Source organism: Streptomyces sp. NPDC048643 (genome assembly GCF_040650615.1).
Lineage (GTDB): Bacteria > Actinomycetota > Actinomycetes > Streptomycetales > Streptomycetaceae > Streptomyces.
On the sequence record NZ_JBEZHO010000007.1, the window covers coordinates 1 to 115,343 of the forward strand.

Here is a 115,343-nt window from a genome sequence, read left to right on the forward strand (position 1 = left end):
GCCACCAGCTTCACCGCGCCGGTCTGCAGATAGCGCAGACCGCCGTGCAGAAGCTTGGAGGAGGCGGAGGAGGTGGCGCCGGCGAAGTCGCCGGCGTCGACCAGGGCCACCCGCAACCCGGACTGCGCGGCGTGCCAGGCGGTGGAGATGCCCAGGATGCCGCCGCCGATCACGAGAAGGTCGTACGTCGCCTTGGAAAGCTGCTCCCGGGTCTCGGCACGGCTCGGATTGGGAGCGTAGGTCAGATGTGTCCCCAGGGCGGGCAGACGTGCTTCGGACGCGTCGTTCACCGATATCTCCTTCTGCCGCTTGGCAACCCAGATTGCTGGGAGACGCCCATGAGAAAACGAGATGTCGCATCAGGCTGGTGAAATCCACCGTTCAAATTTCATTGTAATTGGACCTTCACACGGCCGCCTGTACAGGAAATAGCGTTCTCGTTGAATCGCGGTCGCCCCGAGCGGCCGTGTCCTGATCCGAGGGCCTTAAGTCCACTAAGACGGCGATCGCTGCCCGAGGTGAAGCGGTTACGTTTTCAGGTCGCGGTTCGGCGGCCGACGGGTCGACTCTCGGGAACACGTATGACTGACCGGACTCCGCCGCATATCACCGGGCGGGACGAATCCCGGACTCTAAGGGCCCTGGGGCACTTGCACGGCGAGTTGCGGACGCGGCACGGTCTGTCGCTCCTCGACTACCTCACCCTCGGATTCCTCGCGGAGGCGGCCGGCGGTTCCGCTCCGGTGGCTGAGCTGAAGGCATTTCTCGGAGAGTCGGGAGACAGGATCTCCTACCTCCTCAGAGGCATGCAGCGGCTGGGTCTGGTCGAACGCAGTCGATGCGACCGGGATCGAAGGACGGTGCGGGTCACACTGACTCCGGCCGGACGCGCCAGGTTCGCCGACGTGGAAAGGACGGCGAACTCGATCGTCCGTGCACATCTGGTGGCTGAGCCGGCCACAGCCCGTCATGTGGTGTCGGCGCCCGATGACGTCGGCTGAGAGGCTGTGCCTTCCAGGAGCTAGCAAGCCGGTCATGGCCGCGGGAAGGATCACGGGCGCATAGTTGAAGTGTGGCTGTCTGCCGACACGGGGGCGGGCGTTGCCGCGGACTGCCGGGAGGTCTTCGATGAACCGCAAGCGCCCTGGAGCGGATCCGATCACGGTGACGGTGTTCGTGTTTCCGGGGGTGCGGCTGCTCGACGTCACAGGCCCCATAGAGGTGTTCTCGACAGCCAACGAGTTCGGCGGACGCTACCGTGTGCAGATCGCGTCAGAGGACGGAGCCGCGGTGATGAGCTCCGCCGGGACCCGCCTGGGCGCTGACCTCTCCGTCGACGATGTGCGCGAACCCCTGGATGTACTGGTCGTGCCGGGCGGTCCGGAATGGGAATCGCTGATCAAGGACGATGCGCTCCTGGATGTCGTCCGGAGCCTGAACGACAAGAGCCGGTGCACGGCGTCGGTGTGCACGGGAGCGTTCCTGCTGGCCGCCGCCGGGCTGTTGAACGGCCGTCGCGCTGCGACGCACTGGCGGCATTCGCGGCAGTTGGCGTCTCGCTACCCGTCCGTCCGGGTCGACCCGGACGCCATCTTCGTGCGGGACGGCAAGATGATGACGTCGGCGGGTGTCAGCGCCGGAATCGACCTGTCCTTGGCGCTCGTGGAAGAACACTACGGTGCCGAGGTCGCTCGATCGGTCGCCAAGGACATGGTCGTCTTCATGCAACGCCCCGGTGGCCAGTCCCAGTTCAGCGTCCGTGCCCGGACATCGCACACGACCCAGGATGTGCTCCGTCGGCTCCTGGACGCCGTCGCCGAGAACCCGGGGGCCAATCACACGCTGGCGGCGATGGCCTCCCGGGCGGGCATCAGCGTCCGTCACGTGACCAGGCTCTTCCACGAAGAGGTCGGAACCACTCCGGCGCGCTACGTCGAACAGGTCCGACTCGAAGCGGCCCAGGCGCTGTTGGAGACGAGTGACGACTCCATGCCGGTCGTCGCCCGGCGTACGGGATTCGGCTCACCCGAGTCGCTTCGCAGGGCGTTCGTACGAAACCTGGGTGTGACACCCGCTGCTTTCCGGGCCAGTTTCCGGACCACTCAAGCGGGCGAGAGGGATCTGGTGCCCGCAGTGCTGCCCCCGCGGCCGGTGCACGATCGACCGGTGACGGGGGTGGCGGCGGGCTGATCCCGTCATCCCGTCATAGGGCGTCCTGCGGCCCGACAGTACGGCGCGCGATGTACCCCTGCCCTCACGGCGATTCCTCGGACCCAGTCCGAGGAATCGCCGTGAGGGGACACAGCCCGCATTCGGTGCGCCGACTGTGTCCCGCGGCGTCGTCGGCGCGGTCAGTCGAAGGCTGACAGCACGAGATCCCGCTGTTCGCCGGCATGCCGCCGGGCGGAGCCCACGGCGGGGGCGGGCGCCTCCGGTCGGCTGACGCACGCGACGGGCTGGTCCGTCAGCCGTTCCAGACGGGGTCCGACGAAGGACCATGCCCCTTGGTTCCGGGCTTCCTCCTGCACCCACCGCACCTCGGCGTCGGCGGGGAAGCGGGCAAGCTCCGCGGCGAGCTCCTCCTCCGGAAAGGGGTGGAGACGCTCCAGGCGAACGATCGCCGTGTCCGCCGGGCCGGCCTTCCGCCGGTGGGCGTCCAGGTCGAAGAAGACCTTGCCCGAACAGACCAGCACGCGCTTGATCCGGTCGGTGTCCACTGTGTCATCAGGGATGACCGCACGGAACGCACCGTCGGTGAACTCGGCCAGTCCCGAGGTGGCCGCCTTCGACCGCAGCATCGACTTCGGAGTGAAGACGACCAGCGGCTTCCTGTCCTCGCCGAGAGCCTGACGGCGAAGCAGGTGGAAGTAGTTGCCCGGCAGGGAGGGCATGGCCACGGTCATGTTGTCCTGCGCGCACAGTTGCAGGAAGCGCTCGATCCTGGCGGAGGAGTGGTCGGGTCCCTGTCCCTCCAGGCCGTGCGGCAGCAACAGGGTCAGCCCGGAGCGCTGACCCCACTTCTGTTCGGCCGACGAGATGTACTCGTCGATGACCGTCTGCGCTCCGTTGGCGAAGTCACCGAACTGGGCCTCCCACAGCACGAGGGCGTCGGGCCGCGCCAGCGAGTAGCCGTACTCGAAGGCCAGCGCACCCATCTCGGACAACGACGAGTCGTAGATGGCGAGTTCGGCGGCACCGGAACCGAGAGAGCCGAGCGGTGTGTGCTCCACGCCGGTGCGTCGGTCGGTGAGCACGGCGTGCCGCTGGCCGAACGTGCCGCGTCGGGAGTCCTGGCCTGCGAGCCGCACCGGGATCCCATCCATCAAAAGCGAGCCGATGGCCAGCGATTCCGCGGTGGCCCAGTCGATCGTGCCCGCGTCCAACATCGTTGCACGCCGCTGGAGTTGTGGTGCGACGCGCGAGTGGACGGTGAACCCTTCCGGCGGGTCGGTCTGCGCAGCGACGACGTGTCGGGCCGTCGCTTCCGTGATGGTGGTGGACATCGCGTGGGGTGCCGCGTTCTGAGCGTTCGCGGCGTGCTCGGGCGCGGGGGAGTGGGCCACCGACAGCGTCCGGGTCTCGGTGAAGGCTCGTTCGAGGTGAGCCTGGTAGTCCCGCAACGCGCCTTCCACCTGGCGCTCACCGATGTCCCCTCGGCGGATCAGTGCCTCGGCGTACAGCTTGCGCACCGAAGGCCTGTCGTTGATCCGGTCGTACATCGCCGGCTGCGTGATGGACGGGTCGTCGACCTCGCTGTGCCCGTGGCGCCGATAGCAGATCAGGTCGATGACCACGTCCTTGTGGAACGTCTCGCGATAGTCGAACGCCAGGCGCGCGACCCGAACGACGGCCTCGGGATCGTCTCCGTTGACGTGGAGGATCGGCGCGTCGACCGACCGGGCGACGTCCGTGGCATAGGTGCTGGAACGGCCGTTGGCGGGCGAGGTCGTGAAGCCGAGCTGGTTGTTGATGACGACGTGCACGGTCCCGCCGGTGCGGTACCCGGGCAGCTGCGACATGTTGAGCGTCTCGGAGACCACGCCCTGGCCGGCGAACGCGGAGTCGCCGTGGATGACGATCGGCAGGACGGGGTCGGCTTCTCCGCCACTCACGGCCTGGTCCTGCTTGGCGCGCACCACGCCCTGGGCCACCGGTCCCACGACCTCCAGATGCGAGGGGTTCGCCACGACGGAGACGGCGAGCGAGTGGCCGTCCAGGGCGCTGTAGGTTCCCTCCGCGCCGAGGTGGTACTTCACGTCACCCGATCCCTGGACCGACCGGACGTCCGCGGCGTCCTCGAACTCGTGAAAGATGTCCGCGTAGGACTTGCCGACGATGTTGGCCAGTACGTTGAGCCTGCCTCGGTGGGCCATGCCGATGACGGCTTCGCTCATGCCGTGCCGGATGGCCCGCAGCAGCAGGGCGTCGAGCAGCACGATCGCGGACTCGCCGCCTTCGAGCGAATAGCGCTTCTGGCCCACGTACTTCGTCTGCAGGAACGTCTCGAAGGCTTCTGCCGCACCCAACCGGTAGAGAATCTGAAGCTGTTCGGCGACGTCCGGCCGGGGAGAGGTCGACTCGATGCGCTGCTGGACCCAGAGGCGTTCCTGGGAGCTGCGGATGTGCATGTACTCGGTGCCGACGGAACGGCAGTAGGACTCCTGCAGAGCGTTCAGCACGCTGTGGAGCGTCATGGTGGTCCGGCCGGTGAACCCGTCGACGGCGAACTCTCTCGGCAGGTCGTCGTCTCGGAGTCCGAACGCCGTGATGTCGAGGTCCGGCTGCGTGACGCCCCGGCCGTTCGTGAGCGGGTCGGTGTCGGCCGTCAGGTGTCCGCGCGCCCGGTAGGCGTCGATGAGTGCGGCGACGCGGACCGCCTTGATCGCGGTCTCGTCCGACCCGTCGTGAGCAGGTTGCGCGTGGCCTTCCGCCCGCTGTGCCGGAAGGGAGACCGGGGAGGTGAAGAAGTCCCGCCAGGTCCGGCCGACCGAGTCGGGGTCGTTCAGGTAGCGCTCGTACTGTTCGTCCACGAGCCATTCGTTGATGCCGAAGTCCAGCCCCTTCAGGGCCGGCTCCGCGGCATGGGATTGCGACGCCACGGTGTGGATCGCCTTCTTTCCTCATTCGGAACAACCGACGGCCGGCACTGTCGGAATCCTCGTCGTCACCCGCCGTGATCGCGAGCTTCGCCGTCGCTGGACATCCGTCGTGGGAGCTGGGCATTCGCCCGTGTCGGGCCACCGACAATATGCGGTCGGTGCATCCAGGAGGGATAGCCGTGAATGCCATATCAGCGGCAGATCAGGACATTGTGTCTAGTGGGAGTGGGCTGACGTACTGTCCCGGCGGCCGGTCCTCGCGTAGGGGCGGACCGCGGTGACGGCCATGGCGACGATCACGACGGCCCAGACCCCGACGGCGACCCAGATCTCTCCACGCCCCATCGAGGTCATCCACGATGTTCCGGTCACGCGTCCCAGTTCGTGGGTGGCGACCCCGTACATACCGATCGGGAAGACCAGGTTCCACCAGCCGAACTCGTAACGCAGCGGAATCTTCTGCACCCCGTGGCGCCACACCCCCAGAGCCAGCAGCAGCGGTATCAGCCAGCTGGAGAACGACCACAGGACGACGGACCAGCCGGTGAGGACCGAGCGGGGCAGGAGCACGCTGTCCGGTGGCAGTTCGAGCAGCCTCGTCCCTGCGAGCACACTGATCGCCGCCGCACCCATGAAGATCCACAGCGACGTCATGAGATCCCCGGCCGCAACCGGTCGCACGAGCAGTCTGGCCAGGACGATCCCGGCGACCAACAGGTACTGCACCAACGCGATGGCCCAGCACACCACCGCCACCACCGGCAGGAAGTCACCCGAGGTCACATGAGCCAGGGAGGCTGCCGCGACCGCTATCGAGTCGGAGCCCACCGACCACAGGAACCAGGTGCCGTTCACCTGGTCGATCGATGGGCGGCGCCGGGTGGTGGTGATCAGCCCGAGGGGAATCGCGTATCCCAGGATCAGCCACACCGCCGCGCCGAACGCCAGGAACGCCCCGGCCACCGCGGTGTGTCCGCTGGGGACCAGCCGTGCGGCCAGGACATTGGGCGCGATGGCGATGGTGAGGAAGGCGAAGGAGCGCGGTCCGAGGAGACCCGTGACGAACCGCTCCTTCCAGCGCAGCAGGCGCCAGACGTAGGCGGGCAGCAGTACGGCGAAACCCGCCAGGCCCACCCAGAGCAGTGCCGCGGAAGCGGTGCCGGCGCCGTTGACGTACAGCGCCGTGGACACGATCCCCGTGCCCATGACGAACGAGAACGCCCCCGGGTTGAGGTTCGCCACGGCCGAGGAGAGCGTCGCCCGGTACCCCTGGGGGTGCGCATCGGGCTCGATGGCGGACACCTCAAGTCCCATCGCCGAAGGCGGCTGTCCGGCTGTCACCTGGCACATTCGACGTGAACACAGAATTCCTCGATTCGCCGTGTTCCGGGGTGGTCGCACCGCGCGCGTACCGGCGCGTGACGCGGCGTCGGCGACCGAGATGGTGACCGGAAGCGCGGAGCTCAGGGCGCCGGTGCGCCGAGGACGTCGGGATGTCAGCCGGTCGGAGCCACATAGGGGAAGGACGAGGTGGTCGGAGCGTCGACCGCTTCCTTGCCCAGTCCGACACTGAGGGCACTGTCGGTCGCGAGAGAGAACATGACCTCACCCGCGTTGTCGGTGAGTGCCCGGCCGTTGAACTTCGCGAAGCCGAAGACGGCGGGCGTGCCCACCGTGTACGGAAGGACGTCCGGGAGAATCCGCTCGGCCACTTCCTGGCCGTAGACCTGGGGATCCGACGTGGTGCCGCGGGCGCCGACCACCGCGGCGACGCGACCGGTGATCTCCCGACTGAGGACGCGGGTGTCGTCGGCCGGTCGGGTCTGGTTCAGCAGTTCCGCGAGCTCGTCGTCGAACTGCGCGAAGATCGGCGACACCATCGGGAGTCCGCACCTGTTGATGCGGTGCCATCCGCCGGCATCGGTCGCCAGCGCCGTGACACCCCATACGCCGATGTCCCGGCCGCCCGTGAAGGCCAGCAGCTCCGAATCCGGCACCTCCAGCACGATGGAACGCACTTTCATGCCGGAGAACAGGCTGGTGACCTCGGAGGAATCCGGCTCGGGCACTTCGACGTCGGTGCCGTGCTGGAAGGCCTGGCCGACCGCCTCCACCACGGCCGGATTCATCCAGAACGGATCGCTGGCCCGACCTGTCCACACCCGCACACCCGCGTCGGTGCTGAGCTCCCGCCCCGTCCGGCCGGCGAGCACTACGGTGCCGGCCGCCGAGTCGTCGGCCGCGTCGGCTCCGGTGATACGGCTCAGCTCGACCGTCTGCGAGCCGTCGGCATCGGACTCGCCGAAGGTGAAGCGAAAGGCGAGGTCCTCGACGGCATCGCCCGTGCTGTCGATCTTGAATTCGTATCGAGCCTCGGGGTGGAACCCTTTCGGCGCGTCGGGACCCGCGGAGTCGGAGCAGACGTTCATCACGAGGACGGTTCCGCGGTCACCTCGGAACACGTACGTGTCGGAGATGTTCAGCCGGGCATCGGCCCTGGCCGCGGGGGAATCGAGGTGGTGGGACATGTGATGGCTCCAGACGCACTTTCGGTGGCGTGTAGGCGACGCCGTTATCCGTCTGCGGCATGTGAGGCCCGCGGGCCCGGGACGATCTCGGACGCATGACCTGTGCCCGTACTCAACTGCCCGTGAAATGGCGGGGTCTGGGCCGTAAGGCGACAGTGAGTCCCCGATGGGCGGAATGTCGCTTTGTTCAGCCTACCGCTCCTGCCGATGGATGCACGGTGAACGCGGTCTGCGCGGACCCCGCGCTCCTCGTATGCCGAGTCCCCCGGTGAACTCTTCGCGCGAAGACGACTGCTGCCCGGTGTCACGGAGGCATTCGGCCGCGGCCTGTCACGACACGCATCGCGACGCGCGCACCCTTCGGAACACTGTCGGGCCAGAATCCCCTATGGACAACACGCACAAAGTCGCCGTCGTCACCGGCGCCTCGCGAGGCATCGGGGCAGGCGTGGTCACGGCCTACCGGCAGCTCGGCTACGCGGTCGCCGCGGTCGCCCGCTCGATTCAGCCGTCGGACGACCCCGACGTGCTCGCTGTGGCCGACGACGTGGCCGCACCCGGGGCGGGCACGCGGATCGTCGAGGCGACGATGGATCGGTTCGGCCGCGTCGACACCTTGATCAACTGCGCGGGAGTGTTCGTCGCGAAGCCGTTCACCGACTACACCGACGAGGATTACGAGGCGGTCGTCGGCGTGAACGTGCGTGGCTTCTTCGAGGTCTCCCGCAGCGCGATCCGGGCGATGCTCTCCCGCGAGGGCGGCGGCCACGTCGTGAACATCTCCACGAGTCTGGTCGACAACGCCGACGCCCGCGTCACAGGAGCGCTCGCGTCGTTGACCAAAGGCGGACTGAACGCCGTCACCAAGTCGCTGGCCATCGAGTACGCGACCCGCGACATTCGCGTGAACGCTGTGTCGCTCGGTGTCATCCGGACCTCGATGCACCCGACCGATCCCGGCGGTGAGCAGGCCGCCCTTCACCCGGTCCGCCGGATGGGCGAGGTCGACGACGTGGTGCGGGCCATCCTCTACCTGGAGCAGGCCCCTTTCGTCACCGGCGAGATCTCTCACGTCGACGGCGGGCAGAGCGCGGGACACTGACGACACCCGAGCGCGGGCCCGACGGCCCGCGCTCAAGGGTGAGCGCGCTCGACCGACATCTCATGCCCCGGGATTCCAACGGCCTGCCATGGCTCCGGAGCGGTTGGCCGGCGCGTGCGACGGGGCCGGCTGTTCCGTGACGCGGCCTCAGATCGATCGACTGCGGCGAACAGAGCATTCCGAAACCGTGCGGGCGAGGCGACAGTCATATGCGGCCAATGTCCTCTTATGCTGTGAATGTTCTTTGCTTTTTTCACCCCTGACGTTCCTGCGTGGGGGCGGAGGAGGAAGCCGTGCCCAACGTATTCGTCCAGGTGTTCCGCACGCCCGACTTGCGTAAGAAGCTCTATTTCACGCTCGGCATCATTGTTCTGTACCGCGTGGGGGCGCACGTTCCGATCCCCGGCGTGGACTACCAAAACGTCCAGACGTGCGTGAGTGCCGTGTCCAAGGGGACCGGACTGCTGGGCCTGGTGAATCAGTTCAGCGGTGGGGCTCTGCTGCAGATCACGGTATTCGCCCTCGGAATCCTGCCGTACATCACGGCAAGCATCATCCTGCAACTGCTGACGGTGGTGATTCCCCGGCTGGAAGCCCTGAAGAAGGAGGGCGCGGCCGGACAGGGGAAGATCACGCAGTACACCCGCTACCTGGCCGTCGGGCTCGCCCTCCTCCAGAGCACAGGTCTGGTGGCCACGGCTCGGAGCGGCGCGCTCTTCCCCAACTGTCCTACAGCGGGCAACATCGTCCCCGACCAATCGATCTTCACCACCGTGGTGATGGTGCTCACGATCACCTCGGGGACCGCCTGCGTGATGTGGTTCGGCGAACTCATCACGGAACGCGGTATCGGCAACGGGATGTCGATGCTCATCTTCATCTCGATCGCCTCCACCTTCCCCGGTGCCTTGTGGACCGTGAAGGAAGAAGGCACCATCGCCGGCGGATGGGTCAACTTCGGGTTGGTCCTTCTCATCGGGTTCGCCATGGTGGGGCTGGTCGTCTTCGTGGAGCAGGCGCAGCGCCGTATTCCGGTTCAGTACGCGAAGCGGATGATCGGCCGCAAGTCCTACGGCGGAACAGCCACGTACATCCCGCTGAAAATCAATCAGGCGGGTGTGGTCCCGGTCATCTTCGCCTCGTCGCTTCTCTATATCCCCGCGCTGGTCGCGCAGTTCGCCGATTCGTCGGCCGGGTGGACGACCTGGATCACGCGTAACTTCACCCGCGGGGACCATCCCTTCTACATCGCCGCCTATTTCCTGCTGATCGTGTTCTTCGCGTTCTTCTATGTGGCGATCACGTTCAACCCGGAGGAAGTGGCCGACAACATCAAGAAGGCCGGCGGCTTCATCCCGGGAATCCGGGCAGGACGGGCCACCTCCGAGTACCTGGGCTACGTCCTCAACCGGCTCACCTGGCCGGGATCGCTCTACCTCGGTCTGATCGCTCTGGTCCCGACGGTGGCCTTCGCCAGCTTCGGCGGCGCCAACCAGCTGACGGGTACGAGCGTCCTGATCATCGTGAGTGTGGGTCTGGAGACGGTCAAACAGATCAACAGCCAGGTTGAGCAGCACAACTACACGGGCTTCCTGCGTAAGTAGCCGCGCTGAGAGTGCGTTTGAGGTCTGCTCGTAGGACAGGCCCTCGGTGAGGGCGCGCCCTGAACCGTGACGGCACTCCCGCCGACTTGCGGATCCTCGCTGTCAGGCGCGCACTCGGTCGGACGGTGTGAGCGGGGACCGCATGCCCAGCCACTGCTCGGCGCCCCAGGCCTCGAACCGCTCCACCTCGGTGAACCCCAGCTTCGCCGCGAGACGTATCGAACTGTCATTGGCGGACTGGGTGGTGAGCACCACGGGTTCGTCGGGAAGCGCGTCGGCGAGCCAGTCCAGTGTCGCCGCGCACGCCTCGGTCGCGTACCCGAATCCCCAGGCCTCCGGCAGGAACAGGTAGCCGAGATCGACCTTTCCCGCGGCGGCCGGGCTGCGGTGCTCTGTTGCTCTCCTGAGCAGGATCTGGCCGATCATCGACCCGTCGAGCTCCACGACGAAGCTCCCGGGCCACCGCTCGGGCACCCCTGGCAACTCGATTGCCAGCTCGTTGCGTGGGCGGGGGCCGCCGAGGTAGGTGTGCACCTCCGGCGACGAAAGCAGCTCGATGAACGCCGCACGGTCCCGGGCCTCGGGTGCGCGGAGCACGAGGCGCGCGGTCCTGACCGGAGCAGGTGGCCAGGCGACGGGTCCGAGATCGGTCATGCCGACCAGCCAATCAGCAGGTCCGGTAATGATCAAGGGTCGGGGACCGGTCAACCGGCACTCGCACTGTGCGCAGTTGGTGGACCGAGGCTTGTGCGGAGGTCTGTTGGTCGACCGAGAGCCTGCCTGGGGATCTGCTGGAGGGTAAACGTCAGCAATATTGTCCGATGGATCGCTAGGCATATTGTTAACAATCTTGTAGCGTCCCTCACGCCTTGACCCCAAGGCATCGGCGGAGCACGTGGTGCTCAACGAGGGGAGACCTCCATGCAGCGGCCCTCCGCGTCCTTCGGACGCGATGGACTGACCCGAGCGACGGCCAAACGTGAAGGGCACCCTGGTGTCCGTAGAGACCTGCTGAGGGTCGTGGCGATCGCCGGCACCCTTGCGCTCGTCGCCGGCCCCGTGCCGGCCTCCTTCGCGGCCGACGGCATCGGAACGGGCCACTCGCGGGGGAGTGCCAAGGGTGCAGACCCGCAGGACGCCGCGCTCGCGTTCGACTCGACCGCTTACACGACGATCACCGTCTCGGTCGACGGTCGGCCGATGAACGTGCGCTGGTACAAGGAGATCTGCTACGTCGCACACCCGGTCGCTGCCGCCGCGCAGCAGCCCGGCGGTCCCGGTGGCGGAAGCACCACGATCCCCAACACCGCCTGCGGCTACCAGAGCATGAACGTGTTCGTCCCCGAAAGCGCCTTCGGCAACCAGCAGGCCCCGATCTACTTCGCGGTGAACAACAGCGGCTGGATGGCCAGTTACGTCAAGGCAAGCGTGACCAACGGCTCTTCCTACACCAGCGCGACGAGCAACGTCGGCGCCGCGCTGAAGGCCGGCTACGTCTTCGCCGACGTCGCCAACCGCAGCCGCGGACTCATCGGCGCCGACGGCACGTCTCCCGGCAAGGCCCCTGCCGCGGTGGCCGACGAGAAGGCCGCCGTCCGCTACCTCCGCCTCAACGACGCGGTGATGCCCGGCAGCGCCGAGCGGATCGTCGTGAACGGCACCAGCGGTGGCGGCGCACTGTCCTCGATCCTGGGCGCGTCGGGCAACAGCAGTGAGTACAACCCCTACCTAGCCGCGATCGGCGCAGCGGGCATCGACGCGAAGGGCCAAAGCACCCTGCGCGATGACGTCTTCGCCGTGAACGCGTACTGCCCGATCACCGACCTGGGCAACGCCGACACGGCCTACGAGTGGCTGTACAACGTCCTCGCCACCCGCGAAACCACCGGCGAGAACCCGTCGCCGGTGGACGCGGCCGCCATCGCGGCCCGGTTTCCCGCGTACGAGAAGAGCCTCGGGCTGCGCAACCCCGACGGCTCCCGGCTCACCGCCGCGAACGTGCTCGACACCATCAGGCAAGAGGTCATCCGCTCGGCGGAGGCCTACATGAAGGCTGATCCCGCCCACACGATTCCGCCTCTGGGCGGTACGTTCGAGATCCAGTCCGGCGGCCCCGGCGGCCCGCCCACCACCACGTCGTACGTGAACGACTGGATCGACGCGGACAACGGCACCGACAAGGTGCTCTCCGTCGACATGGCGAAGTACCTCGCCTTCGTCGCCACCCAGGCCACTCTCAAGACGACTCCCGCCTTCGACGCCGTGGGCGTCAACGGCAACACCACCAGCGGCACCGAGACCAACCTCTTCGGCCCACCGACCCAGAAGTACATGAACTACACCGAGTACAGCTGGAATCACAACAACGTCGCCGGCGACGGAAGCGGCACCGACGACACCGGGCTGACGTGGGACCAGTACACCGGCAAGAAGAGCACCACGGTCGACGACCAGGTCCATCTCATCGACCCGATGGACTTCGTCGGCACCGGCGCCGACACCGCGCCGAACTGGTACGTGCGCAACGGCACCCGCGACCGGGACACCGCGTTCACCATCTCGCTCAACCTCGACCGCGCGCTCGAAGCGGACAAGCAGGTCAAGAACGTGAACTACCAGCTCGCCTGGAACCAGCCGCACGCCGGCAACTACGACGTGCCCGAGGCCATGGCCTGGATCGCCGACGTCGTCCGCAAGGCCGGAGCCCCGCTCGCCCCCGGGCACCACGGGTAGGGCGACTGCGCCAACGGGCTTCGTGGGCGCGGTTCTTGGACGAACCGCGCCCCGAGGCGAACGACCTAGACCGACGCCGGTTCGAGCACGGTGACCGGATGACGGACCACCGCGTCGAAAAGGTAGCCCTGGGTGTTGGGGGTCGTGGTGGCGGGTTGGGAACGGCCCGTGGTGTCGATGGCGCGGGCCAGGAGGGCGGTCGCCCCGGGAGCGGTGGGGTGCCAGTCCAGGGACCAGCGGGACCAGATCCCGGTCCGGGGGCGGTCGTGGAGGTCGGCCCGCCTCCAGGTCGCGCCCGCGTCGGTACTGACGTCGACGTGTCGGATGCCGCCGGTGCCCGACCAGGAACGTCCGGTCAGCCGATGGCGTACCCCCGCCGCGAACGTGGCGCCCGCACTCGTCTCGAACGCGCTCTTCAGAGTCTGACCGGTGAGCGGTGCGCTGCCCTCGGCCGGGTAGGCGGGCCCGAACAGCCGGTAGAAGTCCGTGTTCCATGGCGAGTAGAGCGGCTGGTCGGACACCTCGATGTCGCCGACCCACTTGATGTTGGAGATGCCCACCCAGGAGGGGGCGACGATCCGGACCGGGTGGCCGTGGTCGTAGGGCAGCGGCTCGCCGTTCATCTCGTACGCGAGGATCACGTCGTCCAGGGCCTTGGCCACCGGCATCGGCCGACGGACCCGGCCGAGGTTGATCCCGCCGGTCACGTACTCGTCGTCCAGGCCCCGTGGTTGGAGATCCACCGCGCGGCGGGTCAACCCGGCGAGCCGCAGGACAAGGGAGAGCGGGACGCCTCGCCAGCGGGCTGTGCCGACCGCACCGAGAGTCCAGGCGGTCCCGGTCACCGTGTCGCCCTGCTGGGTGGCGAAGTAGCTTCGCCCGTTGCCGGCGCATTCCACGAAAGCGTCGATCGTGACCGATGGCAGCCGCCTGAGATCGTGGAGATCGAACTCGACCGACTTGTCGAGGCCCGGCGCGCCGCGCAGCCCGCTCCCCCATACCTTGAGCCTCCAACTGGCTGCGTCCAGACGGGGTGTCGAGGTGTGGTTACGGACGAAGAATCGGTCCACGGGCGTGTGGAAGCCCGTTCCTCGCAGCGCGGACCAGTTCGTCTCGGCGTTGGTGCCCCGGATCGTGAACAGTTCCGGTGGCAGAGGCTTGACGATCCCGGGGGCCGGCGCCGGGGTGCTGGCGGAGGCGGAGGCCGAGGGGGAAGCGGAAGCGGGGGTGGGCGTCGCGAGGGTCGTCAGTACGCCGGCCGCGGCGGCCAGGCGCAGTAGATCACGACGGGACACGCCCTCGGCTTTGGCTTCACCGGACAGCCATTGGCCCAGGCGGCGTCGGTCGTACGCGGACTCGTCGATAGGCATGAGGAATCTACTCCCGGGGGACGGAGTGGAACATGTGGACTGACTGACACCTGAACTCTGGACAGAGCCGGCCCGCCCCAGCGCCGTGCGAGGGCGTACGGGTGCGGGGCGTCAGGGGGTTCCGAGGGGTGCCGAAGCTCGCCAAGGGGACTGGATCGGACGCTCAGGGGGATCGCTCGGTCAGCGAGGCGGAGTGTCGACCCGGCCTGTCACCGCAGCGGAGGGGGAGGACGTCAGATCGAAGAGGCGCGACAACAACAGAAGTTGCTGCGCGCAGGGCGGCAACAGGCGGCGAAAGCGGGGTTGTTGATGACCACGGGCCGATCGTAGGACGGGCCCGACTGCCGCGTCAGCCGGATGGGCATCTCGAGACACCGCGGTTCGTCGTCCGGCCGGGCTGAATGAGGCTGCTTGTCCGTTCTGACGGACGACCGGTCCAGCACCGGACGGCCCGTCGGAGTCGGCACGCGACTGATCGCCTTCCGGACCGTCTGGCCTCCAGCCGTTCCAGGCAGGGAAGTTCGGGTACTCGGCTGAGACGACAACCGACGGACGAGCTTGGAGAGCGCCATGGCGAAGACGAAGGCATCCGGCACCACGCACCCGAAGGCCGCCTCGGCGGCAGGCCGGGCCGCCAAGGGTGGCAAGTCCAAGAGCAGCAGGACCGCCGCCGCGAGCGCACTGTCGCAGACCTCCGGCAAGGCGGGCTCGGCAGACGCCAAGACGACCAAGTCCGGGCCGGCCTCCGCGGCGGGCAAGACGGTGCGGGCCAAGAAGCGGTCGAAGTCCGAGAAGAGCGCTGCGGCCAGCGCGCTGGCCCAGTCCCCGGGCACGTCGACGCGGCGGCCCGGCAAGAAGGTTCTCACCGCTGCCGCCAAGGTGCTGGCCGACAAGAAGTCGACCAAGGCGGAGCGTTCCGACGCCGCGAGCACCCTCGCCCAGGCCGCGGCGCACGCCCTGAAGTAGCCCGTGCGGTCGTGTCGTCGACGCGTGTTGCCGATTCCCGGCGAGCGGCGAAGGGACGACAGCCGACGGCGCGCCTCTGCGCGCGCGAGGCCTCATCAGCTGCGGCTGATGAGGCCTCGGCCGTTTGCGGCGGTCGTCGGCGACGGCCATCGATGGACTGAGGCGCCGCGCAACAGCGCCTCGCCGCCGCCGCGATCGGCGACTTGACCGGCAGAGTCGACAACGGGCCCTGTCGACCGTGAGGATGACTCGCCAATCGTTCTATGACCGACCTACACCTCGATGACGTGAGCGGGGTCAGCCGACGGTCGGCTTACCGCCGTTGACAGCGCCGTTCAGGTCAAGCGGTGTGGAGGTCGGATTGGGCGGCGGGCTGAGGACGACCTGGGGCTGACCGGGCGCCGGAGCCGGCGGGGTCATGTCGGAGCTCGGCAGCTTGGGCGGGGTGGTCTGGTTGAAGACCGTGGTGTCGAAGTCGATGAGGCCCGTCTTCTCCATCACCGTGATGTGGTCGAGGACCGTGTTGTTCGCCTGATCGGCCAGGGCCCGGATCAGGGTGTTCTTGGTGGTCGAGCGGACCTTGGCGATCGTGTTGAAGATCGAGCCGTGGGTCATCCGCAGGATGTTGGCGAAGTCCACGTCGAACTGCCGCCCCGACTCCCCCTTGAGCTGGGTGACGAACCCTTCCTGCTGGGGGCTCGCCACGTTGGGCAGCGTGATGTTCAGCATCGGCGCGATCTTGCGGCAACTGGTATCCAGGGCCGCGTGCCCGTCGACGAGGTGCTGGCTCGCGATCTTGACGGCCTTGCTCTGCCCCTTCTGCAGTCCGATCTGACCGAGCGGGTGTTCCCACAGGCCGGCCGCGCGCACCTTGACCACGAAGTCCCGCTCGCCTTCCGTCAGCGGTCCCCACTGCGTGTTGGCGATGATCCGGTCGTTCGAGGTCGACACGGTGTCCAGGCCGAGCATCGCTGGGTAGGCGAGGGCGGCGAGTGTCAGGGTGAGAGCGCCGCCCACAAAAAGGGTTCCGATCACGTTCCGCGAGCGCTGCACCGTTTCTCCTACCCGTTGGCTTGTCCGCCGATCTGTTGTCGTCCCTGGTGGGGGCGGACGTCGAGGAGTACGCATGGGGAGCGGCTCTGACTCAGCGGAGCGGGAAGGAATTTGTGGTTGGTTCGCAGGAGGGGGCGAGCTGCGGTTCTCCGTGGGGCACGGTCACTGTCAGAACCCGCCGGACGCCTCTTCCGCTCCGCGTGCCAACGCCGAACTGGATAGTTCCTCGGGGAACTGGGGACGCAGGCCGCTCAGGGGTGCGCTGCTGAACCGGAAACCGGTAGGGCCTGACGCCGGGTGGAGGACGGACGACGGAGGGGTTCGAACCGATCCGCTCACGGCGACCGGCAGGTGCCGTCCCGCCGCCGTCCCGGCTGCGCTTCTCATCGGTCGGCCCGAGGCGGTCGCCGTAGCGAGAATGAACGCATGATCGCCACCGCGCCCCAGGGACCTGTCGAGCCTCCCCGTGCCGTCACCGCGCTCGCGGCCGGTCGGCCGGTGCGGGCTGTGTGGGAGAACGACGTCGGCGGGCTGACGTTCCAGGTCGGCGTCGGTGATGCGCGGCAGTTCGTGAAGTGGACGCCGGCCGACAGCGGTATCGACCTTGCGGCTGAGGTGGCGCGCCTGCGCTGGGCGGGGAGGTACACCACGGTGCCGCTGGTACTCGACGAGGGCGCTGACGAGACCGGAACCTGGATCGTCACCCGTGGGCTGCCCGGACGTATGGCGGTGGATGACCACTGGAAGGGCGAGCCCGGCACGGCGGTACGCGCGATCGGCGCCGGGCTGCGGGCGTTCCATGACGCGTTGCCCGTCGCGGACTGTCCGTTCGACTGGTCGGCCGAGCTGCGCCTGGAGCGTGCACGGTCACGAGCGGCGGCGGGTCGGGTCGATCCGACGGACTGGCACCAAGATCTTCAGCACAGGGGAACGGTCGAACGCGCCCTCGGTGTACTCGCCGACATCCCGCCCGTCGACCGACTGGTCGTCTGCCATGGCGACGCCTGTGCTCCCAACACCCCCCTCGGTGACGACGGCACGTGGACCGGACACGTCGACCTCGGCACGCTCGGAATCGCCGACCGCTGGGCCGACCTCGCCGTGGCCACGTGGAGCACGCAGTGGAACTACGGCCCGGGATGGGAAGAGCCCCTGCTCGAAACCTACGGAGTCGAGCCGGACCGGGAACGGATCCTTTACTACCGACTGCTGTGGGAGCTTTCGGGCTGAGCAGCTGTGCGCTGAGCAACTGGGCAACTGAGCAACGCATGATGCCGGGCCGAGCAGCGCGTGGCGCCGAGGGCGGTTCAGCGCCCAAGCCACACCGCCGCACAGCACAGACCCAAGAAGTCCCGCCCAACGTCTTGACCCCTGTCGGCCAGAGGTTCACAGTGTCGTTAATGCGCATTACTAATACGCATTAACGACCGAAGGAGCACGGTGGAGGAACCCAGGAAGCGCGCTCGGCCGGGGCGGGCGCCCGCGCCCGCGGGGCGTACGTCGCGGCCGCGTCAGGCCGAGGTCGCCCGGCTCGCCGGTGTCTCGCAGGCCACGGTCTCGCTGGTGCTGGGGGGCTCGAAGCAGGGTGCCTCGATTTCGGAGGAGACCCGGCAGAAGGTCCTCGACGCGGTACGCAGCCTCGGCTACGTCCCCGATCCTGCGGCCAGTCGGCTGGCGGCGGCGCGCAACAACCTGCTCGGGGTGTTCAGCTTCACCTCGACGTTCCCGACCGACGTGCAGCACTCGTACTACCCCTTCCTCGTCGGCGTGGAGCAGGAGGCGGCGGCACGTGGTTATGACCTGGTGCTGTTCACCGGCTCCAGCTCCGGTGGGGCTGGGGCTGCGGGACCGAACGCGCTGAACCGCGTTCGGCTCGCCGACGGCTGCCTCTTCCTCGGCCGTCACGCGCCGGCCGAGGAACTTCGGCGCCTGGTCGCCGACGGCTTCCCCGTGGTCCACCTCGGCCGCAGGGACGAACTGGAGGGGCTGGCCTGGGTCGGCGCCGACTACATCAGCGCCAGCAAGGAGGTTGTCGCCCATCTCGCGGGCCTCGGCCACCGGAGGATCGTCCTCGTACGCGAGGACGACGAGGCGCCCGCCTCCAGCGACCGTGAGCACGGCTTCCTCAAGGGCCTCGAGGAAGCGGGCCTGCCCGGCGGGCCCGATGCCGTTCTGCGGTCGGCCGACCTGCGGCGCGACCTGACCGCCGAACGGCTGCGGGGCTGGCTCCAGGACGGCGTGACCGCGTTCGTCGCCGAGGAGACGGACATCGGCGACGCGTGGCGCGTGTTGCAGGGCGCGGCGCACGCCGTCGGACTCGACTGCCCCCGCGATGCCTCGCTCGCGCTGCTCGGCAGCCCGCCGCCGGACCTGTCGGACGGCCCTGAACCCACCGGATTCGACATCCCCCGCCCGCAGTTGGGCGCCGCCGCCGTGCGGATGCTCGCCGCGCTGGTGGCAGGCGAGCAGGCGACGGAACCACTGGTGGCCTGCACCTTCCGGCCCGGCACATCCGCGGGAGTGCCGCCCGTCCACCCCTGAGTCGCACCCGATCGCCTCTCGCAGACGTGACGCCGGGCGCGCAACGCGCCCCGCACGCACAGCACTTCAAGGAGACCCGTGACATCCGCACCCGACATCCTCATAGTGGGCTCCGGGCTCGGCGGCGTCGCCGCCGCCCTGGCCGCCTGCAGGGCCGGACGCACCGTCGTCCTCACCGAGGAGACGGACTGGATCGGCGGCCAGCTCACCTCCCAGGCCGTCCCGCCCGACGAGCACCCCTGGGTCGAGCAGTTCGGCACCACCGCCTCGTACCGCACCCTGCGCGAGTCCATCAGGGACTACTACCGCCGCTGGTATCCGCTGCGCTCCCAGGCACTGGCCCTCACCGACCTCAACCCGGGCGCGGGCCGCGTCAGCAAGCTCTGCCACGAGCCGCGCGTCGCCCTGGCCGTTCTGGAGGCGATGCTCGCACCGCACCGCGCCTCCGGCCGGCTCACCCTGTTGACCGAGCACCGCCCGGTCGCCGCCGACGCCGGAGACGACGACACCGTTCGCTCCGTCACCCTGACCAGCCTGCGCGACGGCAGCAGCCGTACGATCCACGCCCGGTACGTCATCGACGCCACCGAGACCGGCGAACTGCTCGAACTCGCCGGTGTCGAGCACGCGATCGGTGCCGAGGCGCGCGGCGAGTTCGACGAACCGCACGCGCCCGACGAGGCGCAGCCCCTCAACCAGCAGGGCATCACCGTGTGTTTCGCGCTCTCCCACCACGAGGGCGAGGACCACACCATCGAGCGGCCCGCCGACTACGACTTCTGGCGCGCGTACCGGCCCGACTTCTGGCCCGGACCGCTCCTCGGCTTCCTCGCGCCCGACCCCCGCACCCTGGAGGCCGTGCCCCGCACCTTCGTCCCCAACCCGGACCTCGACCCGCTGGACGTCACCGCCGACCAGTCCGCCGACGCGGGCGACAAGGAACTCTTCGGGTTCCGCCGGATCCTGGCCCGCAAGCTCCACCGGCCCGGCGCGTTCGACTCCGACATCACGCTGGTCAACTGGCCGCTCAACGACTACTGGCTCAAGCCCCTGATCGGCGCCGGACAGGAGACGTCGGACGCCGCGCTCGCCGAGGCGAGGCAACTGTCCCTCTCCGTTCTGTACTGGCTGCAGACCGAGGCGCCGCGCGCCGACGGCGGCACCGGGTTCCCCGGACTGCGGCTGCGACCCGACGTCACCGGCACACCCGACGGGCTCGCCAAGGCGCCCTACATCCGCGAGTCGCGCCGCATCAAGGCGGTCACCACCATCACCGAGCACGACGTGGCCATCGACATCGTCGGCCCCCACGGCGGCACCCGCTACCGGGACTCCGTGGGCGTCGGCAACTACCGCATCGACCTGCACCCCTCGACCGGTGGCGACAACTACATCGACATCGGCTCGGTGCCCTTCGAGATCCCACTCGGCGCGCTGATCCCACGCCGCGTCCGCAACCTTCTGCCCGCGGGAAAGAACATCGGCACCACCCACATCACCAACGGCTGCTACCGGCTCCACCCGGTGGAATGGAACATCGGCGAGGTCGCGGGCGCACTGGCCGCGCACTGCGTCGCCGAGGGCGTCGAACCGCGGCAGGTCCAGGCCGAGGACAAGCGGTTCGACCAGTTCGCCCGGCTCCTCGACCGCGAAGGAGTCCAACGCCACTGGCCCGACGTCCGCGGCTACTGACACCACCGCGGACAGCGACAGCACCAGAAACGGCGGACGGCCGGGCGGGTGCAGCTCCACCTGCCCCGCCCGGCCCACCGCCCGCGCCCTGCCCACCCTGCACAAGGAGGTGCCCAAGCCATGAACACCCACCGCATCCGCGTCGGCATCGACGTGGGCGGAACCTTCACCGACGCCGTGGCGGTCGACGCCACGACCCTGCGACTGCTGGGACAGGTGAAGGTCCCCACCAGTCACCATCACGAGGACGGCGTCGCCCACGGCATCGTCGAAGCTCTCGACCGTCTGCTGGAACAGACCGGACACGCCCCACAGGACGTGGCCTTCCTGGCCCACGGCACCACCCAGGCTACCAACGCCCTGCTGGAGGGCGACGTCGCCACCGTCGGCCTCATCGGCATCGGCGCCGGCCCCGGCGCCGCGTTCACCCGGCGCCTCGCCGCCTTCCGTAAACTGCACCTCACCCCCGGCAAGCAACTCCCGCTCGTCTACGTCCATGTCGCCGACCCCGACGACGCGCCCGCCGTACGCTCCGCCCTCGACGAGGCCGTCCGGCAAGGAGCCGAGGCTGTCGTCGCCAGCCAGCCCTTCAGCGTCGACCGCCCCGAGGGCGAGGACACCATCGCCGCGGCGGCCGCCGAACGCGGTCTGCCGACCACCGCAGCGCACGAGATCACCTCGCTGTACGGACTCCACAAGCGGACCAGGACCGCCGTCGTCAACGCGGCGATCCTGCCCCGCATGCTCGCCACCGCCGACCTCGTCGACGCCTCCATCACCAAGGCCGGTGTCGGCGCGCCGCTGATGGTGATGCGCTGCGACGGGGGAGTGATGTCACTGGAGGAGATGCGCCGCAGGCCGCTGCTCACCGTGCTGTCCGGCCCGGCGGCAGGCGTCGCGGGCGCGCTCATGCAGGAGCGCATCAGCGACGGCGTCTTCCTGGAGACCGGCGGCACGTCCACCGACATCAGCGTCGTACGACGCGGCAGGGTCGCCGTCCGGCACGCCACCATCCTCGGGAAGACGTCCTATCTGTCGGCCCTCGACGTGCGCACCGTCGGCGTCGGCGGGGGCTCGATGGTCCGCGTCGGCGGCGGCAGGGTCACCGGCGTCGGACCGCGCAGCGCACACATCGCGGGCCTGCCCTACGCCTGCTTCGCCACCCCGCAGGACCTGCGGGACGCCCACCTCACCACCATCCGCCCGATGGACGACGACCCGGCCGACTACGCCGTGCTCGACGCCGCCGGCGGACGCTTCGCGATCACCATGACCTGCGCGGCCAACGCGTTGGGCCGGGTCCCCGAGGGGGACTTCGCGCACTGCGACCCGGCCGTGGCCGAGGCCGCCATCGCCCCCCTGGCCGCCGCACTGGGCACGGACGTCGCCACGGCGGCCGCCCGTGTCCTGGACGCCGGCACCGACCAGGTGAGGTCCGTCGTCGACGCGATGATCCGCGACTACCGGTTGGACAAGGACACCGCCGTCCTCGTCGGAGGCGGCGGAGGAGCGGCCACCGTCACCCCGCACCTGGCGGCCGTCTGCGGCCAGGAGGGCCGGATCGCCCGTAACAACGAGGTCATCAGCCCCATCGGTGTCGCCCTGGCCCTCATACGCGAGCAGGTCGAGCGCATCATCCCCGGCGCCCGCCAGGAACAGATCCTCGCAGTGAGGGCCGAGGCCGAGGCCGCGGTCGTCGCCCAGGGCGCCGCGGCCGAGGGCGTCGAGGTGGAGATCACCGTCGACCCGCAGACCAACACCGTGCGCGCCGTCGCCACCGGCGCCACCGAACTGCGCACACAGGACCGCTCCCGTCGAGCGGGCGACAACGACCGACTGCGCGCAGCCGCCGACAGCCTCAAGACCGACCCGGCCTCGGTGCGCGTCCTGGCGGGCACCGACTCCCACACCGTGTACGGGACAGACGTCCGCCGCCGCTTCAGCGCCGACCGCCATCCGGTGCGCGTCGTGGACAGTGACGCCGTCGTGCGACTGCACGCACCGGACGCCCGCGTCGAGACGACCACCGTCGCCCGCGCACCCGAAGTCCTCGCCCAACTGGTCCGCGAGGCCACGTCGTACGGAGACGGTGGCGTCCGTGCCCCCGCCCTGCGCCTGCTGATCGGCTCCCGGATCGCCGACCTCTCCGGCGTCCTGGACCCGCAGCCGCTGCTCGCGCTCGCCCGCAGCGAACTGCGTTCACGTGCCGCCGACGAAGCGGTGGTCGCCGTGCTGGAGACACGCTCATGACGACCGCCCTCCTCGACCACACCACACTCGCGGGAATCAAGGCGCTCGAAGCGAGCGACGACGCCGACTTCGCCGTACGACTCCTGGCGGACACGCCCACGCACGAGGGCCGCGACCCGGTCCTGCTGCGCCAATGGGCGCGGGTGGCAACGGAGTTCGGCTCCGCGCTGCCCCCCGTCGAGGCCGGCGCCCGCGTCACGGAGAGCGCCGACGGCCTGGCCAAAGGGCTCCTGGCCCGCTACACCTCGAGGCCGGTGCCCACCGTCGAGGTGTTCACCGACACCCTTGCCCTGGCCGAGCAACTGATCGACCAACTGGACTGGCGTCACTGGTATCCGGCGGGATCCCTGCGAGCGGCGGCGATCGCCCACGAGGCCGTCCACGAACAACTGCACCACGGTCCCGCGAAGAAGGCCCTGAAACGCTCGTTGGGTCACGTCGTGCTGCGCGCGGGACGCCACCGCCTCTACGGCCACGTCGCGGGCGCCGACGAGATCGCCGCCCACGCCTACGCCGGCACGGTCTGCGGTCTCGGCCGCAGCCCCCTCCTGCTGACGGCCGCCCTGACCGTCGCGGCCCAAGCGCCGCACGGGTCCCCGCTCGGAAGAAAGAAGTAACGCCATGGGCGTCGTCATCCTTCTGGTCATGGCGGCAGGTGTCGCCGCGATGCTCACCCGCAGACTTCCCACCGCCTTCGCTCTCGTCATCCTGGGCGTCGTCATCGCCCTTCTCGCCGGCGCCCCGCTGACCGGCGAGAACAGCGTCCTCGACACGGTCATCCAGATGGGCGCACCCGCCCTCGCCTCCACGATGATCGCGATCCTGCTGGGTTCGTGGCTCGGCAAACTCCTCGACGAGACCGGCATAGCCGGAACCCTCGTACGCAAGATCGTCGAGTTCGGGGGCGACCGCCCCGTCGTCGTCGCCCTCGGCGTGCTGCTCGTCTCCACGCTCGTCGGAACGGTCACCGGCTCCGCGCCCGCCGCGATGCTCGCCGGCATCATCGGCATCCCCGCCATGATCGCGGTCGGGATCCCCAAGGTCACCGCAGCGGGCACCATCTTGATGGGCATCGCCGCCGGGATGCCCTTCGAACTGCCCATCTGGCAGTTCTTCTCCACCGCACTGGAACTGCCGGTCGACACCGTGCGCGGCTTCATGATGAAACTGTTCCCGCTCGCGCTGGCCGCCGCTCTCCTCTTCGTCGTCATCGAGACCCGGCGACGCGGCGTCGAACACGCATGGTCTCTCAAGGCCCCTGCCACGAAGCCCGATTCACGTCGCAAGCAGCTCGGCGACGCACCCTGGTACGCACTCCTCACCCCCATTGTGCCGCTGGTCCTGGCCCTCGGGTTCGACATCGCGATCCTGCCGTCGATGCTCGCCGGCGTCCTGTACGCACTCGTCACCACCACCCGGCCGGGCGAGATGAACAAACGGCTCCTGCGCACCCTGTACGCCGGCTTCGAGGTCGCGGCGGCACCCATCGTGCTGTTCATCGCCATCGGCATCCTGCTCGCCGCGGTCAAGCTGCCCGGCGCGGTGGAGGCCCTCGAACCGCTGGTCAAGGCGGTCAGCCCGCACAACCCGGTGCTGTTCGTGGTCGTGTTCACCGTCCTCGTACCGCTGTGCCTCTACCGGGGACCGCTGAACGTCTACGGCCTCGGTGCCGGCATCGCCGGCGTCCTCATCGCCGCGGGCATCTACCCCGCCGTCGCGGTGCTGGGCATCGCCACCTCGTACAACCAGGTCTTCGGTGTGGCGGACCCGACCAGCACCCAGACCGTGTGGAGCGCGCAGTACGCCGGGGTCGCACCGCAACAGGTGATGCTGCGCACCCTGCCCTACGTCTGGGCCGTCGCCCTGGGCGGATTCTGCGTCACCGCCGCCACCTACCTGTGATCTCTCACTCCCGGGACGGAGTACGACATGACACAGCACGACAGCAATGCCCACCGGCCCACCGCCGATGACCCGCGCCACCCCGGCCGCCGCATGTTCCTTGCCGCCGCGGCCGCGACCGCCGCGGCGGCAACCGGCGTGATCACCAGCGGGGCGACAGCCGGCGCGTCCCCGCAGGCGGCGCCGGCCGCCGCCGCGATACCCGGCGGCTTCCCCGACTACCGCTACCTCAGGACTCTCCTGACGCCTTCCCAGTTCAAGTACAACCCCACCGGCGAGATCATCTTCCCGTGCATCCGGGGCGTCTACGACAAACTGGCGAACCCGCTGGGGCGTTACTACCTCTACTACGGGCCGCACGACGCACCCGGCGGCATCTGCCTGGCCTACGGCGACTCGCTGGAGGGGCCCTTCACCGAGTACACCGCCAACCCGATCGTCTCCAACAACTGGCAGCCCCACTACAGCGTCAGCCATGTCGCCTCACCGCACGTCCTGTGGAACGAGGACGTCAAGGAGCTGTGGCTGTACTTCCACGGTGAGAACGGCACGACCCGTCTCGCCCGGTCCAAGGACGGCATCACCTTCACCTACGACAAGGTGGTGCTCACCACCGCGATGCTGCCCGCGGGCACCACCGAGACCTCGTACGCCCGCGTCTTCCGGCACGATCTGCCTTCGCGCGGCGCCCGTTACGTCATGCTCTTCATGCTCAACAACCAGTCCAACCACCGTGACATCGCCTGGGGTTGGTCGGCCGACGGCCGCGACTGGACGTTCGACCAGCAACCCCTCGTCCGGCACTCGGACGTCGGTGCGAACAACATCGGCGGCCCGCACCTGCTGACGCGCGACAACAGCACCTACGTCGTCTACAACACCAGCAAGGAGAACGGCGGCAATCTCCTCATCACCGAGGTCGGCAACGACTTCACCCGCCGCGACCACCTCGGCCTCTTCCACGACTCGGCCGACACCGCTCCGGACAACGGCCGCAGCGCGTCACCGACGTTCGGGACCGACCACGGCGTGCCCTACATGATCTACGAGGCAGGTGAAAGGCTCCAGGGTTCGATCGCCGTGGCACGGGGCTGACGCCCGCCCCCGGCGGAGGGGGCGGCCTGTGCGGATCCAGGCGCCGTGGTCGGAAGCAGTGCCGGCCGCGGCGCCTGGGGTAGGGCGCGGCCGCCGGGGAAGGGTCCAGGCTCCGCATGGGCCGGACCCCCGGCCCCGACACGCCATGTCTATGGGGCTTCGTGAACTCGCGTCAGGAGGGCCATGAGTTGGCCCTGTTCGTCCGGAGTGAGCGGTGCCAGCAACTCGGCGTTGGCTGCCTCGGCCAGTGCCGCGCAGCGGGTGAGGACGGCTGTGCCCTCCGGCGTCACCGTGATGGCGTTCTTGCGGCGGTCGTCGGGATCCGGGGCGCGCAGGACAAGTCCGGCCTGTTGGAGGTCGTTGAGGATGCCGACCACGTCCTTGGGGTCGACGGCGACCCGCCGGCCCAACTCGGCCTGGGCGAGGGGCCCGTACTCGGAACTCGCGGCCAGCACCGCGTGATGCATGAGCTTCAGCCCTTCCGCGGCGAGGGCCTCGGCGACCAGAGCACGGGCGCGCGCCGCGACGCGGCCGACGAGCCAACTCGGCAGGGACTGGATGCGCTGAAGGGCTGCGGTCATGCGCTCAGCCTATCCCGGAAATCATTGGAACTCCCTATGATTTCCGTTATCGTTGGGCTCTCCAATGAAAAGGGACTGGGAGGTCCTCGTGCTCAGGATCCGCCACGAGGTCGACGGGCGGCCCGCCGTGTTGGTCGCCGAGGACGTCGACCGCCCCGAACCGGGACCCGGTGAGGTGCTGATCCGGGCCCTGGCGATCGGCGTGACCCTGCCCGCCGTGCGCAAGCTCCGGGATGCCGAAGAACCGGTCACCCTCGGCGGCGAAGTCGCCGGGGAGATCGCCGCCCTCGGTGACGGGGTCGTTTCCCTCGCGGTCGGAGACCGCGTCACCGGACTGTGCTTCGCCGACGCCTACGCCGAGTTCGCGGTCCTGAACACCGCGATGGTCTCCCGGATCCCGGACGGCGCCGGTGACGTGGAGGCGGTGGCGCTCGTCCGCAGCGGGATGGTGGCACGTGGCGCGTACGAGGCCGCGCACGTGCAGCCCGGAGAGTCGGTCCTCGTGACGGCAGCCGCGAGTGGGGTGGGCACGCTCGCCGTCCAGTACGCGAAAGCCGGCGTGGCGGGACGCGTCGTGGCCGCTGTCGGCAGTCCCGACAAGGCCGATTTCGTCAGGGACTTGGGCGCCGACGAGGTCGTTCTGTACGAGGACGCCGACTGGGGTGCCGCGTACGACGTGATCCTCGACGGAGTCGGCGGCGACCTCCTCGGCCCCGCTGTGCGGGCCCTGGGCACGGGCGGGCGGCTGGTGGCCTTCAGCTCCGGAGGGGGCACGGTGGAGGCGTACGAACTCCTCGTCCGCGGCGCTTCGGTGATCGGCTTCCAGATGCGAGCCATCGCCGTCGGAAAGCCGGAGCTGTACGACCGCCGGCTGCGGGAACTGTGGCAGATGTACGAAGCGGGCACCCTCCGCGTCGCCGTGCACGAGGAGATCCCCCTCGCCGAAGCCGCCCGGGCCCACACCCTCATCGAACAGCGCCGCAACCTCGGCAAGGTCGTCCTTGTGCCACCGCACCGGCCGACGGCGTTGCCGTTCAGGGCGTGAGCGCGCGGCACGTGGTTTCGGAGGGCCGGCAGCGGGATGGCGCCGGCCACGGTCAGTCTCCCGGGCACCGGCAGCACCGGCGCCCTGGAACCCTCTCCGCCGCCCTGTCCGCGGCAACCCCGCTCAGCCGACGGACAAGACGACTGTGGAATCGGTACCGCACCTGACCTGCGCGGTGCTCGTGCGACGCGAGGGGCCGGTGCGGGGCAGGTGCGCATCCCGCCTTCCGCCCGTTCAAGTGTCGTTCAGCGCACAACCATCGGCCGTTTCCGTGTGTCTCAGAGGTGAATCACCACCGCGCGCACGCGTCTAGATGTCGCTCGCGCTTCAAGGAGGAACCGTGGGCATCCGCCGACCCGCCATATCGACCGCCGTAGCCGCCGCCCTGATCGGGTCGTTCAGCGTGCCGATCGTCGCGGGCACCGCGACCGCCAAGGACCGCGCCACGACCGTGCGCGAGGACTTCGACGGCGACGGCTACCAGGACGTCGCCGTCGCGGCTCCTGGCGCGAAGGTCGGTGGCCATACGTGGGCCGGCTACATCACGATCAGCTACGGCTCGGCGAAGGGCCTCGACCCCGCGCGCACCACCGTCATCAACCAGGACACCCCCGGTGTGCCCGGTGATTCCGGCGACAACGAGGTCTTCGGCTACGCGATGATCCCTCGCGACCTGGACGGCGACGGCCTGACCGACCTGGCCGTCGTGACCCGCGACTACCAGCCGGAGACCAACGTCAGCGGATCCGTGATCGTCCTGTGGGGCCGCAAGACCGGCATCTCCGGCGAGGGTGCCGTCCGTGTCAGTGCACCGGCCAACGCCCAGGTCGGGGATGACATCACCGCGGGCGACTTCGACAGCGACGGGCACGTCGACCTGTTCATGGGCAACAGCGAAGACTCCTACGACTTCCACGACGTGCTCTACGGTCCCCTCGGCCGGGACGGCGCTCCTGCCCGTGAGCAGCGCCTGCAGGTGTACAGCACGGACAACACCATCGACTCCACCGCCACGGGCGACTTCAACGGCGACGGCATCGAGGACCTCGCGACCTTCTACGTCTACGAGAACCACGCCGAGGGCGGCAAGCTCTGGCTCGGCACCAAGGACGGCCTGTCCACCGTCTCGCAGCGGCTGACCTCCTCGTCGAGCACCGCGGTCGCCGACTTCGACCAGGACGGCTACGCCGACCTGGCCACCCGGATCTTCCCCAACGGTGACACGGAGAACGAGGAAGACCCCGGCACCGTCAAGATCTACTACGGCTCGGCTGCCGGCCCCAGCCAGACGCGGACGAAGACGATCACGCAGGACACGGCGGGCGTGCCCGGGGTGAGTGAGAAGAGCGACCAGTTCGGCGGGCGGCTGAGCGCGGGCGACGTGAACGGTGACGGATACCCCGACCTGGCCGTCGGTGTCCCCGGCGAGGCGATCGGCTCGAAGAAGAAGGCGGGCGCGGTGGTGCTGCTCAAGGGAGGCAGGAGCGGGCTCACCGGGACGGGCGCGCAGGCCTTCCATCAGGACACGACGGGCGTGCCGGGTGTCGCCGAGGCCGGCGACCTGTTCGGTGGTTCGACCCGACTGCTCGACGTCACGGGCGACGGCAAGGCGGACCTGGTGGCGGGCGCGCCGGGGGAGGACCTGGGCACTGTCGTGAACGGCGGCGCGATATGGCTGCTGCGCGGCGCGGCCTCGGGTCTGACGGCCTCGAAGTCGGTCGCGGAGAACCCGACGGACATCGGTGCACCGGCGACGAGGGCGTTGTTCGGCTTGAACCTGAGCGGCGACAACGGCCCTGGAATGGTGATCCCCTAACCCCGAGGCGTCGCCCCGGCGGAACCGTTGCTCGCCGCATCCGTCAGGAGCGCGTTCGCGACGAAGCCGAAAAGGTGATCGGCGCGCGGCGCGAGTGAGGGCTGGTCGCCGAGCCAGGCGAGCGCGGCCACGAGCGCGAACAGATCGGTGCCGTCCATGTCGGTCCGCGCCGCGCCCACCTCCTGGGCGCGGGTGAGGAGGCGCGCTCCGGCGGCCCGCAGGGTGACGCATGAGGTGTGGAGGGCGGACTCGCTGTCCTCGATGGCGGCCGCCATCAGCACCGTCACGCCCCGGTACTCGGTGGTCCATGTGACGCAGTCGCGCAGCCATGAAACGAGACCATCCGCGGGCGAGCTCGATGACTCGAGCTCGCCCGCCTTCGCCGTCAGCTCGTCGAAGCTCGTGCGGAGCAGGGCCTCGAGCAGCGCCTCGCGCGTCGGGTAGTGGCGCAGCAGCGTCGCCAGGCCGACATCGGCCCGCCGTGCGATGTCGCGCATCGACGCGTCGACGCCCTGCTCGGCGATGACGGCGCCCGCCACTGCGAGCACGTGATCGCGGTTCTTCCTGGCGTCGGCCCGCACGTGTCCTCCTTGACTATCCGGATCAGTGGTCCATATATTCGGACCAGTGGTCCGTTTTTGTGGATCGCTGATCCGGATAAGTCTATCCCGTGACTCGGGCAGGAGAGAAAGATGTCGACACACACCATGAGGGCGGTCCGGCTCCATGAGCACGGCGGTCCGGAGGTTCTGCGCTACGAGCAGGTGCCCGTTCCCGAGCTGGGGCTCGGTGAGGTTCTCGTGCGTGTGCGCGCGGCCGGTGTCAATCCTCCGGACTGGTACCTGCGGGGCGGTCTGACCACGATGCCCGGGGAGACGGAGTCGACGGTCAGCCTGCCGGTGACTCCGGGGACCGACGTGTCGGGCGTCGTCGAGGCCGTCGCCCCGGATGTCGAGGGCTTCTCGGTCGGGGACGAAGTCTTCGGTCTTCTGCGGTTCCCCAGCTTCGACGGCAGGGCCTACGCCGAGTACGTGGCCGCGCCGGCGTCGGACCTCGCCCACAAGCCCACGGGGATCGATCACGTGCACGCCGCCGGGGCGCCCATGGCGGGGCTGACGGCGTGGCAGTTCCTGATCGAGGTCGGACACGACCACCCCTCGCCCTTCCAGGAGGCGCGGCATCGCCCGACGACGCTCGACGCGGACACGACGGTTCTCGTCAACGGCGCCGCGGGCGGCGTGGGGCACCTCGCGCTCCAACTGGCGAAGTGGAAGGGCGCTCACGTCATCGCGGTGGCATCGGGCGCGCACGAGGCCTTCCTCGGCGAGCTCGGCGCCGACCGGTTCATCGACTACACCAAGAGCCGCGCCGAGGAACTCGCCCACGACATCGACGTGGTCCTCGACACCGTCGGTGGTCCCGGCAGCAGGCGCTTCCTGCGTACGCTCAAGCGCGGCGGCGCCCAGTTCGCGGTGCTGCCCGGGGAGTTCGACGAGGAGGAGACCACGAAGCTGGGCGTCACGGTCTCCAGCGCCCAGGTCCGCTCCAACGGCGCTCAACTCGCGGAACTGGGACGCCTCCTCGACGCCGGCACGGTCCGCGTCGCGATCGACAGCACCTTCGACCTGGCGGACGCCCGAGCAGCCCACGAACGCGCCGCCCAAGGACACATCCAGGGCAAGATCGTGCTCACGGTCGCTTAGAACCGACCCGTTCTCACAAGGCGGACAGGGGGCGCTCGATCTCAGGGCCCGAAGGATCCGATGTTCTGATGCGTGGTGCTCGCGGTACCCAGCCCCCGTGCGAGCTCCTGGCCGGCAGCCCCACGCTCGAGCGCCCCGCGCTCTCCTGTCCCGCCCCTGCGCCGCAGGGCGACCAGACAGCCCCCGATGGCACCGGCGAACACAACAGCCAGGGCAACAATGACGCCCATGCGTCCCCCGTTCGTTCGGCGGACGGTCCTGTGACCCCCGCTTGAACTGCGTATTCGGGGTCTTCACCTCAGCCGCCGTGCACTGCTGTGCCATGACGGCGACGGCCCCTCTGGATGAACCGTCACGGTTCATCCAGAGGGGCCGACCGCTGTCCGTCCGTCACTGCCCTTGCTCGGCTCCAGATGGCCTCAGGGGCTGTGCCCACTCGACCGCCGGCGACCAGAGCCCGGCGCCGCCGGGGGAGCCCGGTCCACTGCCTGCGGGGTCCCACAGGGTGGCCGCTCCGGCGGCTCGGTCACCGCCGGTGCCGCCGGCCGTGACCGGTCGGTCATCGCGGTCCCCGGGCTGGAACCCGACCGTGTAGGTCCGGGTGACCGAACCGTTGGCCGAGGTCACCTTGATGGTGCGGGTGGTGAAGCGGGATCCGGTCGAGGAAAGGACCGAACTGCCGTCGGTGACCTTCACCCGCGCGCCGGCCTGGGCCGGCGCGGCGGAGACGGCCGGGATCCTCGCGTTCTTCGGCCAGTCGACGACGTACGTCGACACGTCCGCATCGAACCCGTCGATCGCGACACCGCCGACCGTGATCGTCTTCGCGTCGGCCACACTGGCCTTGGTGGCGTCCGAGAAGTTCTTCACCGTGACCGAGCCGTCGGCGCCCACGACGACACGCGCCGCCATCGCCGCCGCCAGGTTGATCCGCTGCCAGCTCGCCTGCCCGTCCGCGGTGAGGTCGAGCGGGTACCCGGAGTCCGTCGCCGTCTGCTCCAGGATCTGGGTGCGCTGCGCGGTGGTGAGGTCCGGGAACGCGGTGATCAGCAGTGCTGCCGCGTCCGACGGCGTCTCGATGGCCTGCCCCGCCTTGCCCACCTGGGAGAACCCGTAGGTCAGGCGCCGCGTGTACAGGTCGACGTCCTGCGCCGTGCTCAGACCGCCGTACGCGTCACCCTCGCAGGACGCGAGCGTGTCCCCGTATCCCTCCTTCTCGCATTCATCGAGCAGTACGTTCTCCATCTCGGTGTGGGCCTGCGTCAGCAGCTTCGCGAAGTCGGGGTCGGCCCATCGGTGCGCCACGGTGGCCTGCCCGGAGATCCGGCCGCCCATGACGTCCAGCGGGTAGTGGAACCCGAGGACGATGCGGTTGTCCCCGTACTCCGAGGTACGCGCCAGGATCGACGGCGCCAGCTCCGGAAGGAGGGTGGCGAGGATGGTCCCGGCCTCGTAGCCGCCGAAGGTGTGGCCGCTGGGGTACGAGCCGCTGGTGGCGAGACTGCCGTACGAGCCGTCCTGCGACTCGTTGATACGGCCGCCGTCACCGACGAACCCGAGCCGCACGTACGGGCGTTGGTAGGCGTAGTGGTTCTTCGCGGAGTCGACCTTGTCGAGGCTCTTGGTGACGCGGGAGAACAACGCACTCGTCTTGGGCAGTTGGCCGCCGCTCAGGGCGTCGCTGTAGATCCGGCCGAGCCGGGAGCCGAGGCCGTCGGCCATCGTGACGGTGGAGCTGTTGGTCGCGTCGACCTCGGCGCGGTCCACCTCCTTCTGGGTCGCCGCGTTGTTGATCCGTACGGCGATCCGGTCGTTCTCGGCGGTCAGCTCGGCGCCTTGAGGCACCTTGGTGTTGGCGCCGAGGATGTCGGAGTCGAGGTCCTCGACGCCGTTGAGCAGGTTGTAGAAGTAGTCGGTCCCGTCGCCGGTACCCGGCCAACTATCCGACGGATACTTTGCGTTGAGTGTCTCGTCCGGGAAGGGGGAGGAGACGTAGGTCGGGTCGGAGGCACCCGTCGGTGTGCTCGCCGACGCCGTGGTGGTGGAGTCGTCGGAGCTTCCGGCCAGGGTGAGCGCGGTGACGGTGGCGGTGTGCGCCTTCGCCTTGCCCACGGTGGTGAGCAGGGCCGTGTCGGTCGTGGCGGAGACGTGTGTGGTGGTTCCGTCCCCGAGGGCCACGGAGTAGCCGAGGATCGGGAACCCGCCGTCGCCGGCCGGCTGCCAGGTCACGCGGACCTGCTTGCCGTCGGTGACCACACCTGTCACGGTCGGCTTCTGCGGCTTCCCTCCGCCGGTCACCGCGGGTGCCGTGGGCGTGCTCGGGTACGAGGTGCCGACGGCGTTCACCGCGCGGACGCGCGCTGTGTACGTGCCTGTCCGCAGCCAAGTGAACGTCGTGCTGCGGCTGTCGGGATCGTGGATCTCGACCTGGTGGCCGTCGTCCAGGGCGATCGTGTAGCCGGTGACCGGTGCGCCGCCGGTGTCCTTGGGCGGGGCCCAGGCGACGGTCACGCTCGTACCGGATGACGTCGCCGACACCGCGTCAGGCACGGCCGGCGCTGTCCTGGGCTTGGTCGTGAGCGCGGACAGGGCACGGTGAAGGGTGTCGTACCGCGCGGAGAGGGTCTCGTCCGTGGCCGCGTCGCTCGCGACCGCGGTCTTCGCCTCGGCGAGTGCGGTGGTGAACGCCTTCCACGAGGTGTCCGTGTAGCGCGTGTTCTGGAGGGCTGAGGCAGTCGTGACCAGGTCCTCCAGGCGCAGCCTCGGGACCGGGATCAGCTGCTTGGCGGCGAGAGTGAGGCCGCGGGTCCGGGTGTCGACCTCGAGTTGGGACGCGCCGTCGGCGTCGACGAGGGCACGGGCGGCGGCGAGTTCGCGCCGGTACACAGCGAAGTCGATCGTGTCGTAGCGTGCCGCGTCGCCGGCGAGGCCCGCGTACTGGTCGATCGCCTTGCGCAGGGCCGACTTGTCCGTGACGGCCGGCGTGTCGACGTGGTTGAACGTGATCCGGCCCAGGTTCGCGACGTAGGGGTGCGAGGAGTCCGGGTTCGTCGTCAGCCGGAGGAAGACGGCGTGCGTGCCGGTGATCGCCTCGGGCAGCGTCAGACTGGTCGTCCCTCCTGACGACCACGCGGCTCCGGTGACCGGCAGCGGCACGATCGCGTCCGGCGTTCCGGGGTTGGCCGCGTCGAAGGAGTCCAGGTAGAGCTGGACAGCCGAACCGGTGCCGCAGCGCGCGGAGTTGTTGGCGTAGGTGACCGTCACGGTGCTCTTGGGGGAGGTGCCGAAGTCGATGTCCCCGTAGGCGAGCCAGGCTCCGTCATAGGTGCCGCCGAGGTCGGTGGTGGAACCCGCCCCGGTCCAGCCGACCGGCTCGCTCTTGAGCCCGCCGCCGCTGTTCGAGTGGAACGCGGTCGCGTCGAAGCCCACGGGCGCGTTGGTGTCCTGCGTCAGGCTCAGCGCGTAGATGTTGCCCACGTACGGCTGGGACGCCGTCTGTGTGCTGGAGACGAAGTCGGCGTACACGTCCTGGACACCGGTGAAGGCGCTCGGGTCGAGGCGCACGCTTGTGGTGGCGATGGTTCCCCAGCCCGAACCGCTGTAGTCGAGGGGGATGACGATGCTCTTCGCACTGTCCTTGGAGCCGAGGTGCAGCTCGATGTGCGAGTCCGACGCGGCGCGCGACTGGGGCTTGTCGTAGCGGACGGTGACGGTGTCGGCGCCGTCGCGGAGGTCGGTGTCCTTCCACTCGGCCCACGCGCCGTTCGTCACGTTCTCGAGGATGCCGTTCGAGAGGTTGAGAGGGGAGGTGCCGCCGCCCGTCGTGGTGCTGTTGACCGCGGTCAGCGTGGCGAGGGTGGTGGAGGCGGACGAGGAGACCTCGTAGGGCGAGAACTGGTGCCAGTCGAAGTTCGACACCCACTGCTGGCCGGCGGGGGCGTGGAACACGAAGGTCGCACTCGACGCGTCGAGCAGGGCGTCCGGGTCGGTGACGGTCGCCTGCACCGTGGAGTAGTACTGCCAGCCCCCGGTCCCCGGGAGTTGCACGGTGGCGACGACGGGGCCGTCGGCGGTGCCGGCGTGGACGTCGACGCTGCTCGGCTTCGCGTTCGTGGCCTGCGAGTTGGCGTAGCGGACCGAGATGCTGCGCGGCGAGACGCCGCCGAAGTCCAGTTTGGTGTATCTCTCCCACGCGCCCTCGGTGACGCCACCGAGGTTGCCGTCCGAGTTGTTCTTCTCGCTCGTGAGGCTGGGGCCCTCCTTCTCGTCGGGCGACTCGGCCTGCAGGACGGCGTATCCGCCCTCGTCGATGGTGAGCGCGTCGACGGCGGACTGCAGGGCGTCGTCCGCGGCCATGATGGTGCCCGTCGCGGACGTGCTGTCCGCGAGGACGGTGCGCGCGCGTTCGAGCCCCGCACGGAACAGAGTCCAGGAGCCGTCGGCGTAGTTGCCGCTGCGCACCAGCGACGCCTGGTCGACGAGCGCGCCAAGGGCCTTGCGCTGCACCGCGGCTGCGGAGACGAGGAGCGGGTCGGTCGGGGATGTCCCGGTGCCGTGCACCGTCGAGGCACGCACGCCGTGCGCGAAGGCCGCGTCCTGGAACGTGATGCCGAAGCGCGCGTCGACCTGTGTGGTGCCGTTGAGCGAGAGCGTCGCCGTGCGGGAGCCGGTGACACGCAGGTCCGCCGTGACACCGCCCGGCAGGCCGGTCACGGTCGCTGCCCCGGTCCTGGTCAGGCTGGTTCCCTTGCGGGCGGCGAACGATGCCGGGCCGGAGAGGGTGAGCTTCACGCTGCCGTCGACGGCCCCGTTCGCGGCGGTGTCGACGGTGCCCGGGCGGGCGGAGACGACGGTGTCGCCCCTGCCGGTCCCCGTACCGCCCTCACCCGTGTCGGTGTTCAGCGAGTACGCCGGCTCCGTGCGGGCGCCCCACTGAGAGGGCTTGGAGCCCATGGTGAAGTCCAGGGTTCCGCCGGAGATGATCTGGGAGTAGTCGAGCCACGTGTTGTCGAACCGCTTGCCGTTGAGGGTCGCGTTCTGCACGTAGTAGTTGCTCGGCGACACCCCGTCGGCCTTCACCGTGAACTGCTTGCCGTTGGCGTAGGTGATCGTCGTGGAGTCGAAGAACGGGCTGCCGATCTGGAACTGGCTGGAACCGGCGGTCACCGGGAACAGGCCCAGGGCGGCGCCGACGAACATCGTCGACATGGTGCCGGCGTCGTTGTCCATGGTCGGCAGGAAACCGTTGGGGGAGAGCTTGTAGACCTGGGTCTTGACCGGCGGGGTGAACTGGCCGCCGGAGCTGGGCGCTTCGTTCGTCGAGCCCGTCGCGATGTAGCGGTTCCAGGTCGTGCCGGTGTAGATGGAGCGCACCCACTTCTGCGTCAGGCTGGGCTCACCTACATAGTTGAAGAGGTACGGCGCCTGCAGGTCGATCTCGTTCGCGTTGGAGTGCAGCATCGTCGAGCCGTCGTCGACAGTGGAGTCCTCGCCGAACATGTGCTTGACCGCGGCCTTGCCGGCCTTCTCGCCGCCCATGGCCTTGATGAGCCCGCCCATGTCGTAGGCGTCGTACCAGTGGTACTGCCAGAGTGTGCCCTGGTAGAGGCCGGCCGCCTCGAACTTCTCGTAGTCGGCGCTCTGCCAGTCACCCCCGGCGGCACGCGGGGTGAGCAGACCGACCTTCGTCCCGTCGGCCGCCGTCCAGGCACCCGACTTCACGAGGTTGTCGATCGCCATGGTCGACTGGGTACGCAGCTTCTTCGCGTCCGCGTCCTTGTCGAGCGCGTCGGCGATGACGGACAACGCCCACTGGTCGTAGCCTCGTTGGACCGTCGTACCGGGATCCCCGGTGACGTAACCCTGCCGCAGCTGTGCCCCCGTGTAGTACCCGGAGTACGACAGCAGCGCCGGGTACGCCTCGTCGAGCCGGTCGAAGTTCTTGTAGCCCTTCGACAGCGCGTCCGCGACCAGAACCGCCGAGCGCTCCCAGCGAACGGTCGGAACCGAATGGGTGAGGCTGCCCAGACTCTTGCCCGAGGCGCGTGCGTCGGCGAACAGCTCGATCAGCGACTGCACCATGTCCCGGTAGGTGGACGGGTCGATGTACGCCTCGACGGAGTACTTGCGGAAGTCGTCCCAGGTGGACCAACCGTCGTAGTACGTGAAGCCGTTCGCCTTATGCACCGCCCCGTCGGCGCCGCGGTACGTCCCGCTGGTGCTGGTGGCGTTCACCGGCAGCGCGTACATGCGGTACAGGTGCGTGTAGAACTCCTTGGTGAGCGTCGACCCGGGGTCGGACTTCGCCGAGGAGCGCACGTCGACGGCGCCGAGGGCCTTGTTCCAGTCCGCCTTCGTCTGCGCGCGCGCCTGGTCGAAGGTGAGGTGGCCCACCTCGTTCCGCTGGTCGGTCGCGGCCTGTTCGGCGCTGATCGGCGACAGGGTGATGCGCAACTCGACGTTGCTTCCGGTGGACTTGTCGAACCCGAGGACGGCCCCGGTGTCGGAGCCGTCCTGGGTGGTCGCGTCACCCAGCTTGCCGTCGCTGCCCCAGCTCTTCAAGGAGGTCACGGGGACGTTCGTGGTGGCGTTGTAGTAGAGCTGGTACGAGGCGCCGTTGAAGGATCCGGCGACGAGCCCCGAGATCGAGGTGGTCCCGTCGGGGAGCCTCGTCGCCTTCATCGTCGAGCGGGTGCGGCTGGTGAAGTTGTTGGCCAGGTCCAGGACGAGTTCGGGCTCCGACCCGGCGGGGAAGCCGTACCGCTCGAGCGCCGTACGCGTCGTCGCGGTCATCTCGGCCTTGATGGTGCCGGAGTCCTGCTGCACCGACGACCCGGTGCCGGATATCGCCCCGAGGCCCACCTGATAGGAGCCGGGCGTCGCACTCTCGTCGTCGTGGTTGTACGCGTGGGCGTACGTGCTCGGGGCGGGACGCTTGTCGTACTGCACGGAGGTCGGCACGACGAGCAGGTCACCACCGCCTCCCGAGCCGCCGACCCCGTCGAGGTTCGTCGCGGTGAACCCGGCGATGTGGTCCTCGTTGTGGTCGTACCCGGTGTGGTTGCGGTCCGGCGTGGTCAGCGGGTTGACCTTGGCCAGACTGTGCGGCGCCTGGGCGCCCGGCAGGTCGTTGCCGTCGTCGCCGGCGGTCGAGACGAACGGGTCGACGAGCTTCGTGTAGTCCGTCCCGCCCGAACCCGCGGAAGAGGCCGCGGCGGGCACTGCCGCGGCCGCACCGCCACCTGCCAGCGCCGCGACACCGAGCGCTCCGCTGAGCAGCAGGGCGACCGTCGCGCGAAGCGGCCGGCGCCGCCGCTGTACGGGTCTCGCGAGGATCACCCGTGGGAAGGGGGGATGGGATCTGATCGGCACGTAACTTCTCCAGCGTCGCTATACGCACGCACCGTTCGGCCCTGACGTTAGACAACGTTGTCAGTCCGGGCCACCGGGCGTGCAACCCAGAGTGAGACGGAAGTGAGCACCCAGGATTGCACCCGAACATCGGATTGCACCCGCCGCGTTCACGACCGTCCGCCATGACACACGGAGAAAACGTACAGCGCGCGAACACTGTTCGAACAGAGTGAACTCGTCGGAGGTTCTCTGTGGAGAGCGGCGCGCGCCCGGCACCACGACCCCCCAGAAAATCCCATGCCTGAGAGGTGCGCGTCTCCATATCGTGTGTCCATGAGTGAGGACATATGGGCGGGCGTGCGGGAGCGGGTGCTTCGGCTCGGCGAACGCCCCGGTGCGGAAAAGGTCTTCGGGGCGCGGGGGCACGGCTTTCGTCTCGCTCCGGTCATGGTCGAGGAGCAGCTCCGGGCGCTGGAGGCGGATCTGGGCGGTGGTCTGCCCGCGCAGTATCGGAGCTTCCTGCTCCGGGTCGGAGCCGGGGGAGCGGGCCCCGACTACGGTCTGATGGCACCGGCCTCGGGTGACGAGGGATGGCAGTGGGTCGGTATCGGGCTTGCCTATCCCGCCCAGCCGACTACGGCTGAGTTCGCCGGACGCCCCTTCGTCGCCGAGGCCTTGCAGAGGGAGCTCGACGTGATCGAGTCGCAGGAGCCCGAGAGGAACGCCTATGCGGCCGACGACGCGTTCCGTCGCGCGTACGCGGCGTGGGACGCGCGCTATGAGGAACTGTCTGACGCTCAGGAGGCGGGTGCGGTATTCCTCAGCGAACAGGGATGTGGCTATGCGTCCCTGCTGGTGATGACGGGCCCGTCTCAAGGTGCCATCTGGGAGGATCTGAGACCGGCGGACCGGGGGATCGAGCCGACCGGGCACGACTTCGCGCACTGGTACCGGAGTTGGCTCGAGCGCGCCGAGCAGCAGCTCGATTCCGCTTGAGTGGCACCGGCCCGAGAGGCGGGCCCCGGGTGGGCGCGCTGAGGGTTACGGAGCGAGAGCGTGGGACGGTCGCCTTCGGCGCGGCCGTGCGTCGTTCGAATCGAAGCGCCGCCTCACCGCCAGGTGGCCGCGAGGTCTCCGGTGTCCGGTTCTTCTGGTCGATGAACCTGTACCGGAGACCTCACTCCTTCCCGATCAGGACACGCCGCCGCTCGGCGCGCTCAAAGCACGCCCTGGTCGTGCTGGGGCCAGATGGGACCCTGATCGGTCCAGACGACTCCCTTGTTGCGGCAGAGGCAGAAGGGGTGGCCGATGGGGTCGGCGTAGACGCGAAAACCGTAGCCGTCGGGGCCGGTGCAGTCCCGCTGCAAGGTCGCGCCGAGGTCCAGGACGCGGCTCTGTTCGCCCTCGATGTCGTCGACCTCGAAGTCGAGGTGGAACTGCTTGGGGTGCTCGCTGTCCGGCCACCGCGGGGCGCGGTAGTCATCCACCTGGACGAAGGCGAGTTCGATCTCGCCGAACTGGATACCGGCCCAGTTCTCGTTACTGCTCGCCTTGACCGGAAGCCCCGTGACCTCCGAGTAGAAGGCTGCCAGCTTCATCGTGTCCGGGCAATCGATGATGAAGTCGGTTAGTCGTAGCATCCCGCGATCTTGCCACAGGGCCGAATGAGCCGGACTTGGCGACAGGCCCGAGTCGAACCAATTCGGCGGTAGGAGTCGCGAGTTCGAGAGACCCTCGTTCGGGTGCTGGGCGCTACTGAGGGGCGCTCGAAGGCGGTTCCGGGTGTGGCCGGTGGCTGAGGAGATCCCCCGGCTGGCCGTCCAGCACCTCGCAGAGCCGCGTGAGGGTGGTGAACCGTATGGCCCGTGCCCGGCCGTTCTTGAGGATGGACAGGTTGACATGAGTGACACCTACGCGATCGGCGAGCTCGGACAAGGTCCCCTGGCGGACGTGAGTTCAGCCCGGCTCCCCGTCCGATGCTCCACCGAGCCGGCCGTCCGCCAGGGGAGATCTGCTGATGCCCGGCGGCGACTCGATCGGCGTCGCGGCCTGACCTGGATGCCAACGCGAGCAGACGACGTCCCAGGGGTCGAGGGCTTCCCGTGGGCGGTGCGACGCAGCCATGAGGGGCCTCGACCGTGCTGGATGGAGTGCTTTTACGGTGCCGGAGGTGCGAGTTCGAGTCCAGCGGCACCGGCGACCTCGCGATAGGCGACGGCCAGGTCCGCGAGTGAGGAGTGGGCGTTGAGACCACTCGGGTTGGGCACCACCCACAGCTGTGCTCCCGCGAACGGACCCGGCTGCCGCCCCACCCTCGCCTTGGGCATCGCGAACGCGATCCGGAACGCGGTGATCCCCAGCACGGCGACCACGTTCGGCTTGACGCGCCCTACCGTCTCGGCCAGGTCCACTGCTCCCGCCACCAGTTCCGCCGGCGCCAGTTCGTCCGCGCGAGCAGTGGCCTTCGGGACGAGTGCGGTGATCCCGACGCCCCGCTCGGTGAGGTACTCGGGGTCGCCCGGCGCGAAACCCGATGAGGCGTCGATCAGGCGGTCGGTGATACCCGCCCTGTACAAGGCCGGATAGAAGCGGTTGGTGCGCCCGGGAAAGTGCGCCTGCAAAGCCACAGCCGACAATCCAGGGTTGACTCCCACGAACAGCAGCCTCGTACGCGGGCCGAGAAGGTCAGGCAGGGACCCGCCTCGGAAACCTTCGAGCTCCGCACGGCTGAACCCCATCACCTCCACCTCCCCGTCACCCGGTGCGTCGAGCCGCGGAGTCTGTCGGCGTCGCCGCGTTCCATCCACGCACCTTCCCTCGCACAAAAGCAGCCGGGCGTCCGGGAGGTCGATGTGATCCCGGTCCGCGATCCGGCGGCTGCTGAAACTCTGATGGAAGAGCAGCGCGCAGGCCGTGCCGACACGCGCGTAGCCGCACGTCGGCATGAGCGGGCCCAAGGGTGCTCACCTCGCGGGTGGGGCCCCTTTGGTGACTTCGGTCCGAGCGGCGCGGCCACGGTGGCCGTCTTTGCCGCCGAGACGGAGCAGCCCGCGTCCGTGGCCCCCGTGCTACGACGACAGGGCAGGGCGCTGGTAGACCGCGTCGAGTGCGAGCTGAGCCCCTCCGTGCGCCGCTGCCGCGAACCCCAGGGTGGACAGGCGCACTTCGCAGCCGCCCGCCTGTGGTGCCATCACGCGGGCCTGGATCGTCTCGCGGACGCGGTCAAGGAACAGGTCTCCAATATGTGTGAAGTAGCCGCCCAGGATCACGAGTCGGGGATTGAGGACATCGGCCAGCAGTGCCAGGCCGAGGCCGAGGTCATGTGCCACGCGATCCAGGGCACTCACGGTGCGCGGATCGCCCGTCTCGGCGCGGTGGCGCAAGTCGCCCAGACGGGTGGCGAGTTCGATGTCCGGGTCATGGATCGGGTCGTTGCCGGGCGCGGCGAGCCGAAGGATGGCGTCCAGGCCGACCATGGTCTGCCAGCAGCCGTAGCGGCCGCAGACGCAAGGGTTGCGCTGCGGGTCGAGGGGCATGTGGCCCACTTCGCCGGCGAACCCGGCTGCGCCGCGCAGCAGTCGGCCGTCGTTGACGATGCCGGCCCCGATGCCGCGTTCCCCGGTGATGCAGAGCATGTCGTGCACACCCGAACCGCGGACCTGCGCGTATTCGGCGAGGGCGGCCAGTTTGGCGTCGTTGTCCACGGTGATCGGAGGGAGCGTCCCCGGGACGGCCTGCTCGAGTCGGGTCCGCAAGGCGTCGGCGACGGCGACGTCGCGCCAGCCGATGCCGGGGGCGTACGTGACCGTGGCCGCCGCCATGTCGATGACGCCGGGCAGGGCGAGGGTGAGCCCGACCGGGCGTCTGCCTGCGCGGTCGAGGGCGGCGAGGCACTCGGCGACGTGATGGGACGTCAAGTCCAGTGTGGCGTCGGGTCCTTCGTCCCTCACCGCGAGTGACACCCGGTCCTCGTGGACCTGTGTGCCGTCGAGGGCCAGGGCGAGGACGTGGATGTAGCTGGTGCTGATCTCGACGCCGACGCCGCAGATGTCGCCACCGTCGAGGTGCACCAGTGTGCCCGGGCGGCCCACGGCCCCCTCCCGCTGGGCGGGGCCTTCACGGACGAGGCGCAGGGCGACGAGCTCGGCGACGAGGCTGGTGACCGTCGGTTTGGGCAGGCCGGTGTCGGTGGCGATCTGTGCGCGGGAGCGCGGGCCGCTGTCGCGCAGCAGGCCCATCACCGCCCCGAGGTTGGTGCGGCGGATGGAGGCCCGGTCGCGGGGACCGGGGGCGTCCGAGAGGCCGGCGTGCGGCGGCGACGCCGTACCGAGGTCGGTCACTTGCTGCTCACCGATGTCCCTTCATGGCCCGCGAGCGGTGTGTAGGTCGTCGTTCCCCTGATGACAAGGAGGCTGCCGGGCCGCCGCGTTGAGGGGAGCGCTTTGCGTGCCCGGTTCACCGTAGTCCTTGACAGGTCCTACATTAGTTCGGATTCTAGTCGAACTAAATCATCCGGTACCACGAACGCCCTGCGAACCCCCACGGTCCGACGGCCTCGGCATGCTGTGAATACGCCCGGCCCGGACATCTCGCCACCCCTGAACAGCCCTTCTGACGAGGCGCGTTCAGGTATGAGAGGAGCAGTTGTGCCAGCTCGTCCAGGAACCAGGGCCGCCTGTGCGTTGGCCGCCGCCGGCGTGGTGCTGCTCGGCGGCTTCACCACCGGGACGGCGTCCGCCGAGGCCCCCACCTACACGGTCTCCGTCGGCGCGAAGGGGTCGTGGACCCACCCCGACGACAGCCCGGCCGCGACCTACGTCGACAAGGACGGCTCGTTCCACTACCAGTCGGCGCACGCCCTGTACGGTGCGGACGACCCTCGTGAGTGGACGTTCTACTCGGGCGCGAACTTCGACGCGGCCACCCGGGACGCCGCGCTGAGCGACGCCGTGAACCCGGCCAACCCGGACGATCGCAACGACGACACCACCTGGCGGTGCAACAACAGCCCCACCGGCCGCGAGTCGACGTACGCCCCGGACACGTCGAGCTACGCACAGAAGAACTACTGCGATCTGATGGGTGTGTGGGTCGATCCCGACAGCGGTGACTGGTACGGCCTCGTCCACAACGAGTTCACCCCGAGCCCGTTCGGTGACGGCCTGCACTACGACGCGATCGACTACACCGTCTCGAAGGACCAGGGGCGGACGTGGCACATCAAGAACCACGTGCTCACCTCGCCGTACAGCACCGAGCGAGGTGACGACGCGGCCTTCCCGCACGAGACCTACGACTACGGCAACGGTGACCCGCGCCTGTTCGTGGACACCGCCTCCGGCTACTTCTACGTCTACTACAACTCGCGCGCGATACCGAAGGGCGGCGTCCCCGGAGGCTGGACCGACGGCAGTCGCGCGCATGTCGCCCGCGCGCCGATGTCCGCGAAGATGGCGCCCGGCTCGTGGAAGAAGTGGTACGACGGTGCCTGGTCGCAGCCCGGACTCGGCGGCCTGGAGAGCAACATGGAGCCCGTCGACGCCGAACACCCCACCGGGTACACGGCCGTCGGGCACGACTACGACCCCGACAACGCGGGCAGCGTCGCCGAACAGCAGCAGGCCGGCACACTGCCCGCCAAGTCCGACCTGCTGACGATGAACATCGCGTACGACGCCCATCTGGGCCTGTACATCGGGCAGCCCGAGGCCGTCGTGCAGGACTCCTCCGAGCCGCAGCGCTTCTACGCGACCGACAATCTGGCCACCCAGAAGTGGCGCCTGCTCGGCGACACCGGCGGCTACAGGACCGGCTCCTGGTACCGCTGGATGCTCGACTCGGCGAACCGGACCGGCTCGACCATCGTCGGCAAGAAGTTCCGCAGCTACTGCTCGTTCCAGTGCTCCAACGGCACCGACGGCGAGTACTACGAGACCGTCATCGACACCAACGCCCCCGCCGCTCCCGTCACCACGGGGAAGGCGTACACCATCGCGAGCGGGGCCGGCCGCTACCTCGCACAGGTTCGCGCTGGTTCAGCGACCACCTCCCGTCCCGCGGGCGGCAGTTCGACGTTGAGTCAATGGAGGTTCACCTCCAACGGCGACGGCTCGTACCGCATCGCCAACGCCTCCACCGGCCGGCTCCTCGGCGTCGACGCCACGAGTGACGCCGGACGGGCCTGGGGGGCCAGGCCGACCGTGACCGCCGCACCGGCCGGCGGCCCCACCGTCGGGCAGCAGTGGTTCGTCGTTCCCACCACGACCACCCACGGCACGGCGACCGGAACGTACCGCCTGGTCAACCGCTACAGCGGACTCGTCATAGGACTGTCCGGCAACCCGGCCAGGCCCGCCGAGACCACCCCGACGCGGGCTTGGACAGCCGGCACGGGAGGCACCGTGGGCAACGGCCGCACCGCAGCCGAGCAGACCCTCTCTCTCACCTCCGTGCCCTCGGCCCACCGACACTGACCCCACCTTCGCGGCACCCGCGTGCGCTTCCCGGTCGGAATGCGTACGCGGGCGCCGCGCACGGAGCGCGACGGACATCCCGCGCGCGTCGAGCACCACCGTCACTCCTGCCCACGGCCGCTCCCCGAGGGAGCTCGCAAGCGGACCAGGTTCGCCCTGAACCAGGCAGCGAGCCCCCTCCGTCACCGGGGCGTGAACCGGTGTGTCAGGGGCGGTCGCCGGTGCCGCCGGTCGTGGGGGCGGAGGTCTGTCGGTGGCCGCCGGGGCGTGGGGTGCGGTCAGCGTCCTGGATGCTGTCGCGGGCGGCGGCGGCAACCGCCTCGGGGGTGATGCCGAACTCGGAGTACAGGCGCTGGTAGTCAGCGGAGGCGCCATAGTGCTCCAGGCTCACGATGCGTCCGGCGTCGCCCACCACCTCGCGCCAGCCCTGGCCCACCGCGGCCTCCACGCTCACCCGGGCTCGTACGGCAGGAGGAAGGACCTCGTCCTGGTACGCCACGGGCTGGGCGGCGAACCACTCCTGACAGGGCATCGAGACGACCCGCACGGCCAGGCCGTCGGCCGCCAGCAGATCGCGGGCCTCCAGCGCGATGTGCACCTCGGACCCCGTGGCGATGAGGATGACGTCCGGCTCCGAGCCGCCGTCGGCCGCGTCGGTGAGGACGTACGCACCCCGGGCGGCCTCACCCGCCGCGGCGTAGGTGCCACCGTCGCGGTCCAGCACGGGCACGTTCTGCCGGGTCAGGACCAGTGCGGCGGGGCGGTCCTTGTGTTCGAGGATGGCCGCCCAGCACGCGGTGGTCTCGTTCGCGTCACCGGGACGCACCACGTCCAGGCCCGGGATGGCGCGCAGCGCGGCGAGATGTTCGACGGGCTGGTGCGTGGGGCCGTCCTCGCCGAGGCCGATGGAGTCGTGCGTCCACACGTAGGTGACGGGGAGCTTCATCAGTGCGGCCAGCCGCACGGCGGGGCGCATGTAGTCCGAGAAGGTCAGGAAGGTGCCGCCGTAGGGGCGGGTGAGGCTCTGCAGGGCGATTCCGTTGAGGATCGCCCCCATGGCGTGTTCCCGAATACCGAAGTGCAGGGTGCGTCCGTACGGACCGCCCTTGAAGTCCTTGGTCTGCCGGTTGGCCGGGACGAAGGACGGCTCCCCACTCATGGTGGTGTTGTTGCTGCCGGCCAAGTCGGCCGATCCGCCCCACAGCTCGGGCAGACGGGGAGCCAGCGCGCTGAGGACTTCACCGGAGGCGGCGCGGGTGGCCATGCCCTTCTCGTCGGCAGGGAAGGCGGGCAGGGCATCGGTCCAGCCGTCGGGCAGACGCTGCGCCCGCAGACGCTCAAGCAGCTTCGCCCGGTCGGGCTGCGCGCTCTGCCAGGCGGCGAACCGCTCGTCCCACTCGGCCCGCGTCCGGGAGCCGCGCTCCGAGACCTGACGGGTCCGCTCCAGAACCTCCGGCTCGACGATGAAGTCCTGGTCGGGATCGAACCCGAGCACGTTCTTCGTCGCGGCGACCTCCTCGTCCCCCAGAGCCGAACCGTGGGCCTTGCCGGTGTTCTGCTTCGTGGGGGCGGGCCAGCCGATCAGCGTGCGCAGCATGATCAGCGAGGGCCGGTCGGTCTCCTCCCGCGCGGCGCGAATGGCTGCCAGGAGCGCGTCGACGTCCTCGACGTACTCGCCCGTGACCGTCCAGTCGACGGTCTGCACGTGCCAGCCGTAGGCGGCGTAGCGGGCCGGGACGTCCTCGCTGAAGGCGATGTCCGTGTCGTCCTCGATCGAGATGTGGTTGGAGTCGTAGAACACCGTCAGATTGCCGAGCTGCTGGTGTCCGGCCAGCGAGGAGGCCTCGCTCGTGACCCCCTCCATCATGTCGCCGTCGGAAGCGACGACGTAGACGTGGTGGTCGAAGGGGCTGGTGCCCGGCTCCGCGTCCGGGTCCAGCAGACCGCGCTCGCGGCGCGCACCCATCGCCATGCCCACGGCGCTCGCCAGCCCCTGCCCCAGCGGCCCGGTGGTGATCTCCACACCCCGGGTGTGCCGGTACTCGGGATGACCAGGAGTGGCCGAGTCCCAGGTCCGGTACGCCTCCAGGTCCGACAGTTCCAGCCCGTAGCCGGCCAGATAGAGCTGGATGTAGAGGGTCAGGCTGGAGTGCCCGCAGGAAAGAACGAAGCGGTCCCGCCCCAGCCACTGGTCATCACTCGGGTCATGGCGCATCACGTGCTGGAACAGCAGGTACGCCAGAGGGGCCAGACTCATGGCCGTTCCGGGGTGTCCGTTGCCGACCTTCTGCACCGCGTCGGCCGCCAGGAGCCGCACGGTGTCCACCGCCCGGATGTCGACGTCGTCCCATCCCGCACGCTCAGCCACCGGGCTCGCCACGGACCTGCCGCGCCGATTCGTCGTGCCGGACTGCTCGCTCGCCATGCTGTTGCTCCTTCGTCGTCGGTACGGACGGACCTCGCGGGCTGATCTTCAGAGGGATGCCCCCCGAGTGCCGGTGTCGCCCAAAATGCACTCGCCTGGTGGCCGCGGTCTCACGCCTCCGTCGGCTCGCGCGGCCGTCGGCGGTCCGAGTACCCACATCAGCGGCGATGCTCGCGGTTGACCCACGGAGGCTTGCGAGTCTTTCGCCGGACACCGGCCGCTGCTGAGCGGGGTGGGAGTGGCGGCACGGTTTCCGTGCTCAGTAGGCGGTCACCGGTCCACGACTCGTCCAGCTGTCGCGACTCGGTCGTGGGTGGCACCGCTTCGGCGCGCATGGACGGATGCATACTATGTCCTGTTTTGCACAATCCATCGACGAGAGGCGCGCCATGCAGATCGCGGTCATCGGCGGAACGGGGCTGATCGGCTCGCGGGTCGTGACGAGGCTCAACGGCGCCGGACACGAGGCGGTCCCGCACTCGCAGTCCACCGGCATCGACGTCATCAGTGGCCAAGGACTCGACCAGGCGGTCGGGGGAGCGGACGTCGTCGTCAACCTGACCAACTCGCCGACGTTCGACGAGGCCTCGCCCGCCTTCTTCCAGACCTCGATGGACAACCTCCTGACCGCGTCGCAGAAGGCCGGCGCCCGTCACTTCGTGATCCTCTCGATCGTCGGTGTGGACCAAGTGCCGCAGCTGGACTACTACCGCGCCAAGGTCCAACAGGAGGAGGTCCTCGAGGCCGGTCCGATTCCCTACTCCATCGTCCGGGCCACGCAGTTCATGGAGTTCATGGATCCCGTCCTGTCGTGGACCGCCGACAGCGACACCGTCCGTCTGCCGGCCACGCCCATCCAGCCCATCGCTGCCGAGGACGTGGCCGACGCCGTGGCGGAGGTCGCCGTGGGCTCCCCGCTGAACGCCATCCGCAACATCGGGGGCCCTGAGGTCTTCGCCCTGGATGAGCTGGGCCGCATCACTCTGTCCCACAAGGGCGACCAGAGGACCGTCGTCACCGACCCCACCGCCGGCATGTTCGCCGCCGTAGCAGGCGACGTCCTCACCGACAGGAACGCTCACCTGGCCCCCACGCGCTACACCGACTGGCTCTCCTGACGCACCGCACGGCCTGCCCATCGCGCTGTCGTGACGGGCTCCCGCCTCATATGCTCATTCGGTGGAGACGGCACTGATACTCGGCGGCAGCGGAGTCGCGCTGCTCATCCTGGGCATCTCGCTCGTGCCCGTGCTGTGCGCGCGCCGAGTACGACGTGGCCGGAAGCTCGGCCGCTACCCTTACCGCGCCAAGCCCAACGGCACCTACGACAACTCGTCGACGGGCAGCCCCCACTGAACGAGGCGGGACTCGACTCGACCCGTGCTGAGAGGCCGGTGCCATGGACTACCGCTATGCCGCTACGGCTGACGCCCCGGCCATGGCTGAACTCTTCGCCGCCAATCACCACGACGCGCTCACGGAGCAGGAGCGGGCCCAGCAGGGCTTTGTCCAGGGCGGCCTCGACGCGGACACACTGCGTTCGATGGCCGAGGACCGGAGTTTTCTCGTCGCGGACGACGACGGGCGGTTGGCCGGTCTGCTCGGTCTGGTCTCGCCGGAGAGCATGACCGGTCCACCGCCACCGGCCAAGGCGGTCCTGGACGCACAGGATTCGCTGCGGTGGCAGGGGCAGCCGCTCCGCGCCACGCCGTGGCTGTTCTACGGGCCGGTGGTGGTCGCCGCCGCCTACCGCGGGAAGGGAGTCGCCCGCGGGTTGTACACGGCGGCTCTCCGGGCAGCAGCAGGACGGGCCGATGTGATGGTCGCCTTCATCGAACTGGCCAACCGGACGTCGTGGAGAGTCCACGTCGACGGCTTCGGCATGACCCCGATGGGGGAGTTCACCATCGGCGACCGCGCCTACGGTGTCGTGGGCGCTTCCACCAGGCCGGCAGCGGCCTCTGACGCCTGAGCCGGTAGCGGCTCTTCTCGGATACCGGGTGCGCGAGGGCCGTCCGGCCTCCGAGGCGGTCCACATCATGGTGCGTGCCTTCTGCGGTGCGACGTCGACGCCGCCCATGTCCCGGTCTGGGGGCGAGCGTCCCAGGATGTTCCCGTCCTCTCTCCCGCCCAGGTTGGAGCCAAAGGTTCCGCATCCTCCGATCGTCGGCGGTCGTTGGTGCGGTGTCCGTGCCGGTTTTCGATCCCGGAGTTCCCGTACCCGCTCCCGCCGTGCCGTCCCCGCCTGCGGAACTTCTGGCCGTACGGGTGCGGGACCCGTACCCCTGCTTCGCGTGGCTGCGAGAGCACGCTCCCGCCCACCCGGACCGCAGGGACGGGCGGCCCACGTGTGGCAGATCTCCCGTTACGACGATGTCCACGCTCTGCTGACCGACGGGCGGTCGAGCAAGGACCCCGGCAGGGTGCCCGGCTACGTTCCGGGGCCGGCCGGGCTGAACCGGCATCTGGTCCACGCCGATCCTCCGGACCACTCCCGGCTGCGGACCCTGGTGAACGCGGCGTTCGTACCCCGCCGTATCGCGCGACTGGAACCCTTCATCGAGGACGTCGCGAACCGCCTGCTGGACCGGGTCGAGCAGCATCCCCCAGAACACCCGCGGACTCGACGACCGGACCGCCTTCACCGTCCAGGACCCGCTCGGTGCCCCGGTCTTCACCACCACCGCAGCAACCGAGGGCGCAAACGCGTTCACCGAGAAGCGCCCACCGGCCTTGCACGGTCAGGAGCCCCGTGCGGTCAACCCGAGTCGCGCCCGGACAGGTCGAGTGCGGTGCGGGCGTGGCGCATCGCCTCCTCGGCCGTCAGCAGGGCGCCGCGCTCGTACGCCTCGGTGAACGCGGCGGTGCCCACGGCTGTCCGCGCCGCGGCGGTGATGCGGTCGACATCACCGCGTTCGGCGGGCGGCAGCGGGGCGCCGGCCCGGGAGCGGGCGGCTGCCGCCGCGCCCAGGAGTTCGGCCGCGCGGATGGCGGTGGGACCCTGTCCGGCCAGGGCCGCCGCACCGGCGAGACCCTCCAGGGAGAGTGCCAGTGCGCGGGGTTCGGCGAGGAGGCGGGCGATCTCCAGCCCGTCCAGGTGGTGCGTCGCCGCCCCCTTCGCGTCACCGCGGAGCTCCGCGATGAAACCGAGTTCGGCGAGGAGCAGGTGGTCACCCGCCTGGGACGACACGTCGGCGTAGCCGTCGCGGATCTGCAGCAGGTGCGTCTCGGCCCCGTCGAGGTCACCGGAGCGGCGCGCACCGAGGGCGAGGCCCATCACGGAGTGGATCTCACCGTACTTGTAGCCCTGTTCGGCGGCGATCCGGCGCGCCTGTTCGTGCAGGTCGCGAGCGTGGTCCCAGTCGCGGGCGAGCAACGCGAGGCGCCCGAGCCCGGAGAGCCGCGCGGACACCTCCGCCTCCAGGCCCAACTCCCGCGCCATCCGCAGGCCTTCATGCTGACGGCGTTCCGCGTCCGCGTACGCGCCCTTGATCTCGGCGAGTGCGGCGAGCGCCGACACGGTCTGCAACTCGCCCCAGCGATCGCCCAGTTCACGGAAGACCTGGGCGCTTCGCAGACCGTCACGGCCGAGTCCGGCGAGGTCGCCGCAGACCAAAGCGAGGGTCGCGCGCAGGCCGAGCGCGGCAGCGGTGCCCCACTGATCCCCGGCGGCGGCGGACAGGCCGAGGGCGCGCGTGTTCAGTTCGTTGCCCTCGGTTGTGTCACCCGCGCTGAACAGCCCGTACGCGCAGAGCCACAGCGCGCGGGCGCGCCGGACCGGGTCGGGGATGGCCTCGGCATCGGCGTCGAGGCCGCCTCCCGTGGCGGTGCAACCGCTTGCCGCGTGGGCGGCGCCTGCTGTGGGGTCTCCGGTGAGCAAGGCGAACGCGTTGTGGAGCAGGGCGAGTTCGGCAGGCACGGAGGAGCCGGGCAGGGTGGCCAGCACCGAACCGAGGCTGCGGCGGGCCTCGGTGAGGCGGCCACGCAACAGCCACCACCAGGCCAGAGCGGTGGTCAGCCGGACCGCTTCCTCCGGTTCACCCGCGCCCGCGCGGCGGAGCGCTTCGTCGAGTGCCGTACGGAGGTTGCCGGCCTCGGCGTCCAGCCGGGCCAGCCAGGACTGCTGCTCGTCGCCTCGCAGGTGTGGCTCGGCGTGTTCGGCGAGGGCCCGGTAGTGGCGCAGCTGACGGTCCCGTACGGCGGTGAAGTCCTCCATCTCGTGGAGCTGTTCGGTCGCGTACGCGGCCACGGACTCCAGCAGGCGGTAGCGGGGGCCGGTGGGGCCGTCCACCACGACGACCAGGGACCGGTCGACCAGCCGGGTGACGAGGTCGAGCACCTCGTCGTGGGCGACGCCGTCACCCGCGCAGACCGCCTCGGCGGCGTCCAGGTCGCAGCCGTCGCTGTGCGCGCCGAGGCGTCGCAGAACGATGCGTTCGGGTGCGCTGAGCAGTTCCCAGCTCCAGTCGATGACCGCCCGTAGGGTCTGCTGGCGGGCCGGCGCCCCGCGCTGTCCGAAAGTCAGCACCCGGAAGCGGTCGTTGAGCCGGGCAGCCAGCCCCTTCACTCCGAGGGCCCGTACGCGGGTGGCGGCGAGTTCCAGGGCGAGCGGGATGCCGTCGAGGCGGCCGCAGATCTCGGCGACGGCCTGCTGCTCGGTCTCGTCCGGTGCCCCCGGGTCGCGGGGGAATCCGGGGGTCGCGGCGGCCGCGCGTTCCATGAACATGCGGACGGCGTCGACGGGCGGCAGGGGCTCGACGAGGAACACCGCCTCGCCCGCCAGGCCGAGCGGCTGCTGCCCGGTGGCCAGGACGCGCAGGCCGGGAGCGGTGCTCAGCAACAGCTCGGTGAGTTCGGCGGCGGCGTCGACGACGTGCTCGCAGTTGTCCAGGACGAGCAGGGTGCGCCGGTCGCGCAGGGCGGCGGCGAGCCGGTGCGGCAGGGAAGCGGCCGAGGTGCCGGTGCCCGGCAGTGAGCGAGGGGTGTCGTCCCGGATGCCGAGGGTGGCGGCGAGTACCTGGGCCAGGTCCGCCGCGGTGCCGGCGCGGATGCCGGAGAACTCCACGAGCCATACCCCGTCGGCCGGTTCACCGGCCTCGGTGCTCTCCCGCTCGGCCGTGGCCGCTGCCACGGCAAGCCGGGTCTTGCCGACGCCCCCCGGGCCGGTGAGGGTCACCAGCCGCTGTTCCGCGAGGAGTTGAGAGAGCCGAGCGAGAGCCTGGTGACGGCCGACGAGAGGGGTCAGCGGAACGGGAAGATTCGAGTGGGCGCCCGGTCCGGGAGCGTGCGTGGCGGCGGTCCCCGTGCCAGGGGCGACGGCCGTGGTGTTCGTCGGGCCGACGCCCGCCCCGGGTGCGTGGGCCGACGCCTCCCTCCGGGAAGTTCCCGCGCTCAGCTCGGGGTCCTGCCGGAGCAACGCCCCGTGCAGGGCAGCCAGTTCGGGGCTCGGGTCGACCCCCAGCTCCTCGACGAGCCGGCACCTCAGGTCGTCGTACGAGGCGAGCGCCTCGTTCTGTCGCCCCGCCGCGTACAGCGCCCTCATCTGGACGGCGCGCAGGCGCTCCCGAAGGGGGTGGCGTGCCACGAGGTCGGCGAGCTCTCCGGCGAGAAGGGCGTGGTCCTGTGCCTCCAGACGTGCCTCCGCCTGATCCTCCAGCACGGACAGCCGCTGCTCCGCCAGGCGTTGCGCGGCTCCCTGCACGAACCCGTCGTCCGCGAAGTCCGCGTACGCCGGTCCCCGCCACAGGTCCAGCGCCTCGGTGAGCAGGGCGGCCCGGGCGCGCGGGTCCTGGACGGGGCGGGCGTCGGTCACCAGAGCGCGGAACCGTACGGCGTCCACCTCGTCGTCGCCGTCGAGCAGCAGCCCGTAGCCCGGCGGCCGCCGCACCACGCGTTCGCGGCCGACGACCCGGCGCAGCTGGGAGATCTTGGCCTGAAGCGCCGCGCGGGGATTGCCCGGAGGCGTGTCGCCCCACAGGTCCTCGATGAGCCGGTCGGCGGACACCGGCCCTTCGTCGTTCGCGAGAAGGTCCGCCAGCAGCGCCCGGACCTTGGCCTCGGGGACCTTGACCTCCCGGCCCTCGCCGTCCCACACCACCAGTGGCCCGAGCACCCCAAACCGCATGGTCACCACCGTACATGTCCGGGGAACCGGCTCCCGCAGGCTCTCGACGGGACCGGCGCCACCGCACGCCCCGCCCGTCGGCCCGAAGGTTTCCGGAAGGTTCCCCGAAGCGCCTGGGCGCAGAGTCGTCATCGGGGAGGCGCCACGCACCGGCGAGGAACGGGCACCCTCGGAGGGAGCGGTACACATGACCCGGTACGCGGGCAGGAAGGCCCTGGTCGTCGGCGAGGTCACCGGCATCGGCCTGGCCATCGCGAAGCGGCTCGTGGAGGGCGGGGCCACGGTCCTGCTGACCGTCCGCACCGCACCTGAGCGCGCGCACGCGGTCGCCGAACTGGGCTCCGCCGCCCGCGTGGTCACTCCGTCCACCCTCGAAGCAGCCCTGGTCGCACAGGCAGGCACCGGTCCCGAGGCCGCGACGGAAGGCGGCCTCGATCTCCTGTTCTCCGACGCCGTCGCCACCGCACGGCCCCTGCTGCCCCATCTCAGGGACGGCAGCGCGATCGTGCTCACCGCCCCGACCTCCTGCCCCGACGTCGTCCGGGCGCTCGCCACCGAACTCGTCGCCCGCGGCATCCGCGTCAACGCGGTGGCCCCGGGCTGTATCGAGGCGCCGGGGGCCGGCGCCGTCCCCCTGCCTCCGCTGGGCCGTCTCGGTGCCGCCGAGGAGGTGGCCCGCGCCGCGCTGTTCCTGGCCACGGAGGCGACGTTCACCACGGGGGTGCGGCTGCCCGTCGACGGCGGCCTCGCCTTCCCGTGAAGCGGCCACCGTCCAGTACGTCCGCCCTACTGCCTCGACCACCGTCCCCATGCCCCCTCGACGTCCCACGCCCCCTTCCGGAACACCTGGAGCACATCCCATGAGCACCGCACCCGACACGGCGCCCGCCGCTGCGGCGTCGGACCCGAAGAGCGACGGCGAGGAACAGCGGAAGCTTCCGCTGTTCGCCCTGCTGGCCCTCGCCACGGCCGTCTTCATCACCAGCCTGACCGAGACCCTCCCCGCCGGTCTGCTGCCCGCGATGAGCCAGGACCTCAACGTGAGCGAGTCCGCGACCGGCCAGACCGTCACCGTCTACGCGATCGGCACCGCCCTGACCGCGATCCCGCTCACCGCGGCCACCGCGGGCTGGCGGCGCAAGAAGCTGCTGCTCACCGCCATGGGAGGCTTCGCGCTCGCCAACACGGTGACCGCGGTGTCGTCCGTCTACGAACTGACGATGGCGGCGCGGTTCGTCGCCGGTGTCGCGGCCGGTCTCGCCTGGGCCCTGCTCGCCGGCTACGCGCGGCGGATGGCGCCCGCCCACCTCCAGGGCAAGGCCATGGCCGTCGCCATGGCGGGCATCCCCGTCGCACTCGCCCTCGGTGTGCCCGCCGGTACGTTCCTCGGCGACTGGCTCGGCTGGCGCGTGGCGTTCCTCGCGATGACGGCGCTCACGCTGCTGCTCCTTGCATGGATCACCGCGGCCGTCCCGGACTTCCCCGGACAGGAACGTGGCGAGCGGCCCAAGATGCTGCCCACCCTGCGCATCCCGGGAGTGACGCCGGTCCTCTTCGTCACCCTCGTCTTCGTCCTCGCCCACACCATCCTGTACGCGTACATCGCCACCTACCTCGACGACCTGGGGCTGGGCGGCAGCACCGGCCTGGTGCTCCTCGTCTTCGGCGCCGCGTCGCTGGCGAGCATCTGGATCGTCGGTGCCCAGATCAACCGACGGCTGCGCGGACTCACCATCGGCGGCGCCGTGCTGGTAGCCCTCGCCGCCGCGCTCCTGGCGGTCCTCTCCGACACCACCGCTCTCGTCTACGTCGCCGCGGTGCTGTGGGGTCTGGGCTGGGGTGGTGTGCCCACGCTGCTCCAGACGGCCGTCGGCGACGCGGGCGGCGAGTCCGCCGACTCGGCCCAGGCCATGCTCGTCACGCTGTGGAACGTGGCGATGGCGGGCGGAGGCATCGTCGGAGGCATCCTGCTCGACGTGGTCGGCAGCGAGTCCTTCCCCTGGACGGTACTGCTGCTCCTGCTGCCGGTGATCGCGGTCGTCCTGTACGCCCGTCAGGCGGGCTTCCCCGTCCGGCGACCCGTCGCTGCTCCCGAGGCCGCGGTGACGGACCCGGCGGCCTGACGCGCCGAGACACGACGACCGGCCTCCGGAGGCCGTCAGCACTCCGGCGGCCGGTCGTCGCCCCCCGGGTGGTCACCGGCGCACGGCGGGTCGTAGCGACCTCCCGCGCGGTCGCCGAAACCTGTGTCTCCGCGAGGTACTTGAGGCAAGTTCATGACTTGTTAATATTTCACCTGACATGTCCGTCGCACCGCTTCACCCCTGGTGGAGCCTGTTTCCCGGCTTGCGCGCGTCACCCGCCCGGGGTTCCTCGGGCGGCGTTTGCGCAGGTCGGACCGCGACCTCGCAAAGTAGACGGCGGACCCGGGTAAACCCTGGCCGGAACGGTACTTTCACCTCGTACGTATGTGCCATGCATCCACTCGGGTGCGGGCGGTGACCGGTATCGAGGGGGCGTGGCGTCGGATGTCGTCGAGTGAGATACGCGCGGGGGCGCCGGGCGACGGCGCACGCATGCGGAGGTTCATGGACGAGGTCTTCGGGGTGAACCAGCGCCCAGAGCAACGGCGTTGGGCCCAGGCTTATCTGTGGGCCCTGATCCACGTGTCCGGCAAGAAGACACTGCGGCGCATCGCACGGGCCAGCCCCTTACCCACGGCCGCGGCGCGGGGCCTGCATCAGTTCATCAACGCCAGTCCGTGGAACTGGGTTCCGGTGCGCCGACGGCTCGCCCGACTGGTGGCCGCGCGGACGACTCCGCACGCCTGGACCGTCGCCGAACTCGTCATCCCCAAGCGCGGCGAGCACTCGGCGGGCGTGCACCGACGCGTCGACGCGACGACCGGACGCGCCGTCAACTGCCAGCGCGCCCTCGGCCTGTTCCTCACCTCGGGCACCCAGTCCTACCCGGTGGACTGGAGCCTTGTGCTCGGGGGAGTGTGGGACGTGGACCGCGACCGCAGGCGCCGTGCCCGCATCCCCGGGGCCGAGGCGGGACGCACCGCCGCCGATCACGTCGTCCGGTACGCCACCGAGATGGCCGATCAGCCTCAACTCCCGCGTCTGCCCTGGGTGCTGGACCTCACCCGGTGCGACGACGTGGCCGGGGTCCTCGCGGGCCTCGCCCGGCTGGGGGCCGATGTCGTGTGCGAGGTCTCCCCGGACCAGCAGGTGGTCACGGGACGGCACGCCTCCGTGGTGACGACGGTGAGCGCCCTCATGGAGGTGCGGCACGGGCGGCAGACGCATGTGCTCCTGCGGCAGACCCCCGACGGCCCCGTCAGGGCCGTGCCGGTCCATACCCACGCGGACACGGTGGGGCTGCCCGCACCCGGCGGCGCGGACGAGCCCGGCTCCCGCCGGTACCGCACCCTGGAACGACCCGACCCGGAAGGCCGGCAGCCCGCCCGGTACTGGCTCACGACACTCACGGACCGCCGGGTTGAGGAGAACCTCCGACTGGCCCGGAGCCACGCCGCGGCGCTCTCCGCCGTGACCACGCTCGGGCAGCGGTTCGGGGTCCTCGACTTCGAGGGCCGTTCCTTCCCCGGCTGGCACCACCACATGACCATGGCCTCGGCCGCCTACGTCTACCAGCGCCTGTCCGCCGCCCGTGGCGGACAGGCCCTACCACCCGACCCACCTCGCGCAGCGGCCGGCGCACTCGCCGGCGCCTCGAACTGACGTAAAGCCGAGGAACAGGGGTGGGCACGTGCGACAAGTACTCGTGGTGGAGCAGAACGCCGAGAACGCCGCGACCATGGTGAGCGATCTCCGGCGCCAGGGATTCACGGCGCGCAGTGTCGGCACCGGAGAGCGGGCCCTGCGCGCGGCCGGTGACGCCGATCTGCTGCTGTTCTCCCTGGAGTTGCCCGATATCGACGGACTGGAATTGTGCAGAGAACTGCGGAGCAGCGGTGAGACCGCGCTCATAGCCGTCACCGACGCCGACGACGCACTGGGCCGTGTTCTCGCCTTGAACGCGGGAGCGGACGACTGCGTGGTGAAAACCTGGGGATTCCGTGAGATCGGGGCCCGCATCGAGGCGGTGCTGCGCCGTTCCCAGCCCCGGCAGGTGCTTCCCGACGCCATTTCCCTGCGCCATCTGCATATCGATCCCCGCCTGCGTGAGGTGCGTCTGCACGACCGGCTCGTCGGCGTCACGTCGAAGGAATTCGAGCTGCTCTACACCTTGGCCGCCACCCCCGAAACGGTCGTGACGCGAAAGGAGCTCATGGCCCGGGTCTGGGGAAGTAACTGGGGCCACAGCAGCCGGACGATCGACACGCACGTGAGCAGCCTCCGGGCGAAACTCGGCTCCAGCGGCTGGATCATCACGGTCCGGGGCGTCGGCTACCGCATGGGGTACGCCTGGCGCATGGCCGAGACGTCCGCCGGCTGAGAGCCGGCCGAGCGAGGGCCGGGGACGCGAGGTCGCGTTCCCGGGCCCTCCTGTCACGCCGTACGGACCGAGGTGCGCTCCAGCCTCCGCAGCAACGGGTGGTGTGCCTCTTCGGTGATTCCCGCCACCCGCCGCGCCCACCAGGCCGACGCGAGGTTCGAGGACAGCAGAACGCGCCCCGGGTCCTGTCGTGCCAGCTCGGCGAGGGCGGCGAGGGTGCCCATGCCCGTGCCCGTGAACAACAGGGCTGCGTCGGAGGGCAGTTCCCGCTTCCGTATGTGCGTCAGGAGCGTCCTGGTCGTGACCTCGTACGGGTCGTAGTGCGCGCCGCCGCCCGCACTCGGACCCGCCGGAACGAGGACCACCCCGTCGACCGTGAGACCGGCTCGCTCCCAGAAGGCGCGCGAGGTGTCGGTGAGCCATGGCTGGTAGGGGGAGACGAGCGTCAGACGGGTCACCCCGAGCGCCTCGCAGGCCGCGAGGATCGCCTGCGTCGAGGATCGCACGGGGGAGCCGGCGCGCTGGGACAACTCGTCGCAGAATGCCCGGTCACCCTCGGGATCCAGCAGGTAGTGCGACGCGCTGCACGCCACCACGGTGGCGTCCAGGCGCAGTGCGCCGAAGCTGCCGAGCAGGGCCGGCAGAACCTCGTTGTACGTCTCCAGCATGGCTCTGAGCCCGGCTCCCGGCGTCACCGGGAACCTGGAGGTGTACACGTTCATCGCGGTGCCGAGCAGATGGTTGAACTCGGGTTCCGCCGTGGGGTTTTCCGGTGGAACGACGACCCCCAGTCGGGGCAGCGAGAAGAGATCCATGACAGCACGCTAGGACGCGACCGCCGTGAACGGCCCTTCCTCGACCGATATTTGGCAAGCAGCCCACACCCGCTCAGCATTCCCTTTCCTTCTTGACACTCCTTGACACTTCACCACACAGGCCTGACACGGGAGATGTTGCTCTTTCCGGCCGGGCGGCGAAGGATGTTGATCGGCGATCAGCAGTGTGCCCCCCCCGAATTCCGATTCACAGACCCTTTCGGGAATACAGACCTTTCGGGAACAAGGAGTGAAGGAAATGGCAGAAGCAGAGAGCCTCAGGAAACCGGAGAGGCCGCCCCGCATATCCGACGCGACGCTGCGGGACTCCGCCCACATGGCGGGCGTCGAGTTCGGTCCCGAAGACGCCGCCGCCATCGCGGACCTGCTGGTGCGCACGGGCGTCGAACTCGTCGAGGTGGGCATGGTCTCCGGCCCGGACTCCAAGGACGCCGACCTCGTCCTCGCCACCCACGAGGCCGTCGGCCCCGAGCGCAGCATGACGCTCCTCGTCGTACGGGACCGCCGTCAGGTCGCGCGGGCCCTCGACGAGGCCGAGCGCCTGGGCGTGCGCCACATCATGTACTCCATCCCCACCTCCGAGGAGCACGCACGGCTGAAGCTCGATTCGGCCAGCCCCAAGTTCCTCCAGACCCTGGCGCGTTCGGCGATCACCCAGGCCAAGGAACGCGGCTTCCACGTCACGTTCAGCGGCGAGGACGGTGCCCGCACCCCCAAGGAACGGCTCGTCCCCTACGTCGAGGCGGGGTTCGCGGCGGGGGCCGACCGCTTCCGGCTCGCGGAGACCGTCGCCTATCTGTCCCCCTGGCAGATGGAAGGGGTGATCGCGGACATCGTCGCGATCGACGGCTCCGAGATCGAGATCCACTCCCACAACATGCTGGGCATGGCCGTCGCCAACTCCCTCGCCGCGGTCCGGGCCGGCGCCCGGTGGATCTCCGCCACCGTCGGCGGCATCGGTGAGCGTGGGGGCAACGCCCCGCTGGCCGAGCTGCTCACCTCGCTGCGCGTCATCCACGGCGACACCCGCTTCGACCTGAGCCATCTCACCGAACTGTCGAGGATCGCCCTCGGCGGAGCCGGCCTCGGGGACGCCTTCCAGTCCGGGCCGACCACCCCGCACGCCTTCGCCTACGAACTCCCCGGGCAGCTGAACCATCCCGAGGCGTACGAGACCCTGCCCGCCGAACTCGTAGGCAACAGGCGCGAGTTGCGGGTTCGTAGTCGACTCACCACCGCTCTGGTCGCCTGGGCGCTGACCGACTCGGGCCTGGAGGTCGACATCGACGCCTTCACCCCGTGGCTGGCCCAGCGGCAGGAGCGCGACGGACGCCCGACGCTCGACCGGGACGCGATCCGCAAGGCCGCGATCGACTTCCGCCCCGCGCACGCCTGAACTCCGCGCACACGCAGCAGCACGCCGCACCTCCGAACACCCCGCACGTACGAACACCGCACCCGCATGTCCCATCCATCCCAACGGAGTTGACTGATGTCCACCGCCACTCTGACCGGTGTATGCCCCGAGTGCGAGACCGACCTGACCGTGCCCCCGGTCACCAAGGGCGAGACCCTCTCCTGCCCCGAGTGCATCCTGACCCTCCGCGTCGAGGCCGTCGAGGACGGTCGTCTGACGCTGGAGATGATCGAGGTACAGCTCCGCGACTGGGGCCAGTGACATGGGCAGTCAGCGCGCTGTCGCGGTCGTCGCCGATCGGATCGCCTGGGAGGAACGCCTGCTGATCGAGGCGGCCCCGGCCTTCGGACTCCGTCTGGACTGGATCAACGACGAATCCCTCTCCCTCGGCCACCCGGACGCCCCGGCCGTCAAGGGCTACGAAACCCTCCTGATCCGCAGCCGCAGCTACACCCGCGGCGGGCTGATCGCCACCCTCGCCGAGGCGGCCGGCGTCCCCACCCTGAACACGGCCCGGGCCATCCACGCCTGCGAGAACAAGGCCGCCCTGCGCGCCCTGCTGCACACGGCGGGCGTGCCGGTGCCGGACCACCGGCTCGTGCTCTCCCGCAAGGACTTCGACAAGGCGCTCGGCGAACTGCCACTGCCCCTCGTCCTCAAGCCCGTCTTCGGAGGCATGGGCAAGCGGGTCACGCTCATCCGCCATGCCGACGTCGCCCACTCGGTCTACGACTACATCGAGGACCTGGCGCACGCCTTCGAGCAGGCCAGTGTGGTCGAGCCGTACCTGGGCGGCCGTTCGGTGCGCTGCTTCGTCGTCGGGCGGGAACTGATCGGCGCCGCGGAGTTCGAGAGCGGCGGGAGCGACTGGCGCAACAACGCCGCTCTCGGCAACAAGAACCGCGCGGTCGCCCACGACCCCGACGTACTCAAGATCGTCGACGGAGTGGTGGATGTGCTCGGACCCGGGATCTACGGGGTCGACCTCTTCAGCACCCCCGACGGCTACGTCGTCAACGAGGTCAACCACGCACCCGGCTTCCGGGCGGTGGCCTCCGCGACCGGCGCGGACATCCCCTCGGCCATCGGCCGTTACGTGCAGGAGCTGCTCGCATGATCCGTGCAGGAGTCGTCGGCGCCTCCGGGCTCGCCGGCGGCGAACTCATCCGACTCATCACCCAGCACCCCGACCTGGAGCTGACCTTCCTCGGCGGCTCCTCCAGCATCGGCAGGCGCCCCTCCGAGCTCCACCCCGGTCTGCGCATCCACCAGGGACTGACCGTCGAGCCCGTCACCGAGGCGGTCGCGGACAAGGTCGACGTCCTCTTCCTCGCCACCCCGGCGCCGGTCTCGGCCGAGCTGGCCTCCCTGTTCGCCGACCGGATCCCGGCCGTCGTCGACCTCAGCGGTGCCTTTCGCATCCGCACGCCGCACCTGCACGACCGCTGGTACCCGAAGGTCGCACGCCGCACCGACCTGGCCGACCGCTTCGTCTACGGCGTACCCGAGCTGGTCGGCGACCAGTTGAAGGACGCCGCGCTCATCTCGCTGCCCGGCTGCTACGCCACCGCGATCACCCTGGGGCTGGCCCCGCTCACGCTCGGCCTCGGCCTCGACCTCAAGACGGTCGTGGTGGACGGCAAGAGCGGATCCAGCGGCGGCGGACTCCAACTGCGCACCTCCGACCTGCACCCGTTCCGGGCCGGGGCCATCGCCCCGTACTCCCCGACCGGGCACCGGCACGCCGCCGAGGTCGCCGACTTCCTGGAGCGGAGCAAGCCAGGCGCCGTCGGCAACCTGTCCATGTCGGCGTACGGCGTCTCCAACGTGCGCGGTCTGCTGACCTCCTCGTACGTCTTCACCGACGACAAGGTGGACCAGCGCGAGCTGTCGCGGGCGTACCTGCGCTTCTACAAGGGACGCCCGTTCGTGCGGGTGCGACGGCACGACGAGACGCTGATCCCGGTGCCCGACCCGCAGGTCGTCCTCGGCTCCAACTTCGCCGACGTGACGGTCCTGCACGACGAGGAGGGCGGCCGGATCGTCGTGCTCGCCGCGCTCGACAACCTCGTCAAGGGCGCCGCCGGACAGGCGGTGCAGGCCGTGAACCTTCGGTTCGGCCTGCCGGAGGAGACCGGACTGACGCAGCAGCCGGTGATGCCGGCATGAGCGCACAGCACCCTTCCCCCACGGTCGTGAAGCTCGGCGGCAGCTGCCTGGACGACCTCGACGGCGGCTGGTGGGACGACCTGGCCCGCCACGGCCGGGACCGCCCGCTGGTGCTCGTGCACGGCTGGTCCAAGCCGCTCAAGCGGCTCAGCGCTCGTTACAGCGAACCGTCGGCGATTCTGCGCGACCGCTACGGGAACCAGAGCCGCTGGACCACGCCCGAGGTCATCGACGACATCAAGGCCGTCAGCGCCGAACTGGCCGCCGACGTCCTGGGGCGGCTCGAGGACCGCGGCATCACCACGGAACGGCTGCTCGGCAGCGACGGACTGGTGAGCGCCGGCGAGGGCGAACGCTGGTGGTGGCGGGAGAAGCGACTCGTCGAGCTGGAGAATCTCGTCGGCCCGATCACCGGGGTCGACGTGACGCCGCTGAAGAGCCTCCGACCCGGGCACGCCCACCTCGTCACCCCGCTCGCACGGAACGCGGCGGGCCAGGAGGTCAACACCGACGCCGACCGGGCCGCCGCCGCCATCGCCGGGGCCACCGGTGCCACCGACCTGGTCCTCGTCACCGACGTCGGCCACCTCCTGATCGACGGCGAGCCGGTGTCGCTGATCAGCGGCCGGGACGCGGCCGCCTTCCGTGACAAGGGAGCGAAGGGCGGCATGCGCAAGAAGCTGCGGGCCGCGGGGGAGGCCCTGGACCACGGAGTGCGTCGGGTCGTCATCGGCAGCGCCGCCGTCACCGACCTGCTGGACGGCCGTACCGGCACGGTCATCACCGACGAACGGCCGTCCCCCCACACGTCAGGAGCGAGCGCATGACACGGCCCCGTGTACTGGTCGTCAACAACGGAACCCTGTCTCTCAAGCAACTCCGCTCCCGGTTCGAGGCGTTGGGGTCGGACACCGAGACGTCCGACGCCCTGTCCGTACCCGCCCGGGTGGACGGCCGCTACCAGGCGATCGTGCTGAGCGGCACCAAGGTGCGCGCGTACGACACCGAGTACTACAGGCCGCTGATCGACCTCGTCACCACCACGGACGTGCCGGTCTTCGGTATCTGCGGCGGTATGCAGATCCTCTCCGTCGCGGCCGGCGGCCGTCTGGAGGAAGGGCCGCAGCGGGTCGGCGGCTATGAGGCGCAGGTCGACACGCAGGAACCGCTCTTCGCCTACGTGAAGCCGACGGTCACCGTCTTCCACCGGCACACCCTCTACCTCCAGGAAGCCCCGGCGGGCTATCGCACCATCGGCCGCTCCGAGCACGCGCCCGTCGAGTTCCTCCGCTCCGACGACGGCCGCGTCTTCGGCTCCCAGGCCCATCTGGAGTTCCGCAAGGACGGCCTGGAGATCCTGCGCGGCTTCGCCCAGCTCTACCAGTGACCTCCGCCCCGCCCGATTCCCCTCACCTCTCAGTTCCTGAGATCCCTCACACACCAGACGCAAGGAATTCGCCATGAGTGCTCTGGAAGAGCCGCAGGACCCCGCCCTCACCGTCCACCTCAACGGCAGCGGCGGTGCTATCAAGGGCTGGGTGGTCGTCGACACGCTCGTCGACGGCCTGGCCATGGGCGGCACCCGGATGACGACGGGAGTGACCGAGGAGGAGGTCGCCGGCCTGGCCCGCGACATGACCGAGAAGTTCACCCTGGCAGGGCTGCGCATCGGCGGGGCCAAGGCCGGAATCGTCTCCGACGGCACCGACCGCGAGGAGACGTTCCGCACCTTCGGCCGCACGGTGAAGCCGCTCCTGCACGGCGGCATCCACCTCGGCATCGACATGGGCGTCACCCCCGCCGACCGCGCCGTCTTCTTCGCCGAGGCGAACTACGACCCCCGCTACCGCCTCGGCGCCCCCGACATGCCGATCGACTGGCGTACGTACTACGAGCCCCTGATCGACGCCACCGGCCACGGGGTCGGCGTCGCCGCGATCACCGCCCTGGAGGCGAGCGGCCGTACCGAGCCCGCTCGGGTCGTGGTGCAGGGCTTCGGCGCGGTGGGCCGGGCGGTGGCGCGGTTCCTCGAGGACCGCGGGCACGTGGTCGTCGGTATCGCGGACGTCCACGGCACGATCAGTGCCGACCGGCTTCCGGTGGCGGAACTCGTCGCCATGACCGACCAGTTCGGCCGCATCGACCGGACGCGTCTCCCGCAGGGCGTCCAGCTCTCCGGTGAGCCCGACGCCTGGCTGGACGTCGACGCGGACATCCTGATCCTGGCGGCGCAGAAGTACGCGCTGACCGCCGAGAACACCCATCGCCTGCGGGCCGGCCTGGTGGTGGAGGGCGCCAACCTCGCCTCCAGCGCGGCCGCGAAGGAGAAGGTGGCCGCCTCGGGGGCGGGCCTGGTTCCCGGAGTGATCGCCAACATCGGAGGCGCCGCCTCCGCGGCCCTCGCCGTCACCCGGGTCGTCCCCTTCGACCTGCCCGCCGAGGCGCGCAAGGCATGGGTCTTCGACTGGGTCGGTGACCGGGTACGGCAGAACACCCGCGACCTGCTGGAGATCGCCGCCGCCCGGGCGGGCAACCCGCTGCCCGAGCTGCTGGCCGCCCGCAGGAAGGACCGCTGATGAGCACGACGGCCACGCCGCGTGCAGGGACGAGGGCGGGGGAGCGGGCCACTCCGGTGGCCGCAGCCGTCCCGGAGGAGCGCGCCGACGAGTACCGCCGCCGTGGCTGGTGGCGTGAGGAGACCTTCCTCGACGACCTCCACCGCCAGGCCGCCCTGCGTCCGCGCAGGCTGGCCGTCGCGGGCCGGCGCGTCGCGGAGTCCCGCACCGACACCCTGGACTACGCCGAACTGAACCGACTGACCGACCGGTTCGCCCTGGCCCTGCTCGAACTCGGCGTGCGGCCCGGCGACTTCGTGGCCGTACAGCTCCCCAACCGATGGGAGATGGTGCCGCTGATCTTCGCCTCCATCCGTGTCGGCGCCGTCATCATCCCCATCTCGCCCATCTGCACGGAGGAGGAGCTGCGCCACCGCCTCGGCCTCACCGGGGCCCGGGTGTGCGTCACCCTTCCCCAATGGGTGGGCACGCCTCTGGCGGAGATCGTCACCCGGCTCCAGGGTGAACTGCCCTCCCTCCAGCACGTGGCGGTGGTCGACGGCCCGGTCCCCGAGGGGGCGTTCTCCTTCCACGAGCACTTCGTGGCAGAGGAACGGGAGGAGCAGGAGGGCGCAGCCGCCCGCCTGGACGGTCTGGCCCTCGGCGCGGACGACCCGTTCGTGGTGCTGTTCACCTCCGGCACCACGGGCCTGTCCAAGGGCGTCCTGCACAGCCAGAACACGGTCCACTCGGCCGTACGCGGTTACGTCGACGCGTTCGGGGCGGGCGACGACTGGGTGGCAGCGGTGTCCACACCCCTGGTCCACTACTCGGGCTTCGCGCAGGGCGTCCTCGCGGGCGTCATGCTGGGCGGCACGGTCGCCTTCCAGGACGTACGCCGCAACGAGGCGCTGCTCGACCTGGTGGAGCGGTACGGGGCGACCCTCCTGTACGGGCCGCCCGCCACCCTCGCCGACGTCGCCGCGTCCCAGCGGGCCGAGCGACGCGACACGAGCACGCTGCGGCACGTGGTGATCGGCTCGGCCCCGGTCCTGCAGGAGTTGGCCGACGAGGTCCACGCGACGCTCGGGGCCCGCGCCCACTCCCTGTGGGGCATGTCCGAGAACGGTCCGGTGACCACCACCCGGCCCGAGGACCCGGCGGGCTGGGCGGCGCGGAGCAACGGCAGCGCCATCGACGCCATGGAGATCCGCATCGAGACGTCCGCGGAGTTCGGAGCCGTGCAGGCCTCCGGCACGCCGGGCTCCGTGGGCCGGCTCAAGGTGCGGGGTGCGTCCCTCGCACTCGGCTACCACCGGCGTCCGGAGGCGTTCGCGGCCGAGCTGGGAGCCGACGGCTGGTTCGACACCGGGGACCTCGCCCGCGACGACGGCAGGGGCGGTATCCGCATCATCGGCCGGGCCCGCGACGCGATCCTGCGGGACGGGCAGGTGGCGCCGATGACGGAGCTGGAGGCGGTGATCGGCAGCCACCCCCAGGCCGTCGAGGCCGCGCTGGTCGGCCTGGAGCCGCCGGCCGACCACACCGGAACCGGGCCCGGGAACGTGATCGTCGCCGTCGTCGTCCCGCGAGACGGCCAAGGCCCGACGCTCCAGGAGGTACGGGACCGGGTCGCGCGGGCGGGCCACGACGCCCGCTTCCTGCCGGACCGGCTGGAACTGGTCCGCGCCCTCCCGAAGACGCTGACCGGCAAGGTCCGCAAGGCGGAGCTGCGCGAGCGGTACACCGCGCCGTCGGCGTCCTCATCACTCCTGCGCTGAAAGCCACTTCGTCCCCGTCGCCCGCACCCCCCGATCGCTGGAGCTGTCATGCCCCACCCCGCACCGGTTCCCATGTCGGCGACCCTCGCCGCCGACGAGGCCCTGGCCCGACGCCGCCGGGCCGGGGAGCGGGTCCTGTCGATGGCCAGCGGGGAGATCGGCCTACCCGTCCTGCCCGCGCTCAGGGACCGGCTCGCCGCCGCGGCAGCCGAGAACGCGTACGGCTCCGTCGCCGGAAGTCCCGTCCTGCGTACCGCCGTTGCGGGGTACTGGGAGCGGCGCGGCCTGGGCGTCGACCCGGAACTCGTCGTCGCGGGTCCCGGCAGCAAGTCCCTGCTGTTCGCGCTGCTCCTCGCCATCGGCGGGGACGTGATCGTCCCGGTCCCGAGCTGGGTCAGCTACACGGCGCAGGCTCGGCTGGCCGGATCCCGGCCCCTCCCCGTCCCGATCCTGCCGGGGCAGGGCGGGGTGCCCGACCCGGACAGGCTGCGCGAGGCGGTCGCCGACGCCCGGGCCGCCGGTCAGGACCCGCGGGCCGTGGTCGTGACCACGCCGGACAACCCGACCGGCACGGTCGCCTCCGCCGACACCGTACGACGGCTCGCCGACGCGGCACGCGAACTGGACCTCTTCGTCGTCTCCGACGAGATCTACCGCGATCTGGTGTACGCCACCTCCGCGCCGGCCGTCTCCCCGGCTCTGTACGCGCCGGAGCGGACGGTGGTCACCACCGGCCTGACCAAGAACCTGGCGCTCGGCGGGTGGCGCACGGGAGTGGCCCGGCTGCCCGACAGCGGGCCGGGGCGCGCCCTGCACACCCGGCTCGTCGCGATCGCCAGCCAGATCTGGTCGAGCCCGCCCGCGCCGGTGCAGACGGCGGCCGCGTACGCCTTCGGGGAGCCGTCCGAGGTCGTCCAGCGCGTCACGGCGAGCAGACGGCTGCACGAGAAGGTCGTGCGCGCGGTCGCCGCCCGTTTCACCGCCGCAGGCGCGGAGTTGGCCCCCGTCGCGGCGACCTGCTACCTGTACCCGGACTTCGAGCCCCTGCGGGAGCACCTCGCCGAGGCACACGGTGTGCGCGACGGGGACGCGCTGGCCGGCCTCCTCTCGGAGCGCCACGGGGTCGGAGTCCTGCCCGCGAGCGCCTTCGGGGAGCCCGGCAGCCCCCTGCGCATCCGGGCGGCGACAAGCCACTTCTACGGCGACACCCACGAGCGGCGCACGGCCGCTCTGGACGCCGCGGAACCACTCGACCTGCCCTGGATACGGGAGTCGGTCGACCGGGTCGGCGAGGTGCTCGCCGACCTCACGGGCGCGCAGGCACCCGTCCTGCTCCCTCACCCCTGATCCACCTCAACTCACCCACGTGCAAGAGGAGTCACCTGTGTCCCACCCTCACCTGCCCGTCCTCTTCGAGGCGTTGTACAAGGGCGCACGCCACGTCGGCTTCGGTCGCCCCGAGGACGGCGCCCAGCAGACCCTGTACCGAGTGGGAGACGGCGATACGGCCGCCGCGTTCATCGCCACGGACGGTTCGGAGGAAGCCCTGCGGGCCACCCTCACCGAGGGCGCGGAGACCGTCACCGTCACTGCCGGGGACCCGGAGGTACGACTGCTGCCACCGCTGCTGCCGGCGGCCACGGGCAACGCCCTGCTGAGCGGCTTCATGGGCACCCACAAGAAGAAGTGGGGCGGCGAAACAGCCCCCGAGGGCGGGGAGTTCACCCCGCCCAAGTGGTTCTTCAAGGGGTTCGGCGACTGGGTGCGCCTGCCGGGCGAGACGCTGAACGTGCCCGCGCACCCGGTCGCCCTCATCGAGGAGCCCGAGGTCGCCCTGGTCTACGTGAACGACGCCGACGGCACCCCGCACTACGCGGGCTACACCTTCGGCAACGACCTGTGCGACATCGGCCTGCACCGGCAGGACCCCGGCTACAACCCGTACTGCAAGCTGTGCGACACCGCTCTCACCCCCTGGCTGTTCCTCGGTCCGCCGCCCCGCACGGTGACGGGGCGGGTCACCATCGTCCGGGACGGCGCGACCGCGTGGGAGGGCCTCTTCGACTGCGGCGACGACGCCCTCTACTACCGGGTGCAGGACATGGCCGACCACCTGTTCACGTTCCCGGCGGTGCGGCGGCCCGGGCTGGTCAACTACGTCCTCCTGGGCGCGGACGAGGCGAGTTTCCACGACGGGTTCCGCATCGCCGACGGCGACCGCATCGCCATCGACGTGAAGAGCCATGGCGTGGCCTTCGAGAACCAGGTGCGATACGTCTCCCCGACCCCGTCCACCACCCCGGGCGCAGCTCCGGCGCCCCTCGCCGCAGAGGCGCCGGAGCGTGTCACCACGGCATGAAAACCTCGTGAAGCGGGGCCGGTCGAGCTGTGCAGACGCCGACCGGCCCGTGCACGCTCTGAGAGCGACCACCCCGTCCCGCCGTCCGACCTCGCAGGAGGAGACCGAGCCGTGCCCGCCACCCGCAGGAAACAGGTGCACCTCGCAGCCCAGCTGCCCGGCATCCACAACGTCACCGTCTGGTCGGACCCGCGCTCCGAGAGCCAGATCTCCATCGACTCCTTCATCCGGCTCGCGCAGACCGTCGAACGCGGCAAGTTCGACTTCTTCTTCCTGGCCGAAGGCCTGCGGCTCCGCGAGCACAAAGGACACGTCTACGACCTGGACATCGCGGGACGCCCGGAGAACCTGACCGTGCTCAGCGCCCTGGCCGCCGTCACCAAGCACCTCGGCCTCGCCGCCACGGTCAACGCCACCTTCAACGAGCCGTACGAGGTGGCGCGCAGGTTCGCCACCCTGGACCGGCTCAGCGGCGGGCGGGCCGCGTGGAACGTGGTGACCAGCTACGACGCCTTCACCGGCGAGAACTTCCGCCGGGGCGGATTCCTCCCGGAGACCGACCGCTACACCCGGGCCGCCGAATTCCTCGGCACGGCACGGCAGTTGTGGGACAGCTGGGCCGAGGGCGACCTGCGGGCCGACGCGGTCAAGGGGGAGTTCGCCGCCGCCGGGGCCGGCCGCTTCGACCACCGGGGCCAACACTTCGACATATCCGGCCGGTTCACGACCCCGCCCGGGCCGCAGGGGCACCCGGTGATCATCCAGTCCGGGGAGTCCGACGCGGGCCGTGAGTTCGCCGCGTCCGACGCCGAGGTCATCTTCAGCAAACACAGCAGGATCGATGCGGCACGGGACTTCTACCGGGACGTGAAGCGCCGCCTCGCCAAGTACGGCCGTGGCCCCGACGATCTGCTGATCCTGCCCACCGCCAACGCGGTCGTCGCCGACACCGACGAGGAGGCCGCCGCCTACGCCGAGGAGATCAGCCGTGAGCTGGTGAGCCCGCAGACCGCGATCGCCCACCTGGAGGCCGTCTGGGGCTGCGACCTGTCCGCGTACGACCCCGACGGACCGCTTCCCGACATCGAGCCGGAGGACGACGCCCACCTCCTGAAGGGGCACTCCGTGTTCCGCAAGGGCAGGGGGGAGACGGCCCGGCAGTGGCGCAAGCTCGCCGAAGAACGGAACCTGTCGATCCGTGAGCTGGTCATCGAGGTCGGCGGCCGCCAGACCTTCGTCGGCAGCCCGCGTACGGTCGCCGACGCCATCGACCACTACGTCCAGACCGAGGGCGCCGACGGTTTCGTCCTCGTCCCCCACCTCACCCCCGGCGGCCTGGACGACTTCGTGGACCGGGTGGTGCCGCTGCTCCAGGAGAAGGGCGTCCACCGGGACGACTACACCGGCAGCACGCTCCGCGACCACCTGGGCCTGTCCGGCGCACCCCGCCCGGCCGGCTGGGGCGGACCGGCCCCGCGCGACGACAAGGAGACCTCCGCATGACGGGCACGACCGCCGCCACCGACCCGACGGGCACCCCGGGCGCCCCACTGCATCTGGCCGTCGCGCTCGACGGCGCCGGCTGGCACCCGGCCGCCTGGCGCGAGGAAGGCGCCCGGCCCGGCGAACTGCTCACCGCCGCGTACTGGGCAGACCTCGTCGCGGAGGCCGAGCGCGGCCTGCTCGACTTCGTCACCTTCGAGGACGCCCTCGGGCTCCAGTCCGCCGCCTTCCACCGGCCCGACGACCGCACCGACCAGGTCAGGGGCAGCATGGACGCGGTCCTGCTCGCCTCCCACCTCGCCCCGCTCACCACCCACATCGGCCTCGTCCCGACCACGAACGTCACCCACACCGAGCCGTTCCACCTGGCCATCGGCATCGCCACACTCGACCACGCCGCCAAGGGCCGGGCCGGCTGGCGCCCGCAGATCTCGTCGCGCGCCGCCGACGCCGCCCACTTCGGCCGCCGCACCACCCCCCAGCTCACCGACGAGGACGTGACGGATTCGGAGCTGATCGCCGCGCGGCTGCGCGACCTGTTCACGGAGGCCGCGGAAGTGGTCGAAGCGGCACGGCGGCTCTGGGACAGCTGGGAGGACGACGCGGAGATACGGGACGCGGCGACCGGCCGTTTCATCGACCGCGACAAGGTCCACCACGTCGACTTCCAGGGCGCGAACTTCAGCGTGAAGGGCCCCTCGATCACCCCACGCACCCCTCAGGGCCAGCCGCTCGTCGCGAGCCTCGCGCACGCCTCCACCCCGTACGAGTTCGCGGCGCTCAGCTCCGACGTCGTCCACGTCACCCCGCACGACAGAGCCGGGGTCGCGGCGATCCTCGCCCAGGTCGACGAGGCGGTGCGCGGCACGGGCAGAGACGTGACGGAACGGCCGCTACGAACCTTCGCGGACCTGCTCGTCCTCCTGGACGACGAACCCGGCGCCGCCGCCCGCCGCAAGGCCCGCCTCGACGAGGTGGCCGGCACCGAACTCGCCTCCGACGCCGAGATCTTCACCGGCACCCCCGCCGAACTCGCCGACCTGCTCCTCGACTGGCGCTCAGCCGGCCTCGACGGTTTCCGACTGCGCCCGGCCACCCTGCCCCACGACCTGACAGCGATCACCCGCGGCCTGGTCCCGGAACTGCAGAGGCGCGGAGTCTTCCGCACCCAGTACGAATCCACCACGCTACGCGGTCACTTGAACCTCCCACGCCCCACGAGCCGCTACGCGACGGCGGGTTGAGAAAGGCTGGGGTGACCGAGGGAGCCTGGCCCCGGGACGAGGACAGCACGACGCCGGTTCCGGGATCAGGCTTCTGCCATGCCCTGAACTCCGGGCCACTGTCAGGCTCGCTCGACGGACCCCGCAGGCGGATCCGGCGCTAGCGAGCGGCGGAAGTGCCGGATGAAGCGGTGGCCGGGCAGGGTTCGCCGGTGTGCAGGTTGGTGGTGGCGCCCGTGATGACCGAGTCGAGTCGGGCGCGTGTTGCCGCCAGGTCGGTGATCTGACGGTCGAGGCGGTCGCGTTCTGCCGCGAGACGCCCGAGCAGCTCAGGGGTGGCGTTGCCGTCGATGACGCACGGCATGAGGTCGGCGATCGTTCTGCTGGGAAGGCCGGCGGCGTAGAGCTGCTGGATCAGCAGGACGCGGTCCACCGCATCGGCCGAGTAGTGGCGCTGTCCGCTGGGGCTGCGTTCGGCGGCGAGCAGGGACTGCTCCTCGTAGTACCGCAGCGCCCGAACGCTGACCTGCGTTCGCGTCGCGAGTTCACCGATCCGCACGCTGCACTCCTCACGCGACCTTGATCACAACACTTGCCTCTGACGTCGGTGTCAGGTTTTAGCGTAATGCGTGCAGGGCCTCGGAGCGGAACTCCGACCCGATGACGCCGCGCATGCCGCGTCCCCTCGCGTCACATGCGCCACGCACCACGAAAGAAGCCGATCGCCGATGACCGCAACCGACCTTCCCGTCACCGCCCCCTCACGTACCGTCTCGGTCAAGCCGATCGTGCTGCCCGCACCCCAACGCGGTAGTGACCTGCACGTGCGCGTCTCCGCACCGGTCGTCGGCGAGCGGCTGCCGATCGTCGTGTTCGCGCACGGCTTCGGCTCGAACCTGGACGGCTACGCGCCCCTGGTCGACTACTGGTCCGCGCGCGGGTTCGTGGTGGTCCAGCCGACCCATCTGGACTCCAAGCGGCCGGCCGTCCCCATCGACGACCCGCGCAAGCCCGACGTGTGGCGCCACCGCGTCCAGGACATGAAGCGCATCCTCGACGAACTCGACACGCTGGAAGCTGCCGTTCCCGGACTGGCCGGGCGCACGGACCGCGGTCGCATCGTCGCGGCCGGCCATTCCTTCGGCGGGCAGACCGCGGGCATTCTCGTGGGACTGCGCGTGACGGACCCCAGGACCGGCACCGCCGAGGACCTGTCCGACGGGCGGGTCACGGCAAGTATCCAACTGGCCACGGCCGGCAAGGGCGGCGACGAACTGACTCCGTTCGCCCATGAGAACCTGCCCTGGCTGAGGGACCAGGACTTCTCCCACATCACCGTGCCCCATCTTGTCGTCGCCGGGGACGAGGACGAAGTGGGTCTGTCCACTCGGGGACCGGCTTGGACCGTCGACCCGTACCTCCTCAGCGGCAGTACCCACAAGAGCCTGCTCACCGTCCACGGCGGTCAGCACTTCCTCGGCGGCATCTCCGGATACGAGGTTGCCGAGACCACCGACGAGAACCCGGAACGTGTCGCCCTCGTGCAGCAGGTCACCCTTGCCTACCTGCGCCACGTCACCGGCATCGACAGCACCGGCTGGGCGAAGACCCAAGCGGCTCTCACCGAGGTCGCGGCGCATCGCCTGGGCCGTCTCACATCGCCGTGACCCGCCCGCCCGACCGCCGCCCGCGGTGTCACCAGAGGGCGCGTCGCTCGCGTCCCGCCCGGGTCCCGGACGGCGCAGGCAACGTCGTTGAGCCGCTGTCCCTTACGGACCCCGCGTCGTCGTCCCTCTGCCGCAGCTGCGGTCCTGCCCAAGTCAGGGCGTCAGCACAACCCTGCCGAACACCGTGCCCGCGTCCATTGCGCGGTGGGCCCGCGCCGCCTGGTCCAGCGGCAGGACATCGTGCACGACCGTGCGCAGGAGGCCGCCCGCGGCAGCGGCGAACTGGGACGATCGCACGGCCTGGCGTTCGGGACCGGGCACCGTGTCGGAGCTGAAGGTGGCGAACGACAGCGACCTGCGGAAGGCGTCCATCAAGCGCATGCCGAAGTCCGCAGGCGGCTGCCCGCCGACGACGCCGACAGCGACGTACCGACCGTTGGAATGCAACCTGTCGACGAAGTGGGGGAGTTGGGCACCGCCCACGACGTCGATCACCACGTCGAATCCCGACGGGGCGTCCCGGCCGCCCTCGCCGGAGCGGTCGAGGACATGGGTCGCGCCCAGGGCCCGCAGTCGGGAGCCCCGTTCCGTCGACGACGTGGTGACCGCCACGGCACCCGCGCCACCCTTGGCGGCAAGCTGGACCGCCGTGATCCCGATGCTGCCCGCCGCGCCACGCACGAGTACCGCCTCGCCGGGCGCGAATCGAGCGCGGTCCAGGGCGAAGTGGGAGACCACGCCCGAGCCACCGAGGGTCACCGCGTCCGCGCCGGACAGGCCGTTCGGCAGCGGGAGGACGTCCTCCACGGAGGCGACGGCCTGCTCGGCGTACCCTCCCGACAGCCCGGTGAACGCCCACACCCGCCGCCCCGTCCAGGAGGCGTCCACCCCTTCTCCCACCGCGGTGACGCGTCCGGCCACCTCGCTGCCGAGGAGATGGCCTTCCTGGAAGCCGTACGCGGCGAGGGTGCCTCGGCGGATCACGGCGTCCACGCCACCCACTCCGACGGCCTCCGTGGTGATCTGTACCTGCCCCGGCGCGGGAACAGGCACAGGCAGATCGACGACCTCCAGGCCCTCAGGGTCTCCGAACCTCCTGATCACGACGGCTTTCATCTCTGCTCCTCAAGTCGGTGAACCGTCCGGTCGTAGTCGTCCACGACCACGACCACGACCACGACCACGGGGCGAGCCCGGCCCCCGTATCCCGAGGCACCACCAGCACGGTGCTCATGCAGGGGCCCACCCGCTCTCGGACCGTAACGGACGCCCCCGTCCGTTTGGCTAAAGTGAGAGACCATGACCGACCGTTTGCCTCACGCCACGCGCTCCGACGCCCGCGACAACCGGGCCCGCATTCTGGAGGCCGCCCGAGCGGTCTTCGGCGAGGAGGGCCTGGGTACGCCGCTGCGCGAGGTCGCCCGGCAGGCGGACGTCGGCCCCGCCACGCTGTACCGGCACTTCCCGACCAAACAGGCGCTGATCGTCGCCGCCTTCGCCGAGCAGCGGGGAGCCTGTCATGCCGCCGTCCGCGACGCCCTGGCGGACCCGGACGCGTGGCGCGGATTCCGGACCCTCATCGAGCGGATCTGCGAACTCCACGCACACAGCCGGGGATTCGCCGACGCCTTCATGACGACCTTCCCCGAAGCCATGGACTTCGCCGGGGACCGTGAGCAGACCCTGCACGCTGTTGCCGAACTGTCCCGCCGGGCCCAGAAGACCGGCCGGCTCCGCCCCGGCTTCGTCGTCGACGACCTGGTCCTCATGCTCATGGCTCACCGAGGCCTTCAAGACGCGCCGCGCACCGCCCGGCACGCGGCCTCCCGACGGTTCGCCGCCTATGTGATCGAGGCGTTCAGCGCGACACCGGACAGGGGAGCCCGGACGCCGCTGCCGCCGGCACCACACCTGTAGTGCGGGGGCGCGTCCAGAGGTCCTGATCCGCCGACCCCGCGCACCTCATGGATGACCTGCCGACAAAGGAGCAGGCCGTCCTTCACGTGTCCGCGCTGCTGAGCGTCGCTCAGTGGCCCGTCATCGGATAGGAGACGAAGGCGAATCGCCGACTGTCGGGTGCCCAGCTGTTGACGTTGAGCGTGCCCTGGCCCCCGAAGACCCGGAAGGTGCGAAGAGGCTTCTCCCACGCCTCGGTCGCGACGAGGTGCACGTCGACGTCGACGTTCTCAGGGTGGCCGAGCGTGCCGGACGGGAAGGCCACGTACGTGGCGAAGCGGCCGTCGGGGGAGAGGTGCGGGAACCAGTCCACGGTGTCGGACGCGACCACACGCTCCAGCGGTCCGCCCGCTGCGGGAAGGCGGGCGAGCTGCGCATGCCCGAGGACCGATGCGAACGCCTCGGTGTTGAGGTGGATCCATGCACCGTCGGGGGAGTACTCGGGACCGTCGACATGACCGGCGCCCGTGTCCACGAGTCGGCTCGGGCCGCCCTGTGCGGGCATGAGCGCGAGTTGCCCCCGGGCACCCGCCGTGTCGCGCGGGATGGCCACGTAGGCCAGAGTCTTGCCGTCCGGGCTCACTCCGTGCAGGAAGTGCAGCAGTCCGTCGTCGCCGGTGAGACGGGTTCCGGTGCCGCCGGCCGACGGGGCGCGGTAGAGGTGGCCGTCCATGCCCGACAGGAACACGTGCCTGCCGTCGGGAGCCAGTACGTGGTCGTTGTTGATCGGCGGGACTCCGTGAAGGGGGATCTCCACGAGTCCGGCGGATTTCTGCGCCAGGTCCAGCCGCCACAGCCTGCCGTCCCCGTTGAGGAGCAGATGGGCGCCGTCAGCGGACCAGTTGGGAGCCTCGAGGAGCAGATCCGAGGTCTCATGGACCAGTTCGGGGACGGTGGACTCGGCGGAGGCGATCCATACGCGGGTGCGCTGTCCGACGAGAAGCTCCCTGGGGCGCATTCCGGTGTCCCCCTCAACAGCCGACCGGGCAAGGGAGTTCACGGCTGTGGTGGGCCGAGCGTCGGCCATGGTGGTTCCCGTCCTCTCGCCGTTGCCCAGGCGGTCGTACGCGGTGACCCGAGGCCGTTGACGGCATCGGGATCGTGTGGGCCGGTACGGTGCCGACCTCCCGTCCGAAGGAAGGCCGGTGCGCGACTCGAGGATGGTCGGCTCGAGTCGGCGACAGTGTCAAGGTGCGCCGGGCTCGGGGCGCCGGAATGGTCTTGACCAGAGGAGCCCGCTCCGTCTACGTTCGCGCCCTGGTCATACGAACATGACCATGCCATTGGGGTGGGTAGGCCATCCAGCAGGGGGGATCCATGCACTACTACACAGACGTCCTCAAGAAGTACGCGTCGTTCCAGGGCCGGGCCAGACGGAGCGAGTACTGGATGTTCGCTCTCTTCAACGTCGTCATCGCCTTGGTTCTGATCGGCCTCGCGGCGGCCACGAAGTCGACGGTCTTCTACGTCCTCTACGTCGCGTACATCCTCGCGGTGATCCTGCCGTCGCTGGGCGTCCTCGTCCGCCGGCTTCACGACACGGGTCGCTCGGGCGCCTGGTTCTTCATCAGCTTCGTGCCGTTCGTCGGCGGGCTCGTGCTCTTCGTCTTCACCCTCCTGGAGGGCAACCCGGGGCCGAACGAGTACGGCCCCAACCCGAAGGGTGTCGACGCGTACCCCGGCGCTGCGGGGTCGTACGCGGGCTGACGTCCCGAGGCCACGGCGAGTGACTCGGTGGTACAACTCGGTCGCGCGCAGGTAGGTGCGTGTGTGATCCGGGCGACGGGTGGGGTAGAACAATTGCCGGGTGTCCTCCGGTCACGGACGGGCACCTCTCAGAGATCAGCCGGGGGTTCCCGGCGCTATGCGAAGGACAGCAGTATGGCCAGCGGCATCGTGAAGTGGTTCAACTCCGAAAAGGGCTTCGGCTTCATCGAGCAGGACGGCGGCGGACCGGACGTCTTCGCCCACTACTCCAACATCTCGGGCAACGGCTACCGGGAGTTGAACGAGGGCGAGCACGTCACCTTCGACGTCACCCAGGGCCAGAAGGGCCCCCAGGCGGAGAACATCGTCCGCGCCTGACGACCACGACAACTCACGGGACGGCCCAGGGTTCCACGAGCCCAGGTGGCGCTCCCTGTCGCGTCGTGTGAGCAGGGGTCCGGCGGAGCGCCGGGCCCCTGCGTCCGTCCGCCGATCGCCCTTGCTTCTTCCGATACGGAGCGAAGTGCACAGCCTCGCAACATCTGACCGCCTCCCGTCCTGCTCCCGGTGTGGCGGGGAACTTCTCGTGAGCTGCGTCGCGCCGAAGAACGACGCCGTCGGCCGGCCGATCCACCTTCAGTTGTGCGGCCCGTGCGACGGTGAGAAGCCGGCCGCAGGTGCCCTGCTGTTCTGGTTCGCCTCGGGCGGCGGGCATGACCTGCGGCGTGGCGAGGAAGGCGCACAGTGTCTGCTGGAGTGGACGAAAGAGGCGATGGCCGAGCACGGTTGGCACTGGCAGGGAAACGATCTCGACACGGCCACGCTCGCCCCCGACCTGGAGCATGACGAAGCGGCCGCCCGCGACCTCAAGAATCCAGGTACGGCCGCGTCGAGGACCTGGCCGACTGGGCCGTGCGCCTCTACGACGAGTATCTCGCCCGCCCCGACCTCATCCGCCTCGCCACCTGGGCCCGTCTGGAGCGCCGGCCCACCGGGCACCTCGTGGCGGAGCACGAGCAGTACGACGATCGCAAGCTCGACGCCATCGCCGAAGCGCAGGCCGCCGGACGCATCCGGCAGGGGGACCCCTTCGACGTGATGGCCATGGTCATCGCCATGTCCATGGCCTGGTCGCCGGTGAGCAACGTCTACGCGGCGACCGCGACGGAATCCTCGGAAGTCCACGACCAGAGGCGCACCCTGTTGCGCGACTGTGTTCGCCGCACGGTCGCTCCGGCGTAGGCGTCGTCTCCACCCGAGCTCGGTGGCCAGGCCCGGTTGCTTTCAAGCCGCCACCGCAGTGGCAACGTCAGCTTGCGAACTGGCAATGGACTCCGGGCCGTTCGAGGATCGGTCTATGTTGGCCGCGAAGATGTCGGTGTGTTGGGGGGACTCGTGCGGCGATCACGCAGAAGGCGCCGAGCGGCTGTGGCCGCGTCACTCTGTGCCGGGACATTGCTGGCTCTCACCGCGTGCGGAAACCAGGTGTACGGACAAGAGGGCGAGAGGCCGCCTTCGCGGTCAACGGCAGAGCCGATCCCCTGGACCACGATGCAACCCTCCGCGGTCACCGGCGTCCGCCTCGGCACGGACCGCCGGACGCTGTTCCTCAAGACCCAGGTGCCCAGCGGCGCCCGTGCCTGCGTTCGCAAGCTCAAGGCGGTGCTCACGGACCCCGCAACCGACCTCGTGCGGGTTCAGGTCACCTTCACCTCGCCCTCGGGGGACCGGGCTTCCGGATGCACCAGGGAGAGCACGGCCACGGCACAGGTCAGGCTGCCCGAACCGCTGGGCGACCGGGACGTGATCGTCGACAACTACACGCACTTCACCGCCGATGGAGCCAAACCGCCCGCGCTGCGGTTGTGCGGGGAGTTGGGCTGCACACCGGCGCCCACCGGCTGCACAGCCGCCTCGTACGACCAGGCGTTGATGGCGGTCGGCGCACCCGAGCACACCTACCGGAACTCGGAGAAGTGCGACGGGAAGTGGCTCGTGCTCGACTTCTCCTGGCGCACGGGACCGGCGTGCGGAGACTCGACGGACCCGGCGTGCTCATCACGGCTGGGCGACCGCTGGTTCTTCCGCGCGAGGAAGTCCGGCTGGGAGCCGATCATCCGTACCTCGGCCGGAGGCTGCGGGGACGTGCAGCGCAAAGAGCCCGCCTTCCCGACTCCCCTGTGCGCATCGCTCGCGCCACTGCCCTCCTCGCTGCACCCGACCTACCCACCGCGGTCTCCTTCCGCGTCGCCCGAGACGGCCGGGTAGTCAGGGAGGCATGCGCTCGCGTTGGGACAGCACCATGCGACGCGGCGATGCAGAACCGCTCGACCGAGCCGACACCTCTTCAGCTCCCTCCCGTGCTGCGCCGGCGCAAGTGGGAGGCCGGGGTGAACAGCTATGCCGTATATCGAAAGACCGAAAGTGGATCTCGTGCCTAGGGTGTTGGCATGTCTCTGAGCCGCATAGTCCTTTCGTCCGGTCGTACGGTGGAGCTTGCCGAGCTGCGGATGTCTTCGACCTATGGCGGGATGCTGGAGGGCTACCCGTGCAAGCTCATCAACGACATGAAGGTGAGGGGCGTCCAACGGCAGGCCGAGCAGACGTTCTCCTTTGCACCGGTGCATCTCGTCACGCCCTCGCGCGCGTACCCGGAGCAGACCGCCGGTGCCTTCGGCCCGGTCGAGGTGCTCCCTTCCGTTGTGTGCACCGGCGTCTTCCGCTCGGCGGCGGTCGCTCCCGAGCTCGATCCCGTGCTGCACCGGTCCGCCCTCATCGTGATCTGGTTCCAGCCTGTCCCGGACGTCCCGTCAGGCGAGGAGGCTGATCCCGCGCTGCGCGGCATCAGCTGGGAGGAGCTGGCACAGGACTACGAGCTCTAGCGAGTCGGTTGACCGCAGCTGCTCGCCGACGGGCGACGTCCTCGTCGGAAACGAGGTGACCGGCCATGGCGTTGGCGTGCGTGCCACGTGGCGCCCGGAGACGTCCTCGCATTGCGCGGCGGTCAAGGCCGGCTCCCGGCGGACCCGCGACCAGGGCATCCCTACGGAATCGAGATCCCGCTCGCCGCGATTTCCAGGCTGGCTCGTGCTGTTCTATGGGGCGGGGTTCGCGTCCACGTGCACGGTGGCGTGAGCCATGGTCACGTGGGGCGGGCCCGTGACTTCCCCGGTGGAGACAAGGATGGGTCAGGCCCGATCTCAGACGTACGTCGGTGATGGCGCTGGTCGGCGGGATCATGATGCTGACGGGATGTCAGGACTCGGTAGGTCGCGCTTCCGCAGGCCCCAGGCACTCCTCCCTGAACGCATCCACATCCACATCCACATCCGCATCCGGGCGGGCGGACGGCACGGCCCCAGTGCGGTGCCGTCCGCTACGCGGCCACCCGCTTCCAGCCCGTCGACGGTGCGACGTAAGGGGAACTCGTGGGCATGCAGGACGAGGGCAGCGCGACCAAGTACTTCCGCAACTCCGGCGGCGGCTGGGCCTATGTCGGGAGTGACGGCTTCCCCGCCGGACCGCACGGCTGCGGAGACATCCCGGCGATTCCCGACAGCCTGGCCGGCATTTGGAAGAACTGCTCCTGAAGACCCTGCTGTTCCTCGGTCTCAATGGACACGTGGCACTTCGCCATCGAATCCGGTGGGCGGGCATGCCTTCGACAGAGGGGTCAACTCAGCTTTGATTCAGGCTGGTCGGCGGGTGCGTGCCCGCATCGGTGAAGAACGGCACCGTCTTGTACACGGAGAGGTGAGGGTCGTCCGCGGCAACTCGGCCGGGGGCAACCGGGCAGACGATCCGAACGTCGCGCTTACGTTCCTGCCGCGCAAGCCAATGTGCCTGACTCAGCAGGCCGGCGCCGACGCCGCTCAGCGCCAGTCCTATGGGGACACCCGTTTTGAAGGCGACGAGCAGTTCAACCACGAGAACCGCGACCAGCCCCGTCGACACCGGCTGCGTGACGCGCCGGAATTCATCGCTTCTTGAGACCACCACAGATCCCAGGGGTATCGGGGTGGCAGCATCGAGTCGCTCCCGGTACCAGGCGCGGCGAGGGCCGGCGAACCAGGCGAAGGGGACGCCGAAGATCAGCACTGCCGAAACGGTGACGGCTGCGCCGCTCAACCCCTGTGTGCGGCCGAGCAGTATGGGCAGTGCTCCGGTCGCCCCGGCGAACAACGCGAGCGTTCCCAGTGCCCGAGCCGTCGCGACGACTCCGACCAGGTCGGGTCTGGTACTCATAGGACGTGATCCTCCGACCTAGTTCTGATTCGAGGGATCATATGGCACTGGGGCAGGGGAGCTTGGGCCCTGACCTCGAGCCGCTGCTTGCCCGAGGTTATGAGCGTCGTCGGCTCGGGTGACCGACCCGGCGCATGATCGGATCGGACCGCAGCGGTCGGGTCCCGCCGGGGTTCTGCCAGGCAGGGTTGGAGTCGAAAGGAGGCCTCATGATCTCGGCACTCAATCGGCTCGTCGATCTCGTGGAGGAGCACCTCGCTGAGGAGCTCGACGTGCGCGGACTGGCCGGGGGGCTCGGCACGACCGAGTACCACCTGCGCCGTATGTTCTCGTCGTTGGCCGGCTTGCCGCTGTCGGAGTACGTGCGTCGACGCCGTATGACCGTCGCCGCCGGCGACGTGGTCCGAGGTGAGGACGACCTGCTGAGCATCGCCGTCCGGCACGGATACAGCTCGACCGAGGCATTCGGACGGGCGTTCCGTGCGGTGCACGGCGCCGGGCTCAGTGCCGTGCGCCGCGACGGAGGCCCCTTGCGGACACAACCGAAGCTCAGGTTCCACCTGACCGTCGAAGGGAGCATCCCCATGGACACCCGCCTCGTCGACCGCCCCGCGTTCCGGCTGGTCGGACACGCCGCCCGGGTACCGCTCATCCATCAGGGCATCAACCCGCACATCCAGCGGCACATCGCCGCACTGCCACAAGAAGCACATGTCCGGCTGAAGGCACTCAGCAACGCCGAACCGGAGGGCCTGCTGCAAGTCAGTGACGACCTCGACCCCGACGCCACGGAGGGGAGCGAACTGACCTACCTCCACGGCGTCGCCGTTTCCGGAAGTACGCCGGCCCCTGACGACCTCGACGCCATCGAGCTGCCGGCCGGCAAGTGGGCAGTGTTCAGCACCGCTGGGCCGTTTCCCCAGTCCCTGCAGACGACCTGGGCCGCGACCGCGACCGAGTGGTTCCCCTCCAACCCGTGGCGTCTGAGGCCAGGTCCCTCGATGGTCGCGTTCCTCGAGCGCGCGGACGACTTCAGTACCGCGACCTGCGAGCTGTGGCTGCCTGTCGAACCGGCGTGATGGGCCCTGGGCCCAAACAGCGGCGGCTCCGTCCTCCCGTGACGGGAGGGCGGAGCCGATGTGCCGAAGGCGCGGGGGTGGGGTCAGGCGTGGCGGCGGTTGCCGGTGATGACCCGGTACAGGACCAGGAGGATCAGCGAGCCGATGATGGCGGCGATCCAGGTGGAGAGGTCGAAGAAGCCGTCGATGGAGTCGACGCCGAAGATGACCTTGCCGAGCCAGCCGCCGAGGAGACCTCCCGCGATACCGATGAGCATCGTGATGATGATGCCGCCCGGGTCCTTTCCGGGCATGAGCGCCTTGGCGATGATGCCCGCGAGCAGACCGATGAGTATCCAGGCGATGATGCCCATGATGTGTGTCTCCTACCTGGTTGTATAAAGGCCGTGTCAGAGACTCCGTGTGTTCCGTGTCAGCGACTTCAAACCCCGTGAGCGGGTTCGCAGATTCTGTGAGTCGATGGTGTGCGTCCGAAGTCGGGGCATCCAGGGCGAGACCGCCCGCAGCCGCAGCCGCAGCCTCGCCGAGCCCTATCCCGCAGTGATGCGCAGCCTGATCGTGCGGGACTCGGGGCGGAGTGCGAACTCGGGCCACACGTCGGGGCCGCATGCTCGTGAACCGAGGCCGTGTTGGACCGCGTCGATGATGAGGTGGCTCGTCGTGGAGTCGGCGAGCTCGAAGGGGTGCTCGGCTCGGGCGATCTGCTGCGGGGTGTGGCGGCTCAGGGTGAAGCCGGGGCGGCGTCCTCGGGTGTCGGGGAGGGGCGTGACGCGGAGAACCTCGGTGGCACCACTGGTCAGTGTCAGCCGGCGCAGCTCGGAGCGGTGGCCGGTCTCCTGCGGGCGGGCGTAGTCGACCGAGAGGTCGCTGATCGTGGCCGTGAAACGGCCTGTGCGGGCGGCACGGAGACTGTCGGGATAGGACTCCAGCGGGCCAAGGCCGAACCACTCCGCTCCGTCGACGGGAGCCGCGCCGTCGGGCAGTTCGAAACGGATCCCGATCCGGGGCCACACCGTCCGCCACCCACACGAGGGTTCGATCTCGACGCGTAGTTCCAGTTCGCCGTCCTCGAGCGACCAGATGGACTCCACCATCACCCACGCCGCGGAGTTCGCGGCGGAGACCTTGTCGAGGGTGCGCAGGGCATCCGCGGTGTGCTCCACGCGGATGCGCCGTACGGTCAGACGGTCAAGGCCGTCACGACGCCACAGGTCGGCGTTCGACGTACCGGCGATGCTGTCATCGCTCCCCTCGACTCCGTCGGACGGGCTCTCGTCGTTGTCGGTCGGCGCGCGGAACAGCTCCAGCCATGGCCCCGTCACGGCACGGTCGCCGAGGCGGACAAGGGATCCGCCGCTGAACTCGGCGCTTCCGAGCGACCGGTTCCCGTCGCACGGCTGCCACTCGGCCTGTGGCCGCACCGTGGGCACGGGGCGACGTGCTGTGCAGTCCAGTTGGGCGGTCGCGACCACATGTCCCGCGGGTGCCCAGGGTGTTGACGCCGCCAGTGCCACGTCGATCGTCAGCCATGTCTCCGCGTCGGTTGCGGCGGTGACCGGGGGCAGAGTGGCCCATCCGGACTCGCCCGCGGCGAGGACGGGTACGTCCAACTCGCCTGAGCCCACGAGGACTCCGTCGTGCTCGACGCGCCAGCGGAAGCTGAGGTCCGTCGTGTCGGCCGTGTGGCGCAGGTTGGTGACCGCGACCTTTCCGCCGTCGAAGACGAGGTCGATGGGCCGCGTGACGGCGGCGAACTCGAACAGACTCGGGCTGGGGACGTCATCGCTCAGCAGCATGCCGTCCATGACGAAGTTGCCGTCGTGCACGACTTCGCCGAAGTCGCCCCCGTAGGCGTAGTACGGCCTTCCGTCCGGGGCCGTGGCGAGGAGGCCGTGGTCGCGCCACTCCCACACGAAGCCGCCGTGCAGCCGCGGATACCGCCGCACGAGTGCCTCGTACTGGTCGAACGCACCCGGTCCGTTGCCCATCGCGTGCGCGTACTCGCACAGCAGGAACGGCTTGGTGCGCTGCCGGGCGCTCTGCGCGGGAGTGCAGTTCAGCAGTGGGGACCGGGCTCCGTCGGCTCCGATCTGCTCGGCCTCCGGCACCGAGGCGTACATGCGGGAGTAGATGTCGGTGTACTCGCCGGTGTAGTCCCCTTCGTAGTGCACCGGGCGGCCTGCGTCGCGGGCATGGACCCATGCCGACATGGCGGCCAGGTTCCCCCCGGTACCCGCCTCGTTGCCCAGCGACCAGATCACGATGCCCGGGTGGTTCTTGTCCCGTTCGACCGTGCGCCGGATGCGGTCCAGGTAGACCTCGCGCCACGCCGGGTCGTCACTCGGGTTGCCGGCCCAGTCGACCTGGTCGAAGCCGTGCGTTTCCAGGTCGCATTCGAGGACCACCCAGAAGCCGAGTTCGTCCGCGAGGTCGAGCAGTCGGGGATGCGGCGGGTAGTGGCTGGTGCGGATGGCGTTGACGTTGAACCGCTTCATGCGGGCCAGGTCCTCCCGCGCGTGCTCCTCGTCGAAGACCCGGCCACGCTCGGGATGCGCCTCGTGGCGGTTCACTCCGTGGAAGACGACGCGGCGGCCGTTGACCAGGAACAGGTCGCCACGGATCTCGACGGTGCGGAATCCCACCCGCAGCGCGACGGTCTCCGCGGCCGTGGACACGGTGGCCTCGTACAGGAGGGGCTCTTCGGCCGACCAGGGCCGCACTTCGGGGACGTCGAGCGGGGCGACCTCGCCCGGTGCGGTCCAGACGTGCTCGACGCCGAGTTCGGGTATGCGCAGGGTGACCGGGAAGGCGGACGCGTCTGCGGTGATCTCCGCCTCGATCCGTCCGTGACCGTCCTCGTATCCGGTCCGCAGCCAGACGTCCTCGATGCCGCCGACGGGCCGGGCGAGGAGCGTGACGTCGCGGAAGATGCCCGGCAGCCACCACTGGTCCTGGTCCTCGACATAGCTGGCCGCCGACCACTGGTGCACGCGCACCGCGACGGTGTTGTCGCCCGTGTGGACCGCTGAGGTCACGTCGAACTCGTGGGCGAGCCGGCTGCCACTCGCGCCGCCGACCTCGACGCCGTTCACCCACACCCGGAACAGCGACTCGACACCGTCGAAGCGCAGCAGCACGCGCTCGGCGTCCGACCAGTCGGCGGGCAGGTCGAAGTGCCGCCGGTAATCGCCCGTCGGGTTCTCGTCCGGCACGTACGGCGGATCGATCGGGAAGGGGAACTGAATGTTCGTGTAGATCGGCCGGCCGTAGGCCCCGTCACCCTCCATCACCCAATGGGAGGGCACGGGGATGCTGTCCCAGCCCTGGTCGTCGAAGCCGTCCACCGCGAAGGCCTCCGGTCCGGACGCCGTCGGCGAGAGGCGGAACCGCCAGGGCCCGTTCAAGGAGAGCGAGGGTGCGTCGGAGTGGAGCCACGAGCGCGCCGGACGCAGCGCGCCGCGCCCCGGGGTGACGTCGGAGACATGGGGGGAGAGCTCGGTGGACAAGAGGTCACGACTCTTTCTTGATGTCATTGCGACAGGGCTACGAGGGGGCGCGACGGCCTCTGGCGGAGGACGACCGTGCGGATCTCCCAGGGGCCGAGGGCGAGTTCGAGTACGTTCGCGGCCTGCGTGTGCGAGAGCGGTCGGCCGAGCAGGTCCACGGTGGTGGCCTCGGAGAACGCCCCCGTCACACGGACGGTGGACGAGGTGTCGCGCATCGCGGCCAGGCGCACCTCGATCCCGGCCCCGGAGACGTCGTCCGTGACACGGCGGAGACCGGACACCAGGACGTCCTGGCCGTCGACGCCCAATCCGGTTACCTCGGAGGGCAGTTGACCGGTCGCGGGTGCGGTTCCACGGGTGACGAGCACGTCGTTGCGGAACTCCTCCGCGAGAGCCACCGCGTGGGCCCCGCGCCAGCCGGTGGCCGACGGGACGACGGCGAAGCGGTTCTCGATCCGCATGCCGAGGTCCTGGGCACCCGGTGCGGGGATCTCGCTCGCGGCGGGCTCGTCCCGCAGAGGGTGGATGTTGACGCTGATCGAGCCGATCGCGCGCAGCAGGGTGAGGGCGAGTTCGGATCCGCCGTCGACGAGTTCGTACTCGCTGGAGTGGTCGAGGAGGACACTGGCCGGGCCCGCGGAGACGAACGTACTGGCGGGGAAGGTCGGCAGCGGGTGCTCGCCCCAGCCGCCCTCGGCGGTGAGCCCGCGCTCGGTGACGGCGAACTGGCCGGCGGAAGAGGAGGTGGTCGCCGGTTCTGGCAGGGGTACGTGGAGGCGCAGCCGATGGTCCGCGGACCGGTTCAGGAACGCGGTGGAGAGACGCACGAACGGTTCGCCGGTGCGTACCTCGACGAGCATCTCCACCGGTGTCGGCAGGGTCCGCTCGTCGCGCAGGTCACGGTCGTCGGAGAGCGCTGCGGGCCACGCGTAGACGCGGGTGACCCGCAGCCGTGAGCGCAGCGGACCGTCCTCGACGAGGTCGACGGTGATCTGCGTCGGGTCCTGCACGAGGACGTCGTGCGCCGGGGGAGCGTAGTTGTAGCTGTCGCCGCGGTCACCGCCGTCGACGAGGCGGCCGACCCCGCTCAGCAGGGTGCCGTCGGGGCCGGTGACGTCCAGCGTGCCGTCGGTGGCGACGGTGACCGTGACCAGGCCGTTGGACAGGGTGCGGCCCGTCGCGGTCGCGGGTGTGTACGCAGCCGGTGGGGGCGTGTTCGCGTCGGCCGAGGTCGCGCAGGAGTCCGGCGCGGCGGGGCGGTCCTCGCGGGGCTCGACGCGGAAGGAGGTCAGCCCGGAGGCCGGCACCCTGACGGGAACGAGTGCGGTGGCGCGGGCCTCCTCCAATGTCAGCACCCGCCACTCACCCGGATGGGCGGCAGCGGCGGCGGCGACCTCCTTGCGCAGGATCAGCAGGTCGAACGGCCCGCCGGAGGGGACCTCCGCGAGATGGAAGACCAGCGAGCCGGGGTTGAGGTCGTAGTGGTCGATGAGCCGGCCGAACAGTTCACGCCGGTGGATGCGGCGCAGCACGCGCTCGACCTGTGCGGCGTCCATGCGCTCGTCGCTGAGAACCGTCGGTGCCGCCGAGATCAGCTGCACCGGGTGCTCCGAGCCGTCGGCGAAAGCGGCGACCGGGGTCGTCCCCTCGGGCGGCGCGACGACGTTCACCTCGACCAGCGCCGTGCGTTCGAACGGGATCGGGTTGGCGACCAGATGGCCGTCGCTCGGCACCAGGGCGGCGGGTTCTGCGAGTGCCGCGTCTCGGACGGCGCGCGCGGTCTGCGCGGCCTCCGCCAGACGCGCGGCGACCTGGTCGCACGTCTCGTCGGTGCCGGAGCCCACGACCGAGTCGTGTGCGCTCGACTCGATGATCTTGTGCCACGCGAGAGTGAGGAACGCCGAGTCGTCGTGCCGGGACCACAGGGCGTTCATGCGTTCCGCGTGGTCGACCGTGCGCTCGGCGACAGCCATCCGCTGCTTCAGTCCGAGGCGGACCGAGAGGACACCCGGGAGGATGTTGCCGCGCACATGGCTGCGCAACTCGCCGGTGACGACGGCCGGCACCTCGTCCCGCACATGCTCGCGGAGGTACTCGTCCAGCGTCGCGACGGTGATGGGACGCCCCTCGCCGGACGCCTGCCGCAGCCACGCCGCGAGCTGCGGGTCGGGCGCGTTGTGGTCGGTGCCCGCCATCGCCAGCACCGGGTCGTCGCCCCAGCGGCCGGCCGTCATCTCCGCGTAGTCGTTCAGCGCGCGGCCGATCCGGTCGGGCACCAGCAGGACGTCGAGCCCGTTGTCGTAGCCGTCGAAGAGGAACTCGGTGCGCACCTCGGAGCCGTCGGGGGCGCGCCAGCGGAAGGCGTGGCCGTCGACGGAACCGGGCACGCCGCGCCACAGCGCCGCGTGCGCGATGCCGGCGCGCGCGAGGATCTGCGGCATCTGGGCGACGTGGCCGAACATGTCCGGCAGATAGCCGACGGCCATCGCGCCCCCCAGGTCCGCGGCGGCGGCCCACCCCATCTGCAGGTTGCGGACGATGGTCTCGCCCGAGCAGAGGAACTCGTCGAGCAGGATGAGCCACGGTCCGACGGCCAGCCGTCCCTCGCCGACCAGGGCCGCCACCCGGTCGCGGTTCTCCGGCCGCATCTCCAGGTAGTCCTCGACCGCGGCCATCTGCCCGTCGACGGTGAACCGGAAGTCGGGGTTCGCCTCGGCCGTCTCCAGGACGCTGTCGAGGGCGGCGACCAGCCGGTGCCGGAACACCTGGAACGGCTCGTACCATTCCCGGTCCCAGTGGAAGTGGGGCACGAAGACGGCGGAGTTGCTCATGACGGCGAGAACCTTCTGTACGGGCCGGATGTGCGGAGGCGGGAGGACGTGGCTGCGGTCACTTGAGCGAACCGGCTGCCAGACCGGTGCGCCAGAACCGCTGGAGGAGGATGAACACGACGATCACCGGCACGATCGACACCAGCGAGCCGGTGATGACGGACTGCTGCAGCAGCGGGGCCCGAGCGGTCTGACCGTTCCACTGGTACAGGCCGAGCGTGATCGGGAACAGGGACTCCTTCTGCAGCATCACCATCGGCAGGAAGAAGTTGTTCCAGATGGCCACGAACTGGAACAGGAAGATGGTCACCAGCGCGGGCGTCATCAGCTTGAACGACACGGAGAAGAACGTGCGGAACTCACCCGCGCCGTCCAGGCGTGCCGACTCGATCAGTTCCTGGGGCACGGCGGCCGTGGCGAAGATGCGGGCCAGGTAGACGCCGAACGGGCTGACGATGCTGGGCAGGAACACCGCGAGGTAGGTGTTGACGATCCCCGTCGCCGAGAACAGCAGGAACAGCGGCAGCGCCAGCGCGGTGGTGGGTACGAGGACACCGCCGAGGACGACGGAGAAGAGGAACTCCCGCCCACGGAAGCGGAACTTGGCCAGGGCGTATCCGCAGAGCGCGGAGATGAGCGTGCCCACGGCCGCGCCCAGCACCGCGTAGATGACGGTGTTGACCGCCCACCGCCCGAAGATGCCGTCGCTGCGGGTGAACAGGACCCGCAGGTTGTCGACCAGGTTGAAGTGCGAGAACGCCAGCCCGTTGGTGGAGGCGAGGTCGCCCTGCGGCTTGGTGGCCGCGACGATCAGGAAGTAGATCGGGAGCAGGAAGTAGACCGCGAGCAGGAGCATCAGGGCCATGGCCGCCGAGCGGCTGACGCGGCTTTCACGGTGTGTGGACGCGTTGCTCACAGGCCGGCCCTCTTCGAGGTCAGTCGCATGAATCCGAAGCTCAGGACGAAGGTGATGACGGCGATGACCACGGAGATCGCGGCGGCCTGCTGGTAGTTGTTCCCCGACGCCACCGCGTACGCGAGCATGTTCGGTGTGAACGTGCTCGAGATGTTGGAGGAGATCTGCCGGAGCACGGCCGGCTCCGCGTACAGCTGAAGCGTTCCGATGATCGAGAACACCGTGGTCAGGACGATCGACGGCGCGATGATGGGCACCTTGATCTGCCACGCGATGGCCCAGTTGCCGGCTCCGTCGAGCTTGGCGGCCTCGTACAGCTCCCGTGGGATCGCCTGCAGGGACGAGTACATGATGAGCATGTTGTAGCCGGTCCACAGCCAGGTGGAGACGTTCGCCGCCGACCAGAGGACCGCGCCCGGACCGAGGAAGTCGGGGTGCAGCCCGAGGCTGTCGAACAGGTCGACGACGGGGCTGAGTTGGGGTGAGTAGAGGTACGACCACATGATCGCGGCGATCACGCCGGGCACCGCGTACGGCATGAACGCGGTGATGCGGAAGACGGACTTGAACTTCAGCAGGGGAGTGTCGAGCAGCAGTGCCATCACGAGGGCGACGAGCAGCATGACCGGCACCTGCACGATGCCGAAGAGCCCGATGCGTCCGATGCTCGACCAGAACTCGGTGTTCTCGAACACCTTCTGGTACTGCTCGAACCCGCCGAACGTCGTGTAGGAGGTGCCGTACTGGCCTCCGGTGCGGTGCACGGCCCGGAAGCTCTGCCAGAGCGCGTAGCCGACCGGCACCAGGTAGAACAGCACGAACGGGAGGAAGAAGGGGATCAGGAACGCGGTGATGGTGCCCGCCCGGGGGCCGCCGCCTTGGGGAAGGCGACGGCGGCGGCCCCCGGTGGACGGCACCTCACGCGTCGGGCGTGCGCGGGTCGCGAGGTCGGTCATGCCGTGTTCACTCGCCTGCCGTGACCGGGATCGCCTGGTCCTTCATCGACTTCAGCGCGGACGCCTGGGCGGCGGAGAGCGCGTCGGCGAGGGTGCCGTCACCGGCCGCCGCCTTGGCCATCGCGTCCTGGAGCGCCAGGTTCACCGTCTTCTGGGTGGGGCCCCACGCGAAGCTGGTGTCGATCTTCCGGGACGAGTCCGCGAAGACGTCGAAGATCTTCTCGTTGTTGTAGTAAGGAACACCCTTGGACAGGGCGGGCAGTTGAAGCCCGGCCTTCGCCGCCGGGTACAGGCCGCCCAGCTTGTTCTCCAGCGCCAGGGCCTCGGGGTCGGTGGTGAGCCACGTGTTGAACTTGGCGGACTCGTAGAGGTGCTTGCCGCCCTTCATGAACGCGACGGTCGAGCCGCCCCAGTCGCCGGACGCGCCGTCGGCACCCCAGGTCGGCATCGGGACGATGCTCCACTTCCCGGCCTGCTTGGGCAGGTTGTCGCGGAACATGCTGTAACCCCAGGCGGCGCCCACGTAACTGGCGATCTGGTCCTTCTGGTACGCGGCGTACATCTGCGTCGAACCGTTGGCGAGGTCGGTGCGCACGAGCTTGGCGGCGATCAGCTTCTGCCAGTAGTCGGCGACCTGCCGGCTCTGCTGCGACGCGACGGTGACGTGCCACTTGTCGCCGGAGTAGCTGTACATCTTGGCCTTGTTCTGCCAGACGAGCCCGTTGAACCACTCGGCGTTGTTGGGGTCGAAGAACGTGATGTCGAGGTCGGGATCGGCCTTGTGCAGCTTCTCGGCGGCGGCCGCGTAGGCGTCCCAGGTCTTCGGTATGTCGATGCCGTGCTTCTTGAAGAGGTCGCTGCGTACGTAGAGCGCCATCGGACCGGTGTCCTGCGGGAGGGCGAAGACGCCGGTGCCCCCGAAGCTGGACTGCGACCAGGTCCACGGGACGAACTTGGACTTGGCGGCGATCGCGGCCGAGCAGGCCGACGCGTCCACGAAGGCGTTCTGCGTCCGCAGGTTGGGCAGCTGGTCGTAGCCGACCTGGGCGAGGTCCGGCGCCTTGCCCGCCTTGAGGGCGTTGCCGAGGGTGCCGTACTGGTCGTTGGAGATGTTCTTCGTCTCGACGTGGATGTCCGGGTTCTGCTTGTTCCACAGGGCGACGACCTGGTCCATACCGGGAACCGTGTTCCAGTACTGGAGTGTCACCTTGCCCTTCGCGGGCTCGCAGGACTTCGCGGACGACTCGGCGGACGGGCCGGACGAAGAGCATCCGGCGAGGACGACGGAGCCGGCGGTCGCGGCGACGACGGCAAGGCGGATGCGCGTGCGTGTGCTGCTCATATTTTCCGTTCCAGACAACGGCTAGCGACGGTGCTAGACGGCTCGATGCGGAACCCTCGGGCTGAACACCCTGGGGGCGGAAGGCATTCGTCGCGAAGGTGCCGGTGCAAGCGCCGAGTTGCCGAGGCGACGTGGTCGAAAGAGCTGACTATGGATGCTTGTGAGCGATCCCGTGAACGCTCACGGGAGCGCTCACGGGAAGGCCTGGAGATACCCCGCGCGATGCAATGCGGAGTGGTCGGAAGTCTGCGCTCCGGCGCGCTTCCACGTCAAGACATACGATGCGGACGCGTTTCCGGCGGGTTACGCCGACCCGCTCAAACGCAGTTCGGCACGCACGATCAGGTCGTCGGCCACCTGTGTGCGCGGTTCCGACAACAGCCGGGCGACCTGCTCGACGGCGAGCGCGCCGAGTTGCCGCGTGTCGAGGGCGACGCTCGTGAGCGGCGGCTCCAGAAGTGCCCCGAGCTGCAGGCCGTCGAAGCCGATGACCGCCAGATCCCGCGGAACGTTCTTGCCGAGACGCCGGGCCTCCCGGAGCGCACCGATCGCGATGATGTCGTTGAACGTGAAGACGGCCGTGACGTCGGGATGGGCCCCGAGCAGCTCCCTGAGGGCCTTGCCGCCGCCGTCGGCCGTCTGGTCCGCGCCGACCACCATCCCGGCCTCGATCCCGTGCGCCCTCGCGGCCGACGTGAACCACGCGTGGCGGATGCTCGGTTCGGCCCGGGTGTGGTGGTCGAGCATGCCGATCCGCGTGTGGCCCTTCGCCGCCAGGTGGGCGATCGCGGCGTGGACCCCGTCCTGCCCCTCGATCCGGATCGACGTGAACCGCGAGGACCCGCTCTCCCGGCCGATGAGCACCACCGGCATGCCGCGGGTGAACGCCTCCAGTTCGCTGTCGGGACAGCTGAAGTAGCCGATGACCGCGTCGACCTGCGAACTGATCACCTGGAGCGTGCCCCGTTCCTCCTCCGCGCGGTCGGCGGTGTCGTACACGACGACATGCCAGCCACGCGACCGGGCGGCCTCCAGCGCGGAGGCCGCGACCTCGGTGAAGAAGGGGTTGAGCAGATCCGGGATGACCAGCCCGATGGTCATGGTGTCCTGGCGCACCAGACCCCGGGCGAACCGGCTCGGCCGGTATCCCAGCGCGTGAGCGGCGTCCAGCACACGCTGTTTGGTGTCGCCGTCGATCTCGTCCTTGTCGTTGAGAGCCCGCGACACGGTCTGCCGGGACACTCCGGCGGACCTGGCGACGTCATTGATCGTGACCCTCCGCGGCTCCGTCCCCGATTTCGACACCATCGCCTACCTCCTGCTTCTTGCGAACACCGGTGCGCGCAGCCTGAGTATGCACGTAGGGGGCGACGGCATGCAGCGGGCGGACGAGGCGGCCCCGTGGGCGGGCGGTCGATCGCGGACGGTTCGCCGGATCGGCGCGTCACGGGGGTCACCGCCAGTGCGGAGGCACCCGTCGGAACTGTGCCGGAGGCGCCGGCCGGGGAGTTCCCCTGCCGGCGCCTCGTGACGGGACCGGAGCCGTCCGGCTCGGTGTCTCGGTGTCAGTGCGCGGCGTTCGGCGTCGCGGCGTCACCATGGGCGACGGGCTTGGCGTTCACCAGGAAGGCCGCGGAGCACCCGGCGAGGACCATCGCGCCGACCGCGTACCAGATGGCGTGGGTGTAGCCGTGGACCACACCCGCGGCCACGACCTGCGCCTTGCGGGACGGGTCGGTGAGGTGGCTGCCGATGTACGTCGACGTGGCCGAGGTGGCGATGGTGTTGAGCAGGGCCGTGCCCAGCGAACCGCCCACCTGCTGCGAGGTGTTGACCATGGCCGAGGTGACACCGGCGTCCTGCGGGCGAATACCCTGCGTCGCCGTGGAGAAGACGGGCATGAACGTGAGCCCCATGCCCAGACCCATGATGAGCTCGGCGGGCAGCACATGCGTCGCGTACGACGAGTCGACGCCGAGCTGGGTCAGGATGAGCAGACCGCAGGCGGCCAGGAACATGCCCGGGACCATGAGGGCGCGGGCCGGGACGCGGGACAGCAGCCGGGCGGAGATCTGCGTCGAGCCGATGATGATCGCGGCGGACATCGGCAGGAACGCCAGACCGGTCCTGACGGGGGAGTACCCGAGGATGCCCTGCAGGTAATAGGTCATGAACAGGAACAGGCCGAACATGCCGATCGTGGCGAAGCCCATGGTCAGGAAGCAGCCGGCCCGGTTGCGGTCGCGCAGGATCCGCAGCGGGAGCAGCGGCGACTTGGCGCGGGACTGCCACAGGACGAACAGGGCGAGCAGCAGTACTCCGCCGACGAGCAGCGTGATGACCATCGAGTCGCCCCAGCCGCGCGGCTCGGCCTCGGAGAAGCCGTACACGATGGCGATGAGGCCGCCGCAGCCGAGGATCACGCCGGGCACGTCGAGCCGCACGTCCTTGTGGCCGGGTCGGTCGTGCAGCAGGATGACCGCGCCGATGACGGCGACGATGGCGATCGGGATGTTGACGTACAGGCACCAGCGCCAGTTCAGGTACGAGGTGAGGATGCCGCCGAGCAGGAGGCCCACGGCGCCGCCCGCGCCGGCCAGCGCGCCGTAGATGCCGAACGCCTTGCCGCGCTCGCGCGGGTCGGTGAAGGTCGTCGTCATCAACGACAGTGCCGACGGGGCGAGAAGGGCGCCGAAGACGCCCTGCGCGGCCCGGGCTCCGAAGAGCATCGCGGAGCCGGTCGCGGCGCCGCCGACGGCGGACGCGGCGGCGAAGCCGATCAGGCCGACGATGAACGTGCGCTTGCGGCCGACGAGGTCGGCGACCCGGCCGCCGAGCAGCAGCAGACCGCCGAAGGCGAGGGTGTAGGCCGTGATGACCCACTGACGGTTGCCGTCCGACATGTCGAGGGCCTTCTGGGCGGACGGCAGCGCGATGTTCACGATGGTCGCGTCGAGGACCACCATGAGCTGGGCCAGGGCGATGACGACCAGGCCCCACCAGCGGCGGGGATCGGCCGTCTCGGCCGAGGCGGAGGCGGGCGAGCCCGGTGCCGTCCGGGTGGCGCCGGCGGGTATGGAGTCACTCATGTCGAGGACGTCGCTTCCTTGGTGAGGCATGCGCCGCGAAGGCGGCGCGGGACGGAGGAGCGTGTTCCGGCGCAAGGGGGCCGGAACACGCGGTGGGACGGTGACGGAGGGCGCGACGAAGGAAGCATCGGTTCCCCCGTCGCCTCGTCCGCGCAGGTCGTGAAGCGTATGCGTGGCGGCTGCCAGTGCGCAGCACCACCGATAGTCAGCATCGCTGATTATCAGAAGCAGGATACGCTACCTCGTATGACGGACGACGCCGAACTGTCCGACCTCCTCACGCTGCGGCTGGGGTACCTGGTCAAGCACGCCTACCTCGAACTCGCGGCCCTCATGGCCGAGGCGCTGGAGCCGTACGGGGTGCTGCCCCGCGAGTTGGGCGTGCTGTCGGTGATCGGGGCGGACGGCGCCGAACGCTCGCAGAACGAGTTGGCCTCGGCGATCGGCATGGACCGGACCACGATGGTGGCCGTCATCGACGAACTCGAAGGCCGCGGACTGGTGGAACGCCATCGCAGCGCGCGGGACCGCCGCCGCAACGTGGTGACGCTCACGGACGCCGGAGTCACCTGTCTGCGGGACGCGGAACTGGCACGCGCCGAGGCCGAGGCGGCCTATCTCGCTCCGCTGGAGCCCGACGCGGCGCAGGCACTGACCGACGCGCTGCGCGTCCTCCACCGCGCGCACGCCGCTCCGCACGGCGGCCGCCCGCTGCGCGCCGCCGGGCCGACGGACCAGGCACACTGCGCCGCGGCCGCCGGCGAATCATCCGGAACCTGACCCGACCGGTCGCCGCACTACGACGTCGATCCGGCCGCTCGGGGAACCGCTATCGCTGTCACTACCAGGGCACTTCGCCCTCGTCGTCGAAGAAGTGACCCGTCGGTCCGCCGTCCGGCACGGTCGCGAGGCGGATCGCGGAGGCGGCCCCCTGCTGCGGTGTACGCACGCCCTGGAAGGCGTTGAGATCGGTCGCCGTGTAGCCGGGGCAGACGGCGTTGATGAGGATGTTCGTGTCGGCCAGTTCCTTGGCGTACTGCACCGTGACGGCGTTCAGGAACGTCTTGGACGGTGAGTACGCGACGGCTACGGGGCCGACCTCGGCGCCAGGGGTCGTCTGGAGCGTGAGGGAGCCGACGCTGCTGGAGACGTTGACGATCCGGGGTGACGGCGAGCGGCGGAGCAGCGGCAGCAGGGCGTTCGTCACGCGGATGACGCCGATCACGTTGGTCTCGACGGCGGCTCGCACCCGGTCGACATCGACCGTGGTGGGGTCCTGCGGTCCGCCACCGGTGATCCCCGCGTTGTTGACGAGCGCGTCGAGCCGCCCGGCCTGTTCCTCCACGAGCCGGGCCGCGGCGGTCACACTCGCGTCGTCGGTCACGTCCAGCGGAACGCCGAACGCGTCGACTCCGGCCGCGCGCAGCTTCTCCACGGCGGCCTCGCGCCGCTCCTCGTCCCGGGCGCCGACCCCGACGGTCCAGCCCAGGGCACCGAGCCCCGCTGCGATCTCGTACCCGATCCCCTTGTTGGCTCCGGTCACCAGCGCGACCTGCGGACGGTGGGCGGTGTTCGTTTCACTCATGGCATCCATGCTTCGCCCGCCCCTGACACCTGTCCAAGACCGATCGGGTGTCCGTCGATACCGCCCGGGTATCGTCCCAGGCGGACCGGGCTAGGCTGGCCCGATGGAGACGCGTGAACTGCGGTACTTCGTCGCGGTCGCCGAAGAACTGCACTTCGGCAGGGCCGCGCAGCGACTCGGCATCGCCCAACCTCCGCTGAGCAGGGCCATCGCCCGGCTCGAACGGAGACTGGGCGCCACGCTCCTCGACCGCGACAGCCGGGGTGTCGCCCTGACCGCCGCGGGGACGGTGCTTCTCCAGGAGGCGGGAGCGGCGCTGGACGCCGTCGAGGCCGCCGAGCGTCGAACGCGGCGGGCCGCCCTCGCTTCGACCGGCAGCCCCTCCGTCGTTCTCGCCGCGAAGGCGGGCGCCTCCGGCGAGCTCCTGGCGAAGATCCTCGACGCCTACGCGGCCGAACCCGACGCGGTTCGCGTCGACGTGATGCTGTGCGGGCCGGGGGAGCAGGCGCGCGTCCTGCACGACGGCCGGGCCGATGTGGCCCTCCTGCACCGGCCGTTCGACGACACGGCCGGATTCGACACCGAGGATCTGCACACGGAGCGCCAGATCGTGATCCTTCCGGCGGGCCATCCCCTCAGCACCCGCCCTCACCTGCGGATCGACGAGATCACCGGCCTCTCCGGTCTGCCCCTGCCGCGCTGGCCACGACCCGACGGAGCCTTCGCGGACGGCCCCGGCCCACAGGTGCGCGACCACACGCAGCTCACTCAGCTCATCGCCCTCGGCCGGGCCTGCGCGATCGTCCCGGAGTCGGCATGCGCCAGCCTCGGCGAGGATCTCACCGCCGTGCCGGTCCCCGACGCCCCTGAGGTCACCACGGTGATCGCCTGGCCCCCGCACAGCCGTTCGTCGGCCGTCGCGGGGTTGGTCCGGGCCGCGGTCGCGCTGTGAGCGATGGAGTCACGACCATGGTCGACATCTGACCTCAGCTTTACTGCACTCAAGTAGTACTTGCGAGCTAATTGCAGCAAGCTGGATGGTGTGGCTGCGAACGATCGATCGAGATGGCACCGCCTGCGTACCTCGATGACCCGCAAGGAGTGGGCCCGTCTCGGCGGGATGGCCGCGTTCGTCGTCGCGCTGCACGTCATCGGCTGGTTCACGCTGGTCGCGGTCGTGGCGCCCGAGCACTACAGCCTGGGCACTAAGACGTTCGGCATCGGTATCGGCATCACCGCCTACACCCTGGGGATGCGGCACGCCTTCGACGCCGACCACATCGCCGCGATCGACAACACCACCCGGAAGCTGATGAACGAGGGACAGCGCCCGCTGTCCGTCGGGTTCTGGTTCTCCCTCGGCCACTCCAGCATCGTCTTCGCGCTGGCCTTCCTGCTCTCCCTCGGCGTCAAGGCGCTGGCGGGACCGGTGGAGAACGACGACTCCGAGTTGCACAGCATCACCGGCTGGGTCGGCACCACCGTCTCGGGGGTCTTCCTCTACGTCATCGCGATCATCAACCTGCTGATCATGGCGGGGATCTGGAAAGTGTTCCGCGCGATGCGCTCCGGCCATTACGACGAGGCGGCGCTGGAGGAGCAGCTCGACAACCGCGGCTTCATGAACCGCATCCTGGGCCGCCTGATGAAGTCGATCACCAAGCCCTGGCAGATGTACCCGCTGGGCCTGCTCTTCGGGCTCGGCTTCGACACGGCGACCGAGATCGCCCTGTTGGTCCTCGCCGGATCGGGAGCGGCCTCAGGGCTGCCCTGGTACGCGATCCTCTGCCTGCCCGTCCTGTTCGCGGCGGGGATGGCGCTGCTGGACACGATCGACGGATCGTTCATGAACTTCGCCTACGGCTGGGCGTTCTCCAAGCCCGTCCGCAAGGTCTACTACAACCTCACCGTCACGGGCCTGTCCGTCGCCGTCGCCCTCATCATCGGGACCGTCGAACTGCTCGGACTGGTCGCCGAGAAGGCCGGTCTGCACGGCTTCTTCTGGGACTGGATCTCCGGCCTCGACCTCAACATCATCGGCTACGTCGTCGTCGGTCTGTTCTTCGCCACCTGGATCGTCGCGCTGCTGGTGTGGAAGCTCGGCCGGATCGAGGAAAAGTGGACGGAGGGGCTGGTACAACCGGCCGAGCAGCGCGTCGAGTAGGGCGCCTTCGCCCGTACATTTCCACACACCACCCCCGCCGGGCCGACGGGATGAACCCGCCGCACTGCCCGGCGCGACCTGCCGCACCCGCCCGGGACGAACCCGCCGTGCCTTCGGCGCGATCGCGCCGAGGTCTCAGGCTCCGGCCTGAATGCGGAGGCCCGTCAAGGTCAGCTCCAGTGCGGAGCGGAACTGGTCGACGTCGTCGTGGCCGTCGAACTCGTCGACGATCTCGCGCACGAAGGGGAAGTCCTCGGGGTCGAGCTCGCGCCAGGCCGCGGCATAGCGGCCGAGGAACTCGTCGCGGTCCACCGCGCCGTCGAGGATCTCCTGGGGCGGCTCCTGCCCCATGTCGACGGCGGAGCCGACGACGACCCCCACGATCGCGGACACGGCGTGAAACCGCTGGTGCGCACTGAGATCCAGCCGAAGGGTCTGCCGGCCGAGCCGCTCGTAGAGGCGCAGCGAGTTGCTCTGGACGTTGGTGTTGCGCATGAAATACGCGCCCAGCCAGGGCCGGTCCATGATCGCGTCGAAGAGCGTCAGGGCCATGGCACGAAGGTCGTCGATCGGGTCGTCGCCGCTCGGGAGTTTCTCCACGTCGGCCAGCACCGAGCCCATCACGTGGTCGGTCGCGAGGTCGAGCAGTTCGTCCTTGCTCGCGACGTACCAGTAGATGCTGGCGACGCCGCCGCCGAGCCGCTGTGCGAGCGCCCGGAACGTCAGAGCCGAGGCGCCGGCCTCGTCGAGCAGGGCCACCGCCTCGGTGAGCACGGACTCCATCGAGTGCGAGGCCCGTCGACGTCCCGCACCGGAGCGGTCCTGCAGGCGTGCCATGGCTTCCCTCTCGTCGTGTCTTGCGTCGTATCGAACGTTGTTCTATCGTAGCGCATCGTACGTTGTTCGATAGCCGAACGACGTTCGATCGAGAGGACCGTCATGACCACCGCCACGTTGCAAAAACCCTCACGCACCACCTACCCCTCCCTCCGCGCGGCGTGGATTCCGCTGGCCGCCCTCTGCTTGGCGTTCTTCGTCGAGATGGTCGACAACACGCTCTTGTCGATCGCGCTGCCCACGATCGGTCGCGACCTCGGCAGCGGCACGACCGCGCTGCAGTGGGTCACCGGCGCGTACTCGCTGACCTTCGGCGGCCTGCTGCTCACGGCCGGGTCGATGGCCGACCGGCTGGGCCGCCGTCGGGTGCTGCTCATAGGACTCGCCGTGTTCGGTTCGCTGAGCCTGTGCGTCGTCCTGGTCACCACGGCGGGCGAGCTCATCGCCCTGCGCGCCGCACTCGGCATCGCCGCCGCGGCCATGGCCCCGATCACGAACTCGCTGGTCTTCCGCCTGTTCGACGACAAGGCCCTGCGGATGCGCGCCATGACGGTGATGATCGTCGTCGGCATGTCCGGCTTCGTTCTCGGGCCGCTGCTCGGCGGCACCGCGCTGGCCCATGTGCGGTGGGAGTGGCTGCTGGTCGTCAACGCCCCGATCGCGCTGATCGCCTGCATCGGCGTGCGGCTCGGCGTCCCGGCCGACCGACCGGAGGACCTCACCAAGGACGCGCTCGACGTGCCGGGCGCCGTCCTGAGCGTCAGCGCCATCGGGCTCGCCTGCTACTCGCTGACCAGCGGTGTCGAGCACGGCTGGCTCTCCTCGATCACCCTCGCGTCGATCGCGGGCGCCGTGGTGGCGGCGACGGCGTTCATCCTCCACGAGCGGCGCAGCGCCGCACCCATGCTGGACCTGAAGCTCTTCACGAACGGCACCGTCCGCGGCGCCACCATCGCGCAGATCGGTACGTCCATCGCGATGGCCAGCGTGATGTTCGGACTGATCCTCCACTTCCAGTACGCCTACGGCTGGAGCCCGGTACGGGCCGGCCTGGCCAACCTGCCGATCATCGTGACCATGCTCGTCGCGACTCCGCTGTCCGAATGGCTCGGGCGCCGGTTCGGCCACCGCATCGCGTGCCTGGTGGGGGCGGCCTGTCTGGCCGGTTCGCTGGCGGGACTCTCCTGGGGGGTCGACCACGGGTACGCGGCCATCGCCGTCTGCATGGTGCTCATGACCGTGGGCCTGCGCACCGTGATGACGATCTGCGCGGTCGCGCTCGTCGATGCGATGCCGAGCAACCGCACCTCCATCGGCGCCGCCCTGAACGACACCGCACAGGAGGTCGGCTCCAGCGTCGGCACCGCCGTCGTCGGCACCCTGATCGCAGCGCTGGTCACCACCCAGCTCCCCGCCGGAACCTGGAGCGGCGACCTCGTCGCGTCCTTCTTCCACGGCGAACGGATCACCTATGCCGTCCTCGCGGTCGTCGTCGGACTGATCGCGGCCACCGGCGCTCTGAGCCTCACCGACTCCCGCACCGTCGAGGAAGCACCTGTCGAGGAAGCCGCCTGACGGCGGAGAGTCCGGCGCGGGGGCGACGGAGTGCCGGGGTCATCCCGCGGGCAGACACACGACGAATCTGGCCCCGGCGGTGTGCCGGTGGTCGAATCTCAGATCTCCGTCGGCGGAACGGGCGAGACGCCTGGCCAGGGGCAGTCCCAGACCCGCGCCGCTGTGCCCGTCGCCGGGGTCGGCCCGGCGGCCGGGTTCGAAGAGGTGGGGCATGAACGGGGGCGGCACGCCCGGTCCGTCGTCGGTGACCTCGATCCGTACGCCGTCGGACGTGTCGTGCACCCGGACGGTGACGCTGGCTCGGGCGTAGCGGCACGCGTTGGCGAGGAGCGGGCTGACGATGCGTTCGAGGAGTGCGGGTGCGACGCCGATCGTCGGGCACGACCCGTCGACAACGATCGTCAAGTGCGCCGGCGGGCAGGAGGTCTCGGCCAGTCGACGCAGGGCGGTGAGGGATTCGGCCGTACCCGGAGTGCCGGGGGAGCCGTCGCGGGCGTCGTCCAGGAGCGTGTCGCAGATCGTGCGCATGGAGACGGCGGCATCGGTGATGACCTGATGGGTGGCGCGGGTCTGATCGGCGGTACGTGGGCGGCTCTGCCACCAGTCGAGTTCGGCGATGATGCGGCTCAGCGGGGTGCGGAGTTCGTGCGACAGCTCCCCGGTGAGCTGCTGTTCGTGACGCAGGAGGGTACGGATCCGGTCGAGCAGGGAGTCCAACGACGTGCCGAGGCGCGTGAGTTCGACGGGATGCCCCTTGCTGCCGAAGCGTTCCGCCGAGGCCACGGCACTCCACTGGGCGGCCTGGTCGGTCATCGCGCGGACCGGGCGGAGCGCCCGCCCGACGGCCAGCCGCGTGAGCGCGTAGGTCGAGGCGAGCATGACGGCGTCCAGAGCGAGCGATCCGAGGAGCAGCGTGTCGGCCGAACTCCGGTACGGGGAGAGGTCCAGAGCGGCGATCACCGTCGCCTCGCTGTGTCCCCCGGCCACCGGGAGCGCGCACAGCCGGAACGGTTGGTGGGACGTGGTCGTGACGCAGACCCGACCCGGGTGTGCCGCCAGTCGGTCGGCGACGTGCGTCAGTGGGCTCGCGGTGCCCGGCGGTGCCTCCAGCAGACGGGGACCCGCGTAGATCCACACGTTCGTGTCCAGCAGGTTGTCGTGGGACGACTCCACGACCCCCACGGTCGTGCCCGTGGTGTCGATCGTCGTGGCGACAGCCGCCGCGCGCGTGCGCAGCTCGTCGTCCGCCTGGTGCTGAAGCCGTTGCTGGGCCACGGCGTTGAAGGCCAGCGTGAGGACCGCCATCAGCACGGCGGCCGTCGTGAGCGCCACCAGGGACAGCCGGCCCCGCAGCGTCCGGGGTGTCAGGAAGCGCAGCAGGTCGCGTGCGGCGCGCATCGGCGGGTGGTTCGCCCGACTCATGACAGGTGATGCCCGACGCCGCGGGCCGTGCCGATCGTCCGGTCGCTGCCCGCCGCACGCAGCTTGCGACGGAGCCTCGTCAGGTACTGGTCGAGTGTGTTGTCGTGCACCTGGGCGCCCTCGGGCCAGGCCGCCCGGACGAGCTCACGACGTCGCACGATGCCGCCGGAAGCGGCGATCAGCGCGGCCAGGATGCGGAACTCGGTCGGCGTCAGTTCGACCCGGACACCCCGGACGCTCACCACGTGCCGGACCGCGTCCAGCATCAGGTCGCCCGTGGTGGCCGGCGCCGACGGGGCGGTCCGCTTGATGACCGCGCGCAGCCGGGCCGCCAGCTCCGTGAGGTGGAACGGCTTCGGCAGATAGTCGTCGCCTCCGGCGGAGAATCCGGCCAGCCGGTCGGGAAGCCGGTGACGTGCGGTCAGGAAGATGACGGGTGAGCCGAATCCGTTGGCGCGCATCGCCTGGCAGACGTCCCGCCCGTCGGCGTCGGGCAGACCGACGTCGAGGACAGCGGCGGCGACGGCGTCCGTCGCCAGCCGCAGGGCGGTGGCGCCGTCCGGCGCGGGGATCGTGTCGAAGTCCTCCTCGCGCAGTCCGCGCACCAGGACGTCACGCAGGGCGTGATCGTCCTCCACGATCAGGATCGTGTGACGCATGGCCCTCCCTCCGCGGTGTCTCTGTGACGGTCGGACCGGGGGTCAGCCGAGGGGGGAGCCACCGGGCCGTCGCGCCCAGGCACAGGCCCAGCCATCCCAGGGCGAACAACCATCCGCCGACGACATCGGTGAACCAGTGGACTCCCAGGTAGATCCGCGTGAGTCCGACCAGGACACCCCAGACGCCGATGACCACGGCGAGGACGACTCTGCCGGGAGGCCGGCGCACGCACACGGCGACGACGAGCAGCCCTGCCGTGAGGGCGGCCGTGGTGGTGTGACCGGACGGGAACGCCCACCCCGAGGCATGTGTCTCCCAGACCGGACTCGGCGGCCGGGGCCGCGCGACGATCGCCATCAACCCGTAACGCAGGGCCTGCCCGATCCCCAGGAAGGCCACGCAGATCGAGACGGCCACCAGTCGCTGGCGTCTGCCGCGTCCCGCGACCACCCCCGCCAGTACGGCCAGCGCGTAGGGAACGATGCCGGTTCCCGTGTCGGTGATCCCGCGGGCGAGCGCCACGACCACGTCGGGCCGGTGGTGGACGGACCAGGTGAGCAGGCCGCTGTCCCACAACAGGGGCATGCCGTCATGCCCCACGACGACCATGGTCAGGACGCCGAGAGCGACCCAGGCGCCCAGGCCGCAGCCTCCGGCGACCTCGGCCACATCGCCGCGCTTCATGACGCCACCACCAGCGGTCGCAGCCGGGTGGCCGTGATGCGCGGCGCCAGGGACTCGGGCAGCCGCCGCAGCGCGTACATGGCGAGGAGTGCCACCAGTGACCCCACCAGCAGGCCGGCCACCGCGTCGTGCGGGTAGTGGACACCGACCCAGACCCGCGCGGCGGCCATCGCGCAGGCGGCCGCCACGGCGAGGGCGCCGAGTCGGCGGCCGACGAAGAGAAGGGCTACGGCCGCCGCTGCGGCGATCGCGGCGTGGTTGCTGGGGAAGGACCAGTCGCCGTGCGCGGGGCACGCCTCCAGCGTGCTCACCCTCAGCTTCCGGCAGGGGCGGTCCTCCCGCACCAGTGACTTCACCACCATGTCGATCCCGAAGGCGAGGACGACGACGAGCGGCACGGCCAGCGCGCGCACCGCCGCGGCGGGGCTCACGCGCCGGGCTCCCCACCATCCGACGGCTATGAGGAGGGCGAACAGCGCGAGGCCGTACGTCGACCAGGCGGACACGGCGCTGTCGAGCCACGAGGGAGACTCGCGGGCCAGGTCCACCACGTCGGTGTAGGCGGAGCCGTCGATCGAGGAGCCGCCGAGAGCCAGGATCATCCGTTGGACTCCCGGGTCTTGGAGGCACGGCGGGAGCGGTACACCTCGGACGCGAGCGGGGTCAGCGACACGATCACGATCACCGCGACGATGGGCAGCAGATAGCGGTCCACGTTCGGTACGGAGGAGCCCAACGCGTAGCCCGCCAGGACCAGCCCCATGCTCCAGACGAGTCCGCCGACCATCTGCCAGAGGGTGAAGGTCCGCACCGGTACTCCCAGCGCGCCGGCCATCGGGTTCAGCACCGTGCGGACCACCGGGACGAAGCGGGCCAGCATGATCGCCTTCGCGTAGCCGTACCGCTCGAGCAGTTCCTGTGCCCGGCTCGCCCCCTCGTGGAGACGTGTCGAGCGACTGCGCTCAAGGAGGGCACCCCCCGCCCTTCTGCCCAGGACGTATCCGCATTGGGAACCCGCCAGTGCCCCGATCGCCGCCGCGACGAGCAGCGGACCGAGGGAGAGCTGCAGGCTGCGGTCCGCGCTGCCGGTGCACAGCAGGCCCGCGGTGAACAGCAGGGAGTCGCCGGGCAGGAAGAACCCGATCAGCAGCCCGGTCTCGGCGAACAGGACCACGCCGACTCCGATCACGCCGAACGCGGCGAGCAGGGATTTCGCGTCGAGCACGTTGACGGCCAGCTGGGAGGCCAGGTCCGTGATCATGTTCGGGAGCCCTTCGTTTCCGTTGGCCGCCCGGCGGGAGGGGCGACACCGGCGTACGACTACAGTTCCGTAGACGGTCTACTGAACTGTAGACGATGGTGAGGGGTGGGAAGTTCCCCGCGCCGCGGTGCCTGGGGTGACATCGCGAGGTGTTCACGGCCGCAGGCCGGACGGGCGGTGACCGGCCGACGATCCGGCTCGCCGCCTTCTTGTGGAACAGCTCGTAAGACCTGCGGGCAGGGACTCGTAAGACCTGTGGGCAGGGAGATGTAACGCCGTACGTCCCGGATGTGGGCCGCCCCGAGAGCGGTCGGGCGTTCAGGCAGCGTTCAGGCGGGCGCTGACAAGGTCGGAAGACCGCGGTCGTCCTCGGACGGCCGCCTCTCCCTTCCGCAGGATCAGGAGTGTCCGGCCGTCGCCGCCGACCTCGTGGAGCCCAGAAAGAACCCCTATGAAGATCACGTTCCTGATCCACAACGTCTACGGGATCGGCGGAACGATCCGCACCACCCTCAACCTCGCCGGCGCCCTGGCCGACCGGCATGAAGTGACCGTCGTCTCCCTGCTGCGGCACCGCGCGCGCCCCCGGTTCGCGGTCGACCCCCGGGTGACCGTCGTGCCCCTGGTCGACATCCGCGCGGAGGCGGCCGACGCGACCGATCCGCTGCACCGGCAGCCCGCGGAGGTCTTTCCCGCCGCCGAAGGGCGGTACAAGCAGTACAGCCGCCTCACCGACCGCCGGGCCGAGGAGTACCTGCGCGACTGCGACGCGGACGTCGTCATCGGCACCCGCCCCGGAATCAACGTGTACCTCTCCCGCTTCGGTTCACCCCGCGCGCTGCGGATCGCCCAGGAACACCTCACCCACGACACGCACAACAAGAAGCTGCGAGCCCAACTGGCGCGCCACTACCGCGCCCTGGACGCGGTGGTCACCACGACCGAGGCCGATGCGACGGTCTACCGGGCGAGGATGCGTCTGCCCGGTGTGCGGATCCTCGCCATACCCAACGGCGTGCCCGAACCCGACGTCGCGCCCGTGGACGGCACCGCCAAGGTCATCGCCGCGGCCGGCCGACTGGTGCGTGCCAAGCGGTTCGACCTGCTCATCGAGGCGTTCTCCACGGTCGCCGCCAAGCACCCGGACTGGAGCCTGCGCCTGTACGGTACCGGCGCCGACCGGGAACGGCTGCAACGGCTGATCGACGACCAGGACCTGGGCGGCCGCGCGACGCTGATGGGCGTCGTCTCCCCGATCGAGACGGCCTTCACTCAGGCGTCCATCGTCGCCAGCGCCTCGGACGCCGAGTCGTTCGGCATGACCATCGTCGAGGCGATGCGCTGCGGAGTACCGGTGGTCGCCACCGACTGCCCGCTCGGCCCCGCTGAGATCATCAAGGACGGGGTCGACGGGCTGCTGGTCCCCATGAACGACGAGCACGCCCTCGCGGCCGCCCTGCTCGACCTGATCGCCGACCCGGCGAACCGACGCCGCATGGGTGAAGCGGCCCTGGCCTCCGCCCGCCGCTTCGACCCCGCAGCACTGTCGCTCACCTACGACGAGCTCTTCACCGGCCTGGCCGCCACGCGTCGGGCGCGTGCCTGGCAGCGTGGGCGGGCCGCGTGGCGGGCACGTGCTGGCCGGGCCCTGCGCGGACTCCGTCGCTGAGACGGTGGACGAGGCGCCGCGCAGCGAGCCGGTACGGCCAGTGCGGCATCGGTAGATGCCACCAAGCGGTCAGGATGCGTTCAGGTGTCCGCTGACACCGTCGGCTCCATGACCTACGAAATCTCCGAGACACCAGAGGCCGAGCGGGGCGCGGGCGCCACCCGGCGGGCACCCCGGCTGCGCTGGAACAAGGTGCCCGAAGTCACCGCGTACTTCTGGATCATCAAGGTGCTGTGCACGACAGTCGGCGAGACCGCGGCCGACCTGCTCAACGAGAAGGCCGGCCTGGGCCTCACCGGCGTGTCCCTCCTGATGAGCGCGTTGCTGGCGGTCGTCCTGGTGGTCCAGTTCCGTACGAAGGCCTACAGCGCCGGCGTGTACTGGCTCGCCGTGGCCCTCATCAGCGTCGTCGGCACGCTCATCAGCGACAACCTCACCGACAACATGGGCGTCCCGTTGGAGACCAGCACCACGGTGTTCGCGCTGGCCCTCGCCGTCGTCTTCGTCGTCTGGCACCGGCGCGAGGGAACGCTGTCGATCCACAGCATCGACACCACCGGCCGTGAGGCCTTCTACTGGCTCGCGGTCCTGTTCACCTTCGCCCTGGGAACGGCGGCAGGCGACCTCGTGGCCGAGCGCATGAACCTCGGATACCGGCTCTCCGCCGTCCTGTTCGCCCTGGCCATCGCCGCCGTGGCACTCGCTCACTTCACGCTGGGCCTGAACGCGGTCTGGAGCTTCTGGATCGCGTACGTGCTGACCCGGCCGCTCGGCGCCTCGATGGGCGACTACCTCTCGCAGCCGACCGGCGACGGAGGCCTCGGCCTCGGCACGGTGGTGACCAGTGTGCTGTTCCTCGCCGTCATCCTCGGCATGGTCGTCTACCTCGCGGTGACGCGGAAGGACGTGCTGGAGGCGCGGGACGGTGCCGTCGCCCGTCGAGCCGGCTGACCGGAGCGGCACACCAGCCGGAACCCGCGCCGGCGTGGCAACGGGGCGCGCCGCGTTCTGTTGCCACGCCAGCGGTCCCGGGGGCGGTCGGCGCGGGCCTGCCGGCGCTTACGGATCCCTCTCCTCGCGCTGCCGGGGACCTGCGGGGACGCTCGGTGGCGCTCGATGCGGTCTAATGGAACCGCGCACACGGGGCAGGCCTGTACCGCTTTTCGCTGGTCGTCATCTCAGCCCCGGATCCGCGCGACCCTCAACTCCGGACGGTTGTGCATGACCTCTGTCTCACCCGGCTCCGCTCCCGCCCAGCCGACGCGGATCTCACCCGGCTCATCGACCGCACCACAGCACCAGAATCTCTTCCTTCAGCCGCAGTACACGGTCGAGCTGCCGCCACTGGAAGACGAAGAGGAGGCCTTCTCGCCGCCGCCCTCGACGCAACGGCGACGTGGAGATGCCCGAGGCCGGTAACGGTGCCGCGCGCCAGAGGCGGTCTTGCTGCGGCAGCCTTTGAGGGCCTGCCGCAGCAATCGCGCTGATGCCTGACGTACGTCGCCCGAGGGCTTGGGTCTGAGGCAGCGCGGAGGATGTCGGCGGTACGCCTCACCGCTCTCGCTGCCGGTCCTGCCCCCGGCTCTTCAGCACGCGCCGCCTGCAACCAGGTCTTCCACCAGTTGTCGATCACCGACGGCGGGTGCAGACCTGACGTCAGGCCTCGCGCCTCACGCACACGAACGCATGGGCGGGAACGACGGGCTCGCCCGGTGTCGGGTCGATGGCGCCGATCCTGATGGCCACGGTCGCCACAGGGATCGGGGTGTTCACCGCCCGCGGACGCATCAGGCGCCAACGGTGCGGGGGAGGGACCTTCTTGGCGGGCAACTCGAACGTCGCCAGTTCGACCCAACGGTCGTAGTTGGTCGGACAGCAACGCACCGGCGCGCTGCAACGCCGGCACGTACGCGGCTCGACCCGGTCCACATCATCCGGGTCGAACGCGGGCTCCGGCGCGGCCGTGGCGCCCTCGCTCAGGGCAAGCTCGTTGGCGACCTTGTTCCAGCACCTGTCGCAGAGTTCGGCGGACAGGCGAATGATCCGTCCCCGCTCACGAACGTCGGGCCCGTTCCAGGAGCACAACAGGCACTCAGGCAGGCTGACACTGTTGAGAACCGCCATTTTCCGAGTGTGAGTGCCTGGTACACCTTTGAGACAGGGCGCCTTTCGGCCTTATTCGGCAAAGTCGCCCTGCACACGGCACATCAGGGCGCAGGCGCCCCTACCGCATCAGACCACCACGTACTCCGGTACGTGTCACGGCAGTCCGGCCTGCGTCGAGGGTCCTGCTTCCCGCGCCCGAGGGCCTGCGGAACAGGCCGGAGACGGTGCGGTTGGCACAGCGGGCCGCCCGCACCGGACCGGGCTCGACATCCCGCTCCCGCTCCCGGACGCCAGCGCCGCGCTGGAGTCCGGCGTGCCTCAGTGGCTGAAGGAGGAGCCGAAGTGGGCGTCCGCCTGCGGCGTGCCGAGGCCGGCGGGGTTGAAGGTCGCGATGTTGCTGGTGACCGGACCGTTCTTCGAGCCGCGCAGGACCCAGGCCGCGCCGGAGTCGACCTTCGGGGCGTCCTCCCACGGGGCGGCGACGATCAGATCCGCGCGGTTGTTGTCGTTCACGTCGGCGAGCTGTACCTCTTCGCCGAAACGGTCGCCCTGCTCCGAGGCGCCGGGCACACCACTGGTGGACTGGGAGAACGCGAGGGCTCCACTGCCTGTCGGCCCCTTGGGCCCGCCCTTGAGGAGCACGACGCTGCCCGCCGAGTCGGTGCTGCCGATGTCCTCCCCGGGCACCCCGACGGCGAGGTCCGGGTAGCCGTCGCCGGTGACGTCGCCCGCTGCCAGTGCGAGGCCGAACTCGTCCCCGGTCTCGTTGACACCGGGGACCCCCGGAGTGTTCTGCGTGATGGTCGTCGTCCGGGTGGAGAGGCCGGAGGGCGAGCCGTAGCGGATCTCGACCGTGCCGGGGCGGATGGTGATGTCCTCCTGGCTCGTGCCGAACTTGAAGGTGGCGAAGTCGCCGAACCCGTCACGGTCGAAGTCGGCGACCACACCTCCTGAGGAGGGGGTGATCGGTCCCGGCACACGGGTGACGGAGCCGTCCTTGCCACCCTTCCAGAGGCGGGTGCCGTGTCCCATGTCCTCGAAGCCGTGGGTGGTGAGGATGTCGTCGGCTCCGTCACCGGTCACGTCGCCCACGATGAACTCGTAGCGCGAGTCCTCCTCGTCCTCGAAGGGGACGATGGTGCGGCCCGACGACGTGCCGGTCCGGGAGATCGGGCCGAACTCCACGCCCACCAGGCCGGTGCCGACGACCAGGTCCGCGTGCCCGTCACCGTTGATGTCACCAGCGGCCAGCGGGCCGTTGTGCGGGGGGAGCGAGAGTGCCACGGAGTCCCTCAGTCCCGTGGGCGAGCCCCACAGGATGATCGTCGGCCCGTTCTCCGACCCGACGACGAGATCGGTGTACCCGTCGCCGTCGAAGTCCCGGGCGGCGCTCACGCGGCCGAAGGAGTCGTAGTTCACGGCGTCACCGGGTATGCCCGCGGAGGCGCGGCTGATCACCTGGGGGCGCTTGGTGTCGACACCGCCGATGGATCCGTACAGGACGGTGACGTACCCGGCGTCGTCCTTGCCGTTCACGGTGCCACCGGGCGCCGCGACCGCGATGTCGGCGTACCCGTCGGCGTTGAAGTCCGTGACCGGCACAGCCGCCACCGGGGCAGCCCCGGCCGGGCCGGCGGCGCACACGGCACCCGTGACGAGCGCCGCGACAGCGACTGCGATGGTGAGAGAACGGCGCACTGACGAGCCTCCGTGAACAACGGGACGTACCACTGACGACTGGATGACCGTCGAGGGGGCGATTTGGTTGTACGCGTCTACCGGCGAATCCTGGTCGCGATCAGGATTCACCGACGAAGCGAAGGAGACCTGTGATCACCCAGGGAGCCGAAGTCTCCGGCCGATGCGCCGACTGCGGCGGGACCACTACGTGCGACGTGGGTCAGTTCGTCGACCACGGAACGCTTGCCTGGACGGTGGAAGGGCGATGCGCGGACTGCTCGAGTGCCTGGTGCGAGCAGGGTGAAGGTCCCGTCACGCCCGAGAGCATTCGACAGGCGTTGCTCCAGGAGCACGGGCCGACACGGCTCCGTCTGACAGGCGACGCGCTGAGCCTCGTACCCGTGTTGCGGAGCCTTCGTGCCCTGCACGGGTTGTCCCTGGGGGAAGCACGGGTGGCGGCCACGTGCCTTGCCGCGACCGGCTTCGTCGGCACCCTGGTCGAGGTGGAGATCCTGGCGCTCGATCTGCGGAGTCGCGCTGTCGCGGTGGCCGTGGAACCGGCGGGACAGCCGGCGACCGCGGACCGGCGCGAACGGTCGGAAGGCGACTCTGCAACGACCCCTTTGGCAGCCTTCCCTACTTCCAGTCGCCGAACAGGCCGGAACTGAGCTGTGCGGTGCAGATGTTGTAGCCGCCGGACGCGTGACCCTTCTTCGTGTTGCCCGCGACCGTGACCGAGCAGTGGATGTCGCCGGAACCCTGCAGTTGTGCGGTGAGTGAGTAGTACAAGGCGTCCTCGTTGAAGGGCAGAGTGGTCTCGAACCTGCCGTTCTTCCAGGTGCCTTTGCGGCTGTCCGTGTCGGAGCCGTACGTGATGTCCAGCGGGCCGAGGGCACCGGACGGCGCTGTGCCCCACGCTTTGAAGACGACGAGTTTCTTCTCCGTTCCCTGCTTCTTGCCGGCGCTTCGGCCACTGCTCCTGTGCGCGTCCGCGGAAGACGTCTCGCTCTTCGAAGCGGACGACGTGGACTTGGTCGAGTCCGAGCCGCCACTGGCGACCGCGGCGATGATGCCGATGACTATGAGCACTCCGGCACATCCGAGGCAGCCGAACCCCACGACCTTCCCCCGGCCGGACGTCTTGGGTGGCTGAGGCGGGAACGGCGGCTGCTGTCCGTAGGGCTGCTGAGGTCCTCCCCAGCCGGGCTGCTGCGGCGGCTGCTGCGGGTGGCTCATGGTTCCCCCTGAGGTGGTGCGGTGAATGTGCGATGTGTGACTCAAGGGGCCCGGCATGCGGTTGCCGCCGAAGGCGGGGTTCATCCGATCGTGTGGAGCGAGCCCGTCGATCACTGCCGCAGGCGCAGGAACGGCGTCCACGAGCCGCCGCGGCCCCCGTTCTCTCGCGTCCCCAAGGTCGGCGAAGCCACGTCCGGATGGGGTCGGACGGGTGAACCCCGCGCGGCGAGTTGTCGGGATGTGCCGGGCACGGCCGCGATTTTGCAGGCTGTCCGTTGCTGATCTCCCGCGAGGGCAGTTGTCCCGGGGACAGCAACCAGCCGAGGGAAGGAACCCGCTCCGTGTCTGCCGAACTCTCCGACGACCTGAAGAAGCTCATCGACGACAACCCGGTCTTCGCCACCATCGCCACGATCCAGCCGGACGGCAGTCCGCAGCTGACGATCACCTGGCTCGGCCGGGACGGCGATGACCTGTTGGTCTCCACGACCGTGGGCCGCCGCAAGGAGAAGAACCTGCGGGACGACCCGCGGATCACCGTCATGATCAACCCGCCGAACGCGCCCTACACCTACGCCGAGATCCGCGGCACGGCCACGCTGACCACGGAGGGCGGTCAGGAACTCATCGACGAACTGTCGCGGAAGTACACCGGCAAGGACTACGCGGACTTCAACCCCGCCTCGAAGGACGACGCCGAGCGCGTCGTCGTCCGCGTGACCCCGCGCAAGGTGGTCGGCTCGATCTGATCCGGGCGGCGCCGTCCCGGATACGGGACGGACGTCCGTCGCGTCCCTCCCCGGCCCCCGGCCCGGGGAAGGGGCGCGCCCGGCCCAGCCCTCGGACGGCCGCGCCTTCCGTGGCCGGCCGTCAGGGACCCGCGAGTTCCGGTACCCGCTCGTCGACCGGTGCGGCGGCTCGGCGGGGGAGCAGCAGGGGGGTCGTCAGCAGGAGGACACCGGCGAGGGCCAGGGCGGTACGGGGGCCGAGCAGGGCGGCGAGTGCTCCCCAGAGCGCGGTGAGGAGCGCCGTCGTCGCCTTGGTCGTCACGGTCCACGCCGTCAGCGTCCGGGCCACCCGGTCGGGCGCGGTGCGCTGGAGGCGGTAGGTCGCGTAGACCGGGTTGAAGACCCCGCAGCAGAAGATCAGCCCGAGTTCGACACCCATGACCAGCAGCAGTCCCGGGGTTCCGGATCCGATGAAGGCCAGCCCGATGGGCCAGATCGCGCGCAGTGTTCCGGCCCCGCGCAGGATCCGGTGCTGACCGAACCGGGCGGCGAGCGGCCGGGCCAGACGTGAGCCGAGCAGGCCGCCGACGGAGGGTGCGGCGAAGGCGAGACCGTACTGCCACGGCTCGTATCCGAGCCGGCTGAGCATGAGGACGGCGAGCAACGGTTCCGTGGCCATCACCAAGCCGTTGAACAGGGCGGTGTTGAAGAACAGCGGGCGCAGTGTCCCGTCGGCGAGGATGTATCGCCACCCGTCGAGCAGGTCGCGGACCCGCATGCGCCGTGCCTCCCGCCGTTCGGGCAGGGGTTCGCGGGCTCCCGACGCGCGGATGCCGAGGGCCGAGAGGAGGTAGGTGACCGCGTCGGCCACCACGGTGGCCACCGGGCCGAGGATCCCGATGGCCGCGCCGCCCAGCGGCGGACCGATGATCGTGGTCGTCCAGGCCGTGGACTCGAAGCGCGCATGGGCGACAAGGAGGTCCTCCGACGGCAGCAGCGTCTTCAGGTAGGCGCCCGAGGCGGCGCGGAAGGTGATGTCACCCGCCGCTACCACCACGGACACCAGCAACAGCTGAACGAAGGTGAGCACGCCGCACGCGAAGGCCACCGGGATGGTCAGAAGCGCCGCGAACCGCACCAGGTCCATGGTGATCAGCACCGGCCGCTTGCGGCGGAACTCCACCCATGGGCCGAGCGGCACCGCCACCGCCGCACCCACCGCCGCTCCCACGGAGGAGAGCGCGGCGACCCGGGCCGGGCCGGCGTGCAGTACCTGGATGGCGATCAGCGGGAACGCGCCGAAGGCGAGCCACGTGCCGAGCGCGCTGGTTCCGTACGCTCCCCAGAGCCAGCCGAACGGCCGCCCCAGCCGCTGCCCGAGCAGCCGTCCGAACGGCCTTCGGGGCTGCCGGCCACTCTTCATGCCCTGAGTTCCTCGCTTCCCACCCGTACAACCATTACGCGATCAGGAGCATCAAAGCGGGCGGCTTCCGCTGGATCAAACAACCGCAGGACCGCCTGCTCACAACCATCGGTTGTGTACGTAGGGTGGTGGAATGGACCTCGACACCGTTCGGACCTTCGTCGCCGCCGCCGACACGGGGCAGTTCCAGGAGGCCGCCGCCGAGCTGGCGATCACCCAGCAGGCCGTCTCGAAACGCATCGCGGTACTGGAGCGCAACCTGGGGGTGCGGTTGTTCACCCGCACCCCGCGCGGCGCCGAGCTCACCATCGACGGCCAGGCGTTCCTGCCCCACGCGCGCGAGCTGCTGCGCGTCGCCGAACGCGCGCTCGCGTCGGTCCACACCGGGCGCCGCGCGTTGCGCGTCGACGTGATCGCCTCGCGCGGCGCGGCGGCGGGCCTGCTGCGCGGCTTCCACCGGGCGCATCCCGAGATCGAACTCGACGTGGTGATGCTGTTCGACATCGAGACGGCCGTCGCCGCCATCCGCTCGGGCACCATCGACGCGTCCTTCCGCGCCGTCGCCGTCCCGGACAAGCCCCTGCCGCCGGACATCGCATCCGTCCGGGTGCTGGACGAGCCGCTTCAGCTGATGACCGGACCCGCCCACGCGCTGGCGGGCGCCCGGTCGGTCACCGTCGCGCAACTCGTGGGGCACCGGATCTGGATGCCGGGCATCGTCCCTGGCACCGAGTGGGCCGTCTTCTACGACGACCTGGTCGCCGAGTTCGGTCTCACCATCGAGGCGACCGGCCCCAACTTCGGCTCCGACGCCCTTCTGGACACCATCGCCGACACCCCGGCCCTGGCCACCTTCATGGGCGAGCACACCCGCCACGTCTGGCCCGCCGGCTACGGGCTGCGCATGATCCCGGTGACCGACCCCATGCCGGTCTACCCGCACTCTCTCCTGTGGCACCGCGACAACCCCCATCCCGCGTTGGCCACCCTTCGTACCCATCTGGCCGCCTCGGACGCCGGCTACGGCGCGGCCGGCACGTGGGTGCCGGAATGGGTGTCGGAGAGCTGAACGGAGCCGCCACGCGGGACGGGAGGCAGAGGCCGGACCTCGGCCGCCGTCGGCCCGACCTCCCGGTGCTCAGCTCGTACCGAGCATCTCGGACGTGAGAACGGTCCCGCCCAGGCCCCAACCGCCCTCAGCCACCTCGTCGATGACCACCAGCGTGTTGGCCCGGGCGCGTTCGCCGTAGACCTCCG

94 protein-coding genes and 2 pseudogenes (1 of these 96 running past the window's edge) are annotated in these 115,343 nt (G+C 70.0%); 55 read left to right on the forward strand and 41 right to left on the reverse strand.

The annotated features are described in order from the left end of the window. Window positions 1-290, reverse strand: a 290-nt coding sequence (locus AB0C62_RS09205; protein WP_362971132.1) for an FAD-dependent oxidoreductase, incomplete at its 3' end; no start/stop codon positions are given. Window positions 291-581: 291 nt separating this feature from the next. Between AB0C62_RS09205 and AB0C62_RS09210 the strand changes: the two genes are divergently transcribed. Together AB0C62_RS09210 and AB0C62_RS09215 are read left to right on the forward strand one after the other, a co-directional pair. Next, window positions 582-1,001: a MarR family transcriptional regulator gene (locus tag AB0C62_RS09210; protein ID WP_362971134.1), complete on the forward strand. Its 420-nt coding sequence runs from the start codon at window positions 582-584 to the stop codon at window positions 999-1,001. 127 nt (window positions 1,002-1,128) lie between these two features. Further along, window positions 1,129-2,190, forward strand: a complete 1,062-nt coding sequence (locus AB0C62_RS09215) for a GlxA family transcriptional regulator (protein ID WP_362971136.1) — start codon at window positions 1,129-1,131, stop codon at window positions 2,188-2,190. Between the two features lie 161 nt (window positions 2,191-2,351). On the opposite strand, the gene AB0C62_RS09220 is transcribed toward AB0C62_RS09215, so the two are convergent. From AB0C62_RS09220 to AB0C62_RS09230, 3 genes are all read right to left on the reverse strand, one after another. Further along, on the reverse strand, window positions 2,352-5,099 hold the full coding sequence (locus AB0C62_RS09220) for a multifunctional oxoglutarate decarboxylase/oxoglutarate dehydrogenase thiamine pyrophosphate-binding subunit/dihydrolipoyllysine-residue succinyltransferase subunit (protein WP_362971138.1): 2,748 nt from the start codon (window positions 5,097-5,099) through the stop codon (window positions 2,352-2,354). A 216-nt stretch (window positions 5,100-5,315) separates the two neighbouring features. After that, window positions 5,316-6,440 carry a tellurite resistance/C4-dicarboxylate transporter family protein gene (locus tag AB0C62_RS09225; protein WP_362971140.1) on the reverse strand — a complete coding sequence of 375 codons (1,125 nt, stop codon included), beginning with the start codon at window positions 6,438-6,440 and terminating at the stop codon, window positions 5,316-5,318. Between the two features lie 155 nt (window positions 6,441-6,595). Further along, a complete protein-coding gene (locus AB0C62_RS09230) occupies window positions 6,596-7,627 on the reverse strand; it encodes a DUF4331 family protein (RefSeq protein WP_362971142.1) in 1,032 nt (343 codons plus the stop codon). Window positions 7,628-8,015: 388 nt separating this feature from the next. Here AB0C62_RS09230 and AB0C62_RS09235 point away from each other — a divergent pair, with 388 nt between their 5' ends. Then, on the forward strand, window positions 8,016-8,729 hold the full coding sequence (locus tag AB0C62_RS09235) for an SDR family oxidoreductase (protein WP_362971144.1): 714 nt from the start codon (window positions 8,016-8,018) through the stop codon (window positions 8,727-8,729). A gap of 293 nt (window positions 8,730-9,022) precedes the next feature. Continuing rightward, the gene (secY, locus tag AB0C62_RS09240) at window positions 9,023-10,333 is read left to right on the forward strand and encodes a preprotein translocase subunit SecY (protein WP_362971146.1); all 1,311 of its coding nucleotides are present in this window, start codon (window positions 9,023-9,025) and stop codon (window positions 10,331-10,333) included. A gap of 102 nt (window positions 10,334-10,435) precedes the next feature. On the opposite strand, the gene AB0C62_RS09245 is transcribed toward secY, so the two are convergent. Then, on the reverse strand, window positions 10,436-10,987 hold the full coding sequence (locus tag AB0C62_RS09245; RefSeq protein WP_362971148.1) for a GNAT family N-acetyltransferase: 552 nt from the start codon (window positions 10,985-10,987) through the stop codon (window positions 10,436-10,438). Window positions 10,988-11,353: 366 nt separating this feature from the next. Between AB0C62_RS09245 and AB0C62_RS09250 the strand changes: the two genes are divergently transcribed. Next, window positions 11,354-13,066, forward strand: a complete 1,713-nt coding sequence (locus AB0C62_RS09250) for a subtype B tannase (protein ID WP_362971149.1) — start codon at window positions 11,354-11,356, stop codon at window positions 13,064-13,066. Between the two features lie 65 nt (window positions 13,067-13,131). Here AB0C62_RS09250 and AB0C62_RS09255 read toward each other — a convergent pair whose 3' ends face one another. Beyond that, window positions 13,132-14,436: a sulfite oxidase gene (locus tag AB0C62_RS09255; RefSeq protein ID WP_362971151.1), complete on the reverse strand. Its 1,305-nt coding sequence runs from the start codon at window positions 14,434-14,436 to the stop codon at window positions 13,132-13,134. Between the two features lie 570 nt (window positions 14,437-15,006). Here AB0C62_RS09255 and AB0C62_RS09260 point away from each other — a divergent pair. After that, the gene (locus tag AB0C62_RS09260; RefSeq protein ID WP_362971153.1) at window positions 15,007-15,402 is read left to right on the forward strand and encodes a hypothetical protein; all 396 of its coding nucleotides are present in this window, start codon (window positions 15,007-15,009) and stop codon (window positions 15,400-15,402) included. A gap of 297 nt (window positions 15,403-15,699) precedes the next feature. On the opposite strand, the gene AB0C62_RS09265 is transcribed toward AB0C62_RS09260, so the two are convergent. Beyond that, window positions 15,700-16,419: a DUF4142 domain-containing protein gene (locus tag AB0C62_RS09265; protein ID WP_362971507.1), complete on the reverse strand. Its 720-nt coding sequence runs from the start codon at window positions 16,417-16,419 to the stop codon at window positions 15,700-15,702. 462 nt (window positions 16,420-16,881) lie between these two features. Between AB0C62_RS09265 and AB0C62_RS09270 the strand changes: the two genes are divergently transcribed. The 7 genes from AB0C62_RS09270 (at window position 16,882) to AB0C62_RS09300 (ending at window position 25,935) form a co-directional block, all read left to right on the forward strand. After that, on the forward strand, window positions 16,882-17,685 hold the full coding sequence (locus AB0C62_RS09270; RefSeq protein WP_362971154.1) for an aminoglycoside 3'-phosphotransferase: 804 nt from the start codon (window positions 16,882-16,884) through the stop codon (window positions 17,683-17,685). Window positions 17,686-17,895: 210 nt separating this feature from the next. Then, a complete protein-coding gene (locus AB0C62_RS09275) occupies window positions 17,896-18,996 on the forward strand; it encodes a LacI family DNA-binding transcriptional regulator (protein WP_362971155.1) in 1,101 nt (366 codons plus the stop codon). A gap of 78 nt (window positions 18,997-19,074) precedes the next feature. After that, window positions 19,075-20,688, forward strand: a complete 1,614-nt coding sequence (locus AB0C62_RS09280) for an FAD-dependent oxidoreductase (protein WP_362971156.1) — start codon at window positions 19,075-19,077, stop codon at window positions 20,686-20,688. A 120-nt stretch (window positions 20,689-20,808) separates the two neighbouring features. Next, window positions 20,809-22,938, forward strand: coding sequence for a hydantoinase/oxoprolinase family protein (locus tag AB0C62_RS09285; RefSeq protein WP_362971157.1), 2,130 nt, complete (start codon window positions 20,809-20,811; stop codon window positions 22,936-22,938). Further along, on the forward strand, window positions 22,935-23,555 hold the full coding sequence (locus AB0C62_RS09290) for a hypothetical protein (protein ID WP_362971158.1): 621 nt from the start codon (window positions 22,935-22,937) through the stop codon (window positions 23,553-23,555). Before AB0C62_RS09285 ends, AB0C62_RS09290 begins: the two co-directional genes overlap by 4 nt. 4 nt (window positions 23,556-23,559) lie before the next feature. Then, window positions 23,560-24,840: a TRAP transporter large permease subunit gene (locus tag AB0C62_RS09295; RefSeq protein ID WP_362971159.1), complete on the forward strand. Its 1,281-nt coding sequence runs from the start codon at window positions 23,560-23,562 to the stop codon at window positions 24,838-24,840. Between the two features lie 27 nt (window positions 24,841-24,867). Continuing rightward, window positions 24,868-25,935 (forward strand): hypothetical protein, encoded by a 1,068-nt coding sequence (locus AB0C62_RS09300; RefSeq protein ID WP_362971160.1) that lies wholly within the window; start codon window positions 24,868-24,870, stop codon window positions 25,933-25,935. 149 nt (window positions 25,936-26,084) lie between these two features. Here AB0C62_RS09300 and AB0C62_RS09305 read toward each other — a convergent pair whose 3' ends face one another. Continuing rightward, window positions 26,085-26,516, reverse strand: a complete 432-nt coding sequence (locus AB0C62_RS09305; protein WP_362971161.1) for a MarR family transcriptional regulator — start codon at window positions 26,514-26,516, stop codon at window positions 26,085-26,087. A gap of 88 nt (window positions 26,517-26,604) precedes the next feature. Here AB0C62_RS09305 and AB0C62_RS09310 point away from each other — a divergent pair, with 88 nt between their 5' ends. After that, the gene (locus AB0C62_RS09310) at window positions 26,605-27,561 is read left to right on the forward strand and encodes a zinc-binding dehydrogenase (RefSeq protein WP_362971162.1); all 957 of its coding nucleotides are present in this window, start codon (window positions 26,605-26,607) and stop codon (window positions 27,559-27,561) included. Between the two features lie 340 nt (window positions 27,562-27,901). Further along, a complete protein-coding gene (locus AB0C62_RS09315) occupies window positions 27,902-29,377 on the forward strand; it encodes an FG-GAP and VCBS repeat-containing protein (protein WP_362971163.1) in 1,476 nt (491 codons plus the stop codon). Here the strand turns inward: AB0C62_RS09315 and AB0C62_RS09320 are convergent. Then, window positions 29,374-29,958, reverse strand: a complete 585-nt coding sequence (locus AB0C62_RS09320) for a helix-turn-helix domain-containing protein (protein ID WP_362971164.1) — start codon at window positions 29,956-29,958, stop codon at window positions 29,374-29,376. The genes AB0C62_RS09315 and AB0C62_RS09320 overlap by 4 nt on opposite strands. 111 nt (window positions 29,959-30,069) lie before the next feature. Here AB0C62_RS09320 and AB0C62_RS09325 point away from each other — a divergent pair, with 111 nt between their 5' ends. Beyond that, entirely contained in the window at window positions 30,070-31,080 is a 1,011-nt protein-coding gene (locus tag AB0C62_RS09325) for an NADP-dependent oxidoreductase (RefSeq protein WP_362971166.1), read from the forward strand. A 390-nt stretch (window positions 31,081-31,470) separates the two neighbouring features. Here AB0C62_RS09325 and AB0C62_RS09330 read toward each other — a convergent pair whose 3' ends face one another. Next, complete coding sequence (locus tag AB0C62_RS09330; RefSeq protein WP_362971168.1) at window positions 31,471-38,451, reverse strand: glycoside hydrolase domain-containing protein; 6,981 nt, start codon at window positions 38,449-38,451, stop codon at window positions 31,471-31,473. Window positions 38,452-38,766: 315 nt separating this feature from the next. Between AB0C62_RS09330 and AB0C62_RS09335 the strand changes: the two genes are divergently transcribed. Then, window positions 38,767-39,429, forward strand: coding sequence for an SMI1/KNR4 family protein (locus AB0C62_RS09335; RefSeq protein WP_362971170.1), 663 nt, complete (start codon window positions 38,767-38,769; stop codon window positions 39,427-39,429). A 221-nt stretch (window positions 39,430-39,650) separates the two neighbouring features. Here the strand turns inward: AB0C62_RS09335 and AB0C62_RS09340 are convergent, their stop codons facing one another. The 4 genes from AB0C62_RS09340 to AB0C62_RS09355 form a co-directional block, all read right to left on the reverse strand. Further along, the gene (locus AB0C62_RS09340; RefSeq protein WP_362971172.1) at window positions 39,651-40,073 is read right to left on the reverse strand and encodes a VOC family protein; all 423 of its coding nucleotides are present in this window, start codon (window positions 40,071-40,073) and stop codon (window positions 39,651-39,653) included. Between the two features lie 112 nt (window positions 40,074-40,185). Further along, window positions 40,186-40,368, reverse strand: a complete 183-nt coding sequence (locus tag AB0C62_RS09345; protein ID WP_362971174.1) for a helix-turn-helix domain-containing protein — start codon at window positions 40,366-40,368, stop codon at window positions 40,186-40,188. Window positions 40,369-40,589: 221 nt separating this feature from the next. Then, the gene (locus AB0C62_RS09350; protein WP_362971509.1) at window positions 40,590-41,378 is read right to left on the reverse strand and encodes a mismatch-specific DNA-glycosylase; all 789 of its coding nucleotides are present in this window, start codon (window positions 41,376-41,378) and stop codon (window positions 40,590-40,592) included. Between the two features lie 123 nt (window positions 41,379-41,501). Next, window positions 41,502-42,773, reverse strand: a complete 1,272-nt coding sequence (locus AB0C62_RS09355) for an ROK family transcriptional regulator (RefSeq protein ID WP_362971176.1) — start codon at window positions 42,771-42,773, stop codon at window positions 41,502-41,504. Between the two features lie 306 nt (window positions 42,774-43,079). On the opposite strand from AB0C62_RS09355, the gene AB0C62_RS09360 reads away from it, so the two are divergent. Then, complete coding sequence (locus tag AB0C62_RS09360; protein ID WP_362971178.1) at window positions 43,080-44,906, forward strand: RICIN domain-containing protein; 1,827 nt, start codon at window positions 43,080-43,082, stop codon at window positions 44,904-44,906. A gap of 205 nt (window positions 44,907-45,111) precedes the next feature. On the opposite strand, the gene tkt is transcribed toward AB0C62_RS09360, so the two are convergent. Further along, window positions 45,112-47,331, reverse strand: a complete 2,220-nt coding sequence (gene tkt, locus AB0C62_RS09365) for a transketolase (protein ID WP_362971180.1) — start codon at window positions 47,329-47,331, stop codon at window positions 45,112-45,114. A gap of 389 nt (window positions 47,332-47,720) precedes the next feature. On the opposite strand from tkt, the gene AB0C62_RS09370 reads away from it, so the two are divergent. The 3 genes from AB0C62_RS09370 to AB0C62_RS09380 all read left to right on the forward strand — a co-directional run bounded on the left by AB0C62_RS09370 (window position 47,721) and on the right by AB0C62_RS09380 (window position 49,303). Beyond that, window positions 47,721-48,449, forward strand: coding sequence for an NAD(P)H-binding protein (locus AB0C62_RS09370; RefSeq protein ID WP_362971182.1), 729 nt, complete (start codon window positions 47,721-47,723; stop codon window positions 48,447-48,449). A gap of 61 nt (window positions 48,450-48,510) precedes the next feature. After that, on the forward strand, window positions 48,511-48,687 hold the full coding sequence (locus AB0C62_RS09375; RefSeq protein ID WP_362971184.1) for a hypothetical protein: 177 nt from the start codon (window positions 48,511-48,513) through the stop codon (window positions 48,685-48,687). 43 nt (window positions 48,688-48,730) lie between these two features. Further along, a complete protein-coding gene (locus AB0C62_RS09380; protein WP_362971186.1) occupies window positions 48,731-49,303 on the forward strand; it encodes a GNAT family N-acetyltransferase in 573 nt (190 codons plus the stop codon). Between the two features lie 786 nt (window positions 49,304-50,089). Here the strand turns inward: AB0C62_RS09380 and AB0C62_RS09385 are convergent. Next, entirely contained in the window at window positions 50,090-53,455 is a 3,366-nt protein-coding gene (locus AB0C62_RS09385; RefSeq protein WP_362971188.1) for a BTAD domain-containing putative transcriptional regulator, read from the reverse strand. Between the two features lie 187 nt (window positions 53,456-53,642). On the opposite strand from AB0C62_RS09385, the gene AB0C62_RS09390 reads away from it, so the two are divergent. From AB0C62_RS09390 to AB0C62_RS09405, 4 genes are all read left to right on the forward strand, one after another. After that, the gene (locus tag AB0C62_RS09390; RefSeq protein ID WP_362971190.1) at window positions 53,643-54,215 is read left to right on the forward strand and encodes an SDR family oxidoreductase; all 573 of its coding nucleotides are present in this window, start codon (window positions 53,643-53,645) and stop codon (window positions 54,213-54,215) included. 100 nt (window positions 54,216-54,315) lie between these two features. Further along, a complete protein-coding gene (locus AB0C62_RS09395; protein ID WP_362971192.1) occupies window positions 54,316-55,578 on the forward strand; it encodes an MFS transporter in 1,263 nt (420 codons plus the stop codon). Between the two features lie 453 nt (window positions 55,579-56,031). Next, a complete protein-coding gene (locus tag AB0C62_RS09400) occupies window positions 56,032-57,201 on the forward strand; it encodes a transposase (RefSeq protein ID WP_362971194.1) in 1,170 nt (389 codons plus the stop codon). 46 nt (window positions 57,202-57,247) lie between these two features. Beyond that, the gene (locus AB0C62_RS09405) at window positions 57,248-57,919 is read left to right on the forward strand and encodes a response regulator transcription factor (RefSeq protein ID WP_362971196.1); all 672 of its coding nucleotides are present in this window, start codon (window positions 57,248-57,250) and stop codon (window positions 57,917-57,919) included. A gap of 53 nt (window positions 57,920-57,972) precedes the next feature. On the opposite strand, the gene AB0C62_RS09410 is transcribed toward AB0C62_RS09405, so the two are convergent. Continuing rightward, complete coding sequence (locus tag AB0C62_RS09410; RefSeq protein WP_362971198.1) at window positions 57,973-58,734, reverse strand: arylmalonate decarboxylase; 762 nt, start codon at window positions 58,732-58,734, stop codon at window positions 57,973-57,975. 259 nt (window positions 58,735-58,993) lie between these two features. On the opposite strand from AB0C62_RS09410, the gene AB0C62_RS09415 reads away from it, so the two are divergent. From AB0C62_RS09415 to AB0C62_RS09470, 12 genes are all read left to right on the forward strand, one after another. Further along, on the forward strand, window positions 58,994-60,151 hold the full coding sequence (locus AB0C62_RS09415) for a LeuA family protein (protein WP_362971200.1): 1,158 nt from the start codon (window positions 58,994-58,996) through the stop codon (window positions 60,149-60,151). A gap of 96 nt (window positions 60,152-60,247) precedes the next feature. Continuing rightward, entirely contained in the window at window positions 60,248-60,433 is a 186-nt protein-coding gene (locus AB0C62_RS09420) for a lysine biosynthesis protein LysW (protein WP_081222306.1), read from the forward strand. Between the two features lies 1 nt (window position 60,434). After that, window positions 60,435-61,289: a RimK family alpha-L-glutamate ligase gene (locus tag AB0C62_RS09425; protein WP_362971202.1), complete on the forward strand. Its 855-nt coding sequence runs from the start codon at window positions 60,435-60,437 to the stop codon at window positions 61,287-61,289. After that, window positions 61,286-62,341 (forward strand): N-acetyl-gamma-glutamyl-phosphate reductase, encoded by a 1,056-nt coding sequence (gene argC, locus AB0C62_RS09430; RefSeq protein WP_362971204.1) that lies wholly within the window; start codon window positions 61,286-61,288, stop codon window positions 62,339-62,341. The genes AB0C62_RS09425 and argC overlap by 4 nt, the downstream gene beginning before the upstream one ends. Next, on the forward strand, window positions 62,338-63,168 hold the full coding sequence (locus AB0C62_RS09435; protein WP_362971206.1) for an acetylglutamate kinase: 831 nt from the start codon (window positions 62,338-62,340) through the stop codon (window positions 63,166-63,168). Before argC ends, AB0C62_RS09435 begins: the two co-directional genes overlap by 4 nt. Beyond that, window positions 63,165-63,728, forward strand: coding sequence for a gamma-glutamyl-gamma-aminobutyrate hydrolase family protein (locus AB0C62_RS09440; RefSeq protein WP_362971208.1), 564 nt, complete (start codon window positions 63,165-63,167; stop codon window positions 63,726-63,728). Before AB0C62_RS09435 ends, AB0C62_RS09440 begins: the two co-directional genes overlap by 4 nt. A 73-nt stretch (window positions 63,729-63,801) precedes the next feature. Beyond that, window positions 63,802-64,917: a Glu/Leu/Phe/Val dehydrogenase dimerization domain-containing protein gene (locus AB0C62_RS09445; protein ID WP_362971210.1), complete on the forward strand. Its 1,116-nt coding sequence runs from the start codon at window positions 63,802-63,804 to the stop codon at window positions 64,915-64,917. Further along, complete coding sequence (locus AB0C62_RS09450; RefSeq protein WP_362971212.1) at window positions 64,917-66,677, forward strand: AMP-binding protein; 1,761 nt, start codon at window positions 64,917-64,919, stop codon at window positions 66,675-66,677. Before AB0C62_RS09445 ends, AB0C62_RS09450 begins: the two co-directional genes overlap by 1 nt. 48 nt (window positions 66,678-66,725) lie before the next feature. Next, window positions 66,726-68,024: a pyridoxal phosphate-dependent aminotransferase gene (locus AB0C62_RS09455; protein ID WP_362971214.1), complete on the forward strand. Its 1,299-nt coding sequence runs from the start codon at window positions 66,726-66,728 to the stop codon at window positions 68,022-68,024. A 37-nt stretch (window positions 68,025-68,061) separates the two neighbouring features. Further along, a complete protein-coding gene (locus AB0C62_RS09460; protein WP_362971216.1) occupies window positions 68,062-69,036 on the forward strand; it encodes a fumarylacetoacetate (FAA) hydrolase in 975 nt (324 codons plus the stop codon). Between the two features lie 111 nt (window positions 69,037-69,147). Further along, the gene (locus tag AB0C62_RS09465) at window positions 69,148-70,539 is read left to right on the forward strand and encodes an NtaA/DmoA family FMN-dependent monooxygenase (RefSeq protein WP_362971218.1); all 1,392 of its coding nucleotides are present in this window, start codon (window positions 69,148-69,150) and stop codon (window positions 70,537-70,539) included. Then, window positions 70,536-71,783, forward strand: coding sequence for an LLM class flavin-dependent oxidoreductase (locus AB0C62_RS09470; RefSeq protein ID WP_362971220.1), 1,248 nt, complete (start codon window positions 70,536-70,538; stop codon window positions 71,781-71,783). The genes AB0C62_RS09465 and AB0C62_RS09470 overlap by 4 nt, the downstream gene beginning before the upstream one ends. A gap of 139 nt (window positions 71,784-71,922) precedes the next feature. Here AB0C62_RS09470 and AB0C62_RS09475 read toward each other — a convergent pair whose 3' ends face one another. After that, a complete protein-coding gene (locus AB0C62_RS09475; RefSeq protein WP_362971222.1) occupies window positions 71,923-72,321 on the reverse strand; it encodes a MerR family transcriptional regulator in 399 nt (132 codons plus the stop codon). Window positions 72,322-72,490: 169 nt separating this feature from the next. Here AB0C62_RS09475 and AB0C62_RS09480 point away from each other — a divergent pair, with 169 nt between their 5' ends. After that, window positions 72,491-73,429, forward strand: coding sequence for a chlorophyllase (locus tag AB0C62_RS09480; protein ID WP_362971223.1), 939 nt, complete (start codon window positions 72,491-72,493; stop codon window positions 73,427-73,429). A gap of 153 nt (window positions 73,430-73,582) precedes the next feature. Here AB0C62_RS09480 and AB0C62_RS09485 read toward each other — a convergent pair whose 3' ends face one another. Then, the gene (locus tag AB0C62_RS09485; RefSeq protein WP_362971225.1) at window positions 73,583-74,545 is read right to left on the reverse strand and encodes a zinc-binding dehydrogenase; all 963 of its coding nucleotides are present in this window, start codon (window positions 74,543-74,545) and stop codon (window positions 73,583-73,585) included. Between the two features lie 183 nt (window positions 74,546-74,728). Between AB0C62_RS09485 and AB0C62_RS09490 the strand changes: the two genes are divergently transcribed. Continuing rightward, the gene (locus AB0C62_RS09490; RefSeq protein WP_362971227.1) at window positions 74,729-75,346 is read left to right on the forward strand and encodes a helix-turn-helix domain-containing protein; all 618 of its coding nucleotides are present in this window, start codon (window positions 74,729-74,731) and stop codon (window positions 75,344-75,346) included. 109 nt (window positions 75,347-75,455) lie between these two features. On the opposite strand, the gene AB0C62_RS09495 is transcribed toward AB0C62_RS09490, so the two are convergent. Then, entirely contained in the window at window positions 75,456-76,343 is an 888-nt protein-coding gene (locus AB0C62_RS09495; protein ID WP_362971229.1) for a hypothetical protein, read from the reverse strand. 359 nt (window positions 76,344-76,702) lie between these two features. Here AB0C62_RS09495 and AB0C62_RS09500 point away from each other — a divergent pair, with 359 nt between their 5' ends. The 7 genes and pseudogenes from AB0C62_RS09500 to AB0C62_RS09530 all read left to right on the forward strand — a co-directional run bounded on the left by AB0C62_RS09500 (window position 76,703) and on the right by AB0C62_RS09530 (window position 80,682). Then, window positions 76,703-77,092: a DUF805 domain-containing protein gene (locus tag AB0C62_RS09500; protein WP_362971231.1), complete on the forward strand. Its 390-nt coding sequence runs from the start codon at window positions 76,703-76,705 to the stop codon at window positions 77,090-77,092. A 174-nt stretch (window positions 77,093-77,266) separates the two neighbouring features. After that, window positions 77,267-77,470, forward strand: a complete 204-nt coding sequence (locus AB0C62_RS09505) for a cold-shock protein (protein WP_362971233.1) — start codon at window positions 77,267-77,269, stop codon at window positions 77,468-77,470. A gap of 145 nt (window positions 77,471-77,615) precedes the next feature. Then, window positions 77,616-77,879, forward strand: a pseudogene (locus tag AB0C62_RS09510) (DUF6300 family protein); the annotation flags it as partial. Window positions 77,880-77,986: 107 nt separating this feature from the next. After that, window positions 77,987-78,334: pseudogene (locus tag AB0C62_RS09515) on the forward strand (TetR/AcrR family transcriptional regulator); the annotation flags it as partial. Window positions 78,335-78,643: 309 nt separating this feature from the next. Continuing rightward, window positions 78,644-79,360 carry a hypothetical protein gene (locus AB0C62_RS09520; protein WP_362971235.1) on the forward strand — a complete coding sequence of 239 codons (717 nt, stop codon included), beginning with the start codon at window positions 78,644-78,646 and terminating at the stop codon, window positions 79,358-79,360. A gap of 182 nt (window positions 79,361-79,542) precedes the next feature. Continuing rightward, a complete protein-coding gene (locus tag AB0C62_RS09525) occupies window positions 79,543-79,974 on the forward strand; it encodes a hypothetical protein (protein WP_362971237.1) in 432 nt (143 codons plus the stop codon). A 546-nt stretch (window positions 79,975-80,520) separates the two neighbouring features. Further along, window positions 80,521-80,682, forward strand: coding sequence for a hypothetical protein (locus tag AB0C62_RS09530; protein WP_362971239.1), 162 nt, complete (start codon window positions 80,521-80,523; stop codon window positions 80,680-80,682). 88 nt (window positions 80,683-80,770) lie between these two features. Here the strand turns inward: AB0C62_RS09530 and AB0C62_RS09535 are convergent, their stop codons facing one another. Then, the gene (locus AB0C62_RS09535) at window positions 80,771-81,337 is read right to left on the reverse strand and encodes a hypothetical protein (protein WP_362971241.1); all 567 of its coding nucleotides are present in this window, start codon (window positions 81,335-81,337) and stop codon (window positions 80,771-80,773) included. A 209-nt stretch (window positions 81,338-81,546) separates the two neighbouring features. On the opposite strand from AB0C62_RS09535, the gene AB0C62_RS09540 reads away from it, so the two are divergent. After that, complete coding sequence (locus tag AB0C62_RS09540) at window positions 81,547-82,416, forward strand: AraC family transcriptional regulator (RefSeq protein ID WP_362971243.1); 870 nt, start codon at window positions 81,547-81,549, stop codon at window positions 82,414-82,416. An 83-nt stretch (window positions 82,417-82,499) separates the two neighbouring features. On the opposite strand, the gene AB0C62_RS09545 is transcribed toward AB0C62_RS09540, so the two are convergent. The 8 genes from AB0C62_RS09545 to AB0C62_RS09580 all read right to left on the reverse strand — a co-directional run bounded on the left by AB0C62_RS09545 (window position 82,500) and on the right by AB0C62_RS09580 (window position 95,056). Continuing rightward, window positions 82,500-82,769: a GlsB/YeaQ/YmgE family stress response membrane protein gene (locus AB0C62_RS09545; protein ID WP_362971245.1), complete on the reverse strand. Its 270-nt coding sequence runs from the start codon at window positions 82,767-82,769 to the stop codon at window positions 82,500-82,502. A gap of 177 nt (window positions 82,770-82,946) precedes the next feature. Next, window positions 82,947-85,949, reverse strand: a complete 3,003-nt coding sequence (locus AB0C62_RS09550) for a glycoside hydrolase family 2 TIM barrel-domain containing protein (protein ID WP_362971247.1) — start codon at window positions 85,947-85,949, stop codon at window positions 82,947-82,949. Then, a complete protein-coding gene (locus tag AB0C62_RS09555) occupies window positions 85,946-88,753 on the reverse strand; it encodes an alpha-mannosidase (RefSeq protein WP_362971249.1) in 2,808 nt (935 codons plus the stop codon). Before AB0C62_RS09555 ends, AB0C62_RS09550 begins: the two co-directional genes overlap by 4 nt. Window positions 88,754-88,811: 58 nt before the next feature. Beyond that, entirely contained in the window at window positions 88,812-89,669 is an 858-nt protein-coding gene (locus AB0C62_RS09560) for a carbohydrate ABC transporter permease (protein WP_164369824.1), read from the reverse strand. Beyond that, window positions 89,666-90,625, reverse strand: coding sequence for a sugar ABC transporter permease (locus tag AB0C62_RS09565; protein ID WP_266852659.1), 960 nt, complete (start codon window positions 90,623-90,625; stop codon window positions 89,666-89,668). The genes AB0C62_RS09560 and AB0C62_RS09565 overlap by 4 nt, the downstream gene beginning before the upstream one ends. Window positions 90,626-90,632: 7 nt before the next feature. Further along, complete coding sequence (locus AB0C62_RS09570) at window positions 90,633-91,967, reverse strand: ABC transporter substrate-binding protein (protein WP_362971251.1); 1,335 nt, start codon at window positions 91,965-91,967, stop codon at window positions 90,633-90,635. 303 nt (window positions 91,968-92,270) lie between these two features. Continuing rightward, window positions 92,271-93,275 carry a LacI family DNA-binding transcriptional regulator gene (locus tag AB0C62_RS09575; RefSeq protein ID WP_362971252.1) on the reverse strand — a complete coding sequence of 335 codons (1,005 nt, stop codon included), beginning with the start codon at window positions 93,273-93,275 and terminating at the stop codon, window positions 92,271-92,273. A 257-nt stretch (window positions 93,276-93,532) separates the two neighbouring features. Further along, entirely contained in the window at window positions 93,533-95,056 is a 1,524-nt protein-coding gene (locus AB0C62_RS09580) for an MFS transporter (protein WP_164369828.1), read from the reverse strand. Window positions 95,057-95,302: 246 nt separating this feature from the next. Between AB0C62_RS09580 and AB0C62_RS09585 the strand changes: the two genes are divergently transcribed. Continuing rightward, window positions 95,303-95,836, forward strand: coding sequence for a MarR family winged helix-turn-helix transcriptional regulator (locus AB0C62_RS09585; RefSeq protein WP_327410830.1), 534 nt, complete (start codon window positions 95,303-95,305; stop codon window positions 95,834-95,836). Between the two features lie 61 nt (window positions 95,837-95,897). Here AB0C62_RS09585 and AB0C62_RS09590 read toward each other — a convergent pair whose 3' ends face one another. Further along, window positions 95,898-96,641 carry an SDR family oxidoreductase gene (locus AB0C62_RS09590; RefSeq protein WP_362971254.1) on the reverse strand — a complete coding sequence of 248 codons (744 nt, stop codon included), beginning with the start codon at window positions 96,639-96,641 and terminating at the stop codon, window positions 95,898-95,900. 103 nt (window positions 96,642-96,744) lie between these two features. On the opposite strand from AB0C62_RS09590, the gene AB0C62_RS09595 reads away from it, so the two are divergent. Together AB0C62_RS09595 and AB0C62_RS09600 are read left to right on the forward strand one after the other, a co-directional pair. Then, a complete protein-coding gene (locus tag AB0C62_RS09595) occupies window positions 96,745-97,593 on the forward strand; it encodes a LysR family transcriptional regulator (protein WP_362971256.1) in 849 nt (282 codons plus the stop codon). A gap of 135 nt (window positions 97,594-97,728) precedes the next feature. Next, a complete protein-coding gene (locus tag AB0C62_RS09600; protein WP_362971258.1) occupies window positions 97,729-98,805 on the forward strand; it encodes a HoxN/HupN/NixA family nickel/cobalt transporter in 1,077 nt (358 codons plus the stop codon). Window positions 98,806-98,940: 135 nt separating this feature from the next. Here AB0C62_RS09600 and AB0C62_RS09605 read toward each other — a convergent pair whose 3' ends face one another. Continuing rightward, entirely contained in the window at window positions 98,941-99,588 is a 648-nt protein-coding gene (locus AB0C62_RS09605) for a TetR family transcriptional regulator (RefSeq protein ID WP_362971511.1), read from the reverse strand. 156 nt (window positions 99,589-99,744) lie between these two features. On the opposite strand from AB0C62_RS09605, the gene AB0C62_RS09610 reads away from it, so the two are divergent. Next, window positions 99,745-101,217, forward strand: a complete 1,473-nt coding sequence (locus AB0C62_RS09610; RefSeq protein WP_266852648.1) for an MFS transporter — start codon at window positions 99,745-99,747, stop codon at window positions 101,215-101,217. 39 nt (window positions 101,218-101,256) lie between these two features. Here the strand turns inward: AB0C62_RS09610 and AB0C62_RS09615 are convergent, their stop codons facing one another. From AB0C62_RS09615 to AB0C62_RS09635, 5 genes are read right to left on the reverse strand one after another with little or no spacing between them, the layout of a single operon-like run. Further along, on the reverse strand, window positions 101,257-102,615 hold the full coding sequence (locus AB0C62_RS09615; protein WP_362971260.1) for a HAMP domain-containing sensor histidine kinase: 1,359 nt from the start codon (window positions 102,613-102,615) through the stop codon (window positions 101,257-101,259). A 20-nt stretch (window positions 102,616-102,635) separates the two neighbouring features. Then, the gene (locus tag AB0C62_RS09620) at window positions 102,636-103,298 is read right to left on the reverse strand and encodes a response regulator transcription factor (protein ID WP_362971262.1); all 663 of its coding nucleotides are present in this window, start codon (window positions 103,296-103,298) and stop codon (window positions 102,636-102,638) included. Next, window positions 103,252-103,983 carry a phosphatase PAP2 family protein gene (locus tag AB0C62_RS09625; protein ID WP_352202760.1) on the reverse strand — a complete coding sequence of 244 codons (732 nt, stop codon included), beginning with the start codon at window positions 103,981-103,983 and terminating at the stop codon, window positions 103,252-103,254. The genes AB0C62_RS09620 and AB0C62_RS09625 overlap by 47 nt, the downstream gene beginning before the upstream one ends. Then, a complete protein-coding gene (locus AB0C62_RS09630; protein WP_362971264.1) occupies window positions 103,980-104,585 on the reverse strand; it encodes a phosphatase PAP2 family protein in 606 nt (201 codons plus the stop codon). Before AB0C62_RS09630 ends, AB0C62_RS09625 begins: the two co-directional genes overlap by 4 nt. Next, on the reverse strand, window positions 104,582-105,244 hold the full coding sequence (locus AB0C62_RS09635; RefSeq protein ID WP_355999984.1) for a DedA family protein: 663 nt from the start codon (window positions 105,242-105,244) through the stop codon (window positions 104,582-104,584). The genes AB0C62_RS09630 and AB0C62_RS09635 overlap by 4 nt, the downstream gene beginning before the upstream one ends. 451 nt (window positions 105,245-105,695) lie before the next feature. On the opposite strand from AB0C62_RS09635, the gene AB0C62_RS09640 reads away from it, so the two are divergent. Both AB0C62_RS09640 and AB0C62_RS09645 read left to right on the forward strand, forming a co-directional pair. Continuing rightward, window positions 105,696-106,913: a glycosyltransferase family 4 protein gene (locus AB0C62_RS09640; protein WP_352202762.1), complete on the forward strand. Its 1,218-nt coding sequence runs from the start codon at window positions 105,696-105,698 to the stop codon at window positions 106,911-106,913. Between the two features lie 108 nt (window positions 106,914-107,021). Then, entirely contained in the window at window positions 107,022-107,864 is an 843-nt protein-coding gene (locus AB0C62_RS09645) for a hypothetical protein (protein WP_362971266.1), read from the forward strand. Window positions 107,865-108,569: 705 nt separating this feature from the next. On the opposite strand, the gene AB0C62_RS09650 is transcribed toward AB0C62_RS09645, so the two are convergent. The 3 genes from AB0C62_RS09650 to AB0C62_RS09660 form a co-directional block, all read right to left on the reverse strand. Continuing rightward, on the reverse strand, window positions 108,570-109,037 hold the full coding sequence (locus AB0C62_RS09650; RefSeq protein ID WP_362971268.1) for a DUF6083 domain-containing protein: 468 nt from the start codon (window positions 109,035-109,037) through the stop codon (window positions 108,570-108,572). 300 nt (window positions 109,038-109,337) lie between these two features. Continuing rightward, the gene (locus tag AB0C62_RS09655) at window positions 109,338-110,717 is read right to left on the reverse strand and encodes an FG-GAP-like repeat-containing protein (protein ID WP_362971270.1); all 1,380 of its coding nucleotides are present in this window, start codon (window positions 110,715-110,717) and stop codon (window positions 109,338-109,340) included. Window positions 110,718-111,335: 618 nt separating this feature from the next. Then, window positions 111,336-111,935 carry a hypothetical protein gene (locus AB0C62_RS09660; protein WP_362971272.1) on the reverse strand — a complete coding sequence of 200 codons (600 nt, stop codon included), beginning with the start codon at window positions 111,933-111,935 and terminating at the stop codon, window positions 111,336-111,338. A gap of 341 nt (window positions 111,936-112,276) precedes the next feature. Between AB0C62_RS09660 and AB0C62_RS09665 the strand changes: the two genes are divergently transcribed. Then, window positions 112,277-112,684, forward strand: a complete 408-nt coding sequence (locus AB0C62_RS09665) for a PPOX class F420-dependent oxidoreductase (RefSeq protein ID WP_081222268.1) — start codon at window positions 112,277-112,279, stop codon at window positions 112,682-112,684. Window positions 112,685-112,805: 121 nt separating this feature from the next. On the opposite strand, the gene AB0C62_RS09670 is transcribed toward AB0C62_RS09665, so the two are convergent. Next, window positions 112,806-114,086 (reverse strand): MFS transporter, encoded by a 1,281-nt coding sequence (locus tag AB0C62_RS09670; protein WP_164369842.1) that lies wholly within the window; start codon window positions 114,084-114,086, stop codon window positions 112,806-112,808. A gap of 133 nt (window positions 114,087-114,219) precedes the next feature. On the opposite strand from AB0C62_RS09670, the gene AB0C62_RS09675 reads away from it, so the two are divergent. Further along, entirely contained in the window at window positions 114,220-115,155 is a 936-nt protein-coding gene (locus AB0C62_RS09675) for a LysR family transcriptional regulator (protein ID WP_362971274.1), read from the forward strand. Between the two features lie 69 nt (window positions 115,156-115,224). Here AB0C62_RS09675 and AB0C62_RS09680 read toward each other — a convergent pair whose 3' ends face one another. Further along, on the reverse strand, window positions 115,225-115,343 hold the 3' portion of the coding sequence (locus tag AB0C62_RS09680; protein ID WP_164369844.1) for a tautomerase family protein. The gene runs 88 nt beyond the window's last position; 119 of the gene's 207 nt are visible here — the last part of the coding sequence; its start codon lies off the right edge, out of view; the stop codon is at window positions 115,225-115,227.

Bases quoted from the DNA above. Each gene is read 5' to 3' on its own strand.
- AB0C62_RS09620 (WP_362971262.1), bottom strand. From the start codon at position 103,298: ATGCGTCACACGATCCTGATCGTGGAGGACGATCACGCCCTGCGTGAC.
- AB0C62_RS09440 (WP_362971208.1), top strand. From the start codon at position 63,165: ATGACACGGCCCCGTGTACTGGTCGTCAACAACGGAACCCTGTCTCTC.
- AB0C62_RS09255 (WP_362971151.1), bottom strand. From the start codon at position 14,436: ATGCCTATCGACGAGTCCGCGTACGACCGACGCCGCCTGGGCCAATGG.
- AB0C62_RS09385 (WP_362971188.1), bottom strand. From the start codon at position 53,455: ATGCGGTTTGGGGTGCTCGGGCCACTGGTGGTGTGGGACGGCGAGGGC.
- AB0C62_RS09640 (WP_352202762.1), top strand. From the start codon at position 105,696: ATGAAGATCACGTTCCTGATCCACAACGTCTACGGGATCGGCGGAACG.
- AB0C62_RS09580 (WP_164369828.1), bottom strand. From the start codon at position 95,056: ATGAGTGACTCCATACCCGCCGGCGCCACCCGGACGGCACCGGGCTCG.
- AB0C62_RS09435 (WP_362971206.1), top strand. From the start codon at position 62,338: ATGAGCGCACAGCACCCTTCCCCCACGGTCGTGAAGCTCGGCGGCAGC.
- AB0C62_RS09670 (WP_164369842.1), bottom strand. From the start codon at position 114,086: ATGAAGAGTGGCCGGCAGCCCCGAAGGCCGTTCGGACGGCTGCTCGGG.
- AB0C62_RS09590 (WP_362971254.1), bottom strand. From the start codon at position 96,641: ATGAGTGAAACGAACACCGCCCACCGTCCGCAGGTCGCGCTGGTGACC.
- AB0C62_RS09675 (WP_362971274.1), top strand. From the start codon at position 114,220: ATGGACCTCGACACCGTTCGGACCTTCGTCGCCGCCGCCGACACGGGG.
- AB0C62_RS09585 (WP_327410830.1), top strand. From the start codon at position 95,303: ATGACGGACGACGCCGAACTGTCCGACCTCCTCACGCTGCGGCTGGGG.
- AB0C62_RS09305 (WP_362971161.1), bottom strand. From the start codon at position 26,516: ATGACCGCAGCCCTTCAGCGCATCCAGTCCCTGCCGAGTTGGCTCGTC.
- AB0C62_RS09470 (WP_362971220.1), top strand. From the start codon at position 70,536: ATGACGGGCACGACCGCCGCCACCGACCCGACGGGCACCCCGGGCGCC.
- AB0C62_RS09525 (WP_362971237.1), top strand. From the start codon at position 79,543: ATGTCTCTGAGCCGCATAGTCCTTTCGTCCGGTCGTACGGTGGAGCTT.
- AB0C62_RS09260 (WP_362971153.1), top strand. From the start codon at position 15,007: ATGGCGAAGACGAAGGCATCCGGCACCACGCACCCGAAGGCCGCCTCG.
- AB0C62_RS09235 (WP_362971144.1), top strand. From the start codon at position 8,016: ATGGACAACACGCACAAAGTCGCCGTCGTCACCGGCGCCTCGCGAGGC.
- AB0C62_RS09595 (WP_362971256.1), top strand. From the start codon at position 96,745: ATGGAGACGCGTGAACTGCGGTACTTCGTCGCGGTCGCCGAAGAACTG.
- AB0C62_RS09485 (WP_362971225.1), bottom strand. From the start codon at position 74,545: ATGAAAGCCGTCGTGATCAGGAGGTTCGGAGACCCTGAGGGCCTGGAG.
- AB0C62_RS09505 (WP_362971233.1), top strand. From the start codon at position 77,267: ATGGCCAGCGGCATCGTGAAGTGGTTCAACTCCGAAAAGGGCTTCGGC.
- AB0C62_RS09340 (WP_362971172.1), bottom strand. From the start codon at position 40,073: ATGCTACGACTAACCGACTTCATCATCGATTGCCCGGACACGATGAAG.
- AB0C62_RS09350 (WP_362971509.1), bottom strand. From the start codon at position 41,378: ATGCCGACGTGCGGCTACGCGCGTGTCGGCACGGCCTGCGCGCTGCTC.
- AB0C62_RS09490 (WP_362971227.1), top strand. From the start codon at position 74,729: ATGACCGACCGTTTGCCTCACGCCACGCGCTCCGACGCCCGCGACAAC.
- AB0C62_RS09660 (WP_362971272.1), bottom strand. From the start codon at position 111,935: ATGAGCCACCCGCAGCAGCCGCCGCAGCAGCCCGGCTGGGGAGGACCT.
- AB0C62_RS09625 (WP_352202760.1), bottom strand. From the start codon at position 103,983: ATGAAGCGCGGCGATGTGGCCGAGGTCGCCGGAGGCTGCGGCCTGGGC.
- AB0C62_RS09635 (WP_355999984.1), bottom strand. From the start codon at position 105,244: ATGATCACGGACCTGGCCTCCCAGCTGGCCGTCAACGTGCTCGACGCG.
- AB0C62_RS09445 (WP_362971210.1), top strand. From the start codon at position 63,802: ATGAGTGCTCTGGAAGAGCCGCAGGACCCCGCCCTCACCGTCCACCTC.
- AB0C62_RS09555 (WP_362971249.1), bottom strand. From the start codon at position 88,753: ATGAGCAACTCCGCCGTCTTCGTGCCCCACTTCCACTGGGACCGGGAA.
- AB0C62_RS09615 (WP_362971260.1), bottom strand. From the start codon at position 102,615: ATGCGCGCCGCACGCGACCTGCTGCGCTTCCTGACACCCCGGACGCTG.
- tkt (WP_362971180.1), bottom strand. From the start codon at position 47,331: ATGGCGAGCGAGCAGTCCGGCACGACGAATCGGCGCGGCAGGTCCGTG.
- AB0C62_RS09645 (WP_362971266.1), top strand. From the start codon at position 107,022: ATGACCTACGAAATCTCCGAGACACCAGAGGCCGAGCGGGGCGCGGGC.
- AB0C62_RS09395 (WP_362971192.1), top strand. From the start codon at position 54,316: ATGAGCACCGCACCCGACACGGCGCCCGCCGCTGCGGCGTCGGACCCG.
- AB0C62_RS09425 (WP_362971202.1), top strand. From the start codon at position 60,435: ATGGGCAGTCAGCGCGCTGTCGCGGTCGTCGCCGATCGGATCGCCTGG.
- AB0C62_RS09605 (WP_362971511.1), bottom strand. From the start codon at position 99,588: ATGGAGTCCGTGCTCACCGAGGCGGTGGCCCTGCTCGACGAGGCCGGC.
- AB0C62_RS09535 (WP_362971241.1), bottom strand. From the start codon at position 81,337: ATGAGTACCAGACCCGACCTGGTCGGAGTCGTCGCGACGGCTCGGGCA.
- AB0C62_RS09495 (WP_362971229.1), bottom strand. From the start codon at position 76,343: ATGCGCCCCAGGGAGCTTCTCGTCGGACAGCGCACCCGCGTATGGATC.
- AB0C62_RS09230 (WP_362971142.1), bottom strand. From the start codon at position 7,627: ATGTCCCACCACCTCGATTCCCCCGCGGCCAGGGCCGATGCCCGGCTG.
- AB0C62_RS09450 (WP_362971212.1), top strand. From the start codon at position 64,917: ATGAGCACGACGGCCACGCCGCGTGCAGGGACGAGGGCGGGGGAGCGG.
- AB0C62_RS09420 (WP_081222306.1), top strand. From the start codon at position 60,248: ATGTCCACCGCCACTCTGACCGGTGTATGCCCCGAGTGCGAGACCGAC.
- AB0C62_RS09410 (WP_362971198.1), bottom strand. From the start codon at position 58,734: ATGGATCTCTTCTCGCTGCCCCGACTGGGGGTCGTCGTTCCACCGGAA.
- AB0C62_RS09335 (WP_362971170.1), top strand. From the start codon at position 38,767: ATGAGTGAGGACATATGGGCGGGCGTGCGGGAGCGGGTGCTTCGGCTC.
- AB0C62_RS09400 (WP_362971194.1), top strand. From the start codon at position 56,032: ATGCGGAGGTTCATGGACGAGGTCTTCGGGGTGAACCAGCGCCCAGAG.
- AB0C62_RS09245 (WP_362971148.1), bottom strand. From the start codon at position 10,987: ATGACCGATCTCGGACCCGTCGCCTGGCCACCTGCTCCGGTCAGGACC.
- AB0C62_RS09630 (WP_362971264.1), bottom strand. From the start codon at position 104,585: ATGATCCTGGCTCTCGGCGGCTCCTCGATCGACGGCTCCGCCTACACC.
- AB0C62_RS09455 (WP_362971214.1), top strand. From the start codon at position 66,726: ATGCCCCACCCCGCACCGGTTCCCATGTCGGCGACCCTCGCCGCCGAC.
- AB0C62_RS09300 (WP_362971160.1), top strand. From the start codon at position 24,868: ATGACACAGCACGACAGCAATGCCCACCGGCCCACCGCCGATGACCCG.
- AB0C62_RS09270 (WP_362971154.1), top strand. From the start codon at position 16,882: ATGATCGCCACCGCGCCCCAGGGACCTGTCGAGCCTCCCCGTGCCGTC.
- AB0C62_RS09600 (WP_362971258.1), top strand. From the start codon at position 97,729: ATGACCCGCAAGGAGTGGGCCCGTCTCGGCGGGATGGCCGCGTTCGTC.
- AB0C62_RS09610 (WP_266852648.1), top strand. From the start codon at position 99,745: ATGACCACCGCCACGTTGCAAAAACCCTCACGCACCACCTACCCCTCC.
- AB0C62_RS09290 (WP_362971158.1), top strand. From the start codon at position 22,935: ATGACGACCGCCCTCCTCGACCACACCACACTCGCGGGAATCAAGGCG.
- AB0C62_RS09480 (WP_362971223.1), top strand. From the start codon at position 72,491: ATGACCGCAACCGACCTTCCCGTCACCGCCCCCTCACGTACCGTCTCG.
- AB0C62_RS09650 (WP_362971268.1), bottom strand. From the start codon at position 109,037: ATGGCGGTTCTCAACAGTGTCAGCCTGCCTGAGTGCCTGTTGTGCTCC.
- AB0C62_RS09370 (WP_362971182.1), top strand. From the start codon at position 47,721: ATGCAGATCGCGGTCATCGGCGGAACGGGGCTGATCGGCTCGCGGGTC.
- argC (WP_362971204.1), top strand. From the start codon at position 61,286: ATGATCCGTGCAGGAGTCGTCGGCGCCTCCGGGCTCGCCGGCGGCGAA.
- AB0C62_RS09325 (WP_362971166.1), top strand. From the start codon at position 30,070: ATGTCGACACACACCATGAGGGCGGTCCGGCTCCATGAGCACGGCGGT.
- AB0C62_RS09380 (WP_362971186.1), top strand. From the start codon at position 48,731: ATGGACTACCGCTATGCCGCTACGGCTGACGCCCCGGCCATGGCTGAA.
- AB0C62_RS09570 (WP_362971251.1), bottom strand. From the start codon at position 91,967: ATGAGCAGCACACGCACGCGCATCCGCCTTGCCGTCGTCGCCGCGACC.
- AB0C62_RS09545 (WP_362971245.1), bottom strand. From the start codon at position 82,769: ATGGGCATCATCGCCTGGATACTCATCGGTCTGCTCGCGGGCATCATC.
- AB0C62_RS09565 (WP_266852659.1), bottom strand. From the start codon at position 90,625: ATGACCGACCTCGCGACCCGCGCACGCCCGACGCGTGAGGTGCCGTCC.
- AB0C62_RS09215 (WP_362971136.1), top strand. From the start codon at position 1,129: ATGAACCGCAAGCGCCCTGGAGCGGATCCGATCACGGTGACGGTGTTC.
- AB0C62_RS09390 (WP_362971190.1), top strand. From the start codon at position 53,643: ATGACCCGGTACGCGGGCAGGAAGGCCCTGGTCGTCGGCGAGGTCACC.
- AB0C62_RS09295 (WP_362971159.1), top strand. From the start codon at position 23,560: ATGGGCGTCGTCATCCTTCTGGTCATGGCGGCAGGTGTCGCCGCGATG.
- AB0C62_RS09550 (WP_362971247.1), bottom strand. From the start codon at position 85,949: ATGACATCAAGAAAGAGTCGTGACCTCTTGTCCACCGAGCTCTCCCCC.
- AB0C62_RS09575 (WP_362971252.1), bottom strand. From the start codon at position 93,275: ATGGTGTCGAAATCGGGGACGGAGCCGCGGAGGGTCACGATCAATGAC.
- AB0C62_RS09500 (WP_362971231.1), top strand. From the start codon at position 76,703: ATGCACTACTACACAGACGTCCTCAAGAAGTACGCGTCGTTCCAGGGC.
- AB0C62_RS09210 (WP_362971134.1), top strand. From the start codon at position 582: ATGACTGACCGGACTCCGCCGCATATCACCGGGCGGGACGAATCCCGG.
- AB0C62_RS09415 (WP_362971200.1), top strand. From the start codon at position 58,994: ATGGCAGAAGCAGAGAGCCTCAGGAAACCGGAGAGGCCGCCCCGCATA.
- AB0C62_RS09540 (WP_362971243.1), top strand. From the start codon at position 81,547: ATGATCTCGGCACTCAATCGGCTCGTCGATCTCGTGGAGGAGCACCTC.
- AB0C62_RS09285 (WP_362971157.1), top strand. From the start codon at position 20,809: ATGAACACCCACCGCATCCGCGTCGGCATCGACGTGGGCGGAACCTTC.
- AB0C62_RS09520 (WP_362971235.1), top strand. From the start codon at position 78,644: ATGCAACCCTCCGCGGTCACCGGCGTCCGCCTCGGCACGGACCGCCGG.